At 32.7% G+C, this 115,343-nt stretch carries 115 protein-coding genes and 1 tRNA gene (2 of these 116 running past the window's edge); 58 read left to right on the top strand and 58 right to left on the bottom strand.

Annotated features, from left to right (window positions below; translation table 11 throughout):
* The 6 genes from ACJ6WR_RS05185 to dnaA form a co-directional block, all read right to left on the bottom strand.
* Nucleotides 1-595 carry the 5' portion of an SDR family oxidoreductase gene (locus ACJ6WR_RS05185; protein ID WP_039111326.1) on the bottom strand. 287 nt of this gene lie to the left of the window's left edge, so only the first 595 of its 882 coding nucleotides appear in the window; the start codon lies at nucleotides 593-595; its stop codon lies beyond the left edge, outside the window.
* Between the two features lie 77 nt (nucleotides 596-672).
* Complete coding sequence (locus ACJ6WR_RS05180; protein ID WP_086895410.1) at nucleotides 673-1,800, bottom strand: methionine aminotransferase; 1,128 nt, start codon at nucleotides 1,798-1,800, stop codon at nucleotides 673-675.
* Between the two features lie 99 nt (nucleotides 1,801-1,899).
* A complete protein-coding gene (locus ACJ6WR_RS05175; protein ID WP_086895409.1) occupies nucleotides 1,900-2,358 on the bottom strand; it encodes an energy transducer TonB in 459 nt (152 codons plus the stop codon).
* Between the two features lie 22 nt (nucleotides 2,359-2,380).
* Nucleotides 2,381-3,103 (bottom strand): SAM-dependent methyltransferase, encoded by a 723-nt coding sequence (locus ACJ6WR_RS05170; protein WP_409417246.1) that lies wholly within the window; start codon nucleotides 3,101-3,103, stop codon nucleotides 2,381-2,383.
* A 36-nt stretch (nucleotides 3,104-3,139) separates the two neighbouring features.
* Nucleotides 3,140-3,607 carry a low molecular weight protein-tyrosine-phosphatase gene (locus tag ACJ6WR_RS05165; protein ID WP_086895407.1) on the bottom strand — a complete coding sequence of 156 codons (468 nt, stop codon included), beginning with the start codon at nucleotides 3,605-3,607 and terminating at the stop codon, nucleotides 3,140-3,142.
* A 9-nt stretch (nucleotides 3,608-3,616) separates the two neighbouring features.
* Entirely contained in the window at nucleotides 3,617-5,044 is a 1,428-nt protein-coding gene (gene dnaA, locus ACJ6WR_RS05160; protein ID WP_039111581.1) for a chromosomal replication initiator protein DnaA, read from the bottom strand.
* A gap of 185 nt (nucleotides 5,045-5,229) precedes the next feature.
* On the opposite strand from dnaA, the gene ACJ6WR_RS05155 reads away from it, so the two are divergent.
* A complete protein-coding gene (locus tag ACJ6WR_RS05155) occupies nucleotides 5,230-5,634 on the top strand; it encodes an acyl-CoA thioesterase (RefSeq protein WP_039111317.1) in 405 nt (134 codons plus the stop codon).
* Nucleotides 5,635-5,665: 31 nt separating this feature from the next.
* On the opposite strand, the gene ACJ6WR_RS05150 is transcribed toward ACJ6WR_RS05155, so the two are convergent.
* The 3 genes from ACJ6WR_RS05150 to ribD are packed head-to-tail and all read right to left on the bottom strand — an operon-like array spanning nucleotide 5,666 to nucleotide 7,958.
* Complete coding sequence (locus ACJ6WR_RS05150; protein WP_039111310.1) at nucleotides 5,666-6,298, bottom strand: YigZ family protein; 633 nt, start codon at nucleotides 6,296-6,298, stop codon at nucleotides 5,666-5,668.
* 9 nt (nucleotides 6,299-6,307) lie between these two features.
* The gene (locus ACJ6WR_RS05145) at nucleotides 6,308-6,910 is read right to left on the bottom strand and encodes an HAD family phosphatase (protein WP_039120445.1); all 603 of its coding nucleotides are present in this window, start codon (nucleotides 6,908-6,910) and stop codon (nucleotides 6,308-6,310) included.
* Nucleotides 6,903-7,958 (bottom strand): bifunctional diaminohydroxyphosphoribosylaminopyrimidine deaminase/5-amino-6-(5-phosphoribosylamino)uracil reductase RibD, encoded by a 1,056-nt coding sequence (gene ribD / locus ACJ6WR_RS05140; RefSeq protein ID WP_086895406.1) that lies wholly within the window; start codon nucleotides 7,956-7,958, stop codon nucleotides 6,903-6,905. Before ribD ends, ACJ6WR_RS05145 begins: the two co-directional genes overlap by 8 nt.
* Nucleotides 7,959-8,065: 107 nt before the next feature.
* Here ribD and ACJ6WR_RS05135 point away from each other — a divergent pair, with 107 nt between their 5' ends.
* Genes ACJ6WR_RS05135 through prmC form a run of 3 tightly spaced genes read left to right on the top strand, consistent with a single transcriptional unit; the run spans nucleotide 8,066 to nucleotide 10,250 of the window.
* Nucleotides 8,066-8,551 carry a GNAT family N-acetyltransferase gene (locus ACJ6WR_RS05135; protein WP_086895405.1) on the top strand — a complete coding sequence of 162 codons (486 nt, stop codon included), beginning with the start codon at nucleotides 8,066-8,068 and terminating at the stop codon, nucleotides 8,549-8,551.
* 4 nt (nucleotides 8,552-8,555) lie between these two features.
* Nucleotides 8,556-9,365 carry a hypothetical protein gene (locus tag ACJ6WR_RS05130; protein ID WP_409417245.1) on the top strand — a complete coding sequence of 270 codons (810 nt, stop codon included), beginning with the start codon at nucleotides 8,556-8,558 and terminating at the stop codon, nucleotides 9,363-9,365.
* 30 nt (nucleotides 9,366-9,395) lie between these two features.
* Nucleotides 9,396-10,250 (top strand): peptide chain release factor N(5)-glutamine methyltransferase, encoded by an 855-nt coding sequence (gene prmC, locus ACJ6WR_RS05125; RefSeq protein WP_409417244.1) that lies wholly within the window; start codon nucleotides 9,396-9,398, stop codon nucleotides 10,248-10,250.
* A gap of 304 nt (nucleotides 10,251-10,554) precedes the next feature.
* On the opposite strand, the gene ACJ6WR_RS05120 is transcribed toward prmC, so the two are convergent.
* Nucleotides 10,555-11,799: an ABC transporter permease gene (locus tag ACJ6WR_RS05120; protein WP_409417243.1), complete on the bottom strand. Its 1,245-nt coding sequence runs from the start codon at nucleotides 11,797-11,799 to the stop codon at nucleotides 10,555-10,557.
* A 155-nt stretch (nucleotides 11,800-11,954) separates the two neighbouring features.
* On the opposite strand from ACJ6WR_RS05120, the gene hisS reads away from it, so the two are divergent.
* The 12 genes from hisS (at nucleotide 11,955) to ACJ6WR_RS05060 (ending at nucleotide 23,492) form a co-directional block, all read left to right on the top strand.
* Nucleotides 11,955-13,382 carry a histidine--tRNA ligase gene (gene hisS, locus ACJ6WR_RS05115; RefSeq protein WP_409417242.1) on the top strand — a complete coding sequence of 476 codons (1,428 nt, stop codon included), beginning with the start codon at nucleotides 11,955-11,957 and terminating at the stop codon, nucleotides 13,380-13,382.
* A gap of 549 nt (nucleotides 13,383-13,931) precedes the next feature.
* Nucleotides 13,932-14,002: transfer RNA gene (locus ACJ6WR_RS05110), tRNA-Trp, on the top strand.
* Nucleotides 14,003-14,386: 384 nt separating this feature from the next.
* Nucleotides 14,387-14,965 (top strand): nucleotide exchange factor GrpE, encoded by a 579-nt coding sequence (locus ACJ6WR_RS05105; RefSeq protein ID WP_039111297.1) that lies wholly within the window; start codon nucleotides 14,387-14,389, stop codon nucleotides 14,963-14,965.
* 96 nt (nucleotides 14,966-15,061) lie between these two features.
* Complete coding sequence (gene dnaJ / locus ACJ6WR_RS05100; RefSeq protein ID WP_039111295.1) at nucleotides 15,062-16,177, top strand: molecular chaperone DnaJ; 1,116 nt, start codon at nucleotides 15,062-15,064, stop codon at nucleotides 16,175-16,177.
* 176 nt (nucleotides 16,178-16,353) lie between these two features.
* Nucleotides 16,354-17,274, top strand: coding sequence for an ABC transporter ATP-binding protein (locus ACJ6WR_RS05095; RefSeq protein WP_039117658.1), 921 nt, complete (start codon nucleotides 16,354-16,356; stop codon nucleotides 17,272-17,274).
* Between the two features lie 105 nt (nucleotides 17,275-17,379).
* Nucleotides 17,380-18,696: an ABC transporter permease gene (locus ACJ6WR_RS05090; protein ID WP_409417241.1), complete on the top strand. Its 1,317-nt coding sequence runs from the start codon at nucleotides 17,380-17,382 to the stop codon at nucleotides 18,694-18,696.
* A 343-nt stretch (nucleotides 18,697-19,039) separates the two neighbouring features.
* Nucleotides 19,040-20,203 (top strand): sigma-54-dependent transcriptional regulator, encoded by a 1,164-nt coding sequence (locus ACJ6WR_RS05085; RefSeq protein WP_409417240.1) that lies wholly within the window; start codon nucleotides 19,040-19,042, stop codon nucleotides 20,201-20,203.
* A 96-nt stretch (nucleotides 20,204-20,299) separates the two neighbouring features.
* Complete coding sequence (locus tag ACJ6WR_RS05080) at nucleotides 20,300-20,953, top strand: DEAD/DEAH box helicase (protein WP_039111290.1); 654 nt, start codon at nucleotides 20,300-20,302, stop codon at nucleotides 20,951-20,953.
* Between the two features lie 58 nt (nucleotides 20,954-21,011).
* Complete coding sequence (locus ACJ6WR_RS05075; protein ID WP_409417239.1) at nucleotides 21,012-21,803, top strand: alpha/beta hydrolase; 792 nt, start codon at nucleotides 21,012-21,014, stop codon at nucleotides 21,801-21,803.
* A 7-nt stretch (nucleotides 21,804-21,810) separates the two neighbouring features.
* Nucleotides 21,811-22,029, top strand: coding sequence for a putative signal transducing protein (locus ACJ6WR_RS05070; protein WP_035622589.1), 219 nt, complete (start codon nucleotides 21,811-21,813; stop codon nucleotides 22,027-22,029).
* A 132-nt stretch (nucleotides 22,030-22,161) separates the two neighbouring features.
* Complete coding sequence (locus ACJ6WR_RS05065) at nucleotides 22,162-22,965, top strand: Cof-type HAD-IIB family hydrolase (RefSeq protein WP_409417238.1); 804 nt, start codon at nucleotides 22,162-22,164, stop codon at nucleotides 22,963-22,965.
* Complete coding sequence (locus tag ACJ6WR_RS05060) at nucleotides 22,965-23,492, top strand: GNAT family N-acetyltransferase (RefSeq protein ID WP_409417237.1); 528 nt, start codon at nucleotides 22,965-22,967, stop codon at nucleotides 23,490-23,492. Before ACJ6WR_RS05065 ends, ACJ6WR_RS05060 begins: the two co-directional genes overlap by 1 nt.
* Before the next feature lie 138 nt (nucleotides 23,493-23,630).
* Here the strand turns inward: ACJ6WR_RS05060 and ACJ6WR_RS05055 are convergent, their stop codons facing one another.
* Both ACJ6WR_RS05055 and ACJ6WR_RS05050 read right to left on the bottom strand, forming a co-directional pair.
* Nucleotides 23,631-24,149: a hypothetical protein gene (locus tag ACJ6WR_RS05055; protein WP_039111285.1), complete on the bottom strand. Its 519-nt coding sequence runs from the start codon at nucleotides 24,147-24,149 to the stop codon at nucleotides 23,631-23,633.
* Nucleotides 24,150-24,420: 271 nt separating this feature from the next.
* Complete coding sequence (locus ACJ6WR_RS05050; RefSeq protein WP_409417918.1) at nucleotides 24,421-24,540, bottom strand: hypothetical protein; 120 nt, start codon at nucleotides 24,538-24,540, stop codon at nucleotides 24,421-24,423.
* Nucleotides 24,541-24,792: 252 nt separating this feature from the next.
* Between ACJ6WR_RS05050 and mtaB the strand changes: the two genes are divergently transcribed.
* Nucleotides 24,793-26,127: a tRNA (N(6)-L-threonylcarbamoyladenosine(37)-C(2))-methylthiotransferase MtaB gene (gene mtaB / locus ACJ6WR_RS05045; RefSeq protein WP_039111284.1), complete on the top strand. Its 1,335-nt coding sequence runs from the start codon at nucleotides 24,793-24,795 to the stop codon at nucleotides 26,125-26,127.
* A 179-nt stretch (nucleotides 26,128-26,306) separates the two neighbouring features.
* Here the strand turns inward: mtaB and ACJ6WR_RS05040 are convergent, their stop codons facing one another.
* On the bottom strand, nucleotides 26,307-27,023 hold the full coding sequence (locus tag ACJ6WR_RS05040) for a 3-ketoacyl-ACP reductase (protein WP_039117663.1): 717 nt from the start codon (nucleotides 27,021-27,023) through the stop codon (nucleotides 26,307-26,309).
* A gap of 254 nt (nucleotides 27,024-27,277) precedes the next feature.
* On the opposite strand from ACJ6WR_RS05040, the gene ACJ6WR_RS05035 reads away from it, so the two are divergent.
* Nucleotides 27,278-28,123 carry a L,D-transpeptidase gene (locus ACJ6WR_RS05035; RefSeq protein ID WP_409417236.1) on the top strand — a complete coding sequence of 282 codons (846 nt, stop codon included), beginning with the start codon at nucleotides 27,278-27,280 and terminating at the stop codon, nucleotides 28,121-28,123.
* A 64-nt stretch (nucleotides 28,124-28,187) separates the two neighbouring features.
* Here ACJ6WR_RS05035 and ACJ6WR_RS05030 read toward each other — a convergent pair whose 3' ends face one another.
* From ACJ6WR_RS05030 to ACJ6WR_RS05010, 5 genes are all read right to left on the bottom strand, one after another.
* On the bottom strand, nucleotides 28,188-28,775 hold the full coding sequence (locus tag ACJ6WR_RS05030; protein WP_039111280.1) for a phospholipid scramblase-related protein: 588 nt from the start codon (nucleotides 28,773-28,775) through the stop codon (nucleotides 28,188-28,190).
* A 141-nt stretch (nucleotides 28,776-28,916) separates the two neighbouring features.
* The gene (locus ACJ6WR_RS05025) at nucleotides 28,917-29,543 is read right to left on the bottom strand and encodes a hypothetical protein (protein ID WP_409417235.1); all 627 of its coding nucleotides are present in this window, start codon (nucleotides 29,541-29,543) and stop codon (nucleotides 28,917-28,919) included.
* Nucleotides 29,544-29,939: 396 nt separating this feature from the next.
* Nucleotides 29,940-30,773 (bottom strand): DUF6929 family protein, encoded by an 834-nt coding sequence (locus ACJ6WR_RS05020; protein WP_409417234.1) that lies wholly within the window; start codon nucleotides 30,771-30,773, stop codon nucleotides 29,940-29,942.
* A gap of 30 nt (nucleotides 30,774-30,803) precedes the next feature.
* On the bottom strand, nucleotides 30,804-31,298 hold the full coding sequence (locus tag ACJ6WR_RS05015; protein ID WP_409417233.1) for a hypothetical protein: 495 nt from the start codon (nucleotides 31,296-31,298) through the stop codon (nucleotides 30,804-30,806).
* 44 nt (nucleotides 31,299-31,342) lie between these two features.
* Entirely contained in the window at nucleotides 31,343-32,017 is a 675-nt protein-coding gene (locus ACJ6WR_RS05010; protein WP_409417232.1) for a hypothetical protein, read from the bottom strand.
* A gap of 227 nt (nucleotides 32,018-32,244) precedes the next feature.
* On the opposite strand from ACJ6WR_RS05010, the gene ACJ6WR_RS05005 reads away from it, so the two are divergent.
* The 9 genes from ACJ6WR_RS05005 (at nucleotide 32,245) to ACJ6WR_RS04965 (ending at nucleotide 41,409) form a co-directional block, all read left to right on the top strand.
* Nucleotides 32,245-33,126, top strand: coding sequence for a PPK2 family polyphosphate kinase (locus ACJ6WR_RS05005; RefSeq protein ID WP_409417231.1), 882 nt, complete (start codon nucleotides 32,245-32,247; stop codon nucleotides 33,124-33,126).
* Nucleotides 33,127-33,275: 149 nt separating this feature from the next.
* A complete protein-coding gene (locus ACJ6WR_RS05000) occupies nucleotides 33,276-33,995 on the top strand; it encodes a hypothetical protein (RefSeq protein ID WP_409417230.1) in 720 nt (239 codons plus the stop codon).
* 5 nt (nucleotides 33,996-34,000) lie between these two features.
* Entirely contained in the window at nucleotides 34,001-34,375 is a 375-nt protein-coding gene (locus tag ACJ6WR_RS04995; RefSeq protein WP_409417229.1) for a hypothetical protein, read from the top strand.
* Between the two features lie 23 nt (nucleotides 34,376-34,398).
* On the top strand, nucleotides 34,399-34,809 hold the full coding sequence (locus ACJ6WR_RS04990; RefSeq protein WP_409417228.1) for a hypothetical protein: 411 nt from the start codon (nucleotides 34,399-34,401) through the stop codon (nucleotides 34,807-34,809).
* A 222-nt stretch (nucleotides 34,810-35,031) separates the two neighbouring features.
* Nucleotides 35,032-36,489: a hypothetical protein gene (locus tag ACJ6WR_RS04985; RefSeq protein WP_409417227.1), complete on the top strand. Its 1,458-nt coding sequence runs from the start codon at nucleotides 35,032-35,034 to the stop codon at nucleotides 36,487-36,489.
* 96 nt (nucleotides 36,490-36,585) lie between these two features.
* Complete coding sequence (locus tag ACJ6WR_RS04980; RefSeq protein WP_409417226.1) at nucleotides 36,586-38,367, top strand: cytochrome-c peroxidase; 1,782 nt, start codon at nucleotides 36,586-36,588, stop codon at nucleotides 38,365-38,367.
* A 217-nt stretch (nucleotides 38,368-38,584) separates the two neighbouring features.
* Nucleotides 38,585-39,181, top strand: coding sequence for a porin family protein (locus tag ACJ6WR_RS04975; RefSeq protein ID WP_409417225.1), 597 nt, complete (start codon nucleotides 38,585-38,587; stop codon nucleotides 39,179-39,181).
* Nucleotides 39,182-39,297: 116 nt separating this feature from the next.
* Complete coding sequence (locus tag ACJ6WR_RS04970) at nucleotides 39,298-40,350, top strand: sensor histidine kinase (protein ID WP_409417224.1); 1,053 nt, start codon at nucleotides 39,298-39,300, stop codon at nucleotides 40,348-40,350.
* Nucleotides 40,351-40,695: 345 nt separating this feature from the next.
* Nucleotides 40,696-41,409 (top strand): LytR/AlgR family response regulator transcription factor, encoded by a 714-nt coding sequence (locus ACJ6WR_RS04965; protein WP_409417223.1) that lies wholly within the window; start codon nucleotides 40,696-40,698, stop codon nucleotides 41,407-41,409.
* A 2-nt stretch (nucleotides 41,410-41,411) separates the two neighbouring features.
* Here ACJ6WR_RS04965 and ACJ6WR_RS04960 read toward each other — a convergent pair whose 3' ends face one another.
* Nucleotides 41,412-42,347 carry a DUF6268 family outer membrane beta-barrel protein gene (locus ACJ6WR_RS04960; protein WP_409417222.1) on the bottom strand — a complete coding sequence of 312 codons (936 nt, stop codon included), beginning with the start codon at nucleotides 42,345-42,347 and terminating at the stop codon, nucleotides 41,412-41,414.
* Between the two features lie 172 nt (nucleotides 42,348-42,519).
* Nucleotides 42,520-43,032, bottom strand: a complete 513-nt coding sequence (locus ACJ6WR_RS04955; RefSeq protein WP_323488919.1) for a hypothetical protein — start codon at nucleotides 43,030-43,032, stop codon at nucleotides 42,520-42,522.
* A 194-nt stretch (nucleotides 43,033-43,226) separates the two neighbouring features.
* Here ACJ6WR_RS04955 and ACJ6WR_RS04950 point away from each other — a divergent pair, with 194 nt between their 5' ends.
* Genes ACJ6WR_RS04950 through ACJ6WR_RS04940 form a run of 3 tightly spaced genes read left to right on the top strand, consistent with a single transcriptional unit; the run spans nucleotide 43,227 to nucleotide 46,867 of the window.
* The gene (locus ACJ6WR_RS04950; protein ID WP_039111263.1) at nucleotides 43,227-44,612 is read left to right on the top strand and encodes an MATE family efflux transporter; all 1,386 of its coding nucleotides are present in this window, start codon (nucleotides 43,227-43,229) and stop codon (nucleotides 44,610-44,612) included.
* A gap of 27 nt (nucleotides 44,613-44,639) precedes the next feature.
* Entirely contained in the window at nucleotides 44,640-44,867 is a 228-nt protein-coding gene (locus tag ACJ6WR_RS04945) for a hypothetical protein (RefSeq protein ID WP_039111261.1), read from the top strand.
* Between the two features lie 56 nt (nucleotides 44,868-44,923).
* On the top strand, nucleotides 44,924-46,867 hold the full coding sequence (locus tag ACJ6WR_RS04940; RefSeq protein ID WP_409417221.1) for an LTA synthase family protein: 1,944 nt from the start codon (nucleotides 44,924-44,926) through the stop codon (nucleotides 46,865-46,867).
* A gap of 47 nt (nucleotides 46,868-46,914) precedes the next feature.
* Here the strand turns inward: ACJ6WR_RS04940 and meaB are convergent, their stop codons facing one another.
* The 3 genes from meaB to ACJ6WR_RS04925 form a co-directional block, all read right to left on the bottom strand.
* Nucleotides 46,915-48,009 (bottom strand): methylmalonyl Co-A mutase-associated GTPase MeaB, encoded by a 1,095-nt coding sequence (gene meaB, locus ACJ6WR_RS04935; protein ID WP_409417220.1) that lies wholly within the window; start codon nucleotides 48,007-48,009, stop codon nucleotides 46,915-46,917.
* A 105-nt stretch (nucleotides 48,010-48,114) separates the two neighbouring features.
* Nucleotides 48,115-48,756, bottom strand: coding sequence for an NAD(P)-dependent oxidoreductase (locus tag ACJ6WR_RS04930; protein ID WP_409417219.1), 642 nt, complete (start codon nucleotides 48,754-48,756; stop codon nucleotides 48,115-48,117).
* 55 nt (nucleotides 48,757-48,811) lie between these two features.
* Entirely contained in the window at nucleotides 48,812-49,219 is a 408-nt protein-coding gene (locus ACJ6WR_RS04925; protein ID WP_039111258.1) for an Rrf2 family transcriptional regulator, read from the bottom strand.
* A 115-nt stretch (nucleotides 49,220-49,334) separates the two neighbouring features.
* On the opposite strand from ACJ6WR_RS04925, the gene ACJ6WR_RS04920 reads away from it, so the two are divergent.
* The 3 genes from ACJ6WR_RS04920 to ACJ6WR_RS04910 all read left to right on the top strand — a co-directional run bounded on the left by ACJ6WR_RS04920 (nucleotide 49,335) and on the right by ACJ6WR_RS04910 (nucleotide 52,233).
* Entirely contained in the window at nucleotides 49,335-50,246 is a 912-nt protein-coding gene (locus tag ACJ6WR_RS04920) for an AEC family transporter (protein ID WP_409417218.1), read from the top strand.
* 31 nt (nucleotides 50,247-50,277) lie between these two features.
* A complete protein-coding gene (locus ACJ6WR_RS04915) occupies nucleotides 50,278-51,495 on the top strand; it encodes an MFS transporter (protein ID WP_039111256.1) in 1,218 nt (405 codons plus the stop codon).
* Between the two features lie 99 nt (nucleotides 51,496-51,594).
* Nucleotides 51,595-52,233 (top strand): peroxiredoxin, encoded by a 639-nt coding sequence (locus ACJ6WR_RS04910; RefSeq protein ID WP_039111255.1) that lies wholly within the window; start codon nucleotides 51,595-51,597, stop codon nucleotides 52,231-52,233.
* Nucleotides 52,234-52,288: 55 nt separating this feature from the next.
* On the opposite strand, the gene ACJ6WR_RS04905 is transcribed toward ACJ6WR_RS04910, so the two are convergent.
* From ACJ6WR_RS04905 to ACJ6WR_RS04890, 4 genes are all read right to left on the bottom strand, one after another.
* A complete protein-coding gene (locus ACJ6WR_RS04905) occupies nucleotides 52,289-54,526 on the bottom strand; it encodes a cation:proton antiporter (RefSeq protein WP_039111254.1) in 2,238 nt (745 codons plus the stop codon).
* Between the two features lie 178 nt (nucleotides 54,527-54,704).
* Nucleotides 54,705-56,051, bottom strand: a complete 1,347-nt coding sequence (gene purB / locus ACJ6WR_RS04900; protein ID WP_039111252.1) for an adenylosuccinate lyase — start codon at nucleotides 56,049-56,051, stop codon at nucleotides 54,705-54,707.
* A gap of 93 nt (nucleotides 56,052-56,144) precedes the next feature.
* Nucleotides 56,145-56,837 (bottom strand): sterol desaturase family protein, encoded by a 693-nt coding sequence (locus ACJ6WR_RS04895; protein WP_409417217.1) that lies wholly within the window; start codon nucleotides 56,835-56,837, stop codon nucleotides 56,145-56,147.
* 18 nt (nucleotides 56,838-56,855) lie between these two features.
* Nucleotides 56,856-57,554: an SIR2 family NAD-dependent protein deacylase gene (locus tag ACJ6WR_RS04890; RefSeq protein ID WP_039111249.1), complete on the bottom strand. Its 699-nt coding sequence runs from the start codon at nucleotides 57,552-57,554 to the stop codon at nucleotides 56,856-56,858.
* Between the two features lie 184 nt (nucleotides 57,555-57,738).
* Between ACJ6WR_RS04890 and cysC the strand changes: the two genes are divergently transcribed.
* The 3 genes from cysC to ACJ6WR_RS04875 all read left to right on the top strand — a co-directional run bounded on the left by cysC (nucleotide 57,739) and on the right by ACJ6WR_RS04875 (nucleotide 60,114).
* Complete coding sequence (cysC, locus tag ACJ6WR_RS04885) at nucleotides 57,739-58,275, top strand: adenylyl-sulfate kinase (RefSeq protein WP_409417216.1); 537 nt, start codon at nucleotides 57,739-57,741, stop codon at nucleotides 58,273-58,275.
* Between the two features lie 102 nt (nucleotides 58,276-58,377).
* A complete protein-coding gene (locus ACJ6WR_RS04880) occupies nucleotides 58,378-59,349 on the top strand; it encodes a sulfotransferase family protein (protein ID WP_409417215.1) in 972 nt (323 codons plus the stop codon).
* 102 nt (nucleotides 59,350-59,451) lie between these two features.
* Nucleotides 59,452-60,114: a TrmH family RNA methyltransferase gene (locus tag ACJ6WR_RS04875; protein ID WP_039117679.1), complete on the top strand. Its 663-nt coding sequence runs from the start codon at nucleotides 59,452-59,454 to the stop codon at nucleotides 60,112-60,114.
* Nucleotides 60,115-60,219: 105 nt separating this feature from the next.
* Here the strand turns inward: ACJ6WR_RS04875 and secA are convergent, their stop codons facing one another.
* From secA to ACJ6WR_RS04855, 4 genes are all read right to left on the bottom strand, one after another.
* Entirely contained in the window at nucleotides 60,220-63,561 is a 3,342-nt protein-coding gene (gene secA, locus ACJ6WR_RS04870) for a preprotein translocase subunit SecA (RefSeq protein ID WP_039111245.1), read from the bottom strand.
* 91 nt (nucleotides 63,562-63,652) lie between these two features.
* The gene (locus ACJ6WR_RS04865; protein ID WP_007138072.1) at nucleotides 63,653-63,874 is read right to left on the bottom strand and encodes a DUF2795 domain-containing protein; all 222 of its coding nucleotides are present in this window, start codon (nucleotides 63,872-63,874) and stop codon (nucleotides 63,653-63,655) included.
* Between the two features lie 304 nt (nucleotides 63,875-64,178).
* Nucleotides 64,179-64,748 (bottom strand): cob(I)yrinic acid a,c-diamide adenosyltransferase, encoded by a 570-nt coding sequence (locus ACJ6WR_RS04860; RefSeq protein ID WP_409417214.1) that lies wholly within the window; start codon nucleotides 64,746-64,748, stop codon nucleotides 64,179-64,181.
* Nucleotides 64,749-64,836: 88 nt separating this feature from the next.
* On the bottom strand, nucleotides 64,837-65,529 hold the full coding sequence (locus ACJ6WR_RS04855; RefSeq protein WP_039111242.1) for an ABC transporter ATP-binding protein: 693 nt from the start codon (nucleotides 65,527-65,529) through the stop codon (nucleotides 64,837-64,839).
* 325 nt (nucleotides 65,530-65,854) lie between these two features.
* Between ACJ6WR_RS04855 and ACJ6WR_RS04850 the strand changes: the two genes are divergently transcribed.
* On the top strand, nucleotides 65,855-66,505 hold the full coding sequence (locus tag ACJ6WR_RS04850) for a DUF6565 domain-containing protein (protein WP_039111574.1): 651 nt from the start codon (nucleotides 65,855-65,857) through the stop codon (nucleotides 66,503-66,505).
* A gap of 81 nt (nucleotides 66,506-66,586) precedes the next feature.
* On the opposite strand, the gene ACJ6WR_RS04845 is transcribed toward ACJ6WR_RS04850, so the two are convergent.
* Nucleotides 66,587-67,366: an O-methyltransferase gene (locus ACJ6WR_RS04845; protein WP_409417213.1), complete on the bottom strand. Its 780-nt coding sequence runs from the start codon at nucleotides 67,364-67,366 to the stop codon at nucleotides 66,587-66,589.
* 203 nt (nucleotides 67,367-67,569) lie between these two features.
* Here ACJ6WR_RS04845 and ACJ6WR_RS04840 point away from each other — a divergent pair, with 203 nt between their 5' ends.
* A complete protein-coding gene (locus ACJ6WR_RS04840) occupies nucleotides 67,570-69,120 on the top strand; it encodes an SDR family NAD(P)-dependent oxidoreductase (RefSeq protein WP_086896367.1) in 1,551 nt (516 codons plus the stop codon).
* A 124-nt stretch (nucleotides 69,121-69,244) separates the two neighbouring features.
* Here ACJ6WR_RS04840 and ACJ6WR_RS04835 read toward each other — a convergent pair whose 3' ends face one another.
* The 15 genes from ACJ6WR_RS04835 to ACJ6WR_RS04765 form a co-directional block, all read right to left on the bottom strand.
* Nucleotides 69,245-69,691 (bottom strand): GNAT family N-acetyltransferase, encoded by a 447-nt coding sequence (locus ACJ6WR_RS04835; RefSeq protein WP_409417212.1) that lies wholly within the window; start codon nucleotides 69,689-69,691, stop codon nucleotides 69,245-69,247.
* Between the two features lie 137 nt (nucleotides 69,692-69,828).
* On the bottom strand, nucleotides 69,829-70,299 hold the full coding sequence (locus tag ACJ6WR_RS04830; protein WP_039117681.1) for an FKBP-type peptidyl-prolyl cis-trans isomerase: 471 nt from the start codon (nucleotides 70,297-70,299) through the stop codon (nucleotides 69,829-69,831).
* 58 nt (nucleotides 70,300-70,357) lie between these two features.
* Entirely contained in the window at nucleotides 70,358-71,362 is a 1,005-nt protein-coding gene (locus tag ACJ6WR_RS04825) for a hypothetical protein (protein WP_409417211.1), read from the bottom strand.
* A 242-nt stretch (nucleotides 71,363-71,604) separates the two neighbouring features.
* On the bottom strand, nucleotides 71,605-73,467 hold the full coding sequence (locus ACJ6WR_RS04820) for an ABC-F family ATP-binding cassette domain-containing protein (RefSeq protein WP_039111235.1): 1,863 nt from the start codon (nucleotides 73,465-73,467) through the stop codon (nucleotides 71,605-71,607).
* A 1,054-nt stretch (nucleotides 73,468-74,521) separates the two neighbouring features.
* Complete coding sequence (locus ACJ6WR_RS04815; RefSeq protein ID WP_409417210.1) at nucleotides 74,522-75,478, bottom strand: leucine-rich repeat domain-containing protein; 957 nt, start codon at nucleotides 75,476-75,478, stop codon at nucleotides 74,522-74,524.
* Between the two features lie 107 nt (nucleotides 75,479-75,585).
* Nucleotides 75,586-75,738 (bottom strand): type IX secretion system membrane protein PorP/SprF, encoded by a 153-nt coding sequence (locus tag ACJ6WR_RS04810; protein WP_409417917.1) that lies wholly within the window; start codon nucleotides 75,736-75,738, stop codon nucleotides 75,586-75,588.
* Between the two features lie 188 nt (nucleotides 75,739-75,926).
* The gene (locus ACJ6WR_RS04805) at nucleotides 75,927-76,358 is read right to left on the bottom strand and encodes a hypothetical protein (protein ID WP_409417209.1); all 432 of its coding nucleotides are present in this window, start codon (nucleotides 76,356-76,358) and stop codon (nucleotides 75,927-75,929) included.
* On the bottom strand, nucleotides 76,351-77,664 hold the full coding sequence (locus ACJ6WR_RS04800; protein WP_409417208.1) for a phosphatase PAP2/dual specificity phosphatase family protein: 1,314 nt from the start codon (nucleotides 77,662-77,664) through the stop codon (nucleotides 76,351-76,353). The genes ACJ6WR_RS04805 and ACJ6WR_RS04800 overlap by 8 nt, the downstream gene beginning before the upstream one ends.
* Nucleotides 77,648-78,412: a hypothetical protein gene (locus ACJ6WR_RS04795; protein WP_409417207.1), complete on the bottom strand. Its 765-nt coding sequence runs from the start codon at nucleotides 78,410-78,412 to the stop codon at nucleotides 77,648-77,650. The genes ACJ6WR_RS04800 and ACJ6WR_RS04795 overlap by 17 nt, the downstream gene beginning before the upstream one ends.
* A 331-nt stretch (nucleotides 78,413-78,743) precedes the next feature.
* On the bottom strand, nucleotides 78,744-80,516 hold the full coding sequence (locus tag ACJ6WR_RS04790; RefSeq protein ID WP_409417206.1) for a bifunctional alpha/beta hydrolase/class I SAM-dependent methyltransferase: 1,773 nt from the start codon (nucleotides 80,514-80,516) through the stop codon (nucleotides 78,744-78,746).
* On the bottom strand, nucleotides 80,513-81,112 hold the full coding sequence (locus tag ACJ6WR_RS04785) for a CDP-alcohol phosphatidyltransferase family protein (protein ID WP_409417205.1): 600 nt from the start codon (nucleotides 81,110-81,112) through the stop codon (nucleotides 80,513-80,515). The genes ACJ6WR_RS04790 and ACJ6WR_RS04785 overlap by 4 nt, the downstream gene beginning before the upstream one ends.
* A gap of 10 nt (nucleotides 81,113-81,122) precedes the next feature.
* Nucleotides 81,123-81,755 carry a lysophospholipid acyltransferase family protein gene (locus tag ACJ6WR_RS04780; RefSeq protein WP_409417204.1) on the bottom strand — a complete coding sequence of 211 codons (633 nt, stop codon included), beginning with the start codon at nucleotides 81,753-81,755 and terminating at the stop codon, nucleotides 81,123-81,125.
* Nucleotides 81,755-82,726: a phosphatidate cytidylyltransferase gene (locus ACJ6WR_RS04775; RefSeq protein ID WP_409417203.1), complete on the bottom strand. Its 972-nt coding sequence runs from the start codon at nucleotides 82,724-82,726 to the stop codon at nucleotides 81,755-81,757. Before ACJ6WR_RS04775 ends, ACJ6WR_RS04780 begins: the two co-directional genes overlap by 1 nt.
* Before the next feature lie 740 nt (nucleotides 82,727-83,466).
* Nucleotides 83,467-84,294 carry an NAD(P)H-binding protein gene (locus ACJ6WR_RS04770; protein WP_409417202.1) on the bottom strand — a complete coding sequence of 276 codons (828 nt, stop codon included), beginning with the start codon at nucleotides 84,292-84,294 and terminating at the stop codon, nucleotides 83,467-83,469.
* A 101-nt stretch (nucleotides 84,295-84,395) separates the two neighbouring features.
* Nucleotides 84,396-85,859 (bottom strand): PLP-dependent aminotransferase family protein, encoded by a 1,464-nt coding sequence (locus ACJ6WR_RS04765; RefSeq protein WP_409417201.1) that lies wholly within the window; start codon nucleotides 85,857-85,859, stop codon nucleotides 84,396-84,398.
* Between the two features lie 172 nt (nucleotides 85,860-86,031).
* On the opposite strand from ACJ6WR_RS04765, the gene ACJ6WR_RS04760 reads away from it, so the two are divergent.
* The 3 genes from ACJ6WR_RS04760 to ACJ6WR_RS04750 all read left to right on the top strand — a co-directional run bounded on the left by ACJ6WR_RS04760 (nucleotide 86,032) and on the right by ACJ6WR_RS04750 (nucleotide 87,920).
* Entirely contained in the window at nucleotides 86,032-86,481 is a 450-nt protein-coding gene (locus ACJ6WR_RS04760) for a GNAT family N-acetyltransferase (RefSeq protein WP_409417200.1), read from the top strand.
* A 173-nt stretch (nucleotides 86,482-86,654) separates the two neighbouring features.
* Nucleotides 86,655-87,086: a DUF6326 family protein gene (locus ACJ6WR_RS04755; RefSeq protein WP_409417199.1), complete on the top strand. Its 432-nt coding sequence runs from the start codon at nucleotides 86,655-86,657 to the stop codon at nucleotides 87,084-87,086.
* A gap of 123 nt (nucleotides 87,087-87,209) precedes the next feature.
* Nucleotides 87,210-87,920: a DUF4386 domain-containing protein gene (locus ACJ6WR_RS04750; RefSeq protein ID WP_409417198.1), complete on the top strand. Its 711-nt coding sequence runs from the start codon at nucleotides 87,210-87,212 to the stop codon at nucleotides 87,918-87,920.
* A gap of 449 nt (nucleotides 87,921-88,369) precedes the next feature.
* On the opposite strand, the gene ACJ6WR_RS04745 is transcribed toward ACJ6WR_RS04750, so the two are convergent.
* The 9 genes from ACJ6WR_RS04745 to ACJ6WR_RS04705 form a co-directional block, all read right to left on the bottom strand.
* Nucleotides 88,370-88,801 (bottom strand): hypothetical protein, encoded by a 432-nt coding sequence (locus tag ACJ6WR_RS04745; protein ID WP_409417197.1) that lies wholly within the window; start codon nucleotides 88,799-88,801, stop codon nucleotides 88,370-88,372.
* A gap of 4 nt (nucleotides 88,802-88,805) precedes the next feature.
* Nucleotides 88,806-89,894 carry an efflux RND transporter periplasmic adaptor subunit gene (locus ACJ6WR_RS04740; protein ID WP_409417196.1) on the bottom strand — a complete coding sequence of 363 codons (1,089 nt, stop codon included), beginning with the start codon at nucleotides 89,892-89,894 and terminating at the stop codon, nucleotides 88,806-88,808.
* Between the two features lie 7 nt (nucleotides 89,895-89,901).
* The gene (locus ACJ6WR_RS04735) at nucleotides 89,902-93,051 is read right to left on the bottom strand and encodes an efflux RND transporter permease subunit (RefSeq protein ID WP_409417195.1); all 3,150 of its coding nucleotides are present in this window, start codon (nucleotides 93,049-93,051) and stop codon (nucleotides 89,902-89,904) included.
* Nucleotides 93,052-93,061: 10 nt separating this feature from the next.
* A complete protein-coding gene (locus ACJ6WR_RS04730; protein WP_409417194.1) occupies nucleotides 93,062-94,447 on the bottom strand; it encodes a TolC family protein in 1,386 nt (461 codons plus the stop codon).
* Between the two features lie 78 nt (nucleotides 94,448-94,525).
* Nucleotides 94,526-94,933 (bottom strand): HYC_CC_PP family protein, encoded by a 408-nt coding sequence (locus ACJ6WR_RS04725; RefSeq protein WP_409417193.1) that lies wholly within the window; start codon nucleotides 94,931-94,933, stop codon nucleotides 94,526-94,528.
* A gap of 506 nt (nucleotides 94,934-95,439) precedes the next feature.
* Nucleotides 95,440-96,393, bottom strand: coding sequence for a T9SS C-terminal target domain-containing protein (locus ACJ6WR_RS04720; RefSeq protein WP_409417192.1), 954 nt, complete (start codon nucleotides 96,391-96,393; stop codon nucleotides 95,440-95,442).
* Nucleotides 96,394-97,215: 822 nt separating this feature from the next.
* Complete coding sequence (locus ACJ6WR_RS04715) at nucleotides 97,216-97,665, bottom strand: hypothetical protein (protein ID WP_409417191.1); 450 nt, start codon at nucleotides 97,663-97,665, stop codon at nucleotides 97,216-97,218.
* 406 nt (nucleotides 97,666-98,071) lie between these two features.
* Nucleotides 98,072-98,596: a hypothetical protein gene (locus tag ACJ6WR_RS04710; protein WP_409417190.1), complete on the bottom strand. Its 525-nt coding sequence runs from the start codon at nucleotides 98,594-98,596 to the stop codon at nucleotides 98,072-98,074.
* 952 nt (nucleotides 98,597-99,548) lie between these two features.
* The gene (locus ACJ6WR_RS04705) at nucleotides 99,549-99,971 is read right to left on the bottom strand and encodes a hypothetical protein (RefSeq protein WP_323488949.1); all 423 of its coding nucleotides are present in this window, start codon (nucleotides 99,969-99,971) and stop codon (nucleotides 99,549-99,551) included.
* A gap of 248 nt (nucleotides 99,972-100,219) precedes the next feature.
* Between ACJ6WR_RS04705 and ACJ6WR_RS04700 the strand changes: the two genes are divergently transcribed.
* Together ACJ6WR_RS04700 and ACJ6WR_RS04695 are read left to right on the top strand one after the other, a co-directional pair.
* Entirely contained in the window at nucleotides 100,220-101,410 is a 1,191-nt protein-coding gene (locus ACJ6WR_RS04700; protein ID WP_323488950.1) for a DUF5009 domain-containing protein, read from the top strand.
* Between the two features lie 70 nt (nucleotides 101,411-101,480).
* On the top strand, nucleotides 101,481-102,122 hold the full coding sequence (locus ACJ6WR_RS04695; protein ID WP_323488951.1) for a DUF4272 domain-containing protein: 642 nt from the start codon (nucleotides 101,481-101,483) through the stop codon (nucleotides 102,120-102,122).
* A gap of 75 nt (nucleotides 102,123-102,197) precedes the next feature.
* Here the strand turns inward: ACJ6WR_RS04695 and ACJ6WR_RS04690 are convergent, their stop codons facing one another.
* Nucleotides 102,198-102,587: a hypothetical protein gene (locus tag ACJ6WR_RS04690; RefSeq protein WP_409417189.1), complete on the bottom strand. Its 390-nt coding sequence runs from the start codon at nucleotides 102,585-102,587 to the stop codon at nucleotides 102,198-102,200.
* Nucleotides 102,588-102,607: 20 nt separating this feature from the next.
* Entirely contained in the window at nucleotides 102,608-103,192 is a 585-nt protein-coding gene (locus ACJ6WR_RS04685) for a hypothetical protein (protein ID WP_409417188.1), read from the bottom strand.
* A 292-nt stretch (nucleotides 103,193-103,484) separates the two neighbouring features.
* Between ACJ6WR_RS04685 and ACJ6WR_RS04680 the strand changes: the two genes are divergently transcribed.
* The 15 genes from ACJ6WR_RS04680 to ACJ6WR_RS04610 form a co-directional block, all read left to right on the top strand.
* Nucleotides 103,485-104,696 (top strand): hypothetical protein, encoded by a 1,212-nt coding sequence (locus ACJ6WR_RS04680; RefSeq protein WP_409417187.1) that lies wholly within the window; start codon nucleotides 103,485-103,487, stop codon nucleotides 104,694-104,696.
* Nucleotides 104,697-104,722: 26 nt separating this feature from the next.
* Nucleotides 104,723-105,886 (top strand): glycosyltransferase family 2 protein, encoded by a 1,164-nt coding sequence (locus ACJ6WR_RS04675; RefSeq protein ID WP_409417186.1) that lies wholly within the window; start codon nucleotides 104,723-104,725, stop codon nucleotides 105,884-105,886.
* Between the two features lie 83 nt (nucleotides 105,887-105,969).
* Complete coding sequence (locus ACJ6WR_RS04670; RefSeq protein ID WP_039119984.1) at nucleotides 105,970-107,310, top strand: dihydrolipoamide acetyltransferase family protein; 1,341 nt, start codon at nucleotides 105,970-105,972, stop codon at nucleotides 107,308-107,310.
* Between the two features lie 165 nt (nucleotides 107,311-107,475).
* Nucleotides 107,476-108,246: a 3'-5' exonuclease gene (locus tag ACJ6WR_RS04665; protein WP_039119983.1), complete on the top strand. Its 771-nt coding sequence runs from the start codon at nucleotides 107,476-107,478 to the stop codon at nucleotides 108,244-108,246.
* Nucleotides 108,247-108,321: 75 nt separating this feature from the next.
* Nucleotides 108,322-108,933: a fumarylacetoacetate hydrolase family protein gene (locus ACJ6WR_RS04660; RefSeq protein WP_039111211.1), complete on the top strand. Its 612-nt coding sequence runs from the start codon at nucleotides 108,322-108,324 to the stop codon at nucleotides 108,931-108,933.
* Nucleotides 108,933-109,277, top strand: coding sequence for an Hpt domain-containing protein (locus tag ACJ6WR_RS04655; RefSeq protein WP_035625977.1), 345 nt, complete (start codon nucleotides 108,933-108,935; stop codon nucleotides 109,275-109,277). The genes ACJ6WR_RS04660 and ACJ6WR_RS04655 overlap by 1 nt, the downstream gene beginning before the upstream one ends.
* Nucleotides 109,278-109,475: 198 nt before the next feature.
* Nucleotides 109,476-110,729 (top strand): CinA family nicotinamide mononucleotide deamidase-related protein, encoded by a 1,254-nt coding sequence (locus tag ACJ6WR_RS04650; RefSeq protein WP_409417185.1) that lies wholly within the window; start codon nucleotides 109,476-109,478, stop codon nucleotides 110,727-110,729.
* Nucleotides 110,730-110,800: 71 nt separating this feature from the next.
* Nucleotides 110,801-111,037 carry a 50S ribosomal protein L28 gene (gene rpmB, locus ACJ6WR_RS04645; protein ID WP_007805815.1) on the top strand — a complete coding sequence of 79 codons (237 nt, stop codon included), beginning with the start codon at nucleotides 110,801-110,803 and terminating at the stop codon, nucleotides 111,035-111,037.
* 27 nt (nucleotides 111,038-111,064) lie between these two features.
* Nucleotides 111,065-111,247, top strand: a complete 183-nt coding sequence (gene rpmG / locus ACJ6WR_RS04640; protein WP_017495179.1) for a 50S ribosomal protein L33 — start codon at nucleotides 111,065-111,067, stop codon at nucleotides 111,245-111,247.
* A gap of 72 nt (nucleotides 111,248-111,319) precedes the next feature.
* Nucleotides 111,320-111,472 (top strand): DUF4295 domain-containing protein, encoded by a 153-nt coding sequence (locus tag ACJ6WR_RS04635; RefSeq protein WP_007805819.1) that lies wholly within the window; start codon nucleotides 111,320-111,322, stop codon nucleotides 111,470-111,472.
* Nucleotides 111,473-111,801: 329 nt separating this feature from the next.
* A complete protein-coding gene (ftsY, locus tag ACJ6WR_RS04630) occupies nucleotides 111,802-112,755 on the top strand; it encodes a signal recognition particle-docking protein FtsY (RefSeq protein ID WP_039111208.1) in 954 nt (317 codons plus the stop codon).
* Nucleotides 112,756-113,318: 563 nt separating this feature from the next.
* Nucleotides 113,319-113,762: a lipocalin family protein gene (locus ACJ6WR_RS04625; protein WP_086896004.1), complete on the top strand. Its 444-nt coding sequence runs from the start codon at nucleotides 113,319-113,321 to the stop codon at nucleotides 113,760-113,762.
* Nucleotides 113,743-114,039, top strand: coding sequence for a DUF721 domain-containing protein (locus ACJ6WR_RS04620; RefSeq protein WP_039111206.1), 297 nt, complete (start codon nucleotides 113,743-113,745; stop codon nucleotides 114,037-114,039). Before ACJ6WR_RS04625 ends, ACJ6WR_RS04620 begins: the two co-directional genes overlap by 20 nt.
* A 16-nt stretch (nucleotides 114,040-114,055) precedes the next feature.
* Complete coding sequence (locus tag ACJ6WR_RS04615) at nucleotides 114,056-114,529, top strand: hypothetical protein (RefSeq protein ID WP_409417184.1); 474 nt, start codon at nucleotides 114,056-114,058, stop codon at nucleotides 114,527-114,529.
* A 303-nt stretch (nucleotides 114,530-114,832) separates the two neighbouring features.
* Nucleotides 114,833-115,343, top strand: partial view of a hypothetical protein gene (locus ACJ6WR_RS04610; RefSeq protein ID WP_409417183.1) — the 5' portion only. 209 nt of this gene lie beyond the right edge of the window; only the first 511 of its 720 coding nucleotides appear in the window; its start codon is at nucleotides 114,833-114,835; its stop codon lies off the right edge, out of view.

Raw genomic sequence — 115,343 nt, 5'->3', positions numbered from 1 at the left:
GACCTGGAGCGATAGCATTAGTACGGATTCCGTATTTTGCCCATTCTACAGCAAGACTTCTTGTCATCGCTAGAACTCCAGCTTTTGCAGTAGCACTTGGTACAACATAAGCAGATCCTGTCCAAGCATAAGTAGTTACAATATTTAATACCGTAGCCGATGTTTGTTTGGTATCAATCCAGTGCTTTCCGAAAGCAAGTGTGCAGTTTTTAGAACCTTTTAATACAATATCGATAACAGTGTCAAAAGCATTAGCTGATAATCTTTCGGTTGGCGAAATAAAATTCCCAGCAGCATTGTTTAGTAATACATCTACTTTACCAAAAGCTTTTAAAACTTCTTGTAGCATGTTTTCTACTTCTTCGTAATGACGAACATCACATTGCAGTGGTAAACAAGTTCCTCCTGTTAGGCCCTCAAGTTCTGTAGCTGTGTTTTTTAGTTTTTCTAAATCTCTCGACGTTATTGCAACTTTAGCACCTAACTCTAGAAAGTATTTAGTCATGGCTTTTCCTAGTCCGCTTCCTCCGCCGGTTACCACTATTACTTTGCCTTTTAAAGCATCGTCTCTTAACATTTTATCTGTATAACTCATGTTTTTTTAAATTTAAAAGGTAAATATAAGAATTAAATAGTATGCATGCATAATAAATGTGTTAATTTTAGTTTATGCTAAATGCTGCATAATCTTTCGGCAGCTGCCTCGAGTGTAGCATTATCTTTTGCAAAACAAAAACGGATTAGTTTTAAATCTTTTCCGTTGGCATAGAAAGTCGAAATGGGTATTGCAGCAACTCCGTATTCGGTTATTAGTCTTTTGCAGAAAGTTACATCATCTTCGTCGGAGATTGATTTATAGGATGCAACCTGAAAATAAGTTCCTTCGCATGGTTTTAATTCGAATCGACTTTTTTCTAGTAATTTTTTAAAGTAATCTCTTTTTTCCTGATAGAATTTGCCAAGTTTAGTAACGTCAACAATATCTAGATATTCGCTTATTGCAACTTGAGAAATACTGTTTACACTAAAAACCAAAAACTGATGTACTTTCTTGATTTCTATCATTAAATGTTCTGGGGCTACAACGTAACCAATTTTCCATCCTGTAATATGAAATGATTTCCCGAAAGATGAAATCATAATGCAACGGTCTAAAAGTTGCTGACGGGTATGTGCTGAGATATGTTTTTCTTCAAAGGTGATGTACTCATAAACTTCGTCGGATAATACTAATAGGTCTGGGTATTTATCAAGAATCTTCTCTAATCGTACAAAATCTGCTTCCGCTAAAATTTTCCCTGTTGGGTTATGCGGATTGTTAATGATTATCATTCTTGTTTTGGTAGAACAAGCTTTTTCTATGATTTCCCAATTTGGCGTGTAATCATCGTTTAAAGGAACTCTAACTGAATGTGCATTGCATAATAAAACTGGTGCTTCGTAGCAATCATAACTTGGGTCGAGAATAATTACTTCGTCGTTTGCTTTAATTAACGCTTGTATGGTGGTAAAAATACCTTGAGTTGCTCCGGCAGTTACAAGAATTTCGGTTTCTGGTACAACTACTCGTTTATAGGAGTCCAGAATAAGTTTTGCAATTTTGGTCAATAACGGCGGATAACCTGCCATTGGAGTGTATTGGTGTACATTCTCGGTTGCAAGTCGTGCTACAATGCTAGTTAAGCGTTCGTCAACAGGAAAGTTAGGGAATCCTTGCGATAGGTTAATGGCATTGTATTCGTTTGCCATTTTAGACATAACTGTAAAAATACTCGTGCCAATGTGGGGGAGTTTGCTCATAAAAATCTATAATTACTTTTATAAAGATAGCTTTTTTATGATAATTTTAAATTCTTTTTCTGAAACGAATATTTTTCTAAAAAGAGAATCTATAGCTTATTAGTTAACGATTATAGGAAGAGAATAAAGAACTCTAACTTGCTTGTTGTTTTGTATTCCTGGAGTCCATTTAGGAGATGTTTTTAAAACGCGAATAGCTTCAGCGCCGGTTCCATAACCAATATCTCTTAAAATTTTGATATCGCTTAATGAACCATCTTTTTCTATTATAAACGTCACGTATATTTTGCCCTTTAGATTATCTGTTGGGTTTTTATAATTTCGTTTTATAAAACTGTCAAAACCAATTAAGCCTCCGGGAAATTCAGGTTTTACTTCTATACCAGCGGTGTTATAAATTAGATAATCATCGTTAGGAATAGTTCCTTGTGGGGGAATTGTATCATCGATACTTATAGTAAGTGATGCGTCTATGGTAAGTTTATCACCTTCTTTTATTGTTTGAGAAAATGTATTTTGCACAAAGCAAATCAAAATCAGTAATAGAAACTTCTTCATAGATGATGGTTTTAAGGTTTGATTACATTTTATGGATAATGAAAATCGTAGGTCGATTGTGCAAATCTACTTTAATTTTTTTCCAATCAGAAATGCGCATTGTTTTTATAAACTCAGTTGGTAAAGTAATATCTGTAGCAATACAAAGATGTGTTGCGGGATTTAAGATTTGTAAAATATCTTCGACTAGTTTATTGTTTCTGTACGGGGTTTCGATAAAAATTTGAGATTGGTTTTTATCCTGAGATAATTTCTCAAAATGTTTCAATGCCGATTTTTTTTCGTCTTTGTCTATTGGTAAATACCCATTAAAAGTAAAACTTTGACCGTTCATTCCAGAAGCCATCATAGCTAATAAAATAGAAGAAGGTCCAACAAGTGGTACTACCTGAATTCCTTTTTCGTGTGCTAATTTCACAATTGCAGCGCCAGGATCGGCAACACCAGGACAACCTGCTTCGCTCATTAATCCCACATTTTTTCCTTCTAATAAAGGTTTTATGAAGTTTAAATGCTCGCTATTTTCAGTACGTTTATTTAGTGTGAAAAGAATAAGTTCAGATTGTTTTTTTTCGGGAGAAACGGCTTTAATAGATTTTCTTGCTGTTTTCTCGTTTTCTACAATATAGTGGTCTATAAAATCAATACTTCTCTTTATTGTTTGTGGTAAAACATCCATTGGGTCGCTTTCGCCTAAGGTTGTCGGAATCAAATAAAGTTTTCCTAATAAAGAAGTTGATTTCATGTGTTTGATTTTTTAATTTATTAAGACAGATTTCGGTTATTGATGTTTGGCTATTAGTTTTTTAGCAATCACTTCGGCAGCTTCGTCCAGCATTTGATAAACTGAGTTAAAGCCGTTTGGTAGGCCATAATAGGGATCGGGAACATCAACATTTTCTGCGGGAAATAATTCGTTTAGAATAAGTTGTACTTTATCTTTTTGCTGTTGATTTTTTGTCAATGCAATAACGTTATTATAGTTGGAATTGTCCATGACGTAGATATAATCGAAGGTATCAAAATCGGAAGTTTTGAATTGTCTTCCTTTTTGATTTGAAATGTTTAAGCCGTTTTTTTGTGCTACTGCGATTGAGCGTTGGTCAGGGTTACGACCAACATACCAACCGCCCGTTCCTGCCGAATCAACTAAAAAAGTGTCTTTAGGTAATTTTGAAGCTAAAATGCCTTCTGCTAATGGTGATCTGCAAATGTTACCCAAGCAGACCATTAAAATTTTTACGGGCATGGTTCGCGTTTATAGCGTTAATTTTTTATTGATGTCTTCGACAAATTTCTTGAATTGTTTGTCTGTAGAGACTAAATTGTCAACTGTTTTACAAGCGTGTAATACGGTTGCGTGATCACGATCACCAATTTGTGAGCCAATATTTGCTAAAGATGCTTTAGTGAATTTCTTTGCAAAAAACATAGCCAATTGTCTTGCCTGAACAACGTGCCTCTTTCTAGTTTTAGATTGAAGTGTTTCGATATCCAGTTGGAAATAATCGGATACAATTTTTTGGATGTAATCGATAGAAATTTCTCTTTTTACATTTTTAACGAATTTTTCGACTACGCTTTTAGCCAATTCAATCGTTACTTCTTTTTTGTTGAAAGAAGATTGTGCAATCAACGAAATAATTGCTCCTTCTAGTTCACGTACATTCGATTTAATGTTGCGTGCTACATATTCGATAATATCTTCTGGAATTTCAACTCCGTCACGATATAAAATATTTTTTAAGATAGAAATTCTTGTTTCGTAATCTGGCTGATGTAACTCGGCAGATAATCCCCATTTAAAACGTGATAATAAACGTTGTTCAATGTCTTGCATGTCAACAGGAGCTTTGTCAGAAGTCAAAATTACCTGTTTTCCGTTTTGATGTAAATAATTAAAAATATGGAAGAAAACGTCTTGCGTACCTGATTTTCCAGATAGGAACTGAACGTCGTCAATAATTAAAACATCGATTAACTGGTAAAAGTGAATGAAATCATTACGATTATTCTTTTTTACCGAGTCAATATATTGTTGTGTGAAAATTTCGGCAGAAATATATAAAACCGTTTTTTCTGGGTATTTGTCTTTTACTTCAACTCCAATTGCGTGAGCTAAGTGTGTTTTTCCTAAACCAACTCCACCAAAAATCAATAACGGATTAAATGATGTTCCTCCAGGTTTATTGGCAACAGCCATACCTGCAGAACGAGCTAAACGATTTGAGTCTCCTTCAAGGAAATTGTCAAAACTATAGTTCGGGTTTAATTGAGACTCGATTTTTAAATTACGTATTCCTGGAATTACAAATGGGTTTTTTAATTCAGGATTTAAGTTTTTAAACGGAGCATCAACATCTTGAGGTTTCATAGGTCCTCTATTGGCACTTGGCAATTGTTCCGTAAACGGTTGTTTGTTGCCATAAGTGTTTTCCATTTTGATTTTATAGAGTAACTTTGCATTTTTTCCGAGTTCCTTGGTAAGAGCAACTTTTAGTAATTTTACATAGTGCTCTTCTAACCATTCGTAGAAAAATTTACTTGGAACTTGAATGTATAATGCGTTGTCGGTTAGCTCAACTGATTTGATTGGCTCAAACCAAGTTTTGTACGCTTGATCTTGAATGTTGTCTTTTATAAAAGACAAACAGTTTTCCCATACCGATTGTGCAGTTTTAGTCATAGATTCAAATAAATTATGTGTATTGATAATATTACTCTTATAAAAACGAGGTTGAATAATTGTCATTTTTCAAGATAACAAATATGTGAACAAATTTCGTTAAAAAAAAATATTTCGGGTGGTAATTATCTAAAATATTGTTGTAAGGCGAGGTTTAAAAATTAAATTTTTTTAATAAATAAATAATGAAAAATCATCAAACTCAAGTGCGTGTTCGTTACTCAGAAACGGATCAAATGGGAGTCGTTTATCATGGAAATTATATTCCTTATTTTGAAATTGGACGAGTGGAATGGCTTAGAAACAAAGGGGTTTCGTATAAAAGCATGGAAGAAAGCGGGATCGCTTTGCCAATTGTTTCCATGAATATTAATTATAAAAAATCGGCACGATATGATGAGTTGTTAACGGTGCATACAACATTTAAAAGTCAGTCATCTGTCAAGATAGAATTTGATTGCGAGATTTATAACGAGTCAAATGAGTTATTAACAACTGCTGTCTTTATTTTGGTTTTTGTGTCCTTAAAAACGGGTCGTCCAACAGCCCCTCCAAGCTATATTTTGGAGCTTCTTAAAAAGATTGAATAATTGCTAAAATTTACCATAAATGAAAATGATTTTAGCATAATTTTATTCCTATTTCAAACATTGAATCAAAAATGTCGAATATCATTTCGGCATTTTTTTTGCGAATTTGGATCGTTATTTTGCCAATTGGGAGTCCAGAATCTTCGTCGATTTCCATTTCTTGTGAGACAATCTCCAATCTTTTTTCTTTGATAACTCGCATTACTTTATTCATGTTTTTATAATCAAAAGAGATTAAAAACTGTACATCAATGGTTTTCTCGACAATTTCGCAAACTTCTAATGCCATTTGTGCAGTTGTTCTGTAAGCGGCTATTAATCCTCCTACGCCTAATTTAATCCCTCCATATATACGTACAACAACAATAAGAACGTTTGTCACGCTAAAAGATTGTATTTGTCCGTAAATGGGCATTCCTGCTGTATTGCTCGGTTCTCCATCATCGTTGGCTCTGTAGCTTACGGTAGGTTCGATGCCTAATTGATAGGCGTAACAATAATGTACAGCACTTGGGTGTTGCTTTTTTAGGGCTTCGATTATAGGTTTTACTTCTTCTTCGGATGTAATAGGATAAGCATAGCCAAAAAATTTGCTGCTTTTTTCTTTATACAGTACTTCTTCCGATGGGAATGCTATCGTTTGATAGGTATCTTTAATTTCCAAGATTGTTTTCTAAATTATTTTTTTATCAAATAAATCTACGACATCTTCTTTTCCTACTTGTAAGTTCCATACCTGAAGACCAAGTTCGGCAGCAGCATTGGTGTTTTCGATTTTGTCGTCTACAAACAAAGTTCGTTTTGGGGATAACTCGTGTTTGTTTATTATATAGGTATAAGCTTCGTGATTCGGTTTTCTCATTCCGATTTCGAATGAAAAGTAAACTTTTTCAAAGCATTGGTAGAAATCACTATAAAATGATACTCCTGTTTTATGTTCGAATGTTTTAATATGAATAGAGTCGGTGTTGCTTAATAAGAACAATCTGTATTTCTCAGAAAGCATCTGAAGAAACTCTAATCGGTATAATGGAAAATCTAGCAGAACAGCATTCCAGGCATTCAGAATTTCTTTTGCAGATGCATTAGGAATCTCTTTTTGAAATCCTGATATAAATTCTTCGGGAGTAATGTTACCAGTTTCGAATTTAATATTTAATTGATCTAGATTATTATTCCATTCAGTCAGGCCAAGTTTTTTTAGTCCATCAATTGTAGCTTGTTTGTCTAAGTTGATGAATATATCTCCAAAATCAAAAATAATAGTATCAATCATGGTTTCTAACTTGTATTAATTCGTCTTTACCAATGTAGGTTTTTTTATTTTTTATGCCAGCAATTATAGGGGCTTTAGTACCTTTTGTAAAGTAGGTGTTTCCAATAAAAAAACGTCCTTCATCCCATAGGTTAGTATCGATAAAGGATTGTAAAGTTTGCAATCCGCCTTCGATAATAATTGATTGAATTTGATGTTGGTATAAAACTGCAAGTATTTGCGGGATTATATTTTCTTTAAAATCAATTACTTCAAAGATAAGGTTTTCTTTTTCAATGGCAATTTTGGATTTTGTAAATACAATAGTTTTAACATCATTGCTAAAAATATGACTGTCTTGAGGAATGCGATTGTTTTGATCCAGAACAACGCGCACAGGATTATTACCAGCCCAATCACGAGTATTTAATTTAGGATTGTCGTCAATAACAGTTTGTGTTCCTACCAGGATAGCTTGTTCTTCGCTTCGCCATTTATGTACCAATTGTCGTGAATAGGCATTGGTAATCCAGATTGGTTCTCTTTTTATAATTGTATCGTTCTCTTTTTCTGGAGTAAGAAATCCATCTTTAGATTCTGCCCATTTTAAGATTATATAAGGTCTTTTTTGTTGATGAAATGTAAAAAAGCGTTTGTTTAGTTCGTTGCATTCCTCTTCAAGGACTCCAATGGTAACTTTTTTTCCCGCTTCAAGGAGTTTTTTAATTCCTTTGCCGGCAACTTTTTCGTTTGGATCTACAGTCCCAACAACTACATTTGGAATTTCGTTTGCAATAATTAAGTCGCAACAAGGTGGTGTTTTACCAAAATGACTGCATGGTTCTAAACTTACGTAAATAGTTGCTTTTTTGAGCAATGATTTATCTTTTACTGAGTTTACAGCATTTACTTCGGCATGAGGCTCGCCTGCTTTTTTATGCCAGCCTTCTCCTATAATAGTATCATTATAAACGATTACGCTACCAACCATTGGGTTTGGATATGTAGTTCCTAAGCCATTTTTGGCAAGTTGTATGCAGCGTTTTATGTATTTTTCATGTATATTCACAATGCAAAAGTAGTTATTTTTGAGTTTATGATTTAGTTTTGAATCTATCTAAAATAACAATAAAGTATATTTACTTTTGTACATTGTATAAGACAGAATAAGAAGAAATGGAAAATTGGATTATCAGAAAAATAACGAAAGAAGACAATCAGGCTGTGGCACAATTGATAAGAGCCGTTTTTGATGAGTTGAATATCCCGAAAGTAGGAACTGCATACGAAGATCCGTATTTAGATTTTATGTTTGAAGAATATAATAAGTCTAAAGCGGTTTATTTTGTAGTCGAAAATAATGATAAAATTGTGGGTTGTGCCGGAATTGCTCCGTTGGAGAACGAAGCGCCAACAATTTGTGAATTGCAAAAAATGTACTTTTTACCAGAAACTCGTGGTTTGGGAATAGGAAGTAAAATGATGGAAAAATGTTTGGAGAGTGCTAAGGATTTTGGTTTTGAGAATTGTTATATCGAAACGATGCCTTTTATGCATGCTGCTCAAAAATTATATAAAAAATCAGGTTTTGAATATCTTGATGCGCCAATGGGATGCACGGGTCATACTTCATGCCCAGTTTGGATGTTGAAAAAGTTATAAGTTTATGAAAAAAATTATTGTTGGAATTGTTTTGGTTTCAATTCTGTTTTCTTGTAAAGATGCTAAAGAAACGAAAACAGAAAAAATTATTGGAGTTAGTAAAAAAACTATTGTAAAAGATTCTGTTCAGGAAAAAGAAGTAGTTTCGGAGGAGGAGTTTAAAAATGACTTTGATATTTTGCTTGCGCGAAGTTATAGAAGTTATGGAGAAGAAAATCCTGCTGTTGCTTTAACTAAAAAGTGGATTGATTTATATGAGCAGAATGGGGAATATTATTTAGGAAAAGCAGATTTTAAAATAGAAAAAGGATTTGATGAATGTTCGGGAGATTCCTTAGTGTCTGTTCTTGCTAAAAATAAATCAATCATTTTTATGGATTTGCCTGATTTGAAATTGGGAAAAATAAAGTCTTTAAAGATTGAAGAAGATAAAATTTGGCCAGACGAAAAAGTAACTTTTACCTTTAATAATGTTAATTATACTTTGCGTGGGGAAGGTAAAGTTCTTTCTTCGGAAATGGTTTCTACAGATGATAATACAGAAGAAGTTTTTAAGAAGGTCGAAAATTATAAGCTTTATCTGTCTACAGGAAATACTGCTGAAAAATTGCTTTTATCGGAAGAGTCGTTTAATGATACTTTTGTTAAGTTGATTTTTGCAGGAGATATTGATAACGATGGGAAATTAGATTTTGTTTTTAGTGCAAATAGACATTATGAAGAGGAGCGGGTGATTCTGTTTCTTTCGAGTAAAGCTAAAAGTGGTGAGACGATGAAGAGGGTTTCTGAAATTGCAGTAGGATTTGATTGCTAATTAAACCTACTTTTTAACAACAAGTATAAAATGAAAATAAAACAATACAGAACGCAATTTATTCAAGAGCTTTCGGGAATTTATGATGTTCTGGAAGTGGAGAGTTTCTTCTATTTAATTCTGGAAGAGAAACGAAATCTCAAACAAATAGATTTGGCTTTAAACCCAGATTTGTCTTTTTCGGACGAAGAAATTGCAGATTGGAGTATTCTTGTAACTGAATTAAAAAAGGAAATCCCGATACAATATTTGTTAGGGAAAACGAATTTTTACGGATTAGATTTTGAGGTAAACTCAAACGTTTTGATTCCGCGACCTGAAACCGAAGAATTGGTTGAGTGGATTATTAAAGAGGATTTAAAGGTTGGGAAATCCAAAAACTTAAAAATTCTGGATATAGGTACAGGAAGTGGTTGTGTTGCTATTTCGCTGGCAAAAAATATTTCTCATGCTCAGGTTTTTGCAATTGATGTCTCGGAGAATGCTTTGGCTACTGCCAAAAGAAATGCGGAAACCAATGGGGTTTCGGTTACTTTTTTGCTTCAGAATATTCTGGAAACCGAAGATTTAATGCAGGAGTTTGATGTTATTGTTTCGAATCCACCTTATGTAAGGAATCTTGAAAAAGAAGAAATTAAGAAGAATGTATTAGATTATGAACCGCATTTGGCACTTTTTGTTGCTGATAATGATGCACTTATTTTTTATAGAAAAATAGCTGAACTAGCGCAAAAGAATCTGAAAAAAAACGGCAGCCTTTATTTTGAAATCAATCAGTATTTAGGGAAGGAAACCGTTGAATTACTTGAGGATTTAGGTTTTAAAAACATCGAATTGCGTAAGGATATTTACGATAATGACAGGATGATTTTTTGTATTAAATAAATTTTTTTAGAGTAAGATGTATTTTGTAAAAAGTGAAATGAGGGTTTCCTGCAAGGTTTTCAAAACCTTGTAGGAGATGACAACGTGACTTAAAAATGTAAGTTGTAAAATAGCCCCGATTGTCCCGAAGCTTCGGGAGAAATCCTTTTATCTTGATTTTTTTCTCAAGATAAAAGATTGGAGCGTAAAGCGGGACAGTTCGTGGTATGTAACGATTAAGTTGTGCTCCTGCAAACTTTCTTTTGGTAAAATGAAATACGTAAAATGTAGCTGTTATACTGAAACTGAAAACTGCGACTGGATACTATTCATAGCGTAAAGCTTCAATAGGATCAAGTTGGGACGCTTTTATTGCAGGGTATAATCCTGACACAATTGCGACTGTAAAGCTGGTGCCGAATGCAGCGAAAATTGCTCCCCATGGAATTACAAATACGAATTTCATTGCTGTTGCAAAGGCTAAGCCAACTAAGATTCCAAGAATAATTCCGATTAAACCTCCTAATTGTCCTATAAGTAAGGTTTCGATAAAGAATTGTACAGCAATAGTTGTTTTTTTTGCTCCGAGAGCTTTACGGACACCGATTTCTCGGGTACGCTCTGTTACCGATACTATCATGATATTCATTAAGGCTATAGAGGAACCTAAGATGGTAATGACGCTTATAATCCATGCTGCCCAACCAAGGTATTGCGTGATTCCGAGGATGCGATTAATAAGGTCGTCGCTGCGTACTACACCAAAATTATTATCACGTATAGGGCTTAGTTTTCGCACACGACGCATGGTGCTTGTTGCATTATCGATGGCTTGATCCAATAATTCTTTTTTGGAAACCATTACGCTTATCGTATAGTTTATGTTTGGTGCTGTAAATAAGGAACGTGCTACCTGAATAGGAATTAATACTCGTAAATCCTGACTGTTCCCGAATGTAGATCCTTTTTCTTTAAGTACGCCAATAACTTTAAAACGTGCGCCACGAATAGAAATGATTTTATCGATTGGGTTTACATCTTTTAATAATCCTTTCATAAAATCGGAACCTAGTACACATACGTAAGTATTATTCTCGATATCAAACTGATTAAATGTTCTGCCAATGCTGGTTTCAAGACCAGAATTACCAATAAAGTGTTCATCGACCCCAAGTACTTTAATTTCAGGATCAGTTTTGGTGCCAAGATATTTTACTTCGGCTGTAGATGTTGCTGTAAATGAAAGCGATGTTTCGGTAAATGGATATCTATATTTATTCTTGAATGCAACGGCTTCGGGATAAGAAATAATAGGATTTATGATTTCTCTTTCGTTACCGCCACGGTTTCGAACTTCGTTTTCGTATTGGTTTATATTAAAGGTATTTGCTCCCATAGAAGCAAAATCGGTAGAAATAGTGTTCTCTAATGCCGAAACTACAGTTAAAATCCCAACTAAAGCAGTGATGCCTATTGCAATAATTAAAACGGTAAGGATGGTACGTAATAATTGTGTTCGAATGGAACCAAATGCAATCCGGATATTTTCTTTGAATAATTTTAGCATCATACTAGTTTGTCACGAAAATACAATTTTTGTTACAAGTTTGTTTTAGAAGAGTCATTATTTATTTTAAAAAGTGAGATATTTGCACTCGATTAGAATTTAAGATTTCGAAAGTAAATCTAAAGACTAAAATCAGCAATCTAAAATATCAAAGAGAAATGGCTTCGAAACCAAGTATTCCACAAGGAACAAGAGATTTTTCGCCTGCAGAGGTGTCAAAACGTCAATATATTATTCAAACCATAAAAAATAATTTTGAGAAGTTTGGTTTTCAACCTATTGAAACGCCATCTTTTGAGAATTCCGATACTTTAATGGGGAAATATGGTGAAGAAGGTGACCGTTTGATTTTTAAAATATTGAACTCAGGTAATTTTTTCTTCAATAAAAGCAAAATTGAATTACCAGAATCTATAGAATCTCTACAAGTTAATTCTGCCGAAAAAATTGATATCAACGAAAGAATTGAGTTGAATAAATTTACAAGTAGAATTTCTGAAAAAGCATTGCGTTACGACTTAACAGTTCCGTTTGCAAGATATGTAGTGCAGCACCAAAACGAAATTGAATTTCCTTTTAAAAGATACCAAATTCAACCAGTCTGGAGAGCTGACAGACCTCAAAGAGGACGTTACAGAGAGTTTTTTCAATGTGATGCCGATGTGGTTGGTTCTAAATCATTATGGCAAGAAGTTGAGTTGGTACAATTATATGATACTGTTTTTACTTCTTTGGGTTTAAGTGGTGTGACTATAAAAATAAACAACCGAAAAATATTATCTGGAATTGCTGAGGTTATTGGTGCTTCGGATAAATTAATTGATTTTACGGTTGCGCTGGATAAGCTTGATAAAATAGGCGAAGATGGTGTGAAGAAAGAAATGATGGAGAAAGGAATTTCAGAAGAAGCGCTTGTAAAAGTGCAGCCATTATTTAGTTTTACAGGAACGATCTCGGATAAAATTAATCAGCTTTCAGTTTTATTAGCTTCTTCTGAAGAAGGGATGAAAGGGGTAGAGGAGTTGCGTTTTATTTGTGACAATGTGTCTAACTTAGGATTGTCTACAGCAATTTTAGATTTGGATGTTACACTTGCTCGTGGACTGAATTATTATACAGGGGCAATTTTTGAAATAGCTCCACCTAAAACTGTTGCCATGGGTTCTATTGGTGGTGGTGGAAGATACGACGATTTAACTGGTGTTTTTGGATTGAAAAACATGAGTGGTGTTGGAATCTCTTTCGGGTTAGATCGTATTTATTTGGTGCTTGAGGAATTGCAATTGTTTCCTGAAACAGTTACAGCTACATCTAAAGCTTTGTTTATAAACTACGGTGATAAAGAGGCGTTTTATGCGCTTAAAGCAATTCAGGAATTAAGAAAAGAAAATATTAAAGTAGAATTATATCCGGATAATGTAAAGGTAGGAAAGCAGTTTCAGCATGCTGATAAACGTATGATTCCTTTTGCTGTTATTGCTGGTGAACAAGAAATAGAGTCGAATATGTACTCGCTTAAAAACTTACTAACGGGCGAACAAGTTTCGGTTGATTTAGAAGGGTTGAAAGCTGCTTTATTAGTATAAGGGTTTAACCGCAAAGTGCGCTAAGATTTAATTTTACTCACGCATAGAAAACGCAAAGTTCGCAAAGCTAGATCAACACAAAGCTTTGCGGACTTTGTGTTTTTTATAAAACCATACTTTTAAAAATCTTGGCGACCTTTGCGGTTATTTCACAAAGAGATTAGGTTTTTTTAGATTGTCTATAGAGGAACGCGGATTAAGCGGATTTTTATCTATTATTTTTAAAAATCCGTTTAATCCGTGTTTTTACTTTTGTAAATCCGTATCATCCGCGTTCCTTTCGCATAGAAAACACAAAGTTCGCAAAGCCAGATGAATACAAAGCTTTGTGGACTTTGTGTTTTTATAAAGTCATACTTTTAAAAATTTTAGTGATTTTTGCGGTTGTTTCGCAGAATTTTTGTTTTGAAAGAAGAGTGTAAATTTCATAAAGCTTTGGTAGTGATTGTGCTAGTGAATTATTAGCGCTGATCAGCTTAAAACTTTTTAAATTTGCGTAAAATAATTGGTGAGAAAGAAAAAAAAGCCTTTAATTTGCGGCCTTGAGTTACGGGCGTAGTTCAAGGGTAGAATAGCGGTCTCCAAAACCGTTGATGGGGGTTCGAATCCCTCCGCCCGTGCAATAAAAATATATTAAATAACAAATAAGTTATAAAATATTTTTCAGAAGCTTTCTTGGAGTTAAAGGTAAAAAGCATAAAAAAAAGCTTCGTCTATCAGGCGAAGCTTTTTTTAATATAAGGTAAAGTTGAATTAATAATTTATTATAAAGCCGAAGCTAACCTTAAATTCAATTTTTGATAGGTAATAATTAATTGTAATTACTTCAAATGTATTTATTCTAAATCGCAATTATCTTAAAATTATACTAATTTTTTTGAGAATATGATAGTTTTGGATACATTGCCTAAAGACTTGATAGAGTAAGAATTTGTCAAAAGATGACAATTTGACATTTTATAAGGTTTGGCAGTACTTTTGCAATCCATAGAAAAGAATAAAAAATGAAGTTTAAGAATATTTTTAAAAATAAAAGTAATATGACTACGGAAAATACAGAAATCGATCAAGAAATAGATGACGTAACGTTAGAGAATAATGCCAATGGCGAACAGATTATTATTGAGGAATTAAGTGTAGAAGAACAACTAGCTCAAGACTTAGCAAAAGAAAAAGATAAATTTTTACGTTTGTTTGCTGAGTTTGAAAATTACAAAAAAAGAACTTCAAAAGAAAGAATAGATTTGTTTAAAACGGCTAATCAAGAGGTATTATTGGCAATGCTTCCAGTATTAGATGATTTTGACAGAGCAATGGTTGAGATCAACAAATCTGAAAATGAAACATTGACTAAAGGAGTTGAGTTAATTCATGAAAAACTTAAAGGAACATTGGTTGCTAAAGGTTTAGAGCAAATTGAAGTGAGAGCAGGAGATGCATTTAATGCTGATTATGCTGAAGCGATTACTCAAATTCCAGCACCTTCTGATAAATTGAAAGGTAAAATCGTTGATGTTATAGAAAAAGGATACAAATTAGGAGACAAAATTATTCGTTTCCCTAAAGTTGTTGTAGGAAACTAAAATGTCAAATTATAACTCCCAAATCCCAAATAAATAGTTTTGAGTCTTCAGAATTGAGTTATTTATTGGGTTTTGTTTTTTGGAATTTAAACAATTATGAAAAAAGATTTTTACGAAATATTAGGCATTTCAAAAAATGCGGATGCTGCCGAGATCAAAAAAGCGTACCGTAAATGTGCGTTGAAATATCATCCGGATAAAAATCCAGACGACAAACAGGCAGAAGAGAACTTCAAATTGGCTGCAGAAGCGTATGAAGTTTTAAGCGACCCTAATAAAAAAGCCAAATACGATCAATACGGTCACCAAGCCTTTGATGGTTCAGGTGGTTTTGGAGGTGGTGGTCATGGTGGCATGAATATGGATGACATATTCAGTCAGTTTGGCGACATCTTCGGAGGCGGATTTGGTGGTTTCGGAGGCGGTGGAGGCGGAGGCCCTCGTCGTACTAAAGGAAGTAATCTTAGAATTAAAGTTAAATTAACTTTAGAAGAGGTTGCAAATGGTGTTGAGAAAAAAGTAAAAGTAAAACGTAAGGTTCAAGCCAAAGGGGTTACTTATAAAACATGTTCTACATGTAACGGTCAAGGGCAGGTAATGCGTGTGACTAATACTATTTTAGGTAGAATGCAATCAGCTTCGACTTGTCCAACTTGTGGAGGTTCTGGTCAGATTTTAGACAAAAAACCTAGCAATGCAGATTCGCAAGGTATGGTTCAGGAAGATGAAACTGTATCAATCAAAATTCCTGCAGGAGTTGTTGATGGAATGCAGCTTAAAGTTTCTGGCAAAGGAAACGATGCTCCAGGAAACAGTGTTCCAGGTGATTTAATTGTTGCAATTGAAGAACTTGAGCATGAATTCTTGAAACGTGAAGGCGAAAATTTACATTACGATTTATACATAAGCTTTCCAGAAGCTGTTTTAGGTATCTCTAAAGATATTGAAGCAATTAACGGAAAAGTGAGAATTAAATTAGAAGAAGGAATTCAATCTGGAAAAATCTTAAGATTAAAAGGAAAAGGAATTCCAAGTATCAACGGATACGGAAATGGAGATTTATTGGTTCATGTGAATGTTTGGACACCAAAAACATTGAGCAAAGATCAAAAACAATTTTTTGAAAATGCTTTAACAGATGACCATTTTATTCCAAGTCCGGAGAAAACGGATAAATCATTTTTTGAAAAAGTAAAAGATATGTTTTCATAAACACATCTTATCTTTTATAAAACGTTATAATTAATTTACAAACCCATCTTAACTTTATTTAGGATGGGTTTTTTTTGTAACAATACGAAGTTTTCGCTACTAATTATTTACTTTTACACACGCGAAACCAAAAAGGTCGAGTAGTCAAGTAGACGTAGTAAACCCAAAAAAAAAGCATGAGCAACTTACTCGAAGTACATAATGTCGTAAAACAATACGGTGATTATGTTGCGCTTAACGAAGTTTCATTAAATGTTCCAAAAGGCAGTATTTACGGATTATTAGGTCCCAATGGAGCTGGGAAAACATCATTAATAAGAATTATAAATCAGATTACTTATCCAGATAGTGGAGAAGTGATTCTTGATGGTGAGAAATTACAGCCTAAACACGTTCAGCATATCGGATATCTTCCTGAAGAAAGAGGATTGTATAGTTCTATGAAAGTAGGAGAGCAATGTTTGTATCTGGCTCAGATGAAAGGATTGTCTAAAGCCGAAGCTAAGAAACAATTAGAATATTGGTTTGACAGATTAGAAATTCAGGGTTGGTGGAACAAGAAAGTTCAGGAATTATCAAAAGGAATGGCACAGAAAATCCAGTTTGTGGTTTGTGTATTGCATAAACCAAAATTGTTAATTTTTGATGAGCCATTTTCTGGTTTTGACCCAGTTAATGCCAATGTCATAAAAGATGAAATTTTGGCATTAAAAGAACAAGGTTCGACTATTATTTTTTCGACGCATAGAATGGAAAGTGTTGAAGAACTTTGTGATCATATTGCTTTGATTCATAAATCGAATAAACTGATAGAAGGCAAACTGATTGATGTAAAAAGACAATTTAAAACAAATAGTTTTGAGGTTGGAATATTAACAAACAATATCGAAGGATTGATGTATGATATTTCGCAAAAATTTACCGTTTTACCAGCACATTTTAAATCATTGGGTGACGAACTAAAACTGGAAATTCAGATAGGAAATGCAACTCCAAATGAACTATTGAATGTATTAACACAACGCGGACAAGTGACTCATTTTGTTGAGAAAATTCCAAGTGTAAATGATATTTTTATTCAAACAGTAACGAAATAGATTGTTAGACTACTTAGACTGATCTCAAAATCTAACAAGTTTAAGAAAGTCTAAGAAGTCTAAGAAGTCTAAGCAGTCTAAAAATCTAACAATCTAAAATAAAAAATGAGTATTATATCATTAATTATAAAAAGAGAATTTATTTCTAAAGTCCGTAATAAGTCTTTTATCGTAATGACTTTTTTAAGTCCGTTATTGTTTGTTGCAATAGCTGCTTTTATCGGATATTTAAGTTCTATGAAAGCCGATACGAAACGTATTGCAATTTATGACGAAACGGGTTTGTTTGCTTCGGAATTTACCAAGCAAAATGCAAAAAATGTCGAGTTTAGATATCTTGATTTATCCAAAATGCCTTTGCAATCGTTAAAAGATAGTATTGCTAAAGAAAGTTTAGACGGATTGCTTTTGATCCCTAAAACTGATAAAATAAAGGATTTAGAAAGTAAAATCGAATTTATATCAAATAATAGTCCGAGTATTTCTTTTATCGAAAACACACAAAATACAATTGCCGACGAGATTACGAGAATTAATTTTCAAGAAGCAAATTTAGATACATTAGCAATAAAAAATGCACAGGCAAATGTAAATATCCATCTCGCAAAAGCATCGGGAGAAGAGAGTTTAAAGGGGCTTAACGAAATAAAAATCGCAATTGGAGGTTCTTTTGGTTACTTAATAATGATGTTTATTGTTATTTATGGTAATATGGTTATGCGAAGTGTAATCGAAGAAAAAACCAATAGAATCATCGAAATTATTATTTCATCGGTAAAACCTTTTCAGTTGATGATGGGTAAAATAATCGGAACTTCATTGGCAGGATTGTTACAGTTTTTAATTTGGGCTGTAATAGGATTTGCTCTAATGTTTGCAGCATCGGCATTTTTTGGTGTAAATGTTGGGCCAACGGCTAAGATTCCGCCAGAGTTAATGGCTACTGCACAAAAAGAACTTGTAGGTACAGCTCAAATGTATATTAATGAATTATGGAATTTGCCAATTGCAAGCATTCTAATTGGGTTTGTGGTTTATTTTATAGGAGGATATTTTTTATATAGCTCGTTTTATGCAGCTATTGGTGCAGCGGTTGATAACCAAACCGACTCACAACAATTTCTTTTGCCTATCATTATGCCATTGATTTTGAGTGTTTATATCGGTTTCTTTACTGTTGTAAATGATCCACACGGGACAATTGCTGTAGTGTTTTCTATGATTCCGCTTACCTCACCAATTGTAATGTTAATGCGACTTCCGTTTGGAGTGCCTTGGTGGCAAATACTTATTTCCGTAACTTTATTGTTAGCTTCATTTTTTGCAGTAGTTTGGTTTGCTGCCAAAATATACCGAGTAGGAATATTAATGTATGGTAAGAAACCAACATGGAAGGAATTATATAAATGGCTGAAGTATTAGTTATAAAGGTTCAGAGTTGCAAAGACGCAAAGGTTTTTGAACGTTTGAAGTTAAACTATCTATAAGAATTACACAAAAGGCATAAAAAAAAATATAATAACAAAGGTTCAAAGGTAAGAAGCGACAAAGATTTTAAACTTTGTACCTTTGAACCTTTGCAACTTAGAACCTCAAAAAAAGATACAGAGCAACAAAGGGACAAAGGTTTTTAGACTTTGTGCCTTTGTTCTTTTTTAACCTTTGCGGTTAATATTAAAATAATAATAAAGCTGTAAGGTTATAAAGCGACAAAGATTTTAAACTTTGTACCTTTGGGCCTTTGCAACTTAGAACCTCAAAAGAAATGAGTAAAATATTAATTATAGAAGACGAAGCAGCTATTCGTAGAGTACTTACCAAGATTTTATCAGAAGAGAATGATCGCTATCAGGTTGAGGAGGCAGAAGATGGTGTTTCGGGTCTTGAAAAGATAAAAAACAACGATTACGATTTGGTTTTGTGCGATATCAAAATGCCAAAGATGGATGGTGTTGAGGTATTAGAAGAAGTAAAAAAAATCAAACCTGAGATTCCGATGGTTATGATATCAGGTCATGGCGATATGGAAACGGCGATTCATACTATGCGTCTTGGAGCTTTTGATTACATATCAAAACCACCAGATTTAAACCGTTTATTAAATACAGTTCGTAATGCTTTAGACAGAAAAAAACTTGTTGTAGAAAACAAGATTTTAAAGAAAAAAGTAAGTAAGAATTACGAAATGATTGGTGATAGTGAAGCTATAAGTCATATTAAAATTATGATTGAAAAGGTAGCCGAAACGGAAGCCAGAGTTTTGATTACTGGACCTAACGGAACAGGAAAAGAACTGGTAGCACACCAATTGCATGAAAAAAGTGCACGTTCTAATTTCCCTTTAATCGAAGTAAACTGTGCTGCGATTCCGAGCGAGTTAATCGAAAGCGAATTGTTTGGTCATGTAAAAGGAGCTTTTACATCGGCGGTTAAAGATAGAGCAGGAAAATTTGAAGCTGCAGATAAAGGAACAATCTTCCTGGATGAAATTGGAGACATGAGTCTTTCGGCTCAAGCCAAAGTGTTACGTGCTTTACAAGAAAGTATGATTACAAGAGTAGGTGCAGAGAAAGATATAAAAGTAGATGTTCGTGTGGTTGCTGCAACCAATAAAGATTTAAAAACAGAAATTGCCGAAGGTCGTTTCCGTGAAGATTTATACCACCGTCTGGCAGTGATCTTGATTAAAGTTCCGCCATTAAATGACAGGAGAGAAGATATTCCGGCTTTGATTTCGCATTTTGCCGAAAAAATAGCTTCAGAACAAGGAAATACAGTGAAGATATTTTCGCCTCAAGCGATAAAACTTTTGCAAGAATATGATTGGACAGGAAACATCAGGGAGTTACGAAATGTTGTAGAACGCCTTATTATATTAGGGGGAAGCGAAATTTCGGAAACAGATGTAAAGATGTTCGCAAGTAAATAAAATTAATTTAATGATTTTAAAATTTAATGATTTAAAGATTCGACCTTAGTTTTGATCTTTTAATTTTTTAATTTTTCAATCTTTCAATCTTTGAAGATGAAACTAAAAAAAATAAACGAAAAGTTACAGGAAGCGTTAATCGCAAACGGTTTAACCGAAGCTAATACATTACAACAAGAAACTTTTTCTACGCTAAAAAGTGGTGCAGATTGTATTATTGTTGCTCCAAAAGGAAGCGGAAAATCTACAACAATTGTTCTAAATGTTATTCAGCAATTGACAGGTAAAAATGAAGAATCTCCTCGTGCTTTGATTATCGTAGAAGATAAAGCAAAGGTGTTGGAAATGGAAGAGCTTTTTGAGAAATACGGTAAGTATAGTGACCTTGAGGTTTATGGTGTGCATGACAAAGGCGATATGGATTATGATAAAAACTATATCTCAACAGGAGTTGATGTTTTAATCGGAACACCAAATAAACTAAGCGATATGTTTACTACTGCGGGATATAATGTAAACCGTTTGAAGATGTTTATCTTGGATGATGCAAACCCAATTTTGAAATTACGTCATGAAACTAAAATCATGCGTATTTCTAATAGTATTACTAAAACACAGCGTATTATTTTTGCAGAACAACTGACAGAAAGTATTGATATTTTGGCAGATAAAATGTTACTTGAGCCTTATTTATTCGAAATCGATGAGGACGATGAGGATGAGGACGAAGAAGAGGATATTGAAGAATAAACTAGATTAAAAATAAGATGATGTATAATAAATGGAAATTTTTAAAACACTTAGATTTTTGATTGTAATAGTTTTAGGATTGCTGTTTATTGTTTATTTGTCTGTTGTTTCATATATCTATTTTAATCAGGCAGGTATGGTTTTTCAAAACTCCAAACTCCCTGAGAATTTTAAATTTGAATACCAACAAAATTTTGAAGAACTCAATATTCGTTCTTTTGATGGTGTAAATTTGAATGGTTTGTTATTTAAAACTGAAAGTCCAAAAGGATTGATTTTTTATCTTCACGGAAACGCAGGTACTCTGGATACGTGGGGAAGTATAGCAAATGTTTATACGAGTTTGGGATATGATATTTTTATCTTAGATTATAGAAGTTTTGGAAAAAGCGGAGGAAAGATTGATGATGAAGATCAATTAAACAAAGACATTTCGGTAGTTTATAAAAAACTATGTGAGAGATATAGTGAAAACAAAATCATCATTGCTGGCTATTCAATAGGAAGTGGCCTTGCGACGATTTTGGCATCAAATAATAAGCCTAAAGCATTAATTCTTCAGGCTCCATATTATAGTTTTACAGAATTAACAGGTAGTAAAGTTCCTTTTTTTCCTGATTTTATGAAAAAATTTAATTTTGAAACGCATGATTATTTTAAAAAGATAAAGGCGCCAATTTATATTTTTCATGGAGATCAAGATCAATTAATTCCTTTTTCTAATTCGGTTAGATTAAGTAAATTATTAAAATCGAATGGGTATCTTTATGTATTAAAAGGACAGAATCATATTGGAATAAATGAAAATGAAGATTTTCAAAATCAATTAAAAACAATAGTATTAAAATAAATAGGATATGGGACTAATGAAAGTGTTTTCGGGAAGTGAGATTTTAGCGCAAGCTTTACAGCAAAAATTAGAAGAGGCGCAAGTAGATACAGTAATTAAAAACAATATCCAATCGGCTCGTTTAGGCGGTTTTGGTAATACAGATTTGGCTGTTGAGGTATTTATTCAAGAGACAGATTTTGCAAAAGCAAATCCTATCATCGAAGACTTTAGAATGAGTCTTTAATTTAAGTAATTAGTCTCAGTTTACAGTCTTAGTAATCACAGTGAACTTAAAGTCACAGTTTTCAGTTTCAGTAAGTACTGAAAACTGTAACTAAAAACTGAAGACTGAATCTATTACTGAAAACTAAAAAAAATGCAATATAAAATGCTGGTTTTAGACATGGATGATACCTTGTTGACCGATGACCATAAAATTTCGGATATAAATAAAGAAATGCTTCTTAAAGCTCAGGCGATGGGAGTTTATGTAGTTTTGGCTTCTGGCAGACCAACTTCGGCGATGACTGCTTTTGCAAAAGAACTGGAATTAGATTTAAATAATTCCTATATGATTTCGTTTAACGGAGCTGTTATTAGTAATGTAAAAGATGATGAAATTCTTTTTGAACAAACTTTGTCAAAAGAACAAATTCACGAATTGTACGATTACAGTTTAAAGAACAAAACGCATATTATTACCTATTTAAATAATGAGATCATCAGTGAAACTGATTCGGAATTTATTGAAATAGAAAAGACTATTACTGGTTTAAAACACCATAGGGTAGCAAGTTTTAAGGAAGCTGTTAATACCGCTGCTGTAAAATGTATTTTGCTCGAAGAACCAAGTTATTTAAAAGGACTTGAGGCTGATTTAAAAACAGCAATGCCTCACTTAAGTGTAGCAATGTCTAAACCTTTTTTCCTGGAAGTAGCTCAAAACGGAATCGATAAAGCGGCAAGTTTAAAGCTTTTGGCAGCAAAATTAGATATTCATCAAAGCGAAATCATTGCTGTAGGAAATGCAGGTAATGATTTGTCGATGATAGAATATGCAGGTTTAGGAGTTTGGGTGGATAATGTTACGCCCGAATTACGAGATAGAGCAGATGTTATTGTAGCATCAAATAATAATCACGGTGTTGCCGAAGTGGTGCAACGATATATCTTAAATTAATGAAAACTTCAATTGAAACAGAACGATTATTACTAAGAGAATTCCTCACTACAGATGATGAGGGAATGTTTAAGCTAGATTCTAACCCAAATGTACATAGATATGTAGGTAATAAACCCGTTACCCATATTGACGAAAGTCGTGCTTATATTAAAAATGTTCTGCAACAATATCAGGATAATGGGACAGGGCGTTGGGCAGTAGTTCTTAAGGAAACCAATACTTTTATTGGTTGGTCTGGAATAAAGTTTATTACTGATATGATCAATAATCACCAGAATTTCTACGAAATAGGATATCGTTTTATTGAGGAATATTGGGGTAAAGGATATGCTACCGAAGCTGGAAAAGCTTTTATAGATTATGCTTTTAATGAAATGAAAGTTGATGCAATTTATGCTTACGCAGATGCAGGAAATAGTGGTTCGAGAAGTATTCTTGAAAAGCTTGGACTGCAGTATACAAATTCCTTTATGCTTGATGGCGATGAGGAAGTTTGGTATAAACTAAAAAATCCTAATCTTTAGTTTAAAATACACCCAAATTTTTACAAACTATTGTTTTTAACGCAGTAACAAAATGTAGGTAAAGTTGTTACCGAATTTTGGTATGTAAAGATTTGGGTGATTGAGTTCGTTATATGATAACGATATTTTTTATAGAACTTATTTTTTTGCTACAGAAATAAAATATTTATTTCCATCTCCCATTGTAAGTTTTACACGTTCGTCGCAAACATCAATAGAGTAATTAGCATTCTCGTAACAAGTACAAGTTGTATTTTTATCTTTAGACATTTCGGTTTTACAGTTGTTGCTTTTGTATGTAGACAATTGTGGTGTGTATAATGACACTAAATCAGTCGAAGCAGTTACTAATGATATGATACTCGCTGTATTACCATTTGCAATTCTATAAACGATTCTGTCAGTATAAGAAATGTCGTTTACAGTTACTTTTCTGATGTAGGTAAAAGCAGTAGAACCTTCTTCAACAGATTTCACTTCAAATTTAAATCCAATACTACGGATTTCGATATCAAATTTTGATTGAGAATTATAACTCGCCCAAGAAGTAAGTGTAGCAATAGTAGGAAACGGATTTGTAGTTGTACTAGCAGTTTGTGCCTGTGCTCCAAAAATAGTTAATAGCATTAATAAGATTGTGGGGAAAAATGCTTTCATTTTATTTTTTAAATTAATTTAAATACCTACTCTATATGGTTTTCGGCTTGCCCATTTATGTTTTTGTGTTCAATAAAGAATTGCAACAACTTTATGAAAAATAGTTAACGCCAATTGCTGTTAAATAGTATTGTTTTTACCACATTTTTCGTGGTGTGAATTTAAGGCGAATATTTACGCGAACAAAGCGTATAATAGGAAAACTTTAGTTTTTTAATTCATTTTTTAAAAATGCCCGCATCTTGTTAATATCCATTTAATTGAGAGAATTTTATTTATAGATAATAATGCTAAAAAAAGTATTTAATATGGGTAAAAATAAGATTTGTCTGTAGTTTAAAAACTTTTTATGTTCTTTTTGGAACTTCATTTTGCAGTTTTTTTTCTTAATTGAGGTTTCATTGGGTCAAAATGACACTTTTATTCTGTTTTTTATAAAATTTAGGTTCTGTTTTTGGTTAAAAGTAAAATCAGGTATTGGTTTTTAAGTATTTTTTGAAGGAAGTAAATATTGGTACATGGCAAAATATTGATATATAGCTAATTATTGATTTCGTTTTGAAGAATATTGTACGTAAATTTGCAAACTCTTTTGAAAAGAGATAAATTATAATAAATACTACTTAAAACGTAGTTTATTGCCATGGAAAATAGAAAAAAAGTTGCTTTTTATACGCTTGGATGTAAACTGAATTTTTCAGAAACATCTACAATTGCTAGAAATTTTCAAGATGAAGGTTTCGATCGTGTCGATTTTGAAGATGTTGCTGATATATATGTAATCAACACCTGTTCGGTTACTGATAATGCCGATAAGCAGTTTAAGCAGGTTGTAAAAAAGGCGATGAAACTTAACGATAAAGCGTTTGTTGCTGCTGTAGGTTGTTATGCGCAGCTTAAACCCGAAGAATTAGCATCGGTAGATGGTGTTGATTTGGTTCTAGGGGCAACTGAGAAGTTTAAAATCACGGATTATATTAATGATTTGAGTAAAAACGATATGGGCGAAGTGCATTCTTGCGAAATATCTGAAGCTGATTTTTATGTAGGAAGTTACTCGATTGGTGATAGAACCCGTGCTTTCTTAAAAGTACAAGATGGTTGCGATTACAAATGTACTTATTGCACAATCCCACTTGCAAGAGGAATTTCTCGTAGTGATGCTTTGGAAAACGTATTGCAAAATGCCAAAGAAATATCATCACAAAATATCAAAGAAATTGTTCTGACTGGAGTTAATATTGGTGATTACGGAAAAGGTGAATTCGGAAATAAAAAACACGAACATACTTTTCTGGATTTAGTTCAGGCTTTGGATAAAGTAGAAGGAATTGAGCGTTTGAGAATCTCTTCGATTGAACCAAATTTACTTAAGAATGAAACGATTGAATTTGTATCTAAAAGTAGAACTTTTGTTCCTCATTTTCATATTCCGTTGCAATCGGGAAGTAATGATATCCTGAAGTTAATGAAGCGTCGTTACCTTCGTGAAGTATATACGGAACGAGTGAACAAAATTCGTGAAGTTATGCCGCATGCTTGTATAGGTGTCGATGTAATTGTTGGGTTTCCTGGAGAAACAGATGAGCATTTCCTTGAGACTTATCATTTCTTAAACGAAATGGATATATCTTATTTACACGTTTTTACTTATTCTGAACGTGATAATACTGAGGCTGTAAATATGGCTGGAGTTGTTCCTGCAAATGTGCGCTCAAAACGTAGCAAAATGTTACGTGGATTATCTGTCAAAAAACGTCGTGCTTTTTACGAAAGTCAATTAGGAGCTAATAAAACGGTGCTTTTTGAAAGTGAAAACAAAGAAGGATACATTCATGGATTTACTGAGAATTACGTAAAAGTAAAAACGCCTTGGAATCCTGAATTAGTAAATACGTTACATGAAATAAATCTGACTACGATTGATGAAGATGGTAGTGTACGATTAGAGTTTGTAAATAAATTAGCAGAAGCTTAAAAGAGAGAAAAGACTGAGGAGAAGCAAGAGGCAAGACTTACGAGATTCTAGAAGTATGAATTGTAACTTATTTGTCTAATTGAGCGGAGTCGAAATTTATATAAACGAAAATAGAAATTTTATAAAATAACAAAACCCCTTTTGCAAGGGGTTTTGTTATATATAATAGTTAGCTTTAATTAAGGATTTGTAGACCAAATACTGCTGTTTTTAATGAAAACTCTACGGTTTAATTTAAGTTGAGCAATGATTAGTTCTGCGATATCTTCAGATTGCATTACTTTTTCAGGATTACCATCTGTTAGCTTTAAGTCTTTTGCCATATCGGTAGCTACAGTACTTGGGGTTAAAGCAGTAACTCGGATATTATGTTTTCTCATTTCTTGCATTAAAGAATCTGTTAGTCCAAGAACAGCAAATTTAGACGCGCTATAAGCACTTGTTAATGCATTTCCGTTTAATCCTGCAGTCGACGAGATATTGATGATGTCTCCTGTTTGGTTTTCAATCATATTTGGTAAAACGGCACGAGTAACATAATAGGTACCCATTAGGTTTACCTGAATGATTCTTTCCCAAGCTGCTGGCTCTAATTCTAAGAAATTACCAAAAGCAGCAATTCCTGCATTATTAATTAAAATATCGATGTTTTTAAACTCGGCTATTGCTTTTTCTACCGCTTTATTTACAGAGTTAATGTCGGATACATCTGCAGTTATTGCTAATGATTTTACTCCAAGAGCATTTATTTCGGTAGCAACCTGATCAATATCAGCTTGAGTTCTAGCCAATAAAATCACATTTACTCCTTCTTTTGCTAATGCAATAGCAACAGCTTTTCCTATTCCTTTTCCTGCACCTGTAATTAGGGCATTTTTATTTTTTAGATTACTCATATTAGTTATTTTAATGTACGATAAAGTACAATTTGTTTGAATCGTTTGTCATACAAAAATACTTATTTTCAACTTTGGAAGTGGCTTTTAATAGGGATTCTTAATATAAAATTAACTGCATTTTTGTTTTTTAAAATACTATTACGTTTTCGTTTTTTCTTTTATTGGTATCTTTAAATAAAGAAACATATGGGGAAAATTATGTAATGCTTTTCTCTATTTAATAAGCCAAATTTGTAGTAAACACATTTATTATGAAAAAGATACTTCTTATTTTAACTATAGCAATTCTGTCCTTCTCATGTAAAAAAAAGGAGAGTCCAGAGATTAAAGAAATAGAAATACGAAAAAAGGCAACAGCAATTTCTTATCATATCGAGAATAGAAAAGATTGGTTGAAGGCTAATACAGCAAATGATGCACAATTAGGTAATCTTGCAGCTATTAATCGTACTGACAAAGCAAATTTTGCTAAAATGGATTCTATTATTGTTCCATCAGATTTAAATGAAAAAATCGAGAATTATCTTCCGTTTCCGTTGACTGTTCCTTATTTGAGAGATATTGATAAGATAATATTCTTTTCGTATCCATCGCAAACATTTGCTGCCTATGAGAAAGGACAATTAGTTTATACTGGACAAACTAATATGGGAAGAAAAAAAGACCCAACTCCAACGGGACTTTTTTATACCAATTGGAAAGCCGAAAAAACGACTAGTACTTTTAACGATGAGTGGGAGTTGCGCTGGAATTTTAATATAGAAAACAAAAAAGGTGTTGGTTTTCATCAATATGCTTTGCCAGGATATCCGGCATCACATTCTTGCTTGAGACTTCAGGAAAAAGATGCTCGTTATCTTTATGATTGGGCTGATCAATGGGTATTGGCTGATGAAGAGAATGTAAAGGTTAAGGGAACTCCTGTAATTGTTTTTGGGTCTTATGATTTTGACGGAAAGAAACCTTGGTTACAATTAGTTAAAGATCCGCTGGCTTTGGAGATTTCGAAAGAAGAGATAGAAAAACAAACAACGCCTTTTCTGGAAAAGATTTTGACTGAACAGAAGAATAGGGAAGGATATCAAAATAACAAATAATAAAAAAAAGTCACGAATTTCTTTTTAATGGAGATTCGTGACTTACTATATTTGGCTTTGATTTTTATTCTTTTAATACCATATCGATACACATTACTGCAGCAAGAATAAGTTGCCTTACGCTATCGTCTTGTGCTACTGAATCTTCTATTTGTAGTACATAATTATCGGCACTAGTGAAGAATTCTTTCCCAATTCCAGCCCATTTTTTATTTACTTGCCCAAGCATTTTTGTGTCTTTGGTAAATTTAAAATCCCAACCTGTCCATTTTCCTTGTAGTGTACAAACAGGTCTTTCGTTTTTGTCTAAAATTTCAAATTTTCCTCCAATAGAAAGTAATTTTTGTTTGAATGTTCCGATTAGGCGTTCTTTTTCGTCGAAAATTTCTACTGTAGAACGAAAAATTGCTACACCGCGTTTTACATTGATTATTTTTTCTCCAGTTGGAGTTGCAATTTCGATGTCGAAAGGAGTTGCTCTTTTAAAATCGGTAAAACGTAATACTTTGGTAAAAAAGCCTAGATTTTTTTCTCGGCAATTCATTATTAGTTCATTGTTTTCGGGATTGTAAATGTCATAGTTATTAGCAGCTTTGAACATTCCGACGTGTTCTTTTACTAGAAAAAGGTTTTGATTTAAAAGAGGGTTCATTTTAATTGTTTAGGGTTAATTTGTAAATTTTAGTTTTATGAAATATAATTTTAGTATTAATTTCGGATTTTGTTATTTTAATAATTTCAGTTCTATATGGATAAATTATTTTTTTAATATAATTTGGAGATATTGTATTGTTTATTCACCTAAACAAATATCATTGTAAAAATTAACGATTTCTTCAATATCAGTAAAAAGCCATTTATCTCCTTTTAATTTTTTAACGATAAAATCACAATCTGCGAAAAATTTAGAAGTGTTTCTTCTCCAGGAATTGATAACTCCGCAATTTAGACAAGTTGGATATTTATCTTTTTCTTTTTTAACATAAAAAAATTCGGGGACGTCTCTTGCTTGAGAATATTGTCCATTAATGTTTGTGCTACGAGATTGTAGTTTATCATGCGGATTTGATATTTGATCAAAAAGACTGTAATCCGAACCTAATTTTTTATATAAAGTAGCTTCCCCTTTTGTAATAGTCTCTACTAGTTTAGGTTTGTCTAGTGAGTTTAATGTCACATATTCAAAGGTTCTATTTATTTCAAAACCAAGGAACGTGATTTTTTTAATGTGTTCATAATCCCATGTATCAGGTTTATCGTCGGGAGAGATTTTAAATTTTATTTTATTGAATTTTAGTGAAGCAAAACCTTCAATAGAATCTCCTTCTTTAAAATAAATAATACATTCTTGGTTTTGTGCATAAATAGGAGTGCTAAAAAAGAGTAAGAAGATAAGTAAGTTTTTATAGGTTTGTTTCATTTTTTAAAATACTCTCGGGAATATAAGAGTAGAACTTAATAGATTGGTATTTTGATAAATATTTTTAGCTACGAATTTTCTTCGCTTGTTCAATTCAATATCGTTTGGTACAAATTTTCATGATTTATTTAATTCTATCTAACTCTTTGCGAAAGGAACGCGGATTATGCGGATTCGCTAAGGCGAAAACGCGGATTAAAACGGATTTTATTTTTGATTATTTTTAAATCAGTTTTAATCTGTGGCTTTACTTTTGTAAATCCGTATCATCCGCGTCCCTTTATAGACAATTTAAGTTAGCAACTCTTTACTTCGTCTGTTCGCTATCGCTCGGGTGTCAAAGTTCCAAAACGACTTTCTTGAAATCTGAGAATATTTGTTACTTTGAGTCTTAAATTACAAGGGTAAAGTTAATTTGTAAATTTTAGTTTCTAAAAGCTCAGTATCATTGTCTTCGCAAAGTAAAAACTCGATTGTATTGTTCGATTTTTTATAAAGTGTTAGTCCTTCAAATTTATTGGTTGCACTAATTTTTTTTGTGTAGTCGATTTTCATGGTTTTTAAATCGATTCTACCAATAAAACTACCTAATATCTCTCCATCGGCATAAGTTGATTCTGTATCTTCGGCTGTAGCCAAAAAGTAAATTTTATTATCTACAAGTATGGCATCGGTAAAACTGCTGCGAACTCCTTTTATTTTAGGTAGTTTATAATCTACAGATATAAGACTGAATTCATCTCCCAGACTTTTGGCGTGTATGGTAAATATGGAGTTTTTATTGGTTTTTCCGTTTCCACGATTGAATAAGTACCAGTTTTCTCCATCAAAAATAGAGCCTTCCAGATTAAAATCTTCGGGTTTTATTCCTGAGAAGTTTTGCATTACGGCATAAAAATCGGTTAAGTTGTTTGTAGTGATTTTGGTTTTTGATTTTACATCAAATTCGACCATTTTATTTCTTTGGTCGGTTGAGCCTGAACCAAAAATATACAAGGTATCGTTATGATGTGTGATGGACTCAAAATCGGGCTTTAGATTTTTTACAATATTTTCGGTTGGATTTGTAATTATCTCATGTTTTTTTAAATCAGAATTATCGATGTTGTATTCGTATAAATAACCACTATTATCGCCAATGATATATAATGAATTGTCTTGATATATAAGTCCTGATGCTGAACCGATCCCGATGATTTGGAATAGGATTTCGAGTGTGAATTTTTCCATGATTGTTGTTTTTGAAAATATATTTTTAATTTACTTCGTCTTTTGACTTTTGATTTTGTCTTTATTTATTAGTCTTGAAGTTTCTTGATTGACAATTTGTTTGATTTTCCGTAAAGAGTCAGATGAATTACATTCAGCGATACTTATATAAATTAAATTATTATCATCGGTTACATCTTGATTATCCATTTTAGCTTTATAAGAACTATCCATTCCGCTTGTGAGATATACTGGAGTTTTTTCGTTATAAAGTAAGCCAGCAATTTCAACTGCTCTCCTGAAAATTGCTTCTTGAATATCTTTTTCATTTCTTGTATATTCAACTAGAGCGACACATTCAAATAAGGCACAAATAGGAATGTTTTGTAAAGAAGGAAAGTTTTCAATTTCTTTGATAGGCTGTAAGTTTTTGAAACATTTACTATAAATTTCGCTATAGACCTTTTCAGTAGAATATTCGTTTTCCTTCTGACTGAATATCTGATTTATAAATAAAAGAAAAAGTATAGTAATTGTTTTTTTCATTATTTATGGAATGGTTTAATGATTGTTGTTTTTGAAGTCTTTATCTATCTTGACTTTGTCTTTTTAAATATATTATTTTTTTCTGCTTCTGAAGTTGTTTTTTCAAGAATGTCAATGATTAATTTACTTTTTAAATTGATGTTATGTTCATAGTTTATGTTGTATAATGTTTTGTTTGAGAAAGTATCGTTTATTTTTTTTAGTTTAAAATGGTCGAAAACTTTTATAGTCGTGCCATTTTTGTTCATCATTTTGAAAACTTGAAAACATGAATGGGAAGTTTTCAAAGTTGATGTTTGTTTATTTTTATTAGATAAAATTTTATATTCAAATGGTTTTATAACTTCTTTTTGGATTAGATCTTTGTTTGAAAAATAAATATCCCAAAAATTATTTTTTGAGACAATGCTTCCGGAATATTGGAAACAGGTATTTATTTTTGTTAAAAATGTTATTCCTTTTTCTTTCCAGAAAACATATGCAGGTTGATATTTTAGTTCATCTGTGCAAGTTTCTTCGCCAAATATTTTAGATGTATCGTAAGTTAGTTCACATCCAACACAATAATTTTCATAAACGCAGATTGTATCAATTTTCTTTGATTGGAGATCTTTAATGAAATCAGAAGTTAATTGATCTATGTCATATTCTTTATCGGTTTGTGCATTTGCAATTATTGTTATAAATAAAATACTGAAAACGAAAATTCTTTGGATCATGTTATATTCTTCGGTTTGAGGAAAGTCTTTTGAAAATCAATATCCAGCCCCGATTGTAATGAAAATACTTTGAGAGGAAATTGTTGTTTTTTCTTGAAGGAACAGAGCGACCAGCGGAAGCTCCTGTTACTTTTTAGAAAAAAGCAATTTACTGAAAAGTATTGTAATGCAAAGCGGGAAAAAGCTGACCAAAAATAGTATATTTACTTTAATTAAAACGAGGAATTATGAAATCAATTGACCCGAAAAATTTTAAAGTTGTTGATAAAATAAAATTATCAAAAATCCCGACTTTGTTGGATATAGATGCCGATGAGAAAGAGAAGGAAGTGAAGCTGGATAAGGTTCAGGCCAAATTGAGTAAACTACAAGATGTGATGTATGCACATAATAGGTACGGCGTTTTGATTTGTTTACAAGGAATGGATACTTCGGGGAAGGATAGTTTGATTCGTGAGGTTTTTAAGGAATTTAATCCGCGTGGTGTTGTGGTTCATAGTTTTAAAACACCTACTTCGGCTGAGTTGGAACATGACTATTTATGGAGACATTATCTTGCTTTGCCTGAAAAAGGGAAGTATGCAATTTTTAACCGTACGCATTACGAGAATATTTTGGTAACACGCGTACATCCTGAATTTATATTAAATGAGAATTTGCCTGGAATTGAGAAGGTAGAGGATATTCCGGAAGATTTCTGGAAGGACAGGATTGAACAAATTAATAATTTTGAGAAGCATATTACCCAAAACGGAACTATTGTTCTGAAGTTTTATTTGCACTTAAGTAAAGAGGAACAACGCCAAAGGTTATTGCGCAGATTGGAGAAAGAAAAGCATAATTGGAAATTCTCGGTATCGGATTTAAAGGAACGTGGTCATTGGGATGAATATCAGCAATATTATGAGGAAGCAATAAATAAAACTTCTACCAAAGATGCTCCATGGTATATTGTTCCTGCAGATGATAAAGAAATGGCACGTTATATTGTAGCCAGAATTATTTGGGAAGTAATGCAAAAACATGCTGACATTAAGGAACCTGAATTGCCAGATAGTATCAAGGATAACATTAAAATGTATAAACAACAATTAGAAAACGAGTCTTAGAAATAAGGCTCTTTTTTTTGGTTTGATGGTTAAAGTTGACTAATTTGGTTTGCTGTAAAAACCGAAAACAGATTCTTATTAGTTCTTATTTTGTGTAATTTTTCTTATGTTTGGTTAAAATAGTAAAAAAGCTACAATAATTAAACATCATGGATACAAGCACTTTTGGATTTGGAATAAAAAGCGATTTAAAACCTTATGAATATACGAACCTCTTTGGAGATCCTTTTTGGGGCGAAGCAGGGAGTTTAAAGGCAAGAAACATATATTTGCAACTGAACGAAAGAGAGAAAGCCTTGATGCTTAAAGCAAATTATATTAAAATGATTGAAAAATCTAGAGCAAGAAATTTTAATATGGCAGCCGATTGTTTGCAATGGTGGTTAGACGGTTCAGGATTTACAAAAAACATCAATTTTAATTGGCTTAGAAAACAGAGAGAGGTTATTGCTGCGGAAGAAGAAAATATTGAGCGTTTTGAAGCTAAAATTGAATCGTTATTAAAAAATTTAGAAGAAGATGAAACTAAATATAGTACTCATTTTGACAAGCAATTTACAGGAGGGATTTTTGGTGAGTTGTTTTATATGTGTGGTACAAGTACGATAACTTCGAGATGTAATTTTACGATTGTAAAGAAAAAAAATATTATTATTTTCTCAGGGACAATAATTCATCTTTGGTGGGATAGATACGATTGGCATGAAGGGGCAAATGCCTATATTCCAAGCTTTGGAAATGTTAGGGACTCGGATGCTTTGTTGGTAGAAAAATACTGTGATGCAAAACCGTTTGATATGAGAAGTCAATGGGAGCAAAGTTTTTATAAAACTTTTCAACATGGAATTTCAAAATTTAGTTTAAAATAGAAAAAATGAAAAAAAAGATATACATAGCGTTAACTACTTTAATTGTTTTATTTTCTGTTTATTATTATTGGGAAAATAGGTATGTAGAACTACGTCCTGTACTTTCAAAAGATGAACCACATCCTATAATAATTTTTCAAAATGATTTTTATAGAATTGCAGAGCGAAATGAAACTCCGCCGAATTTTTACAAGAATATAAAATTTGTTTTAGATCATGAGTTCGTAGATTATGTGATAAAAGATGGAGTTGTTTTTATTCGAAATAAGGACATGAATGATTTAGAAATGATTTGGAATCACACAACTAAAACGAACAACCCAGATTGGCTTAAGATGAAAAGAAAAGAAGATAGTATTAATCGAATTAATGAAAAGTAGTATGAAGATTCGCATTATGAAAAATGAAAAATAAATATATTATAATATTAGGTATTATACTATTCTTAATCTCTGCTTTCTATTATTGGGAAAATAGATTTGTAAAACTTTACCCTGTAGTTACAAAAGAATATACACGCCAAATAATAACTTTTGAAACTGACCTATATAAAATTGCAGAACCAAATGAAGTACCTAAAGATTATTATAAAAATATAAAGTATGTTATAGACCGTTCAGGTCAAGATTATATGGTTAAAAAAGGAGAAATTTATGTTAGATATAAATTAATGAAAGACTTAAATCTTATTTGGAATTATATTACTAGAACTAGCGATCCTCGTTATTTTGAAGAAATAAGAGAAATGGATAGTATTAATCGAATTTATAAAAAGCAGTATGAAGATTCTCAAGGAAAACAGCAGAATTTATAAACAACAATTAGAAAACGAGTCTTAGAAATAAGGCTCTTTTTTTTGGTTTGATGTTACTGTAAGTTTATGAATGTTTTGTATTACTAATTTAATGTTAATTAATTTTAAGTTTATTGCGGTGTTTTGGTAGAACTATTGTTTTTTTGATAATATCTAAATCATTTTAAGTTAAAGAGTGGGGGCTTACTTTGCCAAAAAAATATAAACCAACTTAAAACTAAAATGAAAAGAATTATTTTACCCCTAATTATTCTAGGCTCATTGATTACATCATGTAACAACGATTCTAAAGATCAAGAGGAAGTAGCAACAAATAGTGTTGTATTAAAAGACCAATCGGTTACGCCAAGTTTGTTAAAAGCTAAGGCAGGTTTTGAAAACTTAAAAATCTATTCTCTTTTTGGTTCTGATGATGTTTTTCCAGATAGTCCAAAATTTGTTTTTGGAGGTTCTGCTGATGGTTCTGGTTTGTTAAAAAATACCGATGGAACTTTTACTTTTTTAGTAAACAACGAAGACAATTTTGCAGTTTCTAGAATTACTCTTGACAAAACTTTTAAACCTACTAAAGGAGAATATTTGTTAAACTCTAGCGGAGGAACTTGGAGATTATGTGGCGCTACAATGGCTACGCCAGCTGAGCATGGTTTTGGTCCTGTTTATTTAACTTGTGGAGAGTCTGGAGAGGAATCTCGTACACATGCATTGGATCCTAACGGAAGTGTAGGTTCAGCTTCAGTATCTAAAGAATTGGTAGGTTTTGGTCGTTTAAGTGCTGAAAATGCTTTGCCTTTACGTTCATCTGCTTACAAAGGTAAAACGGTTGTTGTAATTGGCGATGATGACTCTGGAACTTACGGAGGTCAGGTTTTTATGTATGTATCGAATACTGTGGGTGAATTATCTGGAGGTTCTTTATACATGTTAAAAAGAAATGATGATAACCAAAGAGAGAAAGATATGGAGGTTAGTAAATCATATCCTGTTTCTTTTGTGAAAATTGATAATCATACTACACTTACTGGTGCTCAAATTAATGCATCTGTAAATACATTAAAAGCGATTAAATTTGGTCGTGTTGAGGATTTAGATTACCGTAAAGGTGGTGGTACTGCTGATCGTGAATTGTATTTTAACGTAACTGGACAAAATACTACAGGAACTAATGCTGATGCATCTAGAACTAAATATGGTAGAGTTTATAGATTAAATCTTGATGCTGCTGATCCATTAAAAGGTACTCTTGAGGTTGTTCTTGATGGTGATAACCGTACTGGAATTGCTGGTAAATTTCAAAACCCTGATAACATTTGTGTAACTAAAAACTTTGTTTACGTTCAGGAAGATGCTAATGGTTACGGAGACGAAACTCATGATGCTTACATTTATCAATACAACATTGCAACTAAAGATTTAAAAGTTGTAGTTGAGTTAGATCACCGTCGTACGCAAGCTGATGCTGCTAAATATAACGTAGGCGGAATGTCTCAATTTGGAGATTGGGAGTATGGTGCTTTAATCGATATTTCGGAGCAAGTTGGTATCGAAGATACTTTTATGTTGAGTGTACAGCCACATACTTGGACTGGCGATAAATACAAAGGTGTTGATGGTGGAACAAATCGTCCTAACGAAAAACAAGCAAGTCAAATCTTAGTACTTAAAGGTTTAGCGAGATAATTTTTTTAAGTAATTATAAAACAGCTATCCACTACTTCATATTGAGGTAGTGGTTTCTGTTTTTCTGAATATTCCTCTTTTAATCGGTATTAAATCATGAAAAAAATATATTGTTTGTTGTTTGTAATAGCATTTGTTGCTTGTCAGAAAAAAAACAAACATCAGGAAGTAAATGAATTGTTTAAAGCAGATATTACTTTATTGATTCAAAAAGTTGCCAAGCTTAAATATTCGGTTCAATCGGATTCGACCGAAGCACAAATCCAGAGGCAGTTTCTAGAAGCACACCAAAGCTATAAGAAAGTTGAAATGATAAGTGAATATTATTCGCCAACGGTTTCTAAAGCGATTAACGGACCTGCTATAAGTGAGTTTGAAGAAAATGATAAAATTACAGTTCCACCCGAAGGATTTCAGGTTATCGAAGAGTTAGTTTTTCCTAAATATAATGCAGAAAGCAAAAAAGAGTTGGTTCAGGAACTGGGAGTTCTTGCGGCCAATTTAACTCGTTTAGAAAAAGTTTCGAGCACAAATGAATTAACCGATGCACATGTTTTTGATGCTATGCGATTGCAAGTGTATCGCATTATTACTTTGGGAATTACAGGATTTGATTCACCTGTTGTTTTCAACTCCATTCCCGAAGCATTGGTATCTTTAGAAACTATCGAAAAATATTATCGCGTTTTTATAGAGGATAAGAAGGTTTCGAATGCCAAAGAAGTGCTTGATATTTTTGAAAAAGGAAAGAAATACTTAAAAGCAAATACTAATTTCAATGCTTTTGATCGTGCTTTTTTTATCAGAGAAATTACGAATCCGTTGAGCAGAGGACTTTATAAAACTCAAACAGAACTAGGGATTCCGTTTATGACTGAATCTAGAGGTTTAAAACCAACGGCACAAACTATATTTGATAAGGACGCATTTGATGCGGAAGCATTTTCGGGTTTTCCAGATTATAAAACAACACCAGAAAAAATAGCATTAGGAAAAAAGTTATTTAACGACCCAATTTTATCCGGAAACAATACGCGTTCTTGTGCTTCGTGTCATCATGAAGAGAAAGCATTTACAGATGGTTTGGAACGAGCAGTTTCGCTAGACGGAAAATCGATGATTCAGCGTAATACACCAACACTGGCTAATATTGCTTTTCAGCGTGTGTTTTTCTCTGATTCCCGAGTGGGGTATCTAGAAGATCAGGCAGTTGCTGTTATAAAAAATGAAAACGAAATGCATGGTTCTTTAGAGAAATCTGCATTGGCGATTAAGAAAAATCCAAACTATGTAAAGGAGTTTAAAAAGGCATTCCCGAAAGGTGAAATAAATGAATTTGAAATAAAAAATGCTTTAGGATCTTACATTCGTTCTTTGAGTCATTACGATTCTAAGTTTGATAAGTATATGCAAAATAAAACAATATTTACAGCAGATGAAAAAGCAGGTTTTAATTTATTTGCTGGCAAAGCCAAATGCGCTACGTGTCATTTTATTCCGCTTACAAATGGAACAGTTCCTCCAAATTTTGACAAGTCAGAAAGTGAAGTATTGGGGGTACCAAATAAAAATAAAACGCTTGATGGTGATTTAGGGAAGTTTGTATTAACGCAAGCAGCCATTCATAAGTTTTCGTTTAAGACACCTACAATAAGAAACATAGAACTTACAGCTCCTTATATGCATAATGGGGTTTATAATACACTCGAAGAGGTTGTCGATTTTTATAATGATGGTGGTGGTATAGGTTTAGGATTTGACCTTCCTAACCAAACGTTACCCGAAGACAAACTAAATTTAACCGAAAAAGAAAAGAAACAATTAATTGCCTTTATGAAGACGTTGACGGATGAGAGGTATTTGGTGAGTAAGAAGTAAGATGATAGATTAGAAGAAGCAAGAAGCAAGAAGCAAGCTGCTGGGTGGATAGATGAGATGGAGCTAGAGAAAAAACAATTTGTGTTAATTTGTGCAATTTGTGGTTAAAAAAATGTTTTCTGTCCGTTGGTCAAAAGAGTAATGCCGTTCATCAAACTAATTTTAATAGGGATTATAGTTTATGCTCCTTTGCATCAAATTAATAAAAACTATTATCATGAAAATTTACAAATTAGTATTGTTGACTACTCTTTTCTTATTAGGTTTAATTTCTAGCAAAGCAAATGCTCAATCTCCGCTACCGATTCATATTGGGATAAAAGGTGGAGCAAATTATTCAGAATTGCCAGTTTCGGATGGCTTTAGTTCTAAATATGCATCAGGTTATTTTGGTGGTGCAATGGCACGATTTGATATAGGAAGGTTTTATATTCAAAATGAAATCTTATATAGTGAGAAATCTTCTAAAATTGAGACTTCTTTAATGGGGTCACGAAATGTAAAATGGAAAAGTATTGAGGTTCCCTTGGTTATTGGTTATAAAGTAGTAAATCTTGACGCTCTTAATGTGAGAGTTTTTGGAGGAGGAGTTTACTCTTATGTTATCGATGATAATATTGCATCATTAAACCAACTGAAAGATTCATACAAGAAATTTGATAAGTCGAATATCGGATATCAGGTTGGAGCAGGAGTAGAGATGTGGAAGTTTACACTTGATTTTACTTATCAAGGCGGCTTAAATAATATAAGCAAAGACTTTGACTCCAAAGTAAGTTCCTTTAATGTAAGTATCGGATATTTTATTTTATAACCTCTTTTTATAGTTAACTCAGAAGCAGCAGCAAAGAATCTTTTCGGTACTTTGCTGCTCTTTTTAGAAATATCGAGTTACTTTTGAATGCTAATTTTCTCTTATTTCTTTTTTAGATGAAAACAAAAAATAAAGATCAATTCCACTGGATATTTTTAATCTTTTTCTGGTTTATACTCGGTACAACTATTTGTGCGCAACTGATAGCCGATTATGGTACAATGGAGGCTATACGCCAATCAGCTTTAATATTATTAAGCTCTATTGTTTTGGCGCATTTTCTTAGTGATGTGATGCTTCCTAAGGCATTACGTAAAAACAAAATGGCACTATTTGCAGTACAGGCTTTTGTTGTGGTGCTGCTATTGTCACTTTGCCTGGCTGTGATTTATGCTATTTTCTCAGATTCGCATGCACGTAACCGAGCATTTCCCGAAGAAGCTAATATGACTACTTTTCAGTTTTTGTGGGCTCGGTTTTGTGGAAGCATTCCCGCTGCAATTTTGATTTGTGGTACTGCTTGCGGGCTTCGATTTTATCAGGAACATAATGAGATCGAAAGAAATCATGCGCAATTGCAGCAAGTGCATTTGGAGGCACAGATAAAGATTTTACAAGATCAAATTAATCCGCACCTAATGTTTAATGTGCTTAATCACATTCATATTTTAATGCAAAGCAATGTAAAATTAGCTTCGGATTTGTTGATTCAGTTTTCGGATATTTTACGATATCAATTGTATGAATGTAATAAAGAATATGTTGCGTTATATCTCGAAATCAAGTATCTAAAAGATTTGGTTTCGGTCGAAAAAACCCGATGGGGAGATGAGCTAGATGTAAAGACTAATTGGAATATCGAAGACGGACAGCTACAAATTGTACCATTGCTTTTGGTTCCTTTAATAGAAAATGCTTTTAAACACGTTTCGAGATTGCCAAACCAAAAAGGATATGTGCATTTATCTTGCGAACAAGTGAATAAGCAGTTGGTTTTTAAAATAGAAAACTCCTATACAGAGCAATATAAAATTCCATCCCAAAGTCAGGGATTGGGACTTGAAAACGTACGTAAAAGACTGGCAATACAATACCCAAATCGGCATGAATTAAAAATAAATAAAACCGATTCGGATTTTACAGTTGAGGTTGTTTTGGATTTAAAGTAATAAACATCAAGTAGGTTTTTACCGCAAAGGGCGCAAAGTTTTGCATACTGATGGTTTTATAAAAACGCAATCCCGAGGCTTCGGGAGCAAAGCTTTGTGTTGAAAGAACTCTGCGGTTAATTTTCTGCCACAGATTAAAAGGATTGAAAGGATTTTGCAAGCTGTATAAGTGGTAAATCTGCTTAATCTGCAAAATCTGCGTGCAAATTATCATCAAGTGATTCAGATTATCTGGCAAGATTACAGATAAGCTTTGTGAACTTTGCGTAAATCTTTGCAAACTCTGCGGTTAATTTTCGGCTATTTAGTCCACGTACCTAATTTTAAAATAAAAAAATATAAGATATGACCATGAAATGCCTTGTAATCGATGATGAGCCTATAGCTAGAAATGGAATTGTAGATTTTATTTCTAAGATAGATTTTCTGGAAGTAATAGGTACTTGTGCTTCGGCACTAGAGGCCACTTCGTACATTCAGGAAAAACAGGTAGACTTGTTGTTTTTGGATATTAATATGCCTTATCTCTCAGGATTAGAATTCTTGGAGTCTTTGGACAATCCGCCGTTGGTTATTTTTACCACAGCTTATTCGGAGCATGCTCTGGATGGATACCGTTTACAAGTGGTCGATTATTTGCTAAAACCTATAGCATTCCAGCGGTTTTATCAAGCTTCTCTAAAAGCGAAACAATGGCATCAAATGATTGGTTCTCCTAAACAATCACAACTAGATCCATTTCTTTATGTACGCCAGGAAGAAGGATTCCAAAAGATTTCCTGGGTAGATATTTTATATATAGAAGGAATGCAAAATTATGCTAAGCTTCACTTTAAAGATAAGGTTCTTGTAATTCATCAAACCATGATTTCATTAGAAGAAACACTTCTAACAGAAATTTTCTTTAGGATTCATAAATCTTTTTTGGTAAACATTACCCACATCGATTCTGTTTCTGGTGGACGTTTGTTTATAAAAGGACAAGAACTACCTATTTCAAGAACACGCCGCGAAGCATTATTGAAAGAGGTAGTATATAAGAATTTGTTAAGTAGATAGTTCTAAAATTTCCATTTAAGAGCTACTGCTCCGTAGAAAGTGGTGGTAAATCTTGGGTCGGCTAAATCTTTTTCCTTAAATATATCTTTTATTTTTCGGTTATTAGTCGAGAACGAACGAACGAGAGTTGATCCCACAGTAGGTTCAAATATCCAGTGCTTGCCCAGTTTTATTTGAGGTTTTATACCAGCAATAATTTGTTGATATCCCAATAATATCGATTTGCCGCCTACGTTGGTTTCTGCTGTCATTCCGCCTAACTCCAAAACAGCTTTTAGGTCAAAATTGTCATTCATTCGGTAGCCTAATTCCAGTCCTTCTGGGAAATTAACTTTAAAGTGAAAAGCACCACGTGATTCCCAATTAAAATAAATTCCAGGAAGTACCATCGGAACACCAAAACTATTAGTAAGGACAGGCCCTAAACCAAGTGCTAAATTTGGATTGAATTGTTTAATGAAAAGAACACCTCCTTGAATCAACACATCATCTTTATTAATTTCTTCCATATCGGTATAAATACCTACCGAAGCCATTGCTAATAAAGACCATGATTGAGAAATTGATCGTAAGTGCTTGACTCCGATTTGTGCATTTAAAATCTCTGTAGGAAACCCATTTGGTAATGCTTCTGGGAGAGAAGGGATGTCATAATTTTTATTTTCCATTTTAGCATAAGCTCCCTGAACCCCAATCGACCATAATCTTGGGTTATTATATTTGTCCATTTTTAAAGAAATGGGAATCTCCAGAATAATTTGAGCTCTTTTAAAATTGCTCTGTGCGTCAGTTTTAGAACTGTCTATTGGTCGAACGTAATTAGAAAACGGAACGTAATCAATTTTGGCTTCTCCAGATATGCCAGATTGTGCTCTTACCGAAACGGAAATCAATAGAAATAAGAACAGTAGTGATAGGTAAAAAACAGATTTTTTCATGATTTAAATTAAATTTTCCACGAAGTACCATGTTCCACTCCAATTCTAAAAAAACGTTTGACTAATGGGTATTATCTGTTGACCAATGGTAAAATATTACTCATATCAAATTGTATATAACTAAAAAAGCCTCTCTTTCGAAAGGCTTCTTATTAATGTTTTATATTTTGGTTTACAATCTAAACCCGTATGCCAATCGCAATGCAACCTGATTGGTATTAAATTTTGTGTAATCTTCATATCGCACACTTATGTCAACATATTTATTAGCATACCCAATTCCTGGAGCCCATAAAAAAGTGGTGTCATTGTTTCCGTTTGTCACTGCAAAACCAGCACCAACTTCTCCTAATACATAAAATTGATCTTCCCAAACAAAGGCTTTAAAACCAGCTTTTGCAGGAATGAATCCTATGTCTTTTAGATCCTGTTTGTTAACAAACAAATTAGTAAAACCTGTTGTTAAGGTTAATGATGTTTTCATAGACAAATCATACTGTAACCTAACATCTCCACCCAACGACCAGCTATATACTTTATTTGTTGGAATACCACCATTTAAACCAAAACCTAAACGGAAACCTTGGTCATAGTTTTTTATTTCGGTGCTTTGTGCCGTTGCAGATGTGTATATAATTGCAAAAACTGCAATTAATAGCATTTTTAAGTTGAATCCCTTTTTCATAGTATCAGATGTTTTAGTTTATTAATGATGTAAAAGTATATTTTGGGTACAAGGAGCATGTTATATAATTATTAGCTTTTATTATATAATATTGAGGTTCCTGATAAAATGAATAATAAATAGGGTTATAAATTGAATAATAGGGAAAGAATTGAAAGGTTCTAATTATCTTTGCAGACTTAAAAAAATATAGAGTGAACTTTTCTCAATATACAAAAGAATTTTCTTATAATTTAAAATTAGCATACCCCATAATACTAGGAATGGTAGGGCATACCCTTATAGGTATTGTCGATAATATTATGGTTGGAAAACTAGGAAGCACAGAACTGGCAGCCGTTTCATTAGGAAACAGTATGATTTTTATTGCAATGTCATTAGGAATCGGATTTTCGACAGCAATTACTCCTATAGTTGCCGAAGGCGATGCAGAGAAGAATGATAAAAAAATTCGCAACGCATTTCATCACGGATTATTCTTGTGTACTATTCTAGGATTAATGCTTTTTGGAGTAATTGTTTTGGCAAAGCCAATAATGGAATTACTAGAGCAACCAGCCGATGTAATTGCACTTGCAAAACCGTATCTTGATTGGGTAGCTTTTTCATTGATTCCTCTAATCATGTATCAGGGATATAAGCAATTTGCTGATGGACTTTCGCTTACAAAATATTCTATGTATGCTATGGTTATGGCAAATGTACTACACGTAGGTATAAATTATCTATTGATATATGGTATCTGGATTTTTCCTAAAATGGGAATTGTTGGAGCAGCACTAGGAACAGTAATTTCAAGGATATTCTTAGTAATGTTCATGCATATTATGATATCTAGGAGAGAAGAATTAAAGCATCATTTTCAGAATTTTAGCTTTTCAGAAATCAAAAAAGAAACTATTAAAAAAATTATAAGCATAGGATTTCCTTCAGCGATGCAAATGCTTTTTGAAGTAGTGTTGTTTACAGCATCAATCTGGCTTTGTGGTAATATTGGTAAAACTAGTCAGGCAGCAAACCAAATTGCGTTAAGTTTGGCCTCAATGACTTTTATGTTTGCCATGGGATTAAGCGTTACTTCGATGATTAGAGTTAGTAATCAGCGAGGATTAAATGATTTTAAAAACCTAGTTGTAGTAGCACGTTCCATCTTTTTACTTGCAATTATAATCGAAACTGTTTTTGCGATTCTATTTATAGCTTTCCACGATTTCTTACCACATATCTTTTTGAATATGGAAAACGGAGGACAACTTTTAGACAATAACGAAGTAATAAGTATTGCATCAAAATTACTTTTAATAGCAGCAGTTTTCCAAATTTCTGACGGAATTCAGGTTGTTGTTTTAGGCGCTTTACGCGGATTACAAGATGTAAAAGTACCTATGTATATTACATTTGTAGCTTATTGGATTATAGGATTTCCTATTTCATACTATTTAGCCGAATACACAGAGTTAAAAGCAGAAGGAGTTTGGATAGGTCTTTTGGCCGGACTAACAGCAGCAGCTATATTTTTGTATATTCGTTTTCATTACCTCACAAAAAAATTAATCAATAATTCAGTTTCAAATTCTTAAATTTGACACATAAAATCTAAAATAAAAATGGAATTACCTAAATTTTTACTCGGCGACAATACTGATTTTCCAGAAGATATCTTCATTATACATCTTGATTACCCAAGGTTTATCATCAATTTAAAAGATGATGAGGTTGAATTTATGGAAGAAGCAGAAGATCTTGATGAAGGCGAATTGAATGCCGAAATGGAAGGATTAATTGTTCTTGCCAATGAGTTTTATGATCGTGAAATAAAACGTTACGAAGAATAAACGCTCACAATTTAATTTAAAATATTTTTTTCAACACTTTAGAAATTCCTTATTAAATGAAAAAATTCGCTTTTTTAAAACCTATATTTAATTTTATAGCAATTGGATTACTGATAACTACATTAAGTCGAATATTTTTATTTTTTTTATTTAAGGAGCGAGTAGTTGAGACTCAGGATTATTGGTACATATTCCCGATAGGTTTGCGAATGGATTTGATATTGCTTTGCTATATGTCATTTCTACCAGCATTATTAGTGACTTTTTTGCCTAATAACTGCATCAAATTCACAAACAAATTTCTGGTATTTTATAGTTTCCTATTCCTGTTTCTGATTCTTTTTGTAGAATTAGCAACGCCAGATTTTGTAAAACAATACGATACACGTCCGAACAAAATCTTTTTAGATTATTTAATATACCCGAGAGAAGTAGTAGGAATGCTTCTTAAAAGTTATTTGGTTTCTATAATCGTAACCTTTTTAATTTTAGGAGTTGTAATATATTTTGCTTTCAAAAAAGGGAAAAAATACTTTCATACACATCCAGCCAATTATAAAATCAAATTAATTGCGTTTCCATTTGTAGCCTTTCTGTTGTTTTTTGGAGCACGTTCAAGTCTTACTTCAAAGCGACCAATAAATGCAAGTAATGCCGTTTTTTCTACAGATCAGTTAACAAACTGTTTAGGATTAAATTCATTTTACACAGTTGCTTTTGCAGCTTATTCTATTAAGAATGAAGGAAATACTAAGATGTATGGAAAAATGGAAGAAGCAGAAGCAATTGCTCGTGTAAAAAAATACATGACAGTAAATCCTGCTGATTTTACCGATCCGGAAATTCCGTTTCTTCATATTCAAAACCCAGATACACTTTTAAAAAGACCTTATAATTTGGTTATATTTTTACAAGAAAGTCTGGGAGCAGAGTACGTTGGGATTTTAGGCGGTAAACCATTAACTCCAGAGTTTGATAAACTTTCAAAAGAAGGATTACTTTTTACGAACTTATATTGTACAGGTACACGTAGCGTACGCGGAATCGAAGCTGTTGTTACAGGATTCCTACCTTCGCCTTCAGAAAGTGTAGTGAAATTAGGAAACTCACAACAAGGATTTTTTACTTTGGCAGATGCTTTAAAAAGAAAAGGATACGAGACGAGTTTTATTTATGGAGGAATGGCCAATTTTGATAATATGGCTTCCTTTTTTAACGGAAATGGATTTCAGGATATTGTAGATCAGGAAGATTTTGATTCCGATGGACATAAATATGCATTTAAAGGAACTTGGGGATATTCGGATGAAGACTTGGTTGTAAAAGCAAACAATTACTTTAAAGCCAAAGGAGATAAACCATTCTTCTCATTAATGTTTTCTACTTCTAATCACGAGCCATTCGAGTATCCGGAAGGAAGAATTAAACCATACGATAAGAAAGCTGCAACGGTTAATAACGCAATGAAATATGCCGATTTTTCGATTGGAAAATTCTTTGAAATGGCTAAAAAAGAAGCGTATTTTAAGAATACTATTTTTATCGTAATTGCAGATCACAACACAAGAACATACGGAAAAAATTTAGTGCCAATAAACAAGTTTCATATTCCAGCTTTAATCATGGGGCCAGGAGTTCCTAAAGGTAAAGCATATGATAAATTGGCTAGCCAGATTGATATTCCTCCTACATTATTAAGTTATATAGGTTCACAGTTTGAAACACCGATGATAGGAAGAAATCTAACTAAAATAGGACCAGATGTAAAAGGAAGGTCGATTATGCAGTTTAACGATATCAACGCATTTAGAGTAGATAATAAGGTAGTAATCATGCAACCAAATTTAAAACCATTGCAGTTTGAAATTAAAAACGACACTACTTTAGTTCCTGTTAAACTAGACGAAGAACTTGCAAAAGATGCTTTGGCACATGTCGTAACCGCAGGGAATTTATATAAAGAGAATAAGTATAAACTAAGAGGAAAAGGTACTAAGTAGCTAAGTTTCTGAGTCTTTAATTACTAGTAACTTAGAATCTCAGAACCTTAGCGGCTTTTAGAAAAATATAATTCCAACAAAATAGTAGCAGCTGCAAAAGGTGAAATTTCATCATTTTGCACTGCTTTTTTGTTTTTATCAAGTTCGGCTATGATTTCAGGGTGATTGTAGAAGTTTGTTTTTAATTGCTCATTAATTGTTTCCATCATCCAGAACTGGTTTTGTTCTTTTCTTTTTTCCTGAAAATAAAGACTAGCTTTTGCCATTTCAAAATAATCAAGAATAGTTTGCCATACTTCAGGAATTCCTTCATGAGTAATGGCGCTACAAGTGTTTACAGTAGGTTGCCATCCCGATTTTTTGGCTGGGAATAAATGCAAAGCCCTATTAAATTCAGTTTTGGCAAGCCTGGCTTTTTTTATGTTGTCCCCATCAGCTTTATTTATGACAATTGCATCAGCCATTTCCATAATACCTCTTTTAATACCTTGTAGTTCGTCGCCGGCACCAGCAATTTTTAGCAATAAGAAAAAATCGACCATACTATGAACAGCCGTTTCGCTTTGTCCAACGCCCACGGTTTCTATTAATATGGTGTCAAATCCAGCCGCTTCACAAAGTATAATTGCCTCCCTTGTTTTGCGGGCAACACCACCAAGAGTTTCTCCCGATGCACTAGGTCTTATAAAGGCATTTTCGTCTTTTACCAATTCTTCCATTCGGGTTTTATCACCTAAGATACTTCCGTGAGAGAAAGAACTACTTGGATCAACTGCCAAGACGGCTAGTTTTTTTCCTAATCCGGTGAGTTGTTTGCCAAAGGCTTCAATAAAAGTACTTTTTCCAACTCCGGGAACACCAGTAATTCCTATTCGAACCGATTGATTGGCATGAGGCAAACAGGCATTAATTATTTCATTTGCTTTGGCCAAATGACTCGGATTAGTGCTTTCTATAAGAGTAATTGCTCTGCTTAGTGCAGTAATGTTTCCAGATAAAATACCAGAAACTAATTCTTGTGCAGAAGGTTGAATTCGTCTAAAACGCTGAATTTGCTCAATTGAAGTTCCGCTGGTAATTTCGGGTTGCGAAATTCCAGGCTTTTCATTTAAACTGCTTTTTTGTTTTTTATGTGCTGACAAACTCTTTGCTTTTTAAAAGGTAAAAGTAATCAAAACAAAAACAGTTTCAAAAGTAGAAAAGTGCTTTCGAAACTGTTTTTTGTGAATTTGTTTTGTAGCTGCAAATTAATACGCTGCAGTAAAACGAACCTGATGATGTTTTGGAGTTTCTGCTTCATCGGCAATTACTACTGCCAAATCTTCTACAGATAAAATACTTCTTTGATTTTCATCAAAAACAGGATTGTCTAATCCTAAACGATATTTAGCAGTTCTTCCTGTTGTAATTCCGGGATGCATTTCAAAAGCTGGACTAAAAAATGCCCAATCCAAATCTTTTTCGTCTTTAAGTATATTCAAATAATCTCTTGCAGCTGATGCTCCTGCATGATATTCTTTTGGAAAATCTGGCGTATCTACAGCTTGCAAATTAGGAGCTACAAATAAGCTTCCTGCTCCACCAATCGTGATAAAACGTTTTACTCCCGATTGTTTTACGGCTTCCTGAATAGATTTTGAACCAGCTATAAAATCATCATAAAGATTAGGGTTTGTCCAGCCTGCATTATAAGCGCTAATTACAACATCGTTTCCTTTTAGTATAGTTGCTAATTCAGCTGTGTTTAAGATATCTGCTTTTACCCAATTTACGTTAGCAGAATCTTTTGGATTTCTTGCTATTGCAGTAATTTCATGATTGCGATTTGCTAATTCGTTTAAGATAGTTGAGCCTACAAAACCTGTAGCTCCGATAATTGCGATTTTCATAATATATAATTTAATTAGTAATAAAAAATGTTACAGTTTGGTGTAAAAAAATAGATTAGAACTGATTTGAAAAATTTTCTAACGTGATTGTGCTTAATTGCGCATTTATTTTCTCGTTGATATCAGCATATAATAAGTCTAGATTTTCGTTTATTTTTTTTCCAACAGGACAATCCGGATTGGGCTGATTCTTGGCGTAACCAAGATTTACGGTATCAAAAGTCATTTTAAAAATATCAAGTAAACTGATTTCTGATGCAGGTTTTAATAATCGTGTGCCTCCGTTTTTACCTTCCTTACTTTCTACAATATGATTTTTTTTCAGGTTCGAAATTTCTTTTCGTACCAAAACAGGATTCAAATTTATACTACCCGCAATGTATTCCGATGATAAATAATCATTCGGGGATTTAGAGAGTAACGTAAGAATATGTGTTGTTATGGCAAACTTACCTGAAATCATACTGTAATAAAATATGTTACAAATTTATAGGTTTATATTGAACTGACAAAATAATTTACTTTAAAATTAAGCTATTTAAGAAGATTTTAAGTGCTATTTTTGTTTTTTTTCAAAGATGAGCAACTTTATTTTAATTTTCGTTTTTATTAGTGCGGGGCTTATATTGCAAAATATCAAGGGTTTCCCAGTACATATCTACAAAACGTTAAACAAATTTGTAGTTTATTTATGTCTTCCAGCTTTGGCGTTGTATTTTATTCCAAAAATAAAATGGAGTACCGAATTGTTATTTCCAATCGGTGCGGCATGGATTGCTTTTATAGTTGCATTTCTTCTTTTTTCTATATTAGGTAAAAAGTATGGTTGGTCAAATAAGTTAATAGGATGCTTAATTCTCACCGCAGGATTAAGTAATACCTCATTTCTTGGTTTTCCTATAATAGAGGCTTTATATGGGAAATCAGGGTTGGAAACTGCAATTTTGGTAGATCAGCCAGGATCATTTGTGGTAATTTCGACATTGGGTGTTTTTGTTGCGGCATTTTATTCTAAAGGAAGTCCTAATTCACTCGCAATTGCAAAGAAGATATTGACTTTTCCGCCTTTCATCACCTTTGTTATAGCCTGTCTTATGAACGTTTTTAATTATGATTTTGATGAAAACCTCCAGATTGGATTTCAAAAGTTAGGTAGTTTGGTTACGCCGCTTGCATTACTTTCTGTTGGGTTGCAACTTCGTTTTGAAAAGAATAGTAAACATTGGAAGTTTTTAACCTTAGGATTAGTTTTTAAGCTCATTATCACACCACTATTATTTTTGGTATTGTATGTTTTTATCCTAAAGCAAAATTCCTCAGTAATTAAAGTCACAATTATGGAAATGGCTATGGCACCTATGATTACAGGAAGTATTTTGGCTTCAACCTACGGTTTAAAACCCCGGTTAAGTAGTATGATGATTGGTTTTGGAATCCCAATTTCGTTCATCACGCTTATTGTTTGGTATTTTATTATGAGTTTTATTTAGTTTATATATTAATTTTTAGTTCAAATTTATTATGAGTTCCTCTAGTAATTCAGCTACAATCGATGGTTCGGTTTTGGTTCAAAAAACAGTTTATTCCGTATTATTTTCAATAGCATTTGCTCATTTACTTAATGATTTAATGCAAGCAGTAATCCCTGCTACATATCCTATTTTAAAGGATAACTTCAATTTAAATTTTACCCAGGTCGGATTAATTACATTTGTTTTTCAGCTTACAGCATCTTTACTGCAACCTTTTATTGGTTTTTATACAGATAAAAAACCTATGCCATATTCATTAGTATTTGGTATGATATTTACTATTTCAGGATTATGCCTGTTATCTGTATCCAATGCATTCTGGATGTTGTTGGTGGCAGTTGGTTTAGTAGGTGTTGGCTCGTCTATATTTCATCCAGAAGCTTCGAGAGTTGCTTTTTTAGGTTCAGGAGGAAAACGAGGTTTGGCGCAGTCTATTTTTCAATTAGGAGGAAATGCTGGTAGTGCGATAGGACCATTATTAGTAGCTTTGGTAGTTGCTCCTTATGGGCAATCACACGTAGTTTGGTTTGTTATTGCAGGGATATTAGGTATTATCATTTTATCAAGAATTGCTGTTTGGTATGAAAATCATATGAGCTTGCGAGCTGCCAAAAAAATAGGTGCAGAAGAGACTACGATTCCTTTATCTAATAAGAAAATCACTATTTCGATTATCGTCTTGCTGTTCCTTATTTTTTCGAAGTTTTTCTATATGGCAAGTATGTCTAGTTATTTTACTTTCTATTTAATAGACAAATTCGGAATGAGTATTCAGGATTCTCAATTTTATTTATTCGTTTTCTTAGCTTCAGTAGCAGCAGGAACATTAATTGGAGGGCCATTAGGAGACCGTTTTGGGCGAAAATATATTATCTGGATCTCAATACTAGGAGCAGCACCATTTACTTTGTTGTTGCCTTATGCTAACTTGTTTTGGACAGGAGTGCTGGCTGTAATAATTGGAGTTGTAATTGCTTCTGCATTTTCGGCTATTTTAGTTTTTGCGCAAGAATTAAAACCAGGTAAAGTAGGGATGATATCTGGATTGTTCTTTGGGTTTGCTTTTGGAATGGGAGGATTAGGTTCGGCAATTTTAGGATATGTTGCAGATCAAACAACGATTGAATATGTTTTTAAAATAAGTTCATATTTACCTTTAATCGGAGTTCTTACTTATTTCTTACCAAATATCAAAAAGAAAGCGTAATCCTATCAAGTCTATCAACTTTATGATTTTTTTATAAGGGTCGATGTTTTCCTTGTACTTTTTTTACTTATTTTTAAATAAAATTTTAAATAAATACTCATGGCAACACTACGATTAGGAGATATAGCTCCAGATTTTGAAGCAGATACAACTCAAGGCCCAATAAAATTTCATGAATGGTTGGGAGATTCTTGGGGAGTGTTATTTTCTCACCCCTCAGATTTTACACCTGTTTGTACAACAGAGTTAGGAACTGTGGCTAACTATTACCCAGAATTTGTAAAAAGAAATACTAAAGTTATCGCTCTAAGTGTAGATGGTTTAGCCTCGCATCTAGAATGGATTAAAGATATTAACGAGACTCAAAATACAACTGTAAATTATCCTATTATTGCCGACGAAGATAAAAAAGTGGCAAATTTATATGATATGTTACACCCAAATGCAAGTGATAAATTTACGGTACGTTCAGTTTTTGTTATCGGAAATGATAAAAAAATAAAACTAACATTAACTTATCCAGCATCTACAGGAAGAAATTTTGATGAATTGCTTCGTGTTATTGATAGTTTGCAATTAACAGCAAATTATAGTGTGGCAACCCCAGCAAACTGGAAAGATGGTGACGATGTTGTAATATCTCCATCGATTCCTGACAGCGATATTGCTGCTAAGTTTCCTAAAGGATATAATCCTATAAAACCATATTTAAGAATGACTCCTCAGCCTAATAAATAGGTTTAGCTATTAAATAAAAAAAAGGTATAATGAAAATTATACCTTTTTTTGTGTGTTATACTTTTTTTACGAATTGCTTCATTCGTTTTTTGTCTCCAACGACCCAAATAATATCGTCCTTTTCTAAAATCAATTGAGACTCAGGATTTAGGATTCGTTTTCCGTTTCTTTCAATTCCTACTACCAGGGCATTTGTTTTATGTCTAAATTCACTAATGCTTTTTTTGATAAACTCGTTATCAGAAAGTTCTAGTTGGTTTAAAACAATCTCTGATTCTTCGGTAGTTTTAGGAGCTTCAATTTCGTTTTTATTCAGATAATTGGTAAACTCACTAACCTGTGCATCGGTACCAATAACGCATATTTCATCACCAGGAAACAAACGTTCGTTTTTGGTTGGAATTTGTATTGTAATATCACCACGTCTTATAAAAGCGATATTGATTCCCATTTCTTCTCTAATTTTTAATTCTTCAAGAGTTTTACCTGCAAGATTAGATTCTTTGGCAATCTCAAATATAGACATATGCCCATCCCAAGGAGTTAAGTTGGCATACTTTCTATCTATTTTAGTTGTTTCACGATCATTAAGGTTTTTAAGGAAGTGATTCTCTATTCTGTGGTATTGCTCGTTAAGTTTTTTAGGGAAAAATTGATAAGCGGCAACGGCGATAACTAAGGCTACAAAAGCAACCAAAGGAGAGAAGAAGATGTTTAATAGGAATCCTACATAAAATAATCCTAACCCGATGCGTATTAATATCATCATCATAATCGGACCACGATATTTTCTTTCTTCCCATAAAAGTTCAACCTCTTTTACAGCAACGCGTCTTAACGAAAGTGCCCATAAAAACGGAGCAATAACGATAAGCGTAATAAGCGCAGCGATTGTATTTCCAAATCTAGTGTCCTCTACTAATGGAGCAACAAATTTAGAAGACAATAATATAACCGCAGTTATAATAATAGTGTGTATTACAATCTGAGTTATATAAGATCGTAACACAATTTGCCACGTGCTTACAGATTTTATGGCTTGGGTATTAAGACTGTAACGATTAATGTTTTTAATCCATTTGCGAGGTAATTTCTGTTCTAAGTACTCAGAGAATGGCCCTGCAAATTTCACCATAAATGGCGTTGTAAATGTAGTTACAGCCGATACTGCAACAACTATAGGATATAAAAAAGCACTCGTTACATTAAGTGACATTCCCAGCGTAGCTATAATAAAGGAGAATTCCCCGATTTGAGATAAACTCATCCCGGTTTGCACTGATTGTTTCAAGGGTTGTCCAGAGAGTAAAGCTCCAATTGTAGAACTTATCGATTGACCAAAAATGGTAACAAGAGTTAAAATTGCTACAGGAATGGCATGTGTGATAAGCATCTCAGGATTAATCAACATTCCCACCGAAACAAAGAAAATAGCACCAAATAAATCTTTAACTGGTTTTACTAAGTGTTCAATATGTTCCGCTTGTGTAGTTTCTGCAATAATAGATCCCATGATAAAGGCACCCAAAGCAGGAGAAAAACCAACATTTGAAGCTAAGATTACCATCATTAAACATAAAGCAAGTGAAATGATAAGTAACATTTCGTCGGTTAATAAATGCTTGGCCTTTTTTAATAAAGTAGGGATAAAGAAGATTCCTCCAACGAACCATGCGGTAAGGAAAAATACTAATTTTAATACCGAAAGTAATAATGCACTTCCAGAAAATTGCTGACTTACTGCAATAGTCGATAGTAAAACCATCATTAAAATCGCAATAATATCTTGTACAATTAGAGAGCCAATTACTATGCCGGCAAACTTTTGCGCCTTAACGCCCAATTCATCAAACGTTTTGAGGATAATGGTGGTAGAGGAAATTGATAAAATTACACCCAGAAAGATACTATCCATTTGGGACCAATCCATCCATCGGCCGACCAGATAACCTACGGCGACCATTGTTATAATTTGTGTAATTGCAGTTATGGAGGCGGTTCCGCCGACTTTCATTAATTTTTTAAAGCTAAATTCGAGACCTAAGCTAAAAAGTAAAATAATCACACCAATTTCGGCCCAAACTTCTACGCTTTTATTATCGGTTACAGAAGGAAAAAATTCAATATGATTTCCTGCTAAAAATCCTGCGATTAAGTAGCCCAAAACCAAAGGCTGTTTTAATTTTTTAAAGATTAGCACAGCTATTCCAGCTGTCATTAGGATTAATCCTAAGTCGCTAATTAATGGTTCTAAATGTTGAGCGGCATGTGTTACAGTCTCATTTGGACTCATAGGCGTATACTTTTTTGTATTTATTTTTGAATTGTTGTAAGATATAAAAAAATAAAAAAAAATGAAAGTAATGCGATTCCTTAATGTGAAATTTAAGATAATATTATAATAATAAAATCCCGTTATTTATAGTAAATGTACTTATAAATAACGGGATTTTTATCTGAAAACCAACTTTTTAGATACCTAAAAAGTTGCTTGGAGTAATCTTCATTAGCTCAGCCTTGATTTCTTCAGAAACATCTAACGTTGCAATAAAACTATGAATAGCATTTTTATCAATTGCTTCGTTCGTTCTTGTTAAACCTTTTAAAGCTTCGTAAGGATTTGGATATGCCTCACGACGTAAAATTGTTTGGATTGCTTCAGCAACAACCGCCCAGTTTTTCTCTAAATCTTCATGAAACTTAGATTCGTTTAAAAGTAATTTATTCAATCCTTTTAATGTCGCTTCAAAAGCAATAATAGTGTGTCCTATAGGAACTCCAACGTTTCTTAAAACAGTACTATCTGTTAAATCACGTTGTAATCTCGAAATTGGTAATTTAGCCGAAAGATGTTCGAATATTGCATTTGCAATTCCTAAATTTCCTTCAGAATTTTCAAAATCAATTGGGTTAACTTTATGTGGCATAGCTGATGAACCAATTTCTCCAGCTTTGATTTTTTGTTTGAAATATTCCATTGAAACGTACGTCCAAATATCTCTGTCTAAATCAATGATTATATTGTTGATTCTTTTTAAAGCATCAAAAAATGCTGCAAAATGATCGTAATGTTCTATTTGTGTAGTTGGAAAAGAGTGGTGTAATCCAAGAATGTTTTCTACAAAATTACCACCGAATTTTTTCCAGTCAATTTGTGGGTAAGCAACATGGTGAGCATTGTAATTTCCTGTTGCTCCACCAAATTTTGCAGCAAACGGGATATTAAATAACAAACGCATTTGTTCCTCGATACGTTCTACAAAAACACCAATTTCTTTACCTAAACGAGTAGGAGAGGCTGGTTGTCCGTGAGTACGTGCAAGCATCGGGATATCTTTCCATTCTACGCTTAAATCTTTTAGTTTAGATGTAAGTGTGATTAATGATGGCATATATACTCTCTCAAAAGCTTCTTTTGTAGAAAGAGGAATAGCTGTATTGTTGATATCTTGAGAAGTCAACCCAAAGTGTATGAATTCTTTATACTCTGATAATCCTAGTTTCTCGAAAGCATCTTTGATAAAATACTCAACCGCTTTTACATCGTGGTTGGTTACTTTTTCAGTTTCTTTAATCCAAAGAGCATCTTCGGTAGAGAAATTTTTATAAATGTTACGTAAACTCTCAAAAAGGTCTGAATTTACGGTTGCAAGCTGTGGCAATGGCACTTCGCATAAAGCAATAAAGTATTCAACTTCAATCAATACCCGGTATTTAATTAGCGCTTCTTCAGAAAAAAATGGAGCTAATGAAAGGGTTTTGTTTCTATATCTTCCGTCAATTGGCGATATGGCATTCAATTCGTTTAAAGTAGTCATTGTTGTGTTGTTAATTTTGAAAGATGCAAATGTAAGTTATTGTTAAAACTTCTGAAAGTTAGTTGCAAGTTATTATAGTTAAACATTACAATTTTAAATGATTGTTTTAAAAATTTTGTCCCAAATAGTAAAATAAAAGCCAAAATTATGGGATTCGTTTTTATGATGGTTCGAATGAAATTGTGTGGTCGAAATCCATTTTGTGACAACATTCTTATTCCAGAAATTCGGAAAAATATCATTATTTAAATGACCTAATATTCCATAAGATAAATTCAGGATTAAATACACTATAATACTAATGTAATTAAACTCTAATATCGAAATTATAATAAGCCATATAGCACCAAAACCTAAAGTTTCGATAGGGTTAAGAACAAATAAACTGTACACATTTGTATCAATATGAGTGTGATGTAGCTTATGGATAGGGTGGAACCAAGTTAATTTGTGTGCCAAAAAATGAAAGCAAAACATAAAGAAATCCATCAGGAAAATCAATAAAAGAGTATCTACTACAATTGTGAAAAACGAAGCAGAAAAATCTATTCTAATAATTTGATATTGATATAATTTATAACCTATTAAAGTTACTAACGTATTACATAATAAGGTGCTAATAACCCATTTTATATCTGATTTTTTAATTTTTGTGGCTTCTCTGTCAATTAATTTCCCAATAAGAATAGCCAGAAGCATAAGTAATAAATTTTCGATAAGAAAAAATATTGTTACCGTAAATAGATTATAATAAGACAGTAACTCAAGCCATTTCTGTACAATCATTTTATAGTTTTCTGTTTATTATTTTGTAGTTATTTCGGCTAGTTTTGTTTTTAATATTTCCATTCCTTTAGAAGCCACTTCGGGAATAACTTCAATTTTATTCCTCAGATTCGGAATTTTAATAGGTTTCGGATCAATATAAAAAAGCGGAGCGTTAGCAGGCGTATAAGAAATTAATCCCGCTGCAGGATATACTTGCAATGAAGTTCCTATTACGGCAAAATAATCAGCTTGTTCAGCAATGTCTATCGCTTCTTCTAGTGCGGGAACTTCTTCGCCAAACCAAACAATATGCGGGCGTAGTTGGTTTCCTTTGTCGTCCAGATGCGTCATGAATAAATCATCATTCCAATCTAAAATATAGTTTGGGTTTTGAGAACTACGCACTTTTAGTAATTCACCATGCAAATGTAAAACCTTAGTACTTCCGGCACGTTCGTGCAAATCATCAACATTTTGAGTTATAATATGTACATCAAAATCTTTCTCTAATTCGGCTAAAATCTGGTGTCCTAAATTAGGAGTCACTTCTTTGAGTTGTTTACGTCTTTGGTTGTAAAAATCAAGAACCAATTCGGGATTTTTGTACCAGCCTTCGGGTGTTGCTACTTCCATTACATCATGTCCTTCCCAAAGACCATCGCTGTCGCGAAAAGTTTTTATTCCGCTTTCGGCACTAATTCCTGCACCAGTTAAAACTACCAGTTTCTTTTTCATTTTGGATTATTTCTAAAAAAATAAAAATAGTCAATTTTAGCTTAAAAACTAGCTTTGAATACTTGTTAAAATGATTTTATTAAAGTGAGTCTTTTTTAGTATTTTTACAAGTAACAATAACCAAGATAAGGATTTAGGTTACTGCTGTTTTGTGGATGAAAGTTTAAATAATGATAATTTTTAAATGATATTAATACAATTTACAGGTTTGTCGGGTTCAGGCAAAACCACATTGGCAGAAAACGTTGGGCAATTATTATTGAAAAAGGGCTACAAAGTCGAAATAATTGACGGTGATGTTTATCGAAAAAGCCTTTGCAAAGACTTAGGATTTTCTAAAGACGACAGATGCGAAAATGTTCGTCGGTTGTTTAGTGTCGGGCAGGATTTTGTTAAATCAGAAATTATCGTTTTAATGTCGGTAATAAACCCTTACGAAGATTTAAGAAATGAAATTGGTCAGCATGAGTTTGTAAAAACGGTATTCCTAAATTGTTCGATTGATAATCTGATCAAACGTGATCCAAAAGGATTGTATAAAAAAGCATTATTGCCAGATAATGATAGTAATAAAATCAGCAATTTTACAGGAATAAGCGATGTTTTTGAAACTCCTTTGAAAGCAGATTTGACGCTTAAAACGGACTCTGAATCGGTATCAGTTTCTACCGATAAGCTTTATTATTTTATAATAGAAAATATACCTAATATTGCTATTTAAGTATTACTCATTTTCTATCAGGTTGTTATGTAGATTGTTTTTTGTAAAATGTATATATTTACGTTGCAATACTTTGGAAACTTAATAATAGATTTTATAAAAATGGAAAACGCAGATCATCCCCTTTTAAATTGGATTCCCTATAAATTAGTCAAAACAGATAATGATGTATATTTTGAATGGATTTATCTGGGAGATAAAAGGTATGTAGATCCTTTTTTTGAAGAAACCATTATAAGGTGCAAAGTTCATTATAACAATTCAACAAGGTATAAAGTGGTGAGTAGTGCCGAAAATCTTATTGAATGGTCTGCAGGATTAGTCACAACAGAGTTAAAATCATTATTGTTTCATGTTTCCCGCTGTGGCTCTACAATGATGAGTCAGTCTTTATCAGTTTCTCCACAAAATATTGTAATTTCTGAGGCACCGATTATTGATCAAATCCTAAGAAGCAATCTTTTTGATTTTGATAAAAAAAGAGTTCTTATTAAAGCGGTAATTTCTTTATTAGGACAAAAACGTTTTCCTGAAGAAAAGAATTTAATTGTAAAATTAGATTCCTGGCACATATTTGAAGTTAATCAGTTGCGATTAATTTTTCCGGAATTACCTTTTGTATTACTTTACAGAAATCCAACAGAAGTATTAAAATCTCATGCACAATTAAAGGGAATGCATATGGTACCTAATTTGTTGCCATCGTCTATTTTTGGAATTAGCGCTCAAGAGATTGAGGAAATTTCCTTTCATCAGTATGGAGCAGTTGTTCTGGAGAAATATTTTCAGGCGTATCTTGATTTTTATGCAACAGACAAAAATGTTTCGATGTATAATTATAAAGAAGGAATGAAATCTATTCTGGAAAGGTTTTTGTCTTTTATTGATGCAGATTATTTTATTGAAGAGATTGATTTAATGTGCGAACGTTTAAATAGGCATTCTAAAAATGGAAATGTTGATTTTAAAGGTGATTCTTATGTAAATGATACTTTGGTAATCGATTTTACCAAGGCTAATGTCTTGTATGAAAAATTAGATGTGAGTTTAGCAGAACTAGTTCATAAAAATTAGATTATTTTTTAAATCTTTCGATAGATAAGATTTTAAAGCTAACTGTTTTTCATAGCCTTAATTGTACTCTTTTTTAGTATTTTTGCCACAAATACTACTGAAATGATTAATATAGATTACCTCAATTTTCTTGAAAATATCCTAACCGAAAATCGAAAAAATAAATTTTTAAAAGTTCTCGAAAACCGTACTAAGCATTTTACTGTTGTTGTCGAAGACATTTTTCAGATGCATAATACAAGTGCTGTAATGCGTAGTTGTGAAGTTTTTGGAATCCAGGAACTTAATGTTATCGAGCAACGTTATGGTAAAAGAATCGATAAGGAAATAGCGATGGGAGCTCAAAAATGGGTTGATATTAATACATTTGATAGTATTACCAATTGTGTAGATACATTAAAAAATAAAGGATATCAAATTATTGCTACCACACCTCATGAGAATGATTGTTTGCTGGAAGATTTTGATGTTACAAAACCTAGTGCTTTGTTTTTTGGTACAGAAAGAGATGGCTTATCTGAGGAGATTTTACGAAAAGCAGATGGATTTCTTAAAATTCCGATGGTAGGTTTTACAGAAAGCCTGAATATCTCTGTTTCGGCAGCGATAATTATTCAGAATCTAACAAACAGATTGCGAAATACAGATGTCGATTGGCATTTATCGGAAGATGAAATTCTAGAGAAGCGTTTGGCTTGGGCCAAAAACTCAATTAAAGATATCAAGCGCATCGAAGCCCGATATTTTGAAGAGAATCCTGAATAAAAAATCCCCTAATTAATTAGTATAATTGGGGGATTTTTTTGAGTTTTTAGTTTCAGTTTTCAGTCTCAAAATGTTAATTGAGACTGAATATACTGAGACTGTAGATTATTTAACGATAACCCATTCGCCTGAAGCGATTAAGCTTTCTGCTTTTTTAAATTTCATCGTTTCAACTGTTCCAGTAGCAACTTGTTGTACAGTAACATTATCATTACGATTTATTTTAGGCATATCTCTAGTAATAGTTTCTGTAACTTGACGTTGCTGAGTTTCTCCAGCTTCGCGGTTGATATCTTCACTATTTTCGATTTCGTCTTTACTTAATTTATAATTTTCTTTTTGACGAACTTCTCTTGCTTCATGAATTTCTGGAACGTTTTGAGCTGGTAAATCACCTTTAAATAAGAATGAAATTACTTCTCTGTTTACGTTATCCAGCATTGCACGGAATAAATTAAAAGCTTCTAATTTATAGATAAGCAATGGATCTTTTTGCTCGTGAACGGCTAATTGAACAGATTGTTTCAATTCGTCCATTTTGCGTAAGTGTTTTTTCCAAGCTTCATCAACGATAGATAAAGTGATGTTTTTCTCGAAATCAGCAATTAGTTGAGCACCTTCAGTTTCGTATGCTTTTTTAAGATCAGTAACAACATTTAATGTTTTGATACCATCTGTAAACGGAACTACGATACGCTCAAATTGATTGTTTTTCTCTTCATAAACTCCTTTAATGATAGGGAAAGCTTCTCTAGCACTACGTTCTGTTTTCTCTGTATAGAATGATAAAGCTTCTTTGTATACTTTTCCTGTGATTTCAATATCTGATAATTTGTTGAAATCTGCATCAGAAATTGGAGAAGTGATTCCGAAATAACGAATCAAATCAAACTCAAAAGTTTTGAAATCATTTGTTACTTTATTGTTGCTTACGATTAATTCGCAAGTATCGTAAAGCATGTTTGCGATATCTAGTTTTAAACGCTCTCCAAATAATGCATGACGACGACGTTTGTAAACTACTTCACGTTGTGAGTTCATAACGTCATCATATTCTAATAAACGTTTACGAACACCAAAGTTATTTTCTTCTACTTTTTTCTGAGCACGCTCGATAGATTTAGTCATCATAGAATGCTGAATAACTTCACCTTCTTGTAATCCCATTCTATCCATTACTTTGGCAACTCTTTCAGAACCAAATAAACGCATTAAGTTATCTTCTAGAGAAACATAGAATTGAGAACTTCCTGGGTCACCCTGACGACCAGCACGACCACGTAACTGTCTGTCAACACGACGAGAGTCATGGCGTTCTGTACCAACGATTGCTAAACCTCCGGCAGCTTTAACCTCTGGAGATAATTTAATATCGGTACCACGACCAGCCATATTGGTTGCAATGGTTACTACTCCAGGTTTTCCTGCTTCTTCTACGATTTGTGCCTCCTGCTTGTGCATTTTAGCATTCAATACATTGTGTGTAACACCTCTCATTTTAAGCATACGGCTTAATAACTCAGAGATTTCTACAGATGTTGTTCCAATTAAAACTGGTCTTCCAGCTTTAGATAGTTCAGTTACATCTTCGATTACAGCATTGAATTTTTCACGTGTAGTTTTGTAAATGTAATCTTCTTTGTCAATTCTTGACATTGGACGATTCGTAGGAATCTCAACTACATCTAATTTATATATTTGCCATAACTCACCAGCTTCTGTTACTGCAGTACCCGTCATACCGCCTAATTTGCTGTACATTCTAAAGTAGTTCTGTAAAGTAACAGTTGCAAAAGTTTGAGTTGCAGCTTCGATTTTTACATTTTCTTTAGCCTCAATCGCCTGGTGTAATCCGTCAGAATAACGACGACCATCCATGATACGACCTGTTTGCTCATCAACAATCATAATTTTGTTGTCCATGATAACGTACTCTACATCTTTTTCAAAAAGTGCATACGCTTTTAACAGTTGAGTTAAAGTGTGGATACGCTCGCTTTTTACACCAAAATCCTGGAATAATCTTTCTTTGGCTTCAGCTTCAGCGTCTTTGTCTAATTTTTGTTTTTCAATTGCAGCGATTTCAGTTCCGATGTCTGGTAATACGAAAAAGTCTGCATCTGTATCTCCTGAAAGGAATTTGATTCCGTTATCAGTTAATTCAACTTGATTGTTTTTTTCTTCAATTACGAAGTATAAAGCCTCATCAACTTTATGCATTTCACGGTTGTTGTCCTGCATGTATTGATTTTCGGTTTTCTGAAGTAATTGTTTAATTCCTTCTTCACTCAAAAATTTAATTAAAGCTTTATTTCTAGGTAAACTTCTGTAAGCTCTTAATAATAAGAAACCACCATCTTTAGTGTTTCCTTCTTTTATTAATTTTTTAGCTTCAGCTAAGAATCCATTTGCCAATTGACGTTGTAAACTTACTAAGTTTTCGATTTTTGGCTTCAATTCATTAAATTCATGACGGTCTCCTTGAGGAACTGGACCAGAAATGATAAGTGGTGTTCTTGCATCATCAATTAATACAGAATCGACCTCATCGACAATTGCATAATTGTGTTTTCTTTGTACCAAGTCATTTGGCGAATGCGCCATATTATCTCTTAGGTAGTCAAATCCGAATTCGTTATTTGTTCCGTAAGTAATGTCTGCATCATACGCTTTCTTTCTTTGTTCTGTACTTGGTTGGTGGTTATCGATACAATCAACAGTTAAACCGTGAAATTCGAATAAAGGCGCTTTCCATGTACTATCACGTTTTGCAAGGTAATCATTCACCGTTACTAAGTGAACTCCGTTTCCTGTCAAAGCATTTAAGTAAAGCGGAAGTGTAGCAACTAATGTTTTACCTTCACCTGTTTGCATTTCGGCAACTTTACCTTCGTGCAATACCATACCACCAATTAACTGAACATCATAATGAATCATGTCCCATGTAATTTCTTTACCAGCAGCATTCCATTTGTTAGCCCAAGTAGCTTTATCACCTTCAATAGTAACATAAGTTTTTGAACCTGAAAATTCGCGGTCTTTTGGAGTTGCAGTAACCTCGATAAAAGAATTGTCTTTAAAACGACGTGCTGTTTCTTTTACTACAGAAAACGCTTCTGGAAGAATTTCCAATAATGTTTTCTCTGAGATTTCGTAAGCTTCTTTTTCTAAAGTATCTATAGCTTCGTAAATGTCTTCTCTCTTGTCGATATCTTCAATGCTTTCTACTTCTGTTTTTAGAGAAGCGATTTTAGCATCTTTTTCGGCTCTTGCGTCCTTTATCTTTTGTTTAAAAAATACGGTCCTGGCTCTTAGCTCGTCATGAGACAAAGCGATAAGGCTAGTTTCGAAAGTTTTAATTTTGTTTAAATAAGGTTGTAAAGCTTTGACATCTTTTTGTGATTTATCACCTACAAAGACTTTAATAATACTGTTAATGAAACTCATGATCTGTTGGTATTTCTATAATTTATCTAAATGTGTAAATTTAAACAAAAAAAAAGCCTCTTTTTTGAGACTTTTTCTTTGGGGTTACTTTTTAATATTCATCCTCGTTCCAAAGATAATCTTCGTCTGTTGGATAATCCGGCCATATTTCTTCCATTGATTCATATATCTCACCCTCGTCTTCAATTGACTGCAGGTTTTCTACTACTTCTAATGGAGCTCCTGCTCTAATAGCGTAGTCTATAAGTTCGTCTTTGTTAGCAGGCCACGGTGCATCACTTAAATATGATGCTAATTCTAATGTCCAATACATGTTTTGTCAATTTAGTTTGTGCAAAAATAATTTTTTTACTGAGAAAGACAAGTAAAAAACGATTTATTTTAGTAAAATTTAAGAACGTCTCTTGTTAAAATCCAATATTTAAATTCCAAATCCCAAAAAGGGAAGGTAAAATCGCAATATTTTGAATTTTTAAACCCCAAAAATTAAATTAAAAATTCCAAAAGGAATCTAAAATTTCCAATATTTTGGAACTTTGTATATGATTTAAATTCGCATAATTTTTAAATTATTTCTTTGGAATTTGGGATTTTAAAAAATTGGAATTTAAGAAAGTTTACTTTCTCGGAATCCATTTCACTTCATCCGCTTTTAAGTCAGAAGACAACTTTCGTGCCAAGACAAAAAGGTAGTCAGAAAGTCGGTTTAAGTACTGTATTGCTATTTCCGGAACAGTCTCATTATGACTTAAATGTACTGCCAATCGTTCGGCACGACGACAAACGCAACGCGCGATGTGACAATATGACACGGTTTGATGTCCGCCTGGTAAAACAAAGTGAGTCATTTGCGGGAGTGATTCTTCCATGGTATCGATTTCATTTTCAAGTAATTCGATATCCGAAGGTACAATGCCAAGGTTTTTAAGGCGTAATTCTCCGTTTTTTAGTACTTCTTTTTCTACCGGAGTGGCTAGAATTGCTCCAACGGTAAATAAGCGGTCTTGAATTTCGATTAAAATGTTCTTATAATGCGCATTCATTTCCTGATCACGTATGAGACCTATATAAGAGTTAAGTTCATCAACGGTTCCGTAACTGTCAATACGGATATGGTCTTTAGGAACGCGGGTTCCGCCAAAAAGTACGGTAGTTCCTTTGTCTCCTGTTTTTGTATATACTTTCATTATTTTTAGGTACTGAGTTTCTAAGATTCTGAGATACTAAGTTTTTACTTTTTATTAGATTAAACAATTAACCAAATAAACAGTTAAACTATTTTTTAATAGTAGCGTCGCTTTCAACAACACCGTCGCGCAAACGAATGATGCGGTGTGCGTAGGCAGCAATATCCTCTTCGTGGGTAACCAGAATTACGGTATTTCCTTGTGCATGAATATCATCAAAAAGTTTCATGATTTCTACAGAGGTTTTACTATCTAAATTTCCGGTTGGCTCATCGGCAAGAATGATAGATGGTTTGTTAACCAATGCTCTTGCAATTGCTACACGTTGTCGTTGTCCTCCCGAAAGCTGATTCGGCTGATGGTCCATTCTATCGGCAAGATTTACTTGTTTTAATACTTGGGTAGCACGAACAACTCGTTCGGATTTTGAGTAGCCAGCATAAATCATAGGTAAGGCAACATTGTCTAGTGCAGTAGTTCTTGGTAAAAGGTTGAAAGTTTGGAAAACAAATCCAATTTCTTTATTTCTAATTTCTGCCAATTCATCATCTTTCATCTGGCTTACATCTTTTCCGTTAAGGATATAAGTTCCAGAAGTTGGAGTGTCTAAACATCCCAATAAGTTCATTAATGTTGATTTTCCTGAACCCGACGGTCCCATTAAAGCAACATATTCCCCTTTATTTATTTCTAAATCAATTCCTTTTAAGACATAAACAATTTCGTTTCCAAGTACAAAATTTCGTTTAATATTAGTGATTTTAATTAATGGATTTGCCATTGGAGTTTATGATTGTTGTCCCGAAGTTTCGGGATAAATTTTAGATTTTAAAAGTACAAAACGCTTTTGAATTAATCATAAGTAGTTTAAAATACATTTTTGTTACACTTGTTTATTGTTTGCAAGGTAGGAGGATTGTTTTTTTTGGGTATAAACTACAAAGCTGATAAAATGTTTTATATAATTACTTTTTAAATTTACATAATTATCATATTTGTTTGGTTTTTGTAATTTTAATTTAATAAAATTCATAATATTTTGATAAATATTTAATTTTATTTAAAAAATGTGTTACATTTGGCAGATAACATTAACAATTGAGATTATGAAAAATACACAATTATTATTCGGAATAGCATTTGTTGCGATGGGATTTGTTTCATGTAAAGATGAAAAAGCAGCACAAGCAGAAAAAACTATTGATACCTATGTAGCGTATGTAGATTCAATAAAAAATGTAACTGTAGAAAATGCTAAAACCAATTGGAACACAATTGAAGACAAGTATAAAATAGAATCTGAGAAAGCAGAATTGGCTTTGGCAGACATCAAAGAAAATGCAAAAGCTCAAGAAAGAATTGAAGCTAGTAAAGCTAAATATGAGGCTTTTAAAGCTGAGCTTACCGCCCTTACTGCCCCAAATCCAAAACAAAAAATGCGTGATGCTTTATTTGGAGAAGGAAAAATTGGAAATGACATGAATTTTGATTGGGTAAATGCCAAAAATATTCTTAGTGTTTACCAACAATTTGTAGATACTGCCCAAAAGAATAAAGACAGTTATTCCCGAGAAGACTGGGATGAAGTTAAAATGATGTACGAAGCACTAGATAGTCGTAAAAATACTGTTGAAAAAGAAGGGCTTACGGCTGAAGATAATAGAAAAATTGCTGGGTTGAAATTGAAGTTTGCACCAATGTATACATTAAATAGAATGGGAGCAAAATCTGAAGAAACCGCTGAAGCGAAAAAGTAAGTTAATTGAGTATTTTATATTAGAATTAGGTTGAATTTTGAATTTTGAATGAAATGGCAGTCAGGAATGATTGCCATTTTTTTATGCTCTAATTATAAAATGTTCTTTTTCTTGTTCGCGTCTAAAAAATACGAATCCCCATTGAAACGTATCGATGGTAACTTTTACTCTTGGATGATTTTTTATGATTCCCCAGGCTTCTTCCATTTCTGGAGACCAATGAATGTCATCAAAAATCCAAACAGTATCATTAGTAATTGTTGGAAGTAAAAACTCAAAATAATCTAAAGTTGCTTTTTTAGAATGATTTCCATCAAAATAAACTAATTGATAATTAGTAGTTGATAATTGATAATTGTTCAGATAACTTTCAAATTCTGTTACAACCGATTCTACATTATCATAATTAAATTGTTGCAAACCATTTCTGGCAGCCAATGCTGTTGCAAAGCAGCCTTCGAGTGTAGTAACTTTTGCTTTTGGAGCGCCTAAGGCTAGGGCAGAAGTAGCCAATCCTAAGGATGTTCCTATTTCCAGAATAGTGTCAGGTTTAAAATAGGCTGTAATTCGGAATAGTAATTCGGCTCTTTTAGGTGAAATTCCAGCTGTTTTGGCAATCTTAGAGATTTGTCTGGTATTACTTTTAAAAACTCTGGAACCAGCGCCAAAGTCTGTCACTTCAATCGTATTTTTATTTTGTAAAAAGGATTTGCGATAATTTTTAAGAATCGCATATTCGGGTTTTGTTTTTCTGTCATAAAAACATTTAGTCAATAAATTAAACACAAAAGGCGAATGCACAGCATGTTCATTTTTGGAGTTCCAAAGGAATTTAAGGTATGATTTTATTTGAAATAACATAAGGGGTTTTGCAAAGTAGGTGCGAAGATACAAAAAAGTCGAAAGTCTTAAAGTCAAAGGTCATAAAGTTAGAAGTGAAAGGGGAGAAGTTGGAAATAAAAAGTGGAGACTTTATGACTTTAAGACTTTCGACTTTCAGACTATAAAAAGCCTATATTTGCGCACTTTTAAAATTGAGCTAATAGTAATACGCATTTTTTATGATGACGAAGGAAGAAATAGAAATTAAGAATACAATAACTTCGGAAGAAATAGACCGATGCATTGCTGTTTTGGCACAATTAAATACTGATACAGATCAAATATTTGATATTCCTAAAGAGCAAAGAATTGCATTGCTTAAAGAAGCTGGTATGTTTTCCAGACCAGACAGAGGTGAGTTTTCTCGACGAATTAAAGATGGGAAGGAAGCTGCCAAACGTAAAAAGGAAAAGAAAGATAAAACGGCTCGTAAAGAAACCGGAATTCGTCATGCTCGTGAAGCGAGTATATTTGTTGCGCCAAAATTATTGGCTTATAATGACCTTGCTCATAAGGAACAATTGGAACTAGAAACGCCTAGAAATTGTTATGTATGTAAAACGGGGTTTACCAAGATGCACCATTTTTACGATACTATGTGTACCGATTGTGGCGATTTTAATTATGCCAAACGTTTCCAGACTGCAGATGTAAAAGGGCAAGTAGCTGTTATAACGGGCTCTCGTTTAAAAATTGGGTATCATATTACTTTGATGCTTTTGCGTGGTGGAGCAACTGTTATTGCGACAACTCGTTTTCCGGTTGATTCGGCATTGCGATTTTCTAAAGAAGAAGATTTCATGGAATGGGGACATCGCTTAAAAATTCACGGATTAGATTTACGACATATTCCTAGTGTGGAGATTTTCTGTAATTTTATTGAGCAAAAGTACGAACGATTGGATATTCTTATCAATAATGCTGCGCAAACAGTGAGACGTCCGGCTGGATTCTATACGCATTTAATGGAAAATGAAGAGCGTGCAATAAGTTCTTTACCTAAACAAGCACAAGAATTATTGCTAGATCATACTAATTGTTTGGATGAATTGAAGGTATTGACTTCGGGAGCTTCTTCCAATCAAAATATGCCAGTAACATGGCACGGACCTGAACCAGGTATTGGTTTACGTGCTTCTGCTAAATTATCTCAGATTCCTTATTCTTTTGATAATGCACTTGTAGCAAATGAAGTTTTTCCGGAAGGAGAACTCGATGCGGATTTACAACAAGTAGATTTACGAAAAACAAATAGCTGGCGTTTAAGATTAGGACAAATAGAAACGACCGAGATGATCGAGGTTCAATTGGTGAATTCTGTTGCACCTTTTGTTTTATGCAATCGTCTTTCGGAAGTAATGAAGAAAGATAATACGGGTAAAAAACACATTATAAATGTTTCGGCTATGGAAGGGAAGTTTCATCGCTTTTTTAAAGAAGACCGTCACCCGCATACCAATATGGCAAAAGCTGCTTTGAATATGTTAACACATACCTCATCGGGAACGTTGGCTAAACATGGAATTTTTATGAATGCTGTTGATACTGGTTGGGTAACCGACGAAGATCCTGCCGAATTAGCCAAAAAGAAACAAGAACTAGAAGATTTTCAGCCACCGCTTGATATTGTAGATGGTGCGGCACGTGTAATGGATCCTTTATTCGACGGAATCAATACAGGAAAACACTGGTGCGGAAAATTCTTAAAAGACTATAATCCGATTCCTTGGTAGAATTAGTTTTCAGTCTCGGTCACAGTCTCAGTTTTTTACTTCATAATGAAAAAAGCCATAACAGAATTAAATTTTGTTATGGCTTTTTTGCTTGAATAGATGATGCTCTCTAAATTACAATTTGTTATTTTTTGATTTCCAGTTTCATTTTTAAAATAGGATACTCTTTTCCTTCATCATCTTTATCGGTTCTGTCGTATGGTAGAAAGCCAAATTTAGAATAAAAATTAATCGCATTATGATTTTGCTCGTTAACATCAACTTTGTTAACGCCAAGTTCATTGATGGCAAAATTCATCAATGTCTTGCCAAGCCCTTTTCCTATATGTTCTGGAGCTAAAAATAACATCTCGATTTTATTCTCTGCAATACCAATAAAGCCAAGAACTGTATCAGCTTCTGTTAGACAAAATACGGAGAAAGAGTTAAAATCGATAGATGAAACGATTTTTTTATAATAATCAATGTCAGATGGAACAAGGAAATTATGTGTGGCGCGAACGGAATTTTCCCAAACAAGAATCATCTGTTCTTTAAATTTATCATTGTAAGGTTGTATTTCAGTCTTCATTTTATGTTTTTAGAATAGTTATTTTATAAAATAAAACCACAACAGAATTATATCTTTGTTGTGGTTTTGTTATTTAATTAAAGCTAGGCTTTTAGTAATTTTTTCAGGGTTTAATAAATAAACAGTGAAGCAGTAACTTAGTTTATTGAAATTAATTTAATGTCAAAAATAAGTACAGAACCACCTGGGATAGAACTATAATCATTGTCTCCGTATCCTAAATGAGCAGGAACGATAAGTGTACCGCTGCCTCCAGTTTTAAAATAAGGAATACCTTCTGTCCATCCTTTTATAACTTGATCTAAGCCAAAAGAAATTCCAGCGCTACTTTCGTCAAATACTTTTCCATCTATAAATGAGCCTTTATATGCTACTGTTACATTAGAGGTTGGGGTTGGCTGTGCTCCAGTTCCAGGTTCGTTAATTACATAATACAAACCAGATTCAGTTCTATGTGCATCCAATTTGTTTTTAGCTACATAATCTTTGATTTGTTGCTCATTTTTGGCAACATTGTCAACTACAACATCAGTATTTTCTGTTTTTTTGTTTTTAGCACAAGAGATAAAAAGTGTTAAGGCTAATAATGCAGGTATAAGGTGTTTCATGTATAGTGTTTTTTTAAGGTGTAAAGATAACAAAATTTAGATGTTTTATTTTTTTGACTTATTTACAAATAATGTATTCATAATATGGTCTAGCTCCCATAGGCAGAACTATGAATGTACCTTTGTTAGACAATGTCATCGTAAAATCATTATCATATTCTTCATTTGCAACTGCATTATGGAATATGATTTTTCGTGTTTTTAATTTTTTAGATTGTATTTCTATGTCTCCAATTTCATAATTTTTAAATACGAAGGGTTTATCTTTAAAGTCCCAGTAGGTAAATTCTTTTTTACTAAAATCCAAATAGGACTCATTTTGGGAATCACAGAATTTCTGATGTTCTGTAATGTAGTTTTCGATATCTTTTTTGGAATCAAAAGGGATGAAAGCTGTTTTAGGGTCACTATAGGCAACATCATCTGTGTAATCATAAGACAATCCTACTAGCTTTTTCTTCTCTTTTGTAATTGCAAAATAAAAATTATAAATTCGTTTTCCCTCTACATCCATAGCTAATGCTCTGTAATTACATTTATCTTCCAAAGCATGATGAGACTTAAAAACGCTATCCGAAAGGTTTACATAACCATTGTCAAAATCGGAAAGCTTGAACTTGTTTACATATTTTTCATAAAAAAAGCCTGTTTTTTCAAATTGGGTATCTCCTAAATATGTTGGGAATTTTTCAGAAGAAATGTTTGTATGAATTTTAGATTCAAACCATTCTATGTAATCCATTTTAGTGGTAAAAATTATTATAGGATATGGTCCGTCATATAGAAATTCGACTAGACCATCTTTTTTATCAATGAACTTATTTATCTCTTTTTCTTTATTGCTATTAAATGCTTTTATGAAGTCTTGAAAAAAGATATTTAATTCTGTTTCTGATATTTCTTCAGGAGTTATAGTTATTTCTTTGGGAGTATTTGGTTGTGTTGTACTTGAGATAGTTTTTTTAGGCGAATCACTTTTGATTAAAAAAAATAAAAGAACAATCACTGCTAACGCAAAACCTATAATTATGGTTAATTTTAAAATCTTATTTTTTGATTCCATTTTTATATTATAAAGTGTTGTTAATCCTTGTTTAAGGCATTAGTATTTTGTTTTTTGCTAAAATAGGAATTTACTATTGTAAATAATTAAAAACGACTTTTGTTTTTTAGCATTATTTCTTGTTAATTTCTATTGGCTTTGAGCCAAAAAAAGAACCTCAATATTTTTAGTGTTTTTTACTAAAAAATATTGAGGTTGTATAATATAAAATCTTGCTTTATTCTCCTTCGGGGTTAAGGAAATTACCCTTCAATCTTAGCAGAAAGTTCAAACCAGCGTTCTTCTTTTTGATCTATTTTATTAATGATGTTTTGCAACTCATTAGCTTTTTTCTCAATATCAGCGTCAGCTACTTTTCCGTCAGAGAATAATTGCTCAATTTTAGTTTTATCTATCTCTAAGTCTTTAATTTCTCTTTCTAGTTTTTGATATTCCTTTTGCTCATTAAAAGTTAGGTTTCCAGTAGGATTGTTTTGTTTCCAATCTTTCTTATCGGCTTTGTTTTCTTCTTTTTGAGCTACATCGGCACTATCTTCATACGCTCTAAAATCGGAGTAGTTTCCTGGGAAATCTTCAACAACACCTTGTCCTCTAAAAATGAATAAGTGATCTACAATTTTATCCATAAAGTATCTATCGTGAGAAACTACTAATAAACATCCAGGATAATCCAAAAGGAAACTCTCAAGAACGTTTAATGTTACGATATCCAAATCGTTTGTAGGCTCATCCAGAATAAGGAAGTTAGGATTCTGAATTAAAACGGTACATAAATACAAACGTTTTAATTCTCCACCACTTAATCTATCTACAAAATCATATTGTTTTTTTGCATCAAAAAGGAAACGCTCTAATAATTGTGAAGCCGAAATAATCTTACCTTTCATCAACGGAATGTATTCTCCGTATTCCTTGATAACATCGATAACACGTTGTCCTGGTTTTGGGTTGATTCCGCTTTGCGTATAATATCCAATCTTAATTGTTTCTCCAACAACAACTTTTCCAGAATCTAATGGAAGTGTTCCTGTCAATAAATTAAGGAAAGTCGATTTTCCAGTTCCGTTTTTACCAATAATTCCGATACGTTCTCCACGTTGGAAATCGAAACTGAAATTATCTAAAATAACGTGATCCTTGAATTTTTTAGAAATTTTGTGAAGCTCGATGATCTTACTTCCCATACGTTCCATATTAATTTCAAGCTCGACTTTATTTTCACGACGGCGACTTTGTGCTTTTTCTTTAATTACATAAAAGTCATCCTGACGTGATTTAGATTTTGTCGTTCTTGCTTTTGGCTGGCGACGCATCCATTCTAATTCTTTTACAAATAAGTTTTGGGCTTTATCTACACTTGAGTTTTCAGAAGCAATTCGTTCTTCTTTTTTCTCTAAGTAGTAAGAGTAATTTCCTTTGTATTGGTATAATTTTCCGTTGTCTAATTCTATGATTTCATTACAAACACGTTCTAAGAAGAAACGGTCGTGTGTTACCATGAATAAGGTAATGTTTTCTTTAGCAAAATAACTTTCTAACCATTCGATCATTTCAAGATCTAAGTGGTTGGTAGGCTCATCCAGAATTAATAAATCAGGACGGTTGATAAGAATAATGGCTAATGATAAACGTTTTTTCTGACCTCCAGAAAGACTTTTTACTTTTAGTTTAAAGTTTTCTAGTTTTAGTTTAAACAGAATTTGTTTGTATTGTGTTTCAAAATCCCATGCATTATGTTGGTCCATTCCGTCAAAAGCTTTTTGATATGCTTCTTCGTCTTCTGGATTTTCTAATGCTTTTTCGTAAGCTTCAATAACTTTTAAGGTTTCATTATCCGAAGCAAATATGCTTTCTTCGATAGTTAATTCCTCTTGCAAATTATTGTTTTGCGAAAGAAAAGCCATTCTGATTCCTTTTCTTAAAACTACCTGACCTGTATCTGGTTCTTCTAAACCATTGATAATACTCATGATAGTTGTTTTTCCAGAGCCATTTTTGGCAATGAAAGCAATTTTTTGATCCTTATTGATTCCAAAAGAAATGTTGTCAAATAAGGTTCTTTCGCCAAATGACTTGGATATATTTTCTACAGATAAGTAATTCATGGTGTTCTAGTGCTTTATGTCAAGCTTTTATGTTTGCTAAAATTATGAGGTCTCTAATTGAGTCTCTAATTTTAAATAGGAGTCAAAAACGACGGTGCAAAGATAGCTTTTTGAAGCAAACAAAAAAAGGGGCTTTTGCACTATCTTTTTTGTTAAAATTTTAGTAATTCCCTGACTTAATATCTTTTCTGTTTTTAGATGATTTTGGTGTTTTATTTCCATCTAATTATATGTTGAGTCAACTTTTTAGTTTAGTCATCTATAAAATTACTAGTAGAGCTTTTTGTTTATTAATTTCATAACTTTATATCTTGTTGATACAGTCGAATTATTAATTTGTATCACTTGTTTTAAAATAAATTGTACTTCTTTGGTTTCTGTTGTGCGTTGGTACATATTTTATATAGCCGTATCGACTTAATTTATGCATACATCGGTGGTATGCTTTAGGAGAAGAAACCATTGTAATCTTCATAATTATAAGAACAAATATTTATAGATGAAAAACTAATTATGAATGATACAAGAGTATTAATATTTGATAAACAAAATGAAAAACGGAATGGAATAATTTAATTTTTAAGCTCTTTAATTTCTCTTTTCAATTCTAAAAGGATGTTTCTAAGATTTGAAAAAGCCCGATATTTTTTGTTTTTGTTGCTTTTTTTTATACTAGATTTATACTCCAAGGTATCAAAAGATTTGACTTCTTAGGCAGGATAAAATGATTATCCTATTAAAACTAGGATGTTTTCTTTGTTTTTATTGAGTCGTTTAGACCATGCTTCCATTTTTAATGATTAGGATATAGATTTTACCATCTATTGCTTCTATTATAGTTTTTAGAAATTAAGTTTGATTGGTAAATGTATAAGAAGGTTTATTTGACATACAAAAAAAGTATCTTGATAACAGTTTTGATGGTATGAAAATCAGTATACTTGAATTTTACTAATGTCAAAATCTCAAAAAAAACTTGCAATAAATTTGTGTGAATCTAAAAAAAAGCCTGTTCAAATCTGGACAGGCTTAATATTATTGAATTGAGTTTATTTTATAAGACATAAGTTGAACTACCTCTATTAGGCCATAAAATATTAGCATTAGGTAAAAACGTTGCATCAACATGGATTGGAGGATGCTTTGCATTGTTTTTAAATTCCTGAGTAGTAATCTTTTCGTTGAACCCATTTTTAATGCTTATATCCTTTAATAAAGGATTAGTGAAACACCATAGAGCATTAAGATTGATATTTGAATCAAAATTTAACGTTATCCAGCTATTGAATGAGCAATTTAAGTTTTCTAATTTAGTATATGGAGAAAAATCAAAAGCAGTTAATTGGTTTGATTGAATAAAAAGGTGTGTGATTTTTGTATTTCCATTAAGATTTAGGGTTGTTAATTTATTGTTATAACACCAAACTCCCCAAAGTGTATTAACTGCTGAGGGTAAAGTTAAACTTGTCAATAGATTATCTTGGCACCAGATTTGGGTTAAATTTGTATTTGCACTAAGATTTAAACTGGTTATTTTATTGTTTTGACATTCTAACGATTTTAAATTAGTTAGAGCAGAAATATTTAACGAAGTCAAATTGTTACCAGTTACATTTAAGAATGATAATCCTGTGAAACTTTGAATACCTGTTAAGTCTGTAATTCCTGAATTAGACACATATAAAGCAAATCGTGCAGAATCTACTTCAATATAATTATCTCCAGGTATAGGGTCTTGTGCAGCACCAATTGCAATTAATTTATTTCGGAATGCAACATCTGGCACATATGTATTTACCCATACTTCAGCGGTTCTTCCAGTTACTGAAATGTTTTTCAAATCCTCCATGAAACTAGGGTATTGTGCATTTCTATAGTCTAATGGGGTAGGATTTGGACTAAAGGAATCTGTTTTTACTTCGGCTATTTGATTAGAAGTGGTAATGTTATCTTCATCGGAAGAACATGCAACAAAATTAAGGGCTAGCGCAATTAATAGTAATTTTTTCATAAATTTGGGATTTAAATTAAAATCAAATATACTAATAATATTGTTAATAATTTATGATAAACACGATTAATACTATTAATTTATTATATTTTTGATTATTGTTTTATTTAAAATTTAAATCTCATAAAAAGTTTATTTGAATTTTTTGTACTCGCCAATACTTTACCAGTGCCTACCTCGTACGCATAACCAAGCAACATATGCTTACTTATAGTTAAATTAACCAATCCAGCAAAAGCATTATCTACACGATAAGTAATTCATGGTGTTTTAGTGCTTTATGTCAGGTTTTTATGTTTGTTAAAATTATGAGGTCTCTAATTTTAAATAGGAGTCAAAAATGACGGTGTGAAGACAGCTTTTTCGAAGCAAACAAAAAAACTGATGGGCTATCTTTTTTATTGGATTTTTTTCCAGTTTATTGTACGAGTTACTTTTATTAGGGGGACTAATTATTAGATGCAAAAAATAAAAAGTATATAAAAATTCCCAAAAAACAGATTAGGTGTAAAGCTAAAAAAAGGAAAAAAACCTTTGCTAATTTATAACACGACTTAATACGTATTTTTAAAGTTTTATTTTGAATTTTCTTGCGAAATAAAAGATAAATACTTTTATCTATATCTGATAATTCAAAATTTCCAGTTCCTATATTTTTTAAAAGTTGGGAATCAAAATAGATGTGCCATGCTCTAAAGCCTAGCAGTAAACCTGTAAATAAAAAAAACAATAATAGTAAATTTTCTAATGAGTTTAAATCATGGTTTTGGGCTAGTAAAAAAACAATTGGAATTGTTAAAAAGACTATCAGTCCGAGTATACTGATACTTTTTAGTGTTACTGATGCAACTTGACTCTCTCTGCGTTCTTCTTCAATCATTTTTTATTTTTTTAGAATAAATTTCCAATAGTTTTTCATGTTTGTCTGACAAATTGAATGGATAATTGTTTTGATTAAAGAAATTAAAGCCTTCTTTGACCGTTTTTATTTTGTCAGTATATAATAACCAAGCAAAAACGACAGTTGTACTTCGTGACATCCCTAATGCACAATGTATAAAGACAGTATTGTTGTTTTTGATTAAATGATTTAATTTTTCTACACTAATAGTTAATTCATCTATTGTAGGAGACACTAAATCAATAAGTGAGTGACTTATGTAGTTTTGAGTTTTATTTTGAGCTCTTTTATATTCTGAGCAAACATCAAAAATAGCATCAAAGTTATGTACTTTACTCATCCAAAAAGCACCCAAGTATAGTTTGTCGGTTATTTTTTGTGGCGATTGATAAGATTTGAAAAATATGCTTCTAATAAAGCGTGATATCCAACGGTATGGGAAAAATAAAATGTTGGCAGCAAAAGTAAATGTACCATTTTCGTTTTTTTGAAAAACAACCGGACCTAGACCTAAATATCCCAGACCGATAAAAATTAAGGAAAACCCAATCCAAATAATAATTAGTCCAATATAAATAGGAGGTAAAAATGCTAAAACAAGAAATAAAACACCAACTATTAAATGTATTATAGATAAGGATATTGATCTTACTTCTTGCCATTTCCAGTAATGCACTTTTGACAACGGAAATAGATAACAAATAATTATACCTGTTAATAGCCCAGCTGGTATATCTATAAAATGATGTTGGAAAGTTGTTAATACCGAAATACCAATTAAAAAACACCAAATATTCCAAATAATTTTGCCTTTTTTGCCCAAATGTGGTAAATAGATTCTCCATAAAATTACCAGCAAGATGATATGTAGGGAAGGGGATTGATTAAATGGTTTATCAAATCCCATTAACGCATCAAATAACACTTTCCAAATACCAGAGCATTCTGGTCTTGGAGTAGAAAAAGTTAAAGGAAACCAACAAAAAAACAAAACGGCAATAGGTGTAGCAACCAATAGGCGCATAGCATGTTGGCGTTGTATAAACTTAGTCATTGGTAAAAATAAAGAAAGACCGTATAGCAAATCGATACTCCAATAAGGAAATATGGTGGATGGTAAAAAGGGGATGTATTTTTCCCAATCATAAACAATTTCTCCAACACTTTCTTTAGGTAATGATGCAGCATAATTATTTGCCCAACCATATAGGATGAAGAATAATGGAGCTAATAGTGCAAGCCATAAAAAACCGTTACGCCACTGTATTTTATCTTGTTCCGTCATTTTCTAATTTAACTTTAAATATGGTATCAATAATGTCATTTGGATTGTCTTTTTTAAAAAGTATTTTATTCTTTAATTTTAAAACTTTTTTTGTAAGCGTACTAGGCATGCTGTCTATCATAGTATTTACTTCTACAAAATCTATTTCGCCTGTAGATAGATTGTAATCCATGCCTGACTGTCCGCCAGCACCCATATTATAAGTACTGATAGTAGCAAGAACTAATTGATTGTTTAGGAGATTATATGTAGTTTCCTTATTACCATTTGGTCCGATGCTAGACATAGAAAAAGTTAATTGGTGGCTATATATGGATACATCTTCTGAATCATAAATCCTATAATCATCTACGGTGTATTCTGGACCAATAGCTACCCAAGAAATTTCATTGAGCTTGTATCCTCCATCAGGTTGTTTGATAAGTACCAATGTTGGGCGACTACTTGTTTTGTCGTTCTCATCTTGTAATACAATTGCAATGTCTTTTAATTTGTCATTATCTAAAAAACCTTCGGCTTCATATTGAATTTTATAAGGTGGTTTAACAAAATCAGTAATATGCTTTCCAGTTTCAGGAAATTGATTTATAGGACTATTCTCTATTTCAGTTGTTTCTTTTTTTGTTACTTCTTGATTAGGATTTTTTTTCCCTTTTGGTTCTTGCTTACAAGAAAAAAGTAAAAAAAATGTTGAAAGAAAGAGAAGTAAAAAAGGATAGTTGGATATTGGTAACTTGGTAGTATTCATCAATGTAAAATGAGTATAAGGAAAAGTACAATACAAAGAGGAATCCCTAAATTAATTAAAAACTTTTGCCATCGAAAAGCTTTTAATGCTATTAAAATTATTAAATCAAGGATTGATAAAAAAATAATCAGTGGTAAACCTATAAAACCAAAAACTAATAAACCTGGAGGCCCAAGACAAGAACGACTATTTACATCAATAAATAATATACTATGTAAGATGAAAATAAATAGTATAATTAATACTGTTATAGATCGGGTTGCAAAATGCGATTCGTTGTCGGTATATTTTTCTAAAATTGTCATTTTATAGGTTTACTAAGTGGTATTCTTTATTTTTTTAAAGCTACAGATACTGTAAAAATTCCCCATTGATCTTGTAGCTGCTCTATTTTTTCAAACCCTGCATTTGTGACTAATTGATCCATCTCGGCCTGAGTTCTTCTACGCATAACCCAACGCCCTTTTCCTTGATGATTATTTAAAGTTCTGGCAATTAATTCAACTTGAGGATGCCAAGGCTGATTGGTATATATTAAATATCCTCCCGGTTCAATTACTTTGCTTAGTCCGCTTAAAGAAGCTTTTAATAAGTTATTGTCCGAAAACAACTCATAAACCCCAGAAACTACACTTATACTCGGTTTTGGGGTAACATTTGCAATGCTATCTTCATTAAACGCATCTGCATTTTTAAATTCTGCAAATTCTGTTAATTTTCTTTCTGCTATCATTTCCGAACCAGCCTTGACATTTATATCGCTGTAATCTCTCAATAAAACAGAAGTTACTTTGGATTGGTGAGGAACTATTGCATCAAGAATGTATCTACCATGACCAGAAGCAATGTCCATTATTCGGATCGGTTTGTTTTGGGCATGTAGTATCTCGATATATTTGCCAATTAATTTTTCTAAATTTTGTTTTCGAACACGGATTCCTCTCCATCCAATGGCATCTAGATACCCTCTGTCGATAATTTTTCCTAAGCCAATTGCTTTATAAAAACCTAAACCTTGCGCTTTATTTAAATAAACATAATCAAGGGAACTTCCAGAATCAAATCCAGTTTCAACGCCTTTTTTTATTCCTTTAGAAGCTCTTTTCCCAATTAAGTTCATTGACGTACGGGTTAAAGAAAAATTTATTTCATTGATAAAAGAAGATGCTTTTGGTTTTAATAATTCCTGATATTCATTAAAAGTATATCCTTTTTTATCTGCATCTAATAGATTGACTTTAGAAGAACTTGTTTCTACTTTTTGTATGAATTTGCGAATTAAATCGAAAGCTTTTTCTCTATCTAGTTCACCTAAAGCATCATGGAAAAATCCTTCTAAAACGTGTTTCTCTTTTAAGGTAGCACTTAAGCCGTCGAAGAATTGATGTTGTGGTTTATCTCTTACTACGGCATCTTTTCCGGAGATTAATAACTGTGTAGGAACAATTATTGCTCCCGAATCGGCAATAATCCTATCGGAAACTGTATACAAATCGAGTAAAACATTCGAGGCGATTGGTAATGCTACTAAAGGATCAGTATGATACGATGCTATACGTTCTGGATCATGGGTTAATTGCTTGCCTTTTACATACGATTTTACAAAAAATTCACCAAAAAGCTTTTGATACAATGCAATTCCTTGCTTTGCCCCAGGAACAATTAGGTCAACGCTAAAAGCTGGAGAAGCTAGTATTAGGGCTTTTATTTTTGGAGCATAATCATGTACCCATGTAGCAGCAATTACGGCACCAACACTTTGGGCGATTACTATAATATTCTCAATCGGGATACCATGTTGGGTATTTATATGCTTTATAAAAATATCTAAGTCTTGAACCCAGGTCATAAAACTTGGCGCATAACCTCTAGGGCCTTCTGTACGTCCGCAACCCCTTACATCCCATGCAAAAAATGGGGTGTCGTCCATTTTTAATTCATTTACAACGTGCTCAATTCTTCCAGAATGTTCATGTCCACGATGAAGTAATACTATAACTCTATCGGCAGGTTGCGCAGTTGTTTCTTTCCAGTTTCTATAAAAAATTACTTGTCCATCATGACTAGTAAAGGTGTGTTCTGTTGCTTGTCTTTTGATATTCATATCGTTAATGATTTTTTTAGTCTTATAAATGTACTTAGGCTTACTAATAGTATTAAGCAGAGAAAAATATAGGGTGAGAATGAAAAATGATTAAAACCAAAAAACGATAATAATCCGTAGAGACCAATCATAAACGCTCGGTCACTTTTGCCCATTGGTCCATCGTAGCGTCTTTCGCTAGAAACTACCTTGGCAAGGATTCCAGCAAATTCGTTGATAATACTTAAGCAAATGAAAATTACAATAAAGTATAAAGAATTAGGTTCATATTTTATTAATGGTAAAAAGAGAACAACATCTGAAATCACATCACCTAATTCGTTTAAAATTTCGCCTAATTTTGATTGCTGGCTATAAATCCTTGCCATCATTCCATCAAGTGCATTTAATGCCATTCTAACAAATAGACCAATGGGAAGCGCTAAGAAAAAATAACTGTTGGAATCTGCAAACCAAAAAAATGCAGCAATTAAAAAAGACCAAAAAACAGAAGCCATTGTAATCTGATTTGCTGTAACTCCTTTTGAGTGCAAAAACTCTAAAACGGGTTTTAATAATGCTTGAAACTTAGGTTTCAATTTATAGATTGAAATCATATTATTTTTATTAGTCTTTTAGTTTTAATTCTTCAATTTCATTTTTCATTTGTTCCAAAATGACATCTACTTTTAGACTTGAAATTTTATTAGGTAATCCATATAATATGGCACTTTCGTGAGGAACAATTAAGCTATCGCCTTTGGGCATGGCTTTACCCATTGCCTTAAGATAAATAGGAACATAGGGTATATGAGGATTCTCGATTAATATTAATGCAACACCTGCTTTAAATTCTTTAGGTAAATTAGGTTCGCCACGTGTACCTTCGGGGAAAATAATCAAAGAGTATCCATCTTTAAGTGCTTTGTTCATTTTATAAATAGGATCGTTTTCAGGATTCTCTTTATCTGATTTTCTTTGGATAAGTAATGCATTTATAAAATAATTGCTTAACCATGCCTGCCATTTGGTTTTACCAAAATGATCTTGTGCCGCAACGGGTTTTACATTATGTAATATTGATTTTGGGAGCGAAGCCATTATTGACATTGCATCAAGATGGCTATTATGATTTGCAATAAGAATAAATTGCTTTTCATTTTTTAAGAAACTCGGTTTCGTGAATTTTACTCCGACAATAATTTTTAGAAAATTGCGGACTATGACTGAGTAACAGACTATGAGTACTATCTTTTTCATTAAAATGCCCAATAATAAACTAAGTGAAAGAAAATAGGAGCAGTATAAGTCAGAGAGTCTAATCGGTCTAAAATCCCACCATGACCTGGGATGCTAGTTCCAGTGTCTTTTACACCCAAATCTCTTTTTACTGCTGACATTACGATATCTCCAAAAAAGCCTGAACATGCAATTATAAAACTTGCCAAAATAACTTGCCAATCTAATAAAGGAGTTAAGAAGCCTAGAAAATATCCTATTATTGTAGTACTAATTACACCCCCAATAAAACCTTCCCAAGTTTTATTTGGGCTTACGCTTGGTGTTATTTTATGTTTACCTAGTAGTTTGCCCCAAATAAATTGTAGGACATCATTGATTTCGGTAACAAAAACTAAAAACAATAATAGACCTTGACCTCCATTTTTAAAATTTGGAATATCTGTAGGTAATGCTAGAAAGTATGCTAAGTGACTAATTCCAAAGACAGTAAGCATTAGCGCCCACTGTATTGATGCCATTGATTTTATTATTCCCTTTGTTTCGCCTATGATTACTAAGCGTACAGGAATAAATAAAAACATATATACCGGAATAAAAATGATGAACAACATATACCAACCAATATAAGCCAAGTAATATTGGATAGGGATTGCTAGAAAAGCCCAAAATATGGCTCTTCTGTCTGAGTCTCTAAAACCTAAAATAGAATATAGTTCTCTAAACGCAATAAAAGAAAGTAACCCGATTGCAGGAAATGTTATTTCTCTATCTAAGAGTGCAGAGCAAACAAAAAAAACGACCATTAACCACCAAGAATTAGTCCGTGATTTTAACTCGGCTAAATTTGCTTGGGGTTTTAATTTGCCCCAAATAAAAAAGAGCAAGGATGCAAAAGTTAAAAGCGAAAATATAATTATAACGACCTGTAAAATATCAGGTTTGGTAAATAAATCCAAATTTGAGATAAACTCAATAAATTTTTCTTTCATAGTTTTTTAATAATCTGCTAAAGGGTAAAGAGTAATTGATTATATGCTTTTTAAGGGTGCATATAATAACAATTTTGTAAATGTTTAAAAATCATAATGCTCTTTTGTGGTATTTAGCGAATTATGATTGCAGTGAAATTTTTTTTCGCAAACTATTCTTATGATATATAACGAAGAGTGAGTGTGAAAAAATTATTGGCGAAAGTATGAATAAGATTGTTAATGCACAAGGGCTGATAAGTTTTAAAAGCATTGTAATAAGGTTTAATTTTTGATATGAATATAAATTAAAAAGTATATAAATTACGTTTTTGATTTAAATGTAATGTATTGTTTGTTAGGAAACTATTTTTTGATTTGGATTGCTTGCTAGTAAATTGTAAAAATAAAAGGGAAGTTTCTTTTTGCTACGACAGTTAATTCGTAGAAATCTTTAGCTTTTTTTTTAGTTACCTAGAAATATGTTGAGAGGATAGGTTTTGAAGCAAACAAAAAAAGATAGCTTTAGACTATTGTGTGGACGGAAATATTATAAATAAATTTTGAACACGAATTGTACGAATTTGCACGAATTGACACGAATTAGTTTGTGAAATTAATTCCACAAACTAATTCGTGTCAATTCGTGCAATTCGTGTTTACTTCTTGTAGTTATGTCCAGACGGTACCACTTTAGATTATCTTTTAGATTGGGTTTTCATCTGTTTATTCTTCTGGAAATAGATGTATTTATTAAATTCTTATGTATTCCAAACACCAGTTTTGGATGTTAACTGCGCATAGGTAGTAAAATCTTTTGGTTTTCTGCCAAGGACTTTTTCTATATCATTGGTGACACTTGAATTTCTTCCGTCGAGTACTTGCTCAAAAAGATAATTTACTAACCAAATATAATCTTCAGGTAATTGATACTCTTGCAACATTTGATTGTATTGTTCTAAAGTCAAAGCTTCAAAAGTAATATTTCTATTTGTTGCTTTGGCAATTTCAGCGACAGCCTGCTCAAATGTTAGTAGTTGCGGACCTGTAAGCTCATAGGTTTGTCCGTTGTGGATATCGTGCAAAAGAGATTCAACTACCACATCGGCAATGTCATCTGCATCTGTAAATGGTTCTAGTGTTTCGGCTCTAGGTAAAGCTACAACTCCTGAGAGAATAGGTTCTAGAAAGAAACTCTCACTAAAGTTTTGATTAAACCAACTTGCTCTTATAATTGTCCAATGTTTGGCAGTCGTTTTTACAATTTCTTCACAAATTTGGGCTTCTTTTTCTCCTCTGCCAGATAATAAAACCATTTTTTGCACACCATTTTGTACTGCCAATTTGGTAAATCTCCTAATTGTATCTTCTGCCGAGGGAATGGCTAAATCTGGTTGAAAAGTAATATAAACTGAATCGATGTCTTTAATAACATCTGCCCATGATTCGGGATTTTCCCAATCGAAAGATATTTTTTCGTTTCGTGAACCCAAGCGAGTTTCTACGTTAGTTATCTTTTTTAATCTTTCGACTACTCTGCGACCTGTTTTTCCTGTTGCACCAAGTATTAAAATTTTCTTTGTGTTCATATCAATATTTTTTTAAGTGAATACTGATACAAAGGTGTTTGTATTATGACTAAATCATTTGTCTTAAAAGAACTAAGATTTGTTTGAAAAGAATTGTTGGTTTATTTTAATTCCTTAAAAACGTCTCCCATGATTTTTAACCCTTCAATAAGTTCTTCTTTATTTAAAGAACCATAACCAAGTCTGATGCAATTAGAAGGTTGATTATCTAAATAGAAACTATTAGGAGGTACAATTTGAACTCCTTTTTGCTCCAGTAGTGCAATATATTGGATGAGGTTTATTGGCTCATTAAATTTTATCCAAAAAGCCAATCCTCCTGCAGGTTTATTAAAACTAATAGCGTCTCCAAAATTTTCATGCAAAGATGCTTCCATTATGTCACGTCTTTCTTTGTAAATCGCTACAACTTTACGAGAATGCCTTTTGATAGTTCCATCTTCCATTAATTCGGCTATGGCGTGTTCCAAGATAGTATCTCCTTGGCGGTCTATTTGTACACGGAGGTTTACCAAAGAATCCATAAAAGCTGCTGGTCCTGTTACGTAACCTACGCGTATAGCTGGTGCTAAGAGTTTACTTAACGAACTAATATAAATAACATTATCTGATTTTTCATTACTTGCCAATGCTAGATTATTTCCTATTCCAAAATGGTATTCGTGGTCATAATCATCTTCGATTATGGCAAAATTATATTTTAAGGAAAGTTCGAGTAATTGTATTCTTCGTCCCGCTTTCATAGTAATCGTGGTGGGAAATTGATGATGTGGCGTAACGTATACTGCTTTGATTTTTGTCTTACGACATAACTCTTCAAGAGCTTTAACATTGATTCGATCTTTGTCTATTTCTACAGTTTTTATAATAGCTCCTGTTTCGCGGAATATCTTTTGTACGGCATAATATCCGGGATTTTCGACAACTACTGTATCGCCAGGTTTAATAAGAACTTTGGCAACAAGATATATTCCCATCTGGCTTCCACGGGTTACACAAATGTTATCAGGATTTACATTAAGTCCTCTATCACGAGAAAGCATTACGGAGAGCATTTCCCGGAGTTTATAATCTCCTTTTTCGCTGCTATACCCTAGTAATCCCCATTTTCCTTTGCGTTGAAAGATACGTTTGTATGCTCTCGATAACTCGTTGAGCGGGACAAGTCGTGTATCTGGACCTCCTTCATTAAAAACAATTCGGCTTCCTTCGAGGGCATGGTCGGTAAGATAAAAAGGGTTGTAATGAATATGTTCAAAAGTGCTTGTCTTTTTTGAAGGAGTGGTTTGGTGTTTCTTTATTAACGGTAGATTCTGGGATATATAGGTTCCGGATTTGTGTTTGCTCTCCAGCCAGCCTTCTTCGATAAGTGCTTCGTAAGCAAAAACAACCGTTTTTCGGTTTACTCCAATATCTTCGGCCAAGACTCTGCTGCCTGGTAAAGGTGTTCCTCTTTCTAGTCTTCCTTTAATAATTTCTTTTCGGATTACTTCGCTTATTTGTTCTACTAAGGTTTGGTCAGAATTAAACGAAATATTAAAAATAGTCTTCCAGGTTCTTAGCATCGTTTCTTTTATTTATTAAAAAAAGGAATGGTCTTTTGGTTCAAAATTAGCTTTTTTATGGTTATTGCGTAATTATATCTGGACCTATTTATTTGTAAAAACTGGATTAATTAAATACTCCTGTAATAAATGATATTTGCTCTTTTATAAATCATTAATAAAATTTTAAATTATGAAACACATTGAAATTGCTACGTTAGACCATTTGGATGAATTTGCAGAATTATTTAATAGTTATCGTGTTTTTTATAGACAAGAATCGAATGTCGAAATAGGGAAAGCTTTTCTTAAAGAACGAATTAGTAATAATGAAACGACTACATTTTTAATCAAAGCCGATGGTAAGTTTGTAGGTTTTGCACAATTGTACTCTTTATATCATTATAAGGCATTACAACGACAATGGTTGTTGAGTGATTTATTTGTTGCACCCGATTTTCGTGGTAGAGGTTTTTCTAAAGATTTAATCGATAGATGTAAGCAATTTTGTGATGAAACTGATGCTTGTGGTTTATTATTGGAAACCGAAAAGACAAATGAAATTGGTAATATTTTGTATCCTAAATGTGGTTTCGAATTAGACCAAGACCATAACTATTATAATTGGTGGAAGAATGCTTAATAAACGTGTTGTATATAACATGTAAGTATAAAATGAGCTGTCTCTGAATAATTGGAGCAGCTCTTTTTGTATTTGTCATATTTTAGAAACTTAAAATTTTCTTAAAAAAATAAAAATATCAATGTAACATAATGAGCTTAACCTCGTCATACTAAATAGATAAAGTGTTTATTATGAATGCAAAAGAGATTAATACTAGCAGATTTGAAGATTTTAAGGTAAATGTGAGAATCAAACTTTCGGCTTTATGGGCTTCGGTTATGTTTTGTTATATATATGGGGATTATTTTTCTCTTTATGTTCCTAACAAAATTCAGGGTTTTGTAAGTGGCGAAAATATGCTCGATTCTCCGATAAAATTGTTTGCAGCAACGATACTTATGGTAATTCCATCTTTGATGATTTTTTTGTCAATACTATTAAAACCTAAACTAGCCAGATTACTAAATATAATTTTTGGGATTATATATACTGCAATTATGTTATTAATTGCAGCAACTACACTTGCTCCGTGGTGGGCTTTTTATGTTTTTTTGGCTTTGGTAGAAAGTGTGATTACGGTAGTAATTGTTTGGCAGGCGTATAAGTGGCCTAGATTGATATAATTTGCAGATTAGACCTAACAGTCCCGAAGCTTCGGGACTGTTAGGTCTTCTTAAATTAAATATCTCCAAGGTCAAAAAAAAGACCTTGCAGGATGAAGATTAATTAAGATAAATAAAGAAATAATGGAAAATCAGATAGAAGTTTCGAATAAGAAAATGGCAAGAATTGCAGGTTTATTGTATCTCGTTGTTGTCTTAACTGGGATAATTAGCTTGGCTTATATTCCGTCAAAATTGATTGTTTGGGATAATGCTGCGACAACTTTTAATAACATTGTAAATTCTCAATTCCTTTTTAGGCTTGGGATTGTGAGTGGTTTAATATGTTATACTTTCTTTGTATTTCTTCCTCTTGCTTTATACAGATTACTCAAATCGGTTAATAAGGTTTACGCTCAAGCGATGGTTGTTTTAGCGGTTGTAAGTGTACCAATATCTTTTGTAAATATGCTTAATAAGTTTGCTGTACTCTCGCTGGTTAGTGATGCAAGTCTTCAGAAAGTATATACAAATGAGCAATTACAAAATCAGGTCTTGTTTTATCTTAATCAATATGATTATGGGAATTTAATCGTTCAGATTTTCTGGGGTTTGTGGTTGTTTCCTTTTGGTTATTTGGTTTATAAATCAGGGTTTTTACCTAGAATTTTAGGCATTTTTTTGATGTTGGGTTGCTTTAGTTATCTTATAAATTTTTTAGGTTTCTCTTTATTGTCTAATTACGCTGAGTTTGGAATTTCTTCTATCGTAAGATTGCCGGCAAGTATTGGCGAAATAGGAACTTGTTTGTGGCTATTGATAATGGGAGCAAAGAATAAACCTGTAGTTAATTAATAAAAATGATTTTTGGTTAACGATTTTTGATTCCTTTTGCTGGCGCGAGCGTCCCGCTCGTGAACACAATCAAAATTAGGTTTGTATTTATCTATGCTTTGTAGATTTTAATATTGTTGTTTAGCTTCATGTTCACGAGCGGGACGCTCGCGCTAGCTTGTGATTAATGAAAAATGAGTAAGATTTTTGATTAACAATTTTTGATTAACAATTTTTGATTTCAGAAGTATGAAACCTTTAATGCCAAATGTATTAGCCCAGATAGTAACGGCATCCTTTTCTTTGTTTCTTTAACAAAGAAAAGATAGAGTGTCCCGATAGCTATCGGGAAGCTAGGCATAAGCGAAGCGAACCGACGAAGTAAATAGCTCCTTAAAATGATACTTTATAAAACAAAAAAATCCACTTTAGGGTTAGTAAAATGGATTTTAGTTTATAAACTTCAGAGATTAATTTTTGGTCTTTTCGTTGTCCTTCATAAACTTCTGGAAATTCTCTTCGGATGCAAAATAAGCGACATTTCCTTCTTCATTTAAAGAAACAATATATGCCGAGGCTTTATCAATTTTTTCTCCTGTAAATGGGTCTGTTACTTTGCGAACGCTTTCGTCGCTCGGAATACGTTCTACACACATGGCGCAACATCCGTAGTACATTTTACCATCATAGGGAACTTCCATTTGCTTTTTCTCCATGTGTTTGTCATTTACCATACATACCTCATCGTTGGGAACGTGTTTTGCTATGTTAGGAATATCTTGTTGCACTGGTATTTCTTGCGGAGTTTGTGCCGTGATTTGTTCTTTGGCTTCTTTGTCTTTGCAAGAAATTAATACGGCTGCAATTGCGGTTATAATTAGGTATTTACTATATGTTTTCATGATTTTATTTTTTAATTTTTGTTCCTTCTACAATTTCTTCGGTTGCTTTTAGGAGTATGTTATCGCCTTCGTTTAACTCACCAAATACTTCGATTTTATCCATTAACGGACGCCCTTTTGAAACGGGAATGTTTTTGGTCATTCCGTTTTCGATTCGGATTATGTACATGCCGATATTACTTTCGACCAAGGCTGTTTTTGGGATAAAAAATGTGGCTTCTTTTGCTTGCAACGGAATCATTGCTTCAACCACCATTAAGGGTTTTAGTTCTGGATATGTTTTCAATAAATCGGCTTCGATACGTTCGGAGCGGAGTTTGAAATCGAGGACTCCTGATTTTCGGGATATTTTAGCCATATACTTTTTCTGAGGAATAGAATTTACTTTGAAATGTATAGAATCTCCTAAGTTTAAAAAGGCTGTATTTGCTTCGGGAACTGATAGGGAAACTCTCAATTTCTTGTTATCCTGAAGTATTAATAAAGGTTTATCGGAACCTTTTCCCATTGGTCCAACATACGAGCCTAAATCGATGTTTCTTTCGGCAACGATTCCGCTAAAAGGTGCTCGAATTACCAGATAATCATTCATGATTTGTATTTCCTGATAAGCTGATTTAGCTGCTTCTAGTTGCGCTTGGTCGGCTAGTTTTCTTGCCGTAATCTGGTCTAAAGCATCTTTGGCAATTGCTCCTTTTGTTTCATTGGCTTTGAACATTCGGTCGTAATTGGATTTTGTCGCAATGTATATTGCTTCCTGCGCTTTCCACTTCGATTTTGCCGATGCTAATTGTGCCTGAATTTCGGGTGCTTCGAGTACAAGAATAACTTGCCCTTTGGTTACTACCGAGCCAATATCTACAGGAAGTTTCTTGACATAACTATTTACTTTGGCATAAATAGCCGTTTCCTGATCTGAAACTAATTCTCCGGCTAGTTTTAACTGAACCAGTGGATTACTTTTCTTGATGGATGTAGTTTCAAAATTTGGCATCATCATCATTGGCATTGCATCTGTTTTTTCGGCCTTTTTAGTTTCTGAATTGCAGGATGCAAATACAATTCCGATAAGGATATAATAGATTAGTTTCATCTGTATTTTATTTTTTTAATGTTATATAATGTGTACTGTTTTCGTCTTCAGGGTCTAATGATGGAGATTGTGTCGATGCTTTGCCTTGTATCCATACAAATACTAATGGTAATAATAGCAATACACTAAATGAGGATGCAATTAATCCGCCAATTACGGCTCTCCCTAATGGGGCAACCTGGTCGCCACCTTCGCCATGACCAATAGCCATTGGTAACATTCCTGCAATCATTGCCAGAGAAGTCATGATTATAGGGCGAATACGAAGTGATGCTGCCTGAATTGCTGAGCTTAACGCATTGCCGTTTTGCATGCGCAATGTTTCGGCATTACTTATTAATAATACGGCGTTGGCAATAGAAACTCCTACCGACATAATGATTCCCATATAAGATTGTAGGTTTAAGGTCGAGCCCGTAATTTTCATTAATAGCAACGAACCTAAGATTACAAACGGAACGGTTGTTAGGATTACAAACGAAACTTTGAACGATTGGAAGTTGGCTGCCAGCATCAAGAAGATAACCATAATGGCAATTAATAATCCCATTGCAAGGCTGCTCATGGTTTCATCCAGAACGGGAACCATCCCCGAGATTTGGATATTTACCCCTTTTGGTAATTCTCCTAAGGAAGCAATTGCAGCTTGTACATCTTTTTGAGCACGACCTAAATCGGCATTATGAATATTGGCTGTAACGGGAGTATAGCCCATAGTTCCTAAATTGTAACTTTCGCCCAAAACTTTTGTTGGTGTAATTGTGGCTACATCGCCAAGAACAGGTCGGTCGGAGTTTTTTCCTAGCGGAACATTAAGCAATTCGTCCTTGCTGTTTAATATGTTTTGTGGCGTTTGTACTTGTACATCGTAGGCAATTCCCATCATTCCGCCTACCCACATATTTTTGCTTGTATAACGAGAAGATGCTGTAATAGGAACCAATGAACGAGCAATATCCTGAGCGTCGATTCCTAATTGCGCAGCTCTTAATCTGTCGATATTAATTTCGAAAGCCGGATAGTTTAGCGATTGCGGAATTTGCTGGTCTCTTAAATAATCGATTTCTTTTAGTTTTACCAGTAATTTATTGGCATACATGATGTTCATTTTTTTCATCATTCCAGAGAAACGAACTTCGATAGGCGTATTGGTTCCTTGACTAAGAATTTTTTCTGTCAGCTCGATTGGTTCGAAAGAAAAGTGCAATTCGGGCATTTTAGCTTTCATGTGGTGACGGATTTTTTCTTTTAAGTCATTGGTGTTTCCGTCAAAATCTTTTAATGCGATTTGCATCAAAGCTTCGTGTGGTCCTGCATTGTATAAGTAAATAGGACTTACCGCAAATGAGGAGGGATGCTGACCAATAAATACCGAAGAAATTGCAATATGGTCTTTACCAATTACGGCTTCCATTTCGTGTAAAACCTGCTTGATTTTTAGCTCTGTTTTTTCGATACGAGTTCCTTCGGGCGCTTTTATACGTACCTGAAACTGACTCGAATTAACGGTTGGCAATACATCTTTTCCTGTATTGCTGTACATTATGAAAACTCCTAATGCTACTAAGACAAAACTCGCAATTAATATAGTTTTACGTTTTTCCATTATGGATTGCAAGAACGTTACAAAACGATTTTTAAATCTATCAAATTTGTCTTCTTCATGTACGTGGTTTTCGTCTTTGGCTTTCATTAACCAGTTTGCCATTACGGGAACAAAGGTTTGTGATAGGATAAATGACAATATCATCGAAAATCCTATGGCAAGAGCCAACGGCATAAATAGAGAACCAGGGATTCCTGTCATCATAAATGCGGGTGCAAATACAGCCAGAATACAAAGCAGAATCAATAGTTTAGGGAAGGCAATTTCGCGACAAGCATCCAAGATTGCTTTGGCTTTTGTTTTGCCCATTGCAAGATGTTGGTGGATGTTTTCGATAGTAACCGTACTTTCGTCAACCAGGATTCCTATAGCCAGAGCCAATCCTGATAAGGACATAATATTGATGCTTTGTCCGAATAATTTCAGGAATAATACGCCCGAAATAATCGAAATAGGAATCGTTAATACTACAATTAAAGCGGCTCTGTTATCACGCAAGAATAACAATACCATTAATCCGGTAAGTAAAGCTCCCAATACACCTTCGAGAATCAAACTTTTTACAGCATTGATAACATATACGGATTGGTCAAACTCATAAGAAATAGTAACATCATCCGGTAAATTATTCTGAATCATCGGGATGGCTTTCTTTAAATTTTTCACCACGTCCCAAGTCGAAGCATTACCCGATTTTGCAATATTGATATATACGGAACGCGCTCCGTTTATCAAGGCATAACCAGTTGTAATATCGGCTCCGTCTTTTACAGTTGCCACATCACGGATATAAACATTATCGACCGCACCTTTAAAAATTGGAATATTTCCAAAATCGGCAACTTCTTTAATTGTATTGTTTGTAGGCGTTAAATAATTAATATCATCAATGTAAATATTTCCCGATGGTGAGGTAATATTATTTCGACTTATGGCTTCTACAATTTGCTCAGGAGTTAATTGATGGGTACGTAATTTATTTGGGTCGATGTTTATTTCGATAGTTCTCGGGCTTCCGCCAAAAGGTGGTGCGGTGGTTAATCCCGGAATTTTAATCAAAAATGGTCGCGCCGTAAAGTTGGCAATATCCTGCAATTCATTATTGGTTTTTGAATTACTCTTGAAAACCAATTGTCCAACAGGTTGCGACGATGCATCAAATCTAATAATGAATGGAGGCGGAGCTCCCGGTGGTAAGAATACTTGGGAACGATTGGACAATGCATTGATTTCGGCAATAGCCTGACCCATATCTGTACCTTCGTAAAAGTTTATTTTCATTAAGGTTAATCCCTGAGTATTTTTAGTTTCGATGCTTTCGATTCCGCTCGTAAACAGCATCATATTTACATACATCTTTGTAAAATAACCTTCCATTTGTTGAGGTGTATATCCATTAAATGAATGGGCTATATACACGACAGGAAGATTCATATCTGGCAGAATATCTACCTTTATATCTTTGGTAGCTTTAATTCCGAAGAATAAAAGCCCTAGCACCATCACCATAATCGAGATGGGCTTGCGCAAGGCAAAACGTATTAAATTCATAATTTAGGCTTTAGTATATCGCGTTTAGTAAAATAGTCAGGTCACCCTTGGCAGCAGCTTTAATCCATAAGGCTTGCCAGATGTTGTTTTGCGCTATTTCATAGTCTATTTCGGCTCTGTTAAGCGTGTAGAAAGATTGTGTCAGGTCTACAATTGTCGTTAAGCCATTGTTGTATAATGCAGTATGTTGTTGGTATGCATCTGTGGCGGCTTTTACCTGAGTTTTGGTTTCTTCAAAATTTTCAAATGCATTTTTTAATTTGTCATCTGCCAATTTTTGTTGCGCCACAAGTTCCTGATTCATATAGTCATATTCTTTTTGCAAGGATTGCGTAATGAATTTTTGTTCTTTCTTTTTGGAAGACTGACGGTATAAATTCATCAAATTCCAACTGATACCTACACCAACAATATAATTGCTGCGGTCTATGCCAACACCATCTGAATACGATTTAGAGAAAGCTGAATTATCCTGTACATAATTCCAATCGAATCCTGAGCCACGCCCTTGTATTACGCCAAATGACGAAATAGTAGGAAGTCCAAGTGCCGATTGTAGTTTTTCTTGTTGTTTACTTTTTTGAACCGTACTATTTTGCCATTCCAGAATAGGATGTTTGCTCGTTTCAACCGAAGATTCAAGGAGTAGAGTAGGAGTCTTGTTGGTAAAAAGGCTGTCTAGTTCATATTTTCTATATTCTTCTCCCATCATAACTGCCAGTGCTTTGGAGTAATCGAGTTCTAAATCATAGGCTTTTATCACTGCCGATTTAGCATTGGCAACTTCGGCTTTCGCCAAAGAAAAATCGACTTCTGGAATCAAACCACTATTAGAACGGCTCTCGGTTGTTGTGGCAACAACTTGAGCGCGTTCCAGATTTTTATCCTGTACAAATTTTACACGTTGTGCAGCAAGTAGGTTTAAGTAAGCCGCACCAACTTTTACCTGATGTTGGAATTTTAGTTGTTCCAAATCTTTCTGAGCGACAGCTTCATCTGCTTTGGCTATGGAAACCTGGCTTTTTATTTTGCCAAACGTAAATAGGTTCCAATTGATGTTTGCTAAGTAAAGAGAGCCAAAAGCGGCATTCCAGTTTTGCTCTTGCAGAGGCATAGAGGTCGATGCAACGCCCAAACCGCCATAACCATATAAAGGTCCGTTTTGAGCATTGATAGTTCCATAACTTTGTTGTGCCATCAATGTGAAATCAGGTAAATACTGACTTTTTTGGTATATTACATTTTCTCTCGAAGCAAGTACTATTGCTTCTTTGGCTTTTATTTTTTCAAAATTCTGAACAGAACGTTCAAGAGCATTTGGTAATGTTACGGTCTGCGCCAAAAGATTTCCTGTAGCAAAACCGAAGAATACCAATGCAAAGAATTGCATTTTCATAAATTAAATATTTAAAATTAAACAATAGAAATCCCGTGCTATTCTTTGGAAACAGCACAGTTTATCAATTGAATAAAATCAAATTCGGTAAACGCAATAGTAAATGTAGAGTATTGTATTCCTTAAAGGAATCGTTGTAAATACGTATGAAAAACCAGTAGTTTTTACTTGTGGAAGTTCATAGCCAAATACAACTTTAAAGAAGTGAAAAGGCAAGGCGACTCCCAAGTATTTTAAAGAAGGATTGTCAGGGGAAGCTTTTTGAGCCTTTTCTGTTATTTTTAATAATTTAGTTTCATGTTTGCAGCAATCTTTAAGTATTTTTCCGTCTTTACGGTCGCATTTGGTGCAAGGTTGCCCTTCTTTATTGTTTGCAAAAAAGTAAGTTTCCTGTTTAATTCCTTTACAGATATGAGTATTTTGGGTAAAGCCAGATGTCAATACCAAGTAGAAAAAGGAGAGGAATAGGATTAATGCTTTTTTCATATCAGAGAACAAAGGTTGCTATCTTATTGGAAATGGTTGTTGCATAATTTTGGTAGATATTTGCAAGATTTACAAAATTTCATTTTACCGTTGAGTTTTTTTACCATTAAGAGATTAAGGAAAATTAAGTTTTAAGATGGGAATGCAGATTTAAAAAATTAACCGCAAAGGGCGCAATCCCGAAGCCTCGGGATACGCAAAGGTCGCAAAGTTTATAAATCTTTCTAATTCTTTTAATCTGTGGCGAGAAAAATTGATAGCGAAGAGTTCGTAAAGTTTCTCCCCAATATTCATTCCGAAGAATTGAGGAATCTCCGCAAGTAGCTCGATAATCTAGGACAAGTTTATGAGAATATAGAGTAAAAACAATATTGAGTATATACTCTATAAGCGTATTGTAAGTTTCGTGTTTTTAAAATATTAGAGAAGAGTAATAAATTTAAGTTTAGCTTAATGAAACTTAATATCTTAATGGTTCAATTTTTTATTTTAAAGTTTTTTTGAGATTATTGACCTAGATATGCACTCAAATCAACTCGATGAATTTGTTGAGGTACATTGAGTACAGGTTTTCTAACTAAAGATTCATTGGTTAAATAATAATGTAAACCATCTTCGGTTGCGATACCTTCAATTTGATGAAATGGTAATGCAAGTTTTATCTTTCGTTTATTACCCGATAGAAAATTATTGTTTTTATAATCGTACAAAAGATATAAAAAAGGCCTCCCAACTTTAGAATATCCACAAAGAACAACCAGTTTTTTGGATGGCAAATAAGTAGCGCCAGTTACTAATCCTTTTACGTCTAGGGTTTCTTTTAAACTGGCAATATGATTTCCAGGTGTATTGGGTAAAGCATAAATACTGGATTTAGAGCTCCTCCATTGTTTGGTAAACAAATAAATGCTGTTGTTTGTAACGATAAAAGCTTCACAATCAAAGTTGGTTTGGTTTGCCTTTTCTTGTGTGAAATCTGTTTGGTTGGAATAAGAAAACGAAATGGTATCGATGATAGGTTTTCCTGCCAGAAATGATTCTTTTTTGATTTTCAGAATATGTAAATTGGTTCTGTTTCCCTTATAATTATTCCCAAAATCGCCTATGTATATGTGTGTGCTGTCTTGCGAAATTTCCTCCCAGTCATTATTGACTACTTTCTCCAGTGCAATTTTCTTTTTAATCTCCCCTTGATGATTTAGTCCATAAATGCTCTTGTCATGGTCGTCATTATGTGTCCATAATAAAGAATTGAAAGCGATTAATCCTGAGGTTTCTTTGATAGAATCACTTATTTTTTTAGAATACTCAGGTTTTATTTTTACAGATTTGTAAACACAACTTCCGTTGTTCTGAGTAGCTTTTGGATTGTAGTTTTTAGACAGAGGATCTGTACAACCTAAGATTTGTCCATAAGTTGAAGTAATGCATGAAAAGAAAAGCAAAAGGGCTTTTTTCATTGAGGTGAATTGTGATTATCAAAAGTAGGGGAATATTTTTTGATTGTTGGTATTATAAATTTTAAAACAAAAAACTCACACTTGCGAGTTCTTTGTTTCTTGGCTTGCTTTGTTTTCAGTTGTTTGTGGATGAGAGCTTTAACTTACTACTCAGTTTTCTTAAATAAGGCTAGGTACTATCTGGTACTGCATTGGATAAAACTCACAGTCTTTATTCGTATGCTCATACCAGCAGTTGAAAGAATGATTTTAGGGTATTCCTTAATCAGCGTATATGTCTTTCCAGGATCTGCGGACGCACGATATATAGAAAAGGGAGGTCTTTTATATATTTTTATTTATAAAAATAAAATATCTCTAGAACTATCGGTTGCAAAAAACTAAAATTTTAATTAGTATTTACTAAATCTCTTCCAGCCAAAAAAAAATGGACGAGACTTATTAAATAAAAACTACTACCAATTATTTTTTTAAGTCAGAATAAGCTCTTTTACTTTTGGCGTGTTCTATCTCTATGGGCACAGAAAAACTTTATACACTATGATTGTGCATATTCGAGTGGTCGGGACAACACCTAAACATCAAACATTCTTAAAAGCATAACATCATCAACAAGTCCTTTTAACCCGAATAATAAATGATTATTACTATAAATATACTAAACTCTCAGTATTATTAGAATTATAATCTCTACTCATTTTTCTTTAATCTATAGCTAATTGACTCTTACTACACCAAAGGGTTTGTGCGGAAGTACATTATATAGTATTTACATATAAGTTGATCTCGGATAATTGATTTAAATTTTGATGTTTTCAAATTTTATTTCCCATTGATTTCAATTTGAACATTTAATTGAGATAATGTTCTTTCTATACTCTTATAATGACTGAACATAAGATTTTGACCAAAATGTTCTGTTTCATCAATAATTTTCCTTTCTTTTCTAGGTATCTTTTTTCTCAACAGCTCCCAATAAATTTCTCCCGAAGAAAGATTTGTTTTTTTCTCACGTAGCATATAATCAAATTCTCTGGAATCTAACATTTCGTCAAATTCTTTTAAAACTTTGTAGACTAATAATATATATAAGTATCTTAATTGTCTTGTAAAAAAAGTCTTTTTTACCATTTCTCCAAAAGAAGAATAAGCCGATGATTCATATAGTACTTTTTCTAACTCTGCTATTGCATATTTATAATAAATATGCTTATCCTTAAAATAAGCATAAAAATCCTCTTCCTCAGAATATCTACCTATGGAAAGATTCATTTGTCTAAATAAGATTGTTATCAGTTTAAACAATGGTGAATTTATTTTTAACATCTTTAATAATTAAAATTTCACATAAAAATTAGTATCAATTACAAAGCAATAAGCTATATTTGAATTATTACTTATTTGAAAAGTAATCATTTCTCCATCTTTAACAATCGTGTTTAGAATTTTAAAATTCAGATGAGATTGTGGTTTTACTTGACTATAAATAGGTAAGTAAAATAAAAAGATTATTAATAAAAAGAGCTTTTTCATTGTTGGGAATTCTTATTTATCAAAAGTAAAGGAATGTTTTTAGCTTTTCGCCTGTTCTATTGCAGTGAACACAGAAAAAGTTTATACTCTAATAATTACACAGATATGAGCAAATGACAAATAATCTTACTCACTCAAACTATTCTTAAAATATATCTTCCGGGATTTTATCTCGAAACATATTTTCATATTTTTCAAAATCATCACTATTTTTTATAGGATAATTTAAAAGGATATAACTATTTTCAGGATTTGATCTTTCATAAATGACCAAATAGGAGATGTTTAAATCTGGCTTTGCATCAGGTATTGAAACAATATAACTTTCATAATAAGAATTTTCTATAGTTTCATTATTGCAGACATATTTAAACTTTATTGAATTACCAGGATTTCCTTTATAACCTTTCAAATTTACTACTATATATTTTTCTATTTTACCTGTTGTTAAAGCAAAATTATTTTTTAAATTATTATAATCTTTATTTTCTTCTTTTTCCTGAAAAAAAAGCCAAATTGAACCTAGAATTGCAATGCATAAAAGTAATTTTGGTTGAAAGTCTAGTGTTTTATAATTTTTAAAAAAATAGTACATACTACATATTAACACTAAAAAAAGTATTAATATTTTTATTTTTGGACCATCCTGGAAATCAAAAAAATCTGTCATATTTATATAATTAGAAAAAGTAAGTTTTATTTGGTGTTTAAATAGCATGTTAGAGGTATTACAGACTTCCTGTGTAAATAGTACAGATATTATTTTCTGTATTTCTCAATTTCATCGAAAACTCAATTGATATTGATTGGGCAAAAGCGCATAAACTAGATAAGATTGAACAAGTAAAAATTGATTAGTGTTTTCATGTTTTTTAATTAAAAATTGTAGATGTTGTCCAACTAAATCATAGGATAAAAAACTTTTTCCTTTGTTATCTTAACATCTTTGAAGTTTTCTTCTAATATTGCATCAATTTTACTTGAATACAAAGAGGTAATGATAAAAAAGGATCCATCTAGCATTTTTATTTTTGCATAATAATACTTACTATATGCTAAAGTGCCATTAGAAGTATCTTTTGAACCATTGAGACGAAATGTTATTTCGCTGATATCTGAATTGTTGTACTTTAAAATCTCTATTCCTCTTTTTTTTTATATAACATTTTTGCTTATTTCATAAACGACATCTTTAGTTTGATTTAAATAATTAAAGTGTAACCATAATACAGGAAGGAAAAATATCAAAAAATAAGGAATAAGTAGATAAACAATCAGTTTAATATCAAAAGATGTATAGAAATAATATATCATCAGAAAATAGATGAATGTTATGAAAATCAAATCTAAAAGTATTTTCAATTGGTTTAAAAAACTTATTTTTAATGTCATATTGTTAATTGTTGTCTTATAAAATTTCTGCTACTTAAAGCATTCTTGTATTTGAGGTGCAATAATATTACACTAACGTTCAGTTCCTTGAAAAACAATATTGATGATTATTCTGTTAAAGTGGTATATTGGTTTCGGCTTATCGTTGCGTTTATTATATTCATCTGCTTGGGTTGAATGCCTTCTTCATTATATTCTTATAATATCCTCTTGTACATTGGGAACTTTATTTACTCTTTTATATAAATACAATCTATTGTATAATCTGACAAACCAACTTCATATTGTAACATCTCATCTGTTTTGTCGATATGGTATTCAAACTTGTATCCAAAAGGCATTTTAATCCATCTTTTCTTGATATTTTTATTTACTGATACCACGCTAGAAGAATTATAATCATAATATTTAGATTTCTTTATTTGGATAATAATATTTTGAAAATCTGCGGAATCCAGTTTTATTGTGTAAGACTCTGAATAATCTCCAAAGGCAGATTCTGAAGAAGATTTGATTAAATTAAATTTTGAAATAACTATTCCACTATTTTTTTTAATTTCATTTCTAATATCATTTTGTGTTGATTTATTGGTATTGCATGATAACATGAATACTACTAAAAACACCCATATGTGTTTAATATTTATATGCATAAAATTTTTAGAGTAATTCGGCAAAGATAACTTTTTGACCCAAACAAAAATCCCCGTTTCTACTGATATTTAACATAAATCAACAAGTTTGTCAGTCTTTTAAATACTCCTTTGATTTCTCCTTGAATATTTTATATTTGTTAATGTTAATACTGTAATGAATTATGAAATCGGCATGATTCGAAATCATAATTCATAAAAAAGAATGGCGATACCATATTCCTTTAAAAAACAAATATTATCTCTGTATGAAAATAAAAGAAGATTTATTCAATAAAAGAATTATTTCCATAGATGCTTTTCGTGGAATTACCATTTTTATAATGATTTTTGTTAATGAGCTGGCTAGCATAAAAAATGTACCACAATGGATGAAACATATGCCAGCCGATGCCGATGCAATGACCTTTGTCGATTTGGTATTTCCTGCATTTTTATTTATTGTCGGGATGTCTATTCCATTTGCATTTAACGCTAGATTAATTAAAGGAGATACACCTAAAACTATCTGGACACATACCTTAAAAAGAGCATTAGCACTTATTATTATCGGAGTTTATATGGTAAATGCCGAGTATGGTTATGATGCCTCCAAAATGGTGATTTCTGCAGCTTTTTGGGGACTTTTGGCGTATTCAATGCCAATTCCTATTTGGAATAAATACGATAAATCATTTCCTAAAATCACTAAAAACATTTTGCAATATGGCGGAATGTTGGTTCTGGTAGCCTTATACTTTTTATATGTTCAGGAAAATGGAGAGATAGGAATCACTCCAAAATGGTGGGGGATCCTAGGACTTATAGGTTGGGCGTATTTAATTACGGTAGTCTATTATTGGCTTGTTAATGGAAAATTGATAGCCATGATTGCGTTTCTTTTTGTTTGTCTTGCGGCAAATATTTTAAATCAAATTGAAGGTTCTTTTGTTCATGAAATAAAATGGATAGGTTTTATTGCTGGACATATGACGCACGCTACACTTGTTTCAGCTGGAGTAGTAATATCTCTTTTGTTTTTTGAAGGAAAAATATCCGAAAAAATCAATTGGAAAATAATAGGTTTTGGAGTGCTGTTTTTTGTACTGGGGTATTTATTGCGACCATACTATGAAGTTTCTAAGGTAAGAGGAACACCTTCTTGGGTATTATATTCTGCGGGTATTTGTACTATAATCTTTTATTTCTTGTATTGGCTAATGGAAATTAAAAAACAAACCAAATGGAGCAACTTTTTTATGCCAGCAGCTGCAAATCCGCTTCTTATTTACATACTTCCAGGGATAATATATTACTTCAATTTAGCATTCAAAATACATATAATTCCGGATTATTTCCGTGAAGGAACGCCTGGAATTATCTGGTCTTTAGTATTCTCGACGATTATGTTATTTGCCATGCGAATTTTTAATAAATATAAAATTCAGTTGCATTTGTAAAGTTTCAATTGAATCAGTTTGTGTTGAAAGAAATTAGTTCTATTTTCGGTTATATTTTGAAAATTACATTATGACTGAAGAACAACGCCGACAAATTAAAATTGATAATGATACAATTATTAAGCAAAAAGAATATCGTGTAAATGATTGGTTACCGATTTTAGATACACCAAAATTAAGAACCCTAGAAGAGATTAAGGGGAGGATGTCGGTTATGAATGCTTTGATAAACATCGCGTTTGAGGCTCCAACTTATATTATTAAAGAATGGATAGAGAATCATGATTTAGCTAAATATCTATCAGATTCAGAAAAAGAAATACTAGATAAGGAAAATGATGATTTAACCGAATTTGAAATTAATTCTTTAAGATGGTATCTAGAATCATTGTGGGCTTTTATGTGGGTAACAGAAATGATTCCGGGACTTGAAGCCGAAGAATATATTGGAGATAATATGGCATCGCTATTGCCAAATCTAGAGCAAGGAGATGGCAATGAAAAAATGGAAAGCTTGCAGAATTTAAAATCAGAAGTTGAGATTTATACCATGCTTGATTATTACTACCGACTTCATTGGTATTGTGTAGATGAAAGACTAAACGGTCGAGAAGCAAAGCTAAATGGAGGTCTAGTATATGAAAGACGCAAATCGTTGGAATGGATTTACAACCGAGCCGATGATTGGGATAATGTAGAAATGGGAACATAAAATATAGAAAAAGGGAGTTAATGTGATCATTAACTCCCTTTTACATTTTACAAAAATCATCTCACAAGAAAAAAATCATCTGATGCGTTTAAAAGTAATAGGACCTTCTCTTTTTTTGTTGTCTTTGTAAGTGCCTTCGAGTGTATTACCGTCTTCAGATAAAGTTAAAGTATGTGTACCTTGAGTTGCCCAGCCTTCTATAGGTAAAGTTACATCAACTGTATATTCTATCGTGTTTCCAGTTCTTTTTCCGATGCCACTTTCTACAAATTTTTGTCCTTTCCATTCCAGATAATGTGAGAAAATCACCTTTCCGTTTTGTTCAGAGATAATCACAACTGCATTTTCTACCCCCGAATTAATATCGGCCCAAACACCATTAATATCTGTTTTCTTATTTTGACTATAAGTAAGATTAGAAAAGAACAGTATTAGAAATAAGAATTTTAGAATTTTGATTTTCATAATGTTGAGGTTAGTTAGTTTTATGGATTTAAGTTTTGAATCTGTACTTCAGTTATTTCTAATATAGCGCCAGAAACAGGATGATAATTCACAAAATTGAATTTGCAAAGATTATGAATGTTTACAGATTTGCCGTTTAGTATAAAATCCGTCCAAGGAATTTTTATGGTAGAAAATTTATCGGGAGAAGCAGGTAAATCAGCCATTGCATGAGTTCCTCCATGTATGCATCCAGTTCCAGAATCATTCCCTTCGCGAGCTTGGATTTTTATAGGTTGTGATGATTTATAAGTAATACTAACAAAGCCAGAATTGCTAGGTAAATTGGTTGGTTTTCCGTCATTAGATTCAGATTGAGTAATCATCACATTCAGTTCGATTTCCCCAGCAGGCGAGTCGCTTGCTGTAACAAGAATATGATGTTCTTTTATTCGAGTATTGTTTATTGTTTCCTGATTTTCTTTGGTTGGCCCAGCAATGTACCAAGTGTTTGAGACAACCAAATCAGAATTAGTATGTTGTATAGAAGTTATTTTGCAGCTTAAAAATAAGATTATAATAAAACCAAGTGGTAAAATTCTATTAATGATTGTTTTATATTTCATAAAGAGAAAGCTATTTTTTGCTAAAATAAATAATTAAAGGTTTAGTATTCAGTTGTAGTCACAGTTTTTAGTAGCAGTATTTAGTAACAGTAGTGGGTTTCAGTTTCCATCTCTCATCTTCCTTTTTTCATCTCACATCTCACATCTCACATCTTGCATCTCACATCTTGCATCTCCTATTTTCCATCTTCACATCCCACATCTTTTTGTAAGAATCTTTATTGGAATTTTAGAAGTAAGTGGAATTTTAGTTTTATTTTTGTTAAGATCGAGTGTTTTAAAATGATTAAAAATGAATTACTTACAATTAAGAAGTGTTTTGTCTTTTCTTTTTTTTAGCTGTTTTTGCTATTCGCAAAATGACTCCATCACGCATAAAAAAGATTCTCTCAAACATAATAGTAGAGATATTATCGATGTGTATAAAAGCATATTTTCTAAGAATGATACCGTAAGACATGATGCCAAAAAGAAGATAGCTTTCTCATTATCTCCAATCCCCGTAGAAGGCAATGGAAATGCCAGAATAATTATTTCGTTTCTGAGTACTTTTTACCTGGGTGATGATCATGAAAAAACTACAATGTCACAAGTTGTTTTTTCACCTTATTTTAGTTTCTCTAATCAATATGTATTTCCAATTCAGTCCTATATATATACTAAGGATGATAAGTATAACTTTACAGGAGATTATCGGTTTATGATTTATCCGCAACCTACATATGGTTTGGGAGATCATCATCTCGACGACGAAATGTCTATTTTGAATTATAAACAATGGCGTTTTTATGAATATGTAACAAGAAAAGTCAAAGGCAATTTCGGACTCGGATTAGGAGTTCTATTTGATAGTTATCAAAATATTTCCGAAGATTCTAAGATTGATGGAGAAACTGATTATTTTAAATATATGAGCGGAGATTATTCTGATGATGTTTCCTTTGGAGTTGCAATTCAAGCACTTTATGATTCCAGAATTAATAATATCAATCCAGAACAAGGAACATATCTAGAAGCCAATTTCCGAATGAATACCAATGGAGGTCTTGATAATAAAGGGTGGCAATCCTTATATATAGATGCTCGAAAATACCATTCATTTAGCGATGTAAAACATAAAGTTTTGGCATATAGAGCTTTTTATTGGTCAACAATAGGAGGAGGAGATCCACATTATCTCGACTTACCGAGTATTGGTTGGGACCGACAGCAAAAAACAGGACGAGGTTTTACAAGAAATCGTTTCCGAAGTAATGCATTATTGTATTTTGAGACCGAATACAGAACAGATATTTCTGCTGATGGTTTTTGGGGAGCAGTATTTTTTACCAATATCTCATCGGTATCTAAATTTCAGACGTATCAATTTACCAAATGGAATCCTGCAATTGGTACAGGATTACGCATAAAATGGAACAAACGTAACAATAGTAATCTTGTAATGGATTTTGGAGTTAGTAAAAATGATTGGTCATTACGGTTCGGTTTAGTAGAAAATTTCTAACTTTCGAACTTTCAAGACTATTTTACATGCAATTATCGGTTATTATCCTCAATTATAATGTACGTTATTTTTTAGAACAATGTGTTTTAAGTGTGCAGCAGGCGCTTAAAGATATTGATAGCGAGATTATTGTAATAGATAATAATTCTCCAGATGATAGTTGCGACATGATTCGTAGTTGTTTTCCTGATGTAAAATTAATCGCGAACGCCGAGAATTTAGGTTTCCCTAAAGGAAATAATATAGGTGTTTTACAAGCTCAAGGAGATTATATATGCATTTTAAATCCTGATACAGTAGTTGCCGAAGATACATTTACAAAAGTATTGGCTTTCGCCAAAGTACAACAGGATTTAGGAATAGTAGGAGTAAATCTTATTGATGGAGCAGGGAATTTTCTTCCCGAAAGCAAGCGTGGCGTTCCGACACCTTGGGTTGCTTTTACTAAAATAACTAGTTTATATAAGGTTTTTCCAAAGTCTAAGTATTTCAATAGATATTATGCGGAACATTTAAACGAAAACCAAACAGGCAAAGTCGAAATACTTGTAGGTGCTTTTATGGTAATGAAACGAGATTTATATAATGAAGTCGGCGGTTTTGATGAAGATTGTTTCATGTATTCCGATGATATCGATTTATCGTACATGGTTCTTAAAAAAGGCAAGGCTAATTACTATTTGGCTGAAACTACGGTAATTCACTATAAAGGTGAAAGTACTATAAAGGACGAGAAATATATGAAACGCTTTCAGGAAGCGATGAATTTCTTTTATAAAAAACACTTTAAAGTATCTTTTTTGTTTTCACTTTTCATGAAAATTGGAATTGTATTTTTTTCTATCGTTAAAATGATTCAGGGAAAAACGACGATAAAAACAATTCCAAAAGAATATTTTTTATACTCCATGAATCATAATTTAAGTGAAAAATTGAGTTCAATTTTGCAAAATAAAGTTACATTTTACGATTTAAAAAAAGAAAAAATGGTAAATTCGTCCCTGATTTACATAGGAAAAGGAGCAGAGGTAATTTTAGATAATCAATACATATCATTCAAGAAATGTATCGATATGATAAAATCTGAAAGGCATAAGAAGATTACTTTTAAAATTTTACCCAAAAACACCACTTTCTTAATCGGAAGTGATTCAAGTAATGATAGAGGTAAAATCGTTAAAATCACATAAAAATTATATTTAATGTAATTTATATTTAAAAATTTCAGTAATTTCGCAATCTGAAAATCAAAATCACCTTTTAGGTTAACAATATGGCAAGATTTGAATTAAAACTTCCTAAAATGGGAGAAAGTGTCGCTGAAGCAACAATCACAAACTGGTTGAAACAAGTTGGAGACAAAATTGAAATGGATGAAGCAGTACTGGAAATCGCTACAGATAAAGTCGATAGCGAAGTGCCAAGTGAAGTTTCTGGAATTTTGATTGAGCAATTGTTTGGCAAAGACGATTTGGTACAAGTAGGGCAAACTATTGCCATCATTGAAACTGAAGAAGGTTCGTCATTTTTAGTTGATAAAGTAACTGAAGAAACGGTCGTTCCTACAGAAGTTGTTTTTGTTGAAAAAACAATCGAAGCTGCTAAAGAAGCGGTTGCAACACCTGCAGATTACACTACTTCGGATAAATTCTTTTCGCCATTAGTAAAAAATATTGCTAAAGAAGAAAATGTTTCTATTGCAGAGCTAGAAAGTATAAATGGTTCAGGAAAAGATGGTCGAGTGACCAAAGAAGATATATTGGCTTACGTTGTTAATAGAACAAACAAAGTAGAAGTTCCAAAAGTAGAAGTGAAAGTAGCTGTTGAAGTTCCGGTGCCAGCACCAGTGGTGGTTAAGGTACAAGAGCCAGTAGTTTCAAAAGCGGCACCAGTTTCTGTAAATGGAGGTGATGAAATCATAGAAATGGACAGAATGCGTAAGCTTATTTCTGGATATATGGTAGCTTCAGTTCAAACATCAGCACACGTACAATCGTTTATTGAGGTAGATGTAACTAATATTGTAAAATGGAGAGATAAAGTTAAAGCTGCTTTCGAGAAAAGAGAAGGTGAGAAATTAACTTTTACGCCAATTATGATGGAAGCTGTTGCAAAAGCATTAAAAGACTTCCCAGGAATGAATATCTCTGTTGATGGTGATTATATCATCAAAAAGAAAAATATAAATTTAGGAATGGCAGCTGCATTACCAAACGGAAACTTAATTGTTCCGGTAATTAAAAATGCAGATCAGTTAAACCTTGTTGGAATGGCAAAAGCTGTTAATGATTTAGGTAATCGTGCAAAAACAGGAAAACTAAAACCAGATGATACACAAGGCGGAACTTATACAGTAACGAATGTGGGGACTTTTGGAAGTGTTTTTGGAACGCCAATTATCAATCAGCCACAAGTAGGGATTCTAGCTCTTGGAGCGATTCGTAAAGTGCCAGCGGTTATCGAAACTCCTGAAGGAGATTTTATCGGAATTCGTCAGAAAATGTTCCTTTCGCACAGTTATGACCACCGTGTTGTAGATGGAGCTTTAGGAGGAAGTTTTGTAAAAAGAGTTGCTGAGTACTTAGAGGCTTTTGATATAGATAGAGATTTCTAGAAAAAATCCATCTTATAAATAATTAACCCTTTTAACGTTTTAAATGTTGAAAGGGTTTTCTTTTTGCAGCATTATTGCATTACAGGTAGTAATCGGCAACTTTCTGAAAAAAACAGGTGAAATTCGTGTTTAAAAATTATATTTGTAAACTTATAAAATTAAAAAATGGAACTGAAACTCAACAAACCAATTTGCTTTTTCGATCTAGAAACTACCGGAATAGACATCGGAAAAGATCGAATAGTAGAAATTTCAATATTTAAAGTTTTTCCAAACGGAAATAAAGAAAGTAAAACTTGGTTGGTGAATCCTACGATTCCAATTCCTCCACAAACTACGGCCGTTCACGGTATTACTGATGAAAAAGTAGCAAATGAACCTACATTTGCAACCCTGGCACCACAGGTTTACAATATGATAAAAGATAGTGATTTGGCAGGGTTTAACTCCGATCGTTTCGATATTCCGTTGTTAGCAGAAGAATTGCTTCGTGCAGGAGTTGATTTTGATATGAAAAATAAATGCTCAGTCGATGTGCAGACTATCTTTCATAAAATGGAAGAAAGAACATTAAGTGCTGCTTTGAAGTTTTATTGCGGAAAAAGCCTTGAAAACGCGCACTCAGCCGAAGCTGATACAATGGCGACATATGAGATTCTTAAAGCACAATTAGATCGTTATCCAGAATTGGAAAATGATATGAAAGCGTTATCTGAATTTACAACCAGAAAAAAAATAGCCGATTTTGCAGGAATGATTGCTTTTGATAAAGATGATGAAGAAGTTTTTACCTTCGGAAAACATAAAGGAGCAAAAGTAGAGAAGGTTTTAGAAACCGAGCCAGGATATTTTAGCTGGATACAAAATGCTGATTTTCCTTTATATACCAAAAAAGTATTAACGGCAATTAAGTTAAGAAAATTAAATACTAAATAAGTTCTCAGTCACAGTGGCAGTTTTCAGTATGCTTGCTGGAACTGAAACTGAATACTGAAACTGAATACTATAAAGATGAAGATAATCTGTATCGGTAGAAATTATACCAATCATATCGAAGAGTTACAAAACGAACGCCCAACAGAGCCAGTTGTATTTATGAAGCCTGATTCGGCAGTTTTGTTAAAGCAACATCCATTTGTAATCCCCGAATTTTCTGAAGATATTCATCACGAAATTGAGCTTATTGTTAAAATTAATAAGGTCGGGAAATATATAGAGCCAAAGTTTGCGCACAAATATTACGACGAGATAAGTGTAGGTATCGACTTTACGGCTAGAGATTTACAAGAAAAACTAAAGCAAAAAGGATTACCTTGGGAGAAAGCAAAAGCTTTTGATGGTTCGGCTGTAATAGGTGATTTTTTGCCTAAGACGCAATTTAGTTCATTGGAAAATATTACATTTGAATTAACAAATAATTCTAAGACCGTTCAAAAAGGAAACTCTAATATGATGTTGTGGAAAATTGATGAGCTTATTTCTTATGTTTCTCAATACTTCACGCTAAAAATTGGAGATATTATTTTTACAGGAACTCCAGAAGGAGTTGCGGCTGTAAAGCCAGATGATGTTTTAGAAGGGTTTTTAGAAGGAAAAAAATTATTCAGAATACAAGTAAAATAATGGCTTTAAAATATAACCTTTCAAAAGTGTACGCACTTTCAGACAACGATCCCGAATTTGTAAACGAAATTCTTAATTTGTTTGTAACCGAAGTTCCTGAGGATTTAAAACAAATTAAAGAAGGGATAAAAAAGAAAGATCATAAGCATGCTTATGCGTATGCGCACAAAATAAAGCCTACGCTTGATTTATTGGGGCTTAATGTTGCTTTTGAGGAAATTCTTCAAGTCGAAGCTTGGACAAAGGCTGAGGGTAAAAAGAAAGCTATAGAAGAAACATTTAAAAGCATAAAAAATCAAGTTAAAGAAGCAATCAAAGAAATTAAGAAAGACTTTGATTTGTAAAACTTCATAGATTGCCAGCCTGAATTTTCAGGCTAGGCTATCTTCTCCAAATACAATTTGCTTTATAAATTAATTATAATACAAGTAAATTGATTTTTTCTTTCTTCCGTTTACTTCGCGATAAAAAGGATTTTCATTGCTATTCCCCACGCAATTCCTTGCGATAAATAATCTAGTAGTAATTTGAATTTTAGATACATGAAAGCAACAATAATTACAATTGGTGACGAAATCTTAATAGGACAAATTGTAGATACAAATTCTGGTTTTATAGCTAAATCTTTAGATAAAATCGGAGTCGAAATTCACGAAATGATTTCGATAAGTGATGATAAGCAGCATATTTTAGACACATTTTCTCAATTACAAAACAAAGTCGATTTGGTAATCGTTACAGGAGGTTTAGGGCCTACAAAAGACGATGTGACCAAAAAAACATTTTGTGATTATTTTGAAGATGAATTGGTTGTTAATCCCGAAGTTCTGGCGCATGTCACAGAACTAATCGAAGGTTTTTATAAGCGACCGATTACCCAAATGAACAAAGATCAGGCGTTAGTTCCTTCTAAATGTACGGTGCTTCATAACCAGATGGGGACGGCACCAGGAATGTGGATGAAGAAAGAAAATACCGTTTTTATTTCGCTTCCGGGAGTTCCTTATGAAATGAAATATTTGGTAGAAAGCGTAATAATTCCAAAAGTTGTAAAAGAATACGAGCGACCATATATTATTCATAAAACGATACTTACATACGGTCAGGGCGAAAGTTTAGTAGCTGAGCGTATCGAGGACTGGGAGAATAATTTACCTGATTTTATAAAGCTAGCCTATTTGCCAAATCCGGGAAGAGTGCGTTTGCGACTTTCTGCCCGAGGTACAGATAAAGAAATGCTTGAAGCAGCTATCGAGGCCAATGTGCAATCGCTAGATACAATCATTCATGATATTATTGTAGGCTTCGATGATAATGAAACTCTTGAAGTAGTAGTAGGAGAATTACTAACAAAAAAAGGAAAGACAGTTGCGACTGCCGAAAGTTGTACTGGAGGAAAAATCGCATCACTTTTAGCGGCAGTTTCTGGTGCTTCGAGCTACTTTAGAGGTAGTGTTGTGTCCTATGCAACCGAGGTAAAGACTACTGTTTTGGGTGTTTCAGCCGATTTAATAGAAGAAAATACTGTGGTAAGTGCTGCGGTTGCTTCATCGATGGCTTTGAACGTAAAACGCATAATGAAAACTGATTACGCAATCGCGACAACTGGGAACGCCGGACCGACAAAAGGAGACTCAAATGCGGAAATTGGTGCTATTTTTATTGCAATTGCCACACCAGACGATGTAATAGTCGAAGAATTTAACTTTGGTCAACCACGTGAAAAAGTGATAGATAGGGCTGTAATTAAAAGTTTAGAAATGTTACAGAAAGAAATTTTAAAAAATGTACACTAATTTTTTGTTTCAATCGTTTATTTTTCTTTTCTTTGCACCCTGATTTTGAATAACGATAAAACATAAGTATAATGTCAAGAGTTTGTGACCTTACAGGTAAAAGAGCGATGGTAGGAAATAACGTTTCTCACGCTATGAACAAAACTAAGAGAAAATTTTCTGTGAACTTAGTTAAAAAGCGTTTTTATCTTCCAGAAGAAGATAGATGGATTACTCTTAGAGTAGCAGCATCTACGATAAAAACAATTAATAAAAATGGAATTTCTGCGGTTTTGAAAAAAGCGCAGTCAGAAGGATTTATCAAATAATCTTTTCCAAAATAAATATATAGCAAGATGGCAAAGAAAGGTAATAGAATCCAAGTAATTTTAGAATGTACTGAACACAAGACTTCTGGTGTAGCAGGAACTTCAAGATACATTACAACAAAGAACAAAAAAAATACTCCAGACAGATTAGAGATTAAGAAATTTAATCCAATCTTGAAACGTGTAACAGTTCACAAAGAAATTAAGTAATAATTAGAGATTTTATAAATCTCAATGGTTTTCCATTAGAGCTTTATAAAAACTTCAAATAACATTTGAATCATGGCAAAGAAAACCGTAGCATCGTTACAAACATCTTCTAAGAGATTATCAAAAGCCATCAAAATGGTGAAATCTCCTAAAACTGGTGCATATACATTCGTAGAATCTATTATGGCTCCTGAAGAAGTTGATACTTTCTTGAAAAAGAAATAATTAACAATTACAATATATAGAAAAGCTACTTTCATTCGGAAGTAGCTTTTTTATTTTTTATATTTGTCTCAAAATTTAGAGAAGCCAAACAAAAGTTCTTTTTTTAATCAAAGTTCCTGCTTTTGCTGCGATCGTTTGTTTTATCTCGAACTTCGGGACCAGAACAAAAGGGTATTGCTACAAACGTAGTTCACTGAACTCCTATAAAATTGGAAAGTATGTGAAGTAATCAGGGTTAATTAAAGATACTTTGCTTTTTTAAACTTTAGAATTGTTGTAGATTGTGAGAAAAATCTAAATAATTCGAAAAACTAACAACCTATATAAAAATGAGTTTTTTTAAAAAAATATTTTCTTCCGATAAAAAAGAGACATTAGACAAAGGTCTTGAAAAATCTAAAACCAGTTTCTTCTCTAAATTAAGTAAAGCCGTAGCCGGAAAATCTAAAGTTGATGACGACGTTTTAGATAATTTAGAAGAAATTCTTGTTTCTTCGGATGTTGGAGTAGAGACAACCCTAAAAGTTATTACCCGAATAGAGAAACGCGTAGCAGCCGATAAATATCTTGGTGTCGATGAGTTAAACCAAATCTTGCGAGAAGAGATTGCGGGTTTATTATCAGAGACTAATACAGGCGAAGCGACTGAATTTGTAGTTCCTATACAAACAAAACCATATGTTTTAATGGTTGTTGGTGTAAATGGAGTTGGTAAGACTACTACAATTGGTAAATTAGCTTATCAGTTTAAAAAAGCCGGTTATAAAGTAGTTCTAGGAGCGGCAGATACTTTTCGTGCAGCAGCGATTGATCAATTGCAAATTTGGGCTGATCGTGTAGGTGTGCCAATCGTAAGGCAAAATATGGGGAGTGATCCTGCATCTGTAGCTTTTGATACCTTACAATCTGCAGTAGCACAAAATGCCGATATTGTAATTATTGATACAGCAGGTCGTTTGCATAACAAAATCAATTTAATGAACGAATTGACTAAAGTAAAACGTGTAATGCAAAAAGTTGTAGCCGATGCACCTCATGATGTACTTTTGGTTTTGGATGGTTCTACAGGGCAAAATGCTTTTGAACAAGCCAAACAGTTTACCGCTGCAACTGAAGTAACAGCTCTGGCTGTAACCAAACTAGATGGTACTGCCAAAGGTGGTGTTGTGATAGGTATTTCGGATCAGTTTAAAATTCCTGTAAAATACATTGGTGTAGGTGAGGGAATTGAAGACTTGCAGGTTTTTAATAAATATGAGTTCGTAGATAGTTTCTTTAAATAGTTTTTAGATGAGTTTTAATAATATCCCGCCGATTTATTTTTATTTTGGTAGTATCCTGTCTTTTGTTTTATCTAATGTTTTTAGAGAACAAAATCTAACATTGTATTATGTTTTATTAGTAGTAGGTGTTATTTTATTTCTTTTAGGTCTTCTTAGAAGGATCCAAACAAAAAAATAATCTGGCAGCATAATTTTCGATTAAAGATTTTATGATGTAAAACTTTTATAATTAGAATAATGTCTGTTCAATATATAAAAACCAACGAATGCTTTTAGTATTCGTTGGTTTTTTTGTTTTATAAGTAAATCAAAATCTATAAAATAGTTTAATGGGTTTTGGCAATTTTTTCTTCTTTATCAATTATATAAAGTTAACTTTGTAACTCACAAAAATAAAATATTTATAGTACCGTGAAGCTTTAGCCCTGATTACTTCACAGAATTTTTATTTTAATAAGAGTTCAGTGAATTTCATTTGAAGCGGTATCCTTTTTTGTGGATTTTTCTTCCACAAAAAGATATAGCGGATAGCAGGAAATAGCTCCTAAAAAATAAAATTTATAATGAAAAACGTATTTAAAATTCTCTTAGTATCATTTTTGTTTGTTGGATGTCAGCAAAAAATAGAACCTGCAGATATTGCTAAATTAAATGGATATTGGGAGATTGAAAAAGTAGTTTTTGATAAAGGTGAAGATAAAGATTACGGGATGAATGAAAGCTATGACTTTTTTAAGATAGAGGCCGATAATAACGGTATTCGTCAAAAAGTAATGCCACAATTAGACGGAACTTTTATGACAAACGATTTACACGAAACGGTAAAAGTTAGATTTAAAGATGGTAAGGCTTTCTTAGATTATTCGACTCCTTATACAAAATGGACGGAAGAATTAATTGCCTTAACAGACGATAAATTAGTGCTGCTTAACGCCGAGAAAAAAGAATATCATTATAAAAAAGCAGGACCAATTAATATTATAGATAATGGCAAAAAGACTAAATAATCAGAGTAGTGTTGGGGATATTTTGCAAAGGATTATCCAGGTAAATAAGCTCCAACCCGGAATGGATCAGATTGATGTAAAAGAGGCATGGCGACAACTGATGGGGAATGGTGTAAATAGTTATACCCGAAATGTAGTTTTAAAAGGAAGTACGCTTTATGTAGAGCTTACATCGTCTGTTTTAAGAGAGGAACTCACTCACGGAAAATCAAAAATCATTACGATGATTAATGAGGAATTGCGAAGAGATGTTGTTCGTGATGTAGTTTTACGTTAAAATTAAAGTTCTTAATATGATAAATATAAAATCTAAGTTTAAAACACCTCCAGTTTTTATTGCTATAGTTTCAATTGTTTTGCCGCCTTTGGTTGTTTATTTAAGTTTTACTTCTCCAACAGCAGGAATGTTTTTGCCTATTTTATTTTTACTACTTGTTGTCTTTTTTTGGTTGACAATGTTTAGAACAAGAGCACATAAGTTAACTATTGATGATAGATATATAATTGTTAGTCGTTATTTTGGATTAGGAAAATCTAAAGTATATGAAATTAATAATTTAGACGGTTTTATAGTTCTTTTTGAGGTTGGAAAAGAAGGTATGGCAGAGTTCCTTTTTATACTCGAAAATGGTAAAAGAATAGCTTCTATTTCTACTTCTTATCATAGTAACTATAACGAACTAAAAGATGTTTTAAGAGAAAAAATACGAGACTTAGGAGAGAAAGTATATGTCTCTAAGGAGGAAAGTGCAGAAATGCTGAAATAAACAAAACCCGCTTCATTGAAGCGGGTTTTTATTTTACAAAAAATGACTAGGTAATAATCTTCAATCGAGAATGAATCAGATTTATTTAAAAGATGGATGGCAACAACTGAAGGGAACGACATAAGGAGTTATGCCAGAAGTGAAGTTTAGTTTTAGACTTTTTTAGATCTTTGAATGGACTACGAACATTAGATTTTAATCTTGAAATTAAATTAACGTTCCTGTCTTAGAAATGGATTTTTTATGATACATTTGAATTGTAAGTATTTTTTTAATAATTATAAACAATCAAATAGAAAAAAAATGAAGAAAGTATTATTTATTTTAACCGTATTATTTGCTTTAAATAGCTATTCACAAAAGAAAAAGGTGGCGGTTGTTGGTTTTTACACAGACAAAACAATTGATCTTTCTGATTTGGGGCTTAACAGTTTGGCTGCAATAGCTGATTTGGGCAACAATCCAAGCTTTAATCTTAGTCCTATTTTAGACAAATACCATAATGCTTTTTTTAATGTTTATTCTAAACAATTTCCATTTGATTTAATTCCTGAAAATGAAGTGATTCAAAAACAAGAATACATTGATTTTTCCCCTAAATATGCTAAAGATGAAGTAGGAGAGAAAACTATAATAAATTACCCAGGATATAAATATATTTATGAAGGAACGGCTGGTCAAGCAAATGAAGTAGGAACAGCTACTATTTTTAAAGAAATTGCAGATGGTGTTTTATTTACAGAAATACATTTTACTTTAGTAAAAGGATTTGCAGTTGGAGGAACAGGAACCGTTAAAATGAAAGCTTATGCTA

The organism is Flavobacterium sp. PS2 (genome assembly GCF_046250155.1).
Classification (GTDB): domain Bacteria; phylum Bacteroidota; class Bacteroidia; order Flavobacteriales; family Flavobacteriaceae; genus Flavobacterium.
This window is presented reverse-complemented; position numbering and strand designations above follow the sequence as displayed.

Excerpts from the sequence above, each read along its gene's own strand:
- ACJ6WR_RS05180 (WP_086895410.1), bottom strand. The coding sequence starts at position 1,800 with ATGAGCAAACTCCCCCACATTGGCACGAGTATTTTTACAGTTATGTCT.
- ACJ6WR_RS05175 (WP_086895409.1), bottom strand. The coding sequence starts at position 2,358 with ATGAAGAAGTTTCTATTACTGATTTTGATTTGCTTTGTGCAAAATACA.
- ACJ6WR_RS05170 (WP_409417246.1), bottom strand. The coding sequence starts at position 3,103 with ATGAAATCAACTTCTTTATTAGGAAAACTTTATTTGATTCCGACAACC.
- ACJ6WR_RS05165 (WP_086895407.1), bottom strand. The coding sequence starts at position 3,607 with ATGCCCGTAAAAATTTTAATGGTCTGCTTGGGTAACATTTGCAGATCA.
- dnaA (WP_039111581.1), bottom strand. The coding sequence starts at position 5,044 with ATGACTAAAACTGCACAATCGGTATGGGAAAACTGTTTGTCTTTTATA.
- ACJ6WR_RS05155 (WP_039111317.1), top strand. The coding sequence starts at position 5,230 with ATGAAAAATCATCAAACTCAAGTGCGTGTTCGTTACTCAGAAACGGAT.
- ACJ6WR_RS05145 (WP_039120445.1), bottom strand. The coding sequence starts at position 6,910 with ATGATTGATACTATTATTTTTGATTTTGGAGATATATTCATCAACTTA.
- ACJ6WR_RS05135 (WP_086895405.1), top strand. The coding sequence starts at position 8,066 with ATGGAAAATTGGATTATCAGAAAAATAACGAAAGAAGACAATCAGGCT.
- ACJ6WR_RS05130 (WP_409417245.1), top strand. The coding sequence starts at position 8,556 with ATGAAAAAAATTATTGTTGGAATTGTTTTGGTTTCAATTCTGTTTTCT.
- prmC (WP_409417244.1), top strand. The coding sequence starts at position 9,396 with ATGAAAATAAAACAATACAGAACGCAATTTATTCAAGAGCTTTCGGGA.
- ACJ6WR_RS05120 (WP_409417243.1), bottom strand. The coding sequence starts at position 11,799 with ATGATGCTAAAATTATTCAAAGAAAATATCCGGATTGCATTTGGTTCC.
- hisS (WP_409417242.1), top strand. The coding sequence starts at position 11,955 with ATGGCTTCGAAACCAAGTATTCCACAAGGAACAAGAGATTTTTCGCCT.
- ACJ6WR_RS05105 (WP_039111297.1), top strand. The coding sequence starts at position 14,387 with ATGAAGTTTAAGAATATTTTTAAAAATAAAAGTAATATGACTACGGAA.
- dnaJ (WP_039111295.1), top strand. The coding sequence starts at position 15,062 with ATGAAAAAAGATTTTTACGAAATATTAGGCATTTCAAAAAATGCGGAT.
- ACJ6WR_RS05095 (WP_039117658.1), top strand. The coding sequence starts at position 16,354 with ATGAGCAACTTACTCGAAGTACATAATGTCGTAAAACAATACGGTGAT.
- ACJ6WR_RS05090 (WP_409417241.1), top strand. The coding sequence starts at position 17,380 with ATGAGTATTATATCATTAATTATAAAAAGAGAATTTATTTCTAAAGTC.
- ACJ6WR_RS05085 (WP_409417240.1), top strand. The coding sequence starts at position 19,040 with ATGAGTAAAATATTAATTATAGAAGACGAAGCAGCTATTCGTAGAGTA.
- ACJ6WR_RS05080 (WP_039111290.1), top strand. The coding sequence starts at position 20,300 with ATGAAACTAAAAAAAATAAACGAAAAGTTACAGGAAGCGTTAATCGCA.
- ACJ6WR_RS05070 (WP_035622589.1), top strand. The coding sequence starts at position 21,811 with ATGGGACTAATGAAAGTGTTTTCGGGAAGTGAGATTTTAGCGCAAGCT.
- ACJ6WR_RS05065 (WP_409417238.1), top strand. The coding sequence starts at position 22,162 with ATGCAATATAAAATGCTGGTTTTAGACATGGATGATACCTTGTTGACC.
- ACJ6WR_RS05060 (WP_409417237.1), top strand. The coding sequence starts at position 22,965 with ATGAAAACTTCAATTGAAACAGAACGATTATTACTAAGAGAATTCCTC.
- ACJ6WR_RS05055 (WP_039111285.1), bottom strand. The coding sequence starts at position 24,149 with ATGAAAGCATTTTTCCCCACAATCTTATTAATGCTATTAACTATTTTT.
- mtaB (WP_039111284.1), top strand. The coding sequence starts at position 24,793 with ATGGAAAATAGAAAAAAAGTTGCTTTTTATACGCTTGGATGTAAACTG.
- ACJ6WR_RS05040 (WP_039117663.1), bottom strand. The coding sequence starts at position 27,023 with ATGAGTAATCTAAAAAATAAAAATGCCCTAATTACAGGTGCAGGAAAA.
- ACJ6WR_RS05035 (WP_409417236.1), top strand. The coding sequence starts at position 27,278 with ATGAAAAAGATACTTCTTATTTTAACTATAGCAATTCTGTCCTTCTCA.
- ACJ6WR_RS05030 (WP_039111280.1), bottom strand. The coding sequence starts at position 28,775 with ATGAACCCTCTTTTAAATCAAAACCTTTTTCTAGTAAAAGAACACGTC.
- ACJ6WR_RS05025 (WP_409417235.1), bottom strand. The coding sequence starts at position 29,543 with ATGAAACAAACCTATAAAAACTTACTTATCTTCTTACTCTTTTTTAGC.
- ACJ6WR_RS05020 (WP_409417234.1), bottom strand. The coding sequence starts at position 30,773 with ATGGAAAAATTCACACTCGAAATCCTATTCCAAATCATCGGGATCGGT.
- ACJ6WR_RS05015 (WP_409417233.1), bottom strand. The coding sequence starts at position 31,298 with ATGAAAAAAACAATTACTATACTTTTTCTTTTATTTATAAATCAGATA.
- ACJ6WR_RS05010 (WP_409417232.1), bottom strand. The coding sequence starts at position 32,017 with ATGATCCAAAGAATTTTCGTTTTCAGTATTTTATTTATAACAATAATT.
- ACJ6WR_RS05005 (WP_409417231.1), top strand. The coding sequence starts at position 32,245 with ATGAAATCAATTGACCCGAAAAATTTTAAAGTTGTTGATAAAATAAAA.
- ACJ6WR_RS05000 (WP_409417230.1), top strand. The coding sequence starts at position 33,276 with ATGGATACAAGCACTTTTGGATTTGGAATAAAAAGCGATTTAAAACCT.
- ACJ6WR_RS04995 (WP_409417229.1), top strand. The coding sequence starts at position 34,001 with ATGAAAAAAAAGATATACATAGCGTTAACTACTTTAATTGTTTTATTT.
- ACJ6WR_RS04990 (WP_409417228.1), top strand. The coding sequence starts at position 34,399 with ATGAAAAATAAATATATTATAATATTAGGTATTATACTATTCTTAATC.
- ACJ6WR_RS04985 (WP_409417227.1), top strand. The coding sequence starts at position 35,032 with ATGAAAAGAATTATTTTACCCCTAATTATTCTAGGCTCATTGATTACA.
- ACJ6WR_RS04980 (WP_409417226.1), top strand. The coding sequence starts at position 36,586 with ATGAAAAAAATATATTGTTTGTTGTTTGTAATAGCATTTGTTGCTTGT.
- ACJ6WR_RS04975 (WP_409417225.1), top strand. The coding sequence starts at position 38,585 with ATGAAAATTTACAAATTAGTATTGTTGACTACTCTTTTCTTATTAGGT.
- ACJ6WR_RS04970 (WP_409417224.1), top strand. The coding sequence starts at position 39,298 with ATGAAAACAAAAAATAAAGATCAATTCCACTGGATATTTTTAATCTTT.
- ACJ6WR_RS04965 (WP_409417223.1), top strand. The coding sequence starts at position 40,696 with ATGACCATGAAATGCCTTGTAATCGATGATGAGCCTATAGCTAGAAAT.
- ACJ6WR_RS04960 (WP_409417222.1), bottom strand. The coding sequence starts at position 42,347 with ATGAAAAAATCTGTTTTTTACCTATCACTACTGTTCTTATTTCTATTG.
- ACJ6WR_RS04955 (WP_323488919.1), bottom strand. The coding sequence starts at position 43,032 with ATGAAAAAGGGATTCAACTTAAAAATGCTATTAATTGCAGTTTTTGCA.
- ACJ6WR_RS04945 (WP_039111261.1), top strand. The coding sequence starts at position 44,640 with ATGGAATTACCTAAATTTTTACTCGGCGACAATACTGATTTTCCAGAA.
- ACJ6WR_RS04940 (WP_409417221.1), top strand. The coding sequence starts at position 44,924 with ATGAAAAAATTCGCTTTTTTAAAACCTATATTTAATTTTATAGCAATT.
- ACJ6WR_RS04930 (WP_409417219.1), bottom strand. The coding sequence starts at position 48,756 with ATGAAAATCGCAATTATCGGAGCTACAGGTTTTGTAGGCTCAACTATC.
- ACJ6WR_RS04925 (WP_039111258.1), bottom strand. The coding sequence starts at position 49,219 with ATGATTTCAGGTAAGTTTGCCATAACAACACATATTCTTACGTTACTC.
- ACJ6WR_RS04920 (WP_409417218.1), top strand. The coding sequence starts at position 49,335 with ATGAGCAACTTTATTTTAATTTTCGTTTTTATTAGTGCGGGGCTTATA.
- ACJ6WR_RS04915 (WP_039111256.1), top strand. The coding sequence starts at position 50,278 with ATGAGTTCCTCTAGTAATTCAGCTACAATCGATGGTTCGGTTTTGGTT.
- ACJ6WR_RS04910 (WP_039111255.1), top strand. The coding sequence starts at position 51,595 with ATGGCAACACTACGATTAGGAGATATAGCTCCAGATTTTGAAGCAGAT.
- ACJ6WR_RS04905 (WP_039111254.1), bottom strand. The coding sequence starts at position 54,526 with ATGAGTCCAAATGAGACTGTAACACATGCCGCTCAACATTTAGAACCA.
- purB (WP_039111252.1), bottom strand. The coding sequence starts at position 56,051 with ATGACTACTTTAAACGAATTGAATGCCATATCGCCAATTGACGGAAGA.
- ACJ6WR_RS04895 (WP_409417217.1), bottom strand. The coding sequence starts at position 56,837 with ATGATTGTACAGAAATGGCTTGAGTTACTGTCTTATTATAATCTATTT.
- ACJ6WR_RS04890 (WP_039111249.1), bottom strand. The coding sequence starts at position 57,554 with ATGAAAAAGAAACTGGTAGTTTTAACTGGTGCAGGAATTAGTGCCGAA.
- cysC (WP_409417216.1), top strand. The coding sequence starts at position 57,739 with ATGATATTAATACAATTTACAGGTTTGTCGGGTTCAGGCAAAACCACA.
- ACJ6WR_RS04880 (WP_409417215.1), top strand. The coding sequence starts at position 58,378 with ATGGAAAACGCAGATCATCCCCTTTTAAATTGGATTCCCTATAAATTA.
- ACJ6WR_RS04875 (WP_039117679.1), top strand. The coding sequence starts at position 59,452 with ATGATTAATATAGATTACCTCAATTTTCTTGAAAATATCCTAACCGAA.
- secA (WP_039111245.1), bottom strand. The coding sequence starts at position 63,561 with ATGAGTTTCATTAACAGTATTATTAAAGTCTTTGTAGGTGATAAATCA.
- ACJ6WR_RS04865 (WP_007138072.1), bottom strand. The coding sequence starts at position 63,874 with ATGTATTGGACATTAGAATTAGCATCATATTTAAGTGATGCACCGTGG.
- ACJ6WR_RS04860 (WP_409417214.1), bottom strand. The coding sequence starts at position 64,748 with ATGAAAGTATATACAAAAACAGGAGACAAAGGAACTACCGTACTTTTT.
- ACJ6WR_RS04855 (WP_039111242.1), bottom strand. The coding sequence starts at position 65,529 with ATGGCAAATCCATTAATTAAAATCACTAATATTAAACGAAATTTTGTA.
- ACJ6WR_RS04850 (WP_039111574.1), top strand. The coding sequence starts at position 65,855 with ATGAAAAATACACAATTATTATTCGGAATAGCATTTGTTGCGATGGGA.
- ACJ6WR_RS04845 (WP_409417213.1), bottom strand. The coding sequence starts at position 67,366 with ATGTTATTTCAAATAAAATCATACCTTAAATTCCTTTGGAACTCCAAA.
- ACJ6WR_RS04840 (WP_086896367.1), top strand. The coding sequence starts at position 67,570 with ATGACGAAGGAAGAAATAGAAATTAAGAATACAATAACTTCGGAAGAA.
- ACJ6WR_RS04835 (WP_409417212.1), bottom strand. The coding sequence starts at position 69,691 with ATGAAGACTGAAATACAACCTTACAATGATAAATTTAAAGAACAGATG.
- ACJ6WR_RS04830 (WP_039117681.1), bottom strand. The coding sequence starts at position 70,299 with ATGAAACACCTTATACCTGCATTATTAGCCTTAACACTTTTTATCTCT.
- ACJ6WR_RS04825 (WP_409417211.1), bottom strand. The coding sequence starts at position 71,362 with ATGGAATCAAAAAATAAGATTTTAAAATTAACCATAATTATAGGTTTT.
- ACJ6WR_RS04820 (WP_039111235.1), bottom strand. The coding sequence starts at position 73,467 with ATGAATTACTTATCTGTAGAAAATATATCCAAGTCATTTGGCGAAAGA.
- ACJ6WR_RS04815 (WP_409417210.1), bottom strand. The coding sequence starts at position 75,478 with ATGAAAAAATTACTATTAATTGCGCTAGCCCTTAATTTTGTTGCATGT.
- ACJ6WR_RS04805 (WP_409417209.1), bottom strand. The coding sequence starts at position 76,358 with ATGATTGAAGAAGAACGCAGAGAGAGTCAAGTTGCATCAGTAACACTA.
- ACJ6WR_RS04800 (WP_409417208.1), bottom strand. The coding sequence starts at position 77,664 with ATGACGGAACAAGATAAAATACAGTGGCGTAACGGTTTTTTATGGCTT.
- ACJ6WR_RS04795 (WP_409417207.1), bottom strand. The coding sequence starts at position 78,412 with ATGAATACTACCAAGTTACCAATATCCAACTATCCTTTTTTACTTCTC.
- ACJ6WR_RS04790 (WP_409417206.1), bottom strand. The coding sequence starts at position 80,516 with ATGAATATCAAAAGACAAGCAACAGAACACACCTTTACTAGTCATGAT.
- ACJ6WR_RS04785 (WP_409417205.1), bottom strand. The coding sequence starts at position 81,112 with ATGATTTCAATCTATAAATTGAAACCTAAGTTTCAAGCATTATTAAAA.
- ACJ6WR_RS04780 (WP_409417204.1), bottom strand. The coding sequence starts at position 81,755 with ATGAAAAAGATAGTACTCATAGTCTGTTACTCAGTCATAGTCCGCAAT.
- ACJ6WR_RS04775 (WP_409417203.1), bottom strand. The coding sequence starts at position 82,726 with ATGAAAGAAAAATTTATTGAGTTTATCTCAAATTTGGATTTATTTACC.
- ACJ6WR_RS04770 (WP_409417202.1), bottom strand. The coding sequence starts at position 84,294 with ATGAACACAAAGAAAATTTTAATACTTGGTGCAACAGGAAAAACAGGT.
- ACJ6WR_RS04765 (WP_409417201.1), bottom strand. The coding sequence starts at position 85,859 with ATGCTAAGAACCTGGAAGACTATTTTTAATATTTCGTTTAATTCTGAC.
- ACJ6WR_RS04760 (WP_409417200.1), top strand. The coding sequence starts at position 86,032 with ATGAAACACATTGAAATTGCTACGTTAGACCATTTGGATGAATTTGCA.
- ACJ6WR_RS04755 (WP_409417199.1), top strand. The coding sequence starts at position 86,655 with ATGAATGCAAAAGAGATTAATACTAGCAGATTTGAAGATTTTAAGGTA.
- ACJ6WR_RS04750 (WP_409417198.1), top strand. The coding sequence starts at position 87,210 with ATGGAAAATCAGATAGAAGTTTCGAATAAGAAAATGGCAAGAATTGCA.
- ACJ6WR_RS04745 (WP_409417197.1), bottom strand. The coding sequence starts at position 88,801 with ATGAAAACATATAGTAAATACCTAATTATAACCGCAATTGCAGCCGTA.
- ACJ6WR_RS04740 (WP_409417196.1), bottom strand. The coding sequence starts at position 89,894 with ATGAAACTAATCTATTATATCCTTATCGGAATTGTATTTGCATCCTGC.
- ACJ6WR_RS04735 (WP_409417195.1), bottom strand. The coding sequence starts at position 93,051 with ATGAATTTAATACGTTTTGCCTTGCGCAAGCCCATCTCGATTATGGTG.
- ACJ6WR_RS04730 (WP_409417194.1), bottom strand. The coding sequence starts at position 94,447 with ATGAAAATGCAATTCTTTGCATTGGTATTCTTCGGTTTTGCTACAGGA.
- ACJ6WR_RS04725 (WP_409417193.1), bottom strand. The coding sequence starts at position 94,933 with ATGAAAAAAGCATTAATCCTATTCCTCTCCTTTTTCTACTTGGTATTG.
- ACJ6WR_RS04720 (WP_409417192.1), bottom strand. The coding sequence starts at position 96,393 with ATGAAAAAAGCCCTTTTGCTTTTCTTTTCATGCATTACTTCAACTTAT.
- ACJ6WR_RS04715 (WP_409417191.1), bottom strand. The coding sequence starts at position 97,665 with ATGAATCTTTCCATAGGTAGATATTCTGAGGAAGAGGATTTTTATGCT.
- ACJ6WR_RS04710 (WP_409417190.1), bottom strand. The coding sequence starts at position 98,596 with ATGACAGATTTTTTTGATTTCCAGGATGGTCCAAAAATAAAAATATTA.
- ACJ6WR_RS04705 (WP_323488949.1), bottom strand. The coding sequence starts at position 99,971 with ATGCATATAAATATTAAACACATATGGGTGTTTTTAGTAGTATTCATG.
- ACJ6WR_RS04700 (WP_323488950.1), top strand. The coding sequence starts at position 100,220 with ATGAAAATAAAAGAAGATTTATTCAATAAAAGAATTATTTCCATAGAT.
- ACJ6WR_RS04695 (WP_323488951.1), top strand. The coding sequence starts at position 101,481 with ATGACTGAAGAACAACGCCGACAAATTAAAATTGATAATGATACAATT.
- ACJ6WR_RS04690 (WP_409417189.1), bottom strand. The coding sequence starts at position 102,587 with ATGAAAATCAAAATTCTAAAATTCTTATTTCTAATACTGTTCTTTTCT.
- ACJ6WR_RS04685 (WP_409417188.1), bottom strand. The coding sequence starts at position 103,192 with ATGAAATATAAAACAATCATTAATAGAATTTTACCACTTGGTTTTATT.
- ACJ6WR_RS04680 (WP_409417187.1), top strand. The coding sequence starts at position 103,485 with ATGAATTACTTACAATTAAGAAGTGTTTTGTCTTTTCTTTTTTTTAGC.
- ACJ6WR_RS04675 (WP_409417186.1), top strand. The coding sequence starts at position 104,723 with ATGCAATTATCGGTTATTATCCTCAATTATAATGTACGTTATTTTTTA.
- ACJ6WR_RS04670 (WP_039119984.1), top strand. The coding sequence starts at position 105,970 with ATGGCAAGATTTGAATTAAAACTTCCTAAAATGGGAGAAAGTGTCGCT.
- ACJ6WR_RS04665 (WP_039119983.1), top strand. The coding sequence starts at position 107,476 with ATGGAACTGAAACTCAACAAACCAATTTGCTTTTTCGATCTAGAAACT.
- ACJ6WR_RS04660 (WP_039111211.1), top strand. The coding sequence starts at position 108,322 with ATGAAGATAATCTGTATCGGTAGAAATTATACCAATCATATCGAAGAG.
- ACJ6WR_RS04655 (WP_035625977.1), top strand. The coding sequence starts at position 108,933 with ATGGCTTTAAAATATAACCTTTCAAAAGTGTACGCACTTTCAGACAAC.
- ACJ6WR_RS04650 (WP_409417185.1), top strand. The coding sequence starts at position 109,476 with ATGAAAGCAACAATAATTACAATTGGTGACGAAATCTTAATAGGACAA.
- rpmB (WP_007805815.1), top strand. The coding sequence starts at position 110,801 with ATGTCAAGAGTTTGTGACCTTACAGGTAAAAGAGCGATGGTAGGAAAT.
- rpmG (WP_017495179.1), top strand. The coding sequence starts at position 111,065 with ATGGCAAAGAAAGGTAATAGAATCCAAGTAATTTTAGAATGTACTGAA.
- ACJ6WR_RS04635 (WP_007805819.1), top strand. The coding sequence starts at position 111,320 with ATGGCAAAGAAAACCGTAGCATCGTTACAAACATCTTCTAAGAGATTA.
- ftsY (WP_039111208.1), top strand. The coding sequence starts at position 111,802 with ATGAGTTTTTTTAAAAAAATATTTTCTTCCGATAAAAAAGAGACATTA.
- ACJ6WR_RS04625 (WP_086896004.1), top strand. The coding sequence starts at position 113,319 with ATGAAAAACGTATTTAAAATTCTCTTAGTATCATTTTTGTTTGTTGGA.
- ACJ6WR_RS04620 (WP_039111206.1), top strand. The coding sequence starts at position 113,743 with ATGGCAAAAAGACTAAATAATCAGAGTAGTGTTGGGGATATTTTGCAA.
- ACJ6WR_RS04615 (WP_409417184.1), top strand. The coding sequence starts at position 114,056 with ATGATAAATATAAAATCTAAGTTTAAAACACCTCCAGTTTTTATTGCT.